Genomic DNA, 113,013 nt, shown 5'->3' on the forward strand with positions numbered 1-113,013 from the left:
GAAGCGCACGGCGTGAAGCCAGAGGACCGGGTGCTGCAGTTCGCCTCGCCGGGCTTCGACGCGTCGGTGGCCGAAGTCTTCTCGACGCTGGCTGCGGGTGCGTCCCTCTGCCTTGCACCGCGAGAAGCCCTCATGCCGGGAGGCGCGCTGGAAGGCACGGTGAAGCAGCTTGGCGCGACAGTGGTGACGCTGACGCCGTCGGTGCTGGGGCAAGTGGTGGACGGAGGCCTGGACGGCATCCGCACGCTCATCTCCGCAGGCGAGGCTGTGCCCGCTGCACTGGTGCGCAAGTGGAGCGAAGGCCGGAGGATGCTCAACGGCTACGGCCCGACGGAAGTGACGGTATGCGCCAGCGTGGCGCCGTCGCTGACGCCGGAGCGGGTGACGGTGGGCAAGCCGCTGGGCAACGTGCGGTTGTACGTGCTGGACGAAGGGCAGCGGCCGGTGGGAGTGGGCGTGGTGGGGGAGCTGTACGTGGGAGGCGCGGGCCTCGCACGCGGCTACCTGGGCAAGCCCGCACTCACGGCGGAGCGCTTCATCCCGGACGGCTTCAGCGGTGAGGCCGGCAGCCGGCTGTACCGCACGGGAGATTTGGTGCGGTGGGGCGAAGACGGAGACGTGGAGTACGTGGGCCGGCGCGACGGGCAGGTGAAGGTGCGCGGCATGCGGCTGGAGGTGGGGGAAGTCGAAGGCGTGCTGGGCACGCACCCCGGCGTGAAGCAGGCGGCGGTGGTGGCGAGGAAGGAGGCCACGGGCACGAAGCTGTGGGCCTACGTGGTGGGCGACGTGGAGGCGGCGGCGCTGCGTGAATGGCTGCGCGAGCGGGTGCCGGAGCACATGGTGCCCACGGCCTACGGGACGCTGGAGGCCCTACCGCTGACGTCCAGCGGGAAGGTGGACCGCTCGAAGCTGCCCGCGCTGACGGCGGAGTCCACGCCGCGCGCGCACGTCTTCGCCGCTCCCCGCACTCCAGTGGAGCAGCTCATCGCGGACCAGTGGGCGGAGCTGCTGAAGGTGGAGCGTGTCGGACTGACCGACAACTTCTTCGACCTCGGTGGTCACTCTCTCATTGGCACCCAGGTGGTCTCACGGCTCCGTGAGCTGTTCGGCGTGGAGCTGCCGCTCCAGCAGATCTTCGATGCGCCCACCGTCGAGCTACTCGCGGCCCGGGTCGAGGGACTCCGCGCACGGAGCGAAGGTGCGTCGGCGATGCCGCTGGTGTCGTCCGTCAGCCGCGAGGGCGAGCTGCCGCTGTCCTTCTCGCAGCAGCGCTTGTGGTTCCTGGATCGGCTGGAGCCGGGCAGTCCGCTCTACAACGTTCCCGCGGCGGTGCGGCTGTCAGGCGCACTCGACGTCGGAGTGCTGGAGCGGTGCTTCGCGGAGATCCTCCGCCGGCATGAAGTGCTGCGCACCACCTTCCCCGTGTCGCGGCAGACGCCCGTGCAGGAGATCCACGCCGAGGGACACCTTCCCCTGGTCGTGGGCGAACTCACAGCGCTGGACGAATCCAAGCGTCACGCGGAAGTGCTCCGCCTGGCGGAGGAAGAAGCCCGGAAGCCGTTCGACCTGTCGCAGGGCCCCCTGGTCCGCGCGGTGCTGCTGAAGCTCGGTGAGACGGAGCATGTGTTGCTGCTGACCATGCACCACATCGTCTCCGACGCGTGGTCCACGGGGATCCTGCTGCGGGAGCTCGGGGAGCTCTATCCGGCGTACCTCACCGGTGAGCAGCCTTCGCTGCCGGAGCTGGCGGTGCAGTACGCGGACTATGCCGCGTGGCAGCGCGGCTGGCTGAACGAGGAGCGCCTGGCGTCGGAGCTGGGCTGGTGGAAGGCGCGGCTCGACGGGGCACCGGCGCTGCTGGAGCTGCCCGCGGATCATCCGCGTCCGGCGGTGCAGAGCCACCGGGGTACGCACCGTGTGCAGCGCATGCCCCTGGAGCTCCAGGAGGGAGTCCGGCGGCTGGCCCGGAGCGAGGGCGTCACGCCGTTCATGGTGCTGCTGGCGGCCTTCAACGCCTTGCTGTCCCACCTGTCCGGCCGCGAGGACATCGTCATCGGCACGGACGTCGCGGGCCGCGATCACCGCGAGGTGGAAGGGCTCATCGGCTTCTTCATCAACCAGCTCGTGCTCCGCACCCGCGTGGAGCGGGCAGCGAGCTTCCGAGAGCTGCTCGGCGGGGTGCGTGAGACGACGCTCTCCGCCTACGCGCACCAGCACGTGCCCTTCGAGAAGCTGGTGGAGGCGATCAACCCGGAACGCAGCCTGGGGCATGCGCCGCTCTTCCAGGTGAAGCTGTTGCTCCAGAACGCGCCGGTGCCGGAGCTGCGGCTGCCGGGACTGAGCCTGCGGGGCGTCGACTTCGAGACCGGCACCGCGAAGCTGGACCTCATCGTCTCCTTCACGGAGGGAGCGGAAGGCCTGACGGGGCTGTGGGAGTACAGCACGGACCTGTACGAGGAGCAGACGGTCCGTCGGTGGATGGAGGGCTTCGAGCGCGTGGTGCGGGCGCTGGTGGAGAAGCCAGAGCAGCGGGTCGGGGACGTGGAGTGGATGGGCGTGGAGGAGCGGCGGCGGGTGGTGGAGGAGTGGAACCGGACGGGGAAGGCGTACGGCCCGAAGGGTGAGTGCGGACACGAAGTCTTCGAGTCGGTGGTGGACGCGCGGCCGGAAGCGGAGGCGGTGCGGACGGAAGCAGGAGGGGTGAGCTACGGGGAGGTGGAGGAGAGGGCGAACCAACTGGCGCATCACCTGAGAGGGCTGGGAGTGGGCCCGGAGGTGCGGGTGGGGCTGTTGGTGGAGCGCAGTGTGGAGTGGGTGGTGGGGATGGTGGCGGTGCTGAAGGCGGGAGGCGCCTTCGTGCCGGTGGACGTGACGCTGCCCGCGCTGCGAGTGGGTGAGTTGCTGGAAGAGTCCGGCGTCGCGGTGGTTCTGACGCGCGAAGCGCTGGCGGACGAACTGCCCACGGGCAACGCAGTGCTCGCATTCGTGGACGCAGATGCGAGGCAGGTGGCGAGGCAGCCGAAGACGCGGCCCACGAAGAAGGTGGTGCCGGAGTCCCTGGCGTACGTGCTCTTCACGTCGGGAAGTACAGGCAAGCCGAAGGGCGTGATGGTGCGCCACGGTGGTCTCTCCAACATGGCGCACGCGGTGGCTGAAGCGCACGGCGTGAAGCCAGAGGACCGGGTGCTGCAGTTCGCCTCGCCGGGCTTCGACGCGTCGGTGGCCGAAGTCTTCTCGACGCTGGCTGCGGGTGCGTCCCTCTGCCTTGCACCGCGAGAAGCCCTCATGCCGGGAGGCGCGCTGGAAGGCACGGTGAATGCGCTGGGCGCGACGGTGGTGACGCTGACGCCATCGGTGCTGGGGCAGGTGGTGGACGGAGGCCTGGAAGGCATCCGTACGCTCATCTCCGCGGGCGAGGCCGTGCCCGCGGCGCTGGTGCGTAAGTGGAGTGAAGGCCGGAGGATGCTCAACGGCTACGGCCCGACGGAAGTGACGGTATGCGCCAGCGTGGCGACGTCGCTGACACCGGAGCGGGTGACGGTGGGCAAGCCGCTGGGGAACGTGCGGTTGTACGTGCTGGACGAAGGGCAGCGGCCGGTGGGAGTGGGCGTGGTGGGGGAGCTGTACGTGGGAGGTGCGGGCCTCGCACGTGGCTACCTGAGCCAGCCCGCACTCACTGCGGAGCGCTTCATCCCGGACGGCTTCAGCGGTGAGGCCGGCAGCCGGCTGTACCGCACGGGAGATTTGGTGCGGTGGGGTGAAGACGGAGACGTGGAGTACGTGGGCCGGCGCGACGGGCAGGTGAAGGTGCGCGGCATGCGGCTGGAGGTGGGGGAAGTCGAAGGCGTACTGGCTATGCACCCGGCGGTGAAGCAGGCGGCGGTGGTGGCAAAGAAGGAAGCCACGGGCACGAAGCTGTGGGCCTACGTGGTGGGCGACGTGGAGGCGGCGGCGCTGCGTGAATGGTTGCGCGAGCGGGTGCCGGAGCACATGGTGCCCACGGCCTACGGGACGCTGGAGGCCCTGCCGCTGACGTCCAGCGGCAAGGTGGACCGCTCGAAGCTGCCCGCGCTGACGGCGGAAGCCACGCCGCGCGCGCACGTCTTCGCCGCTCCCCGCACTCCAGTGGAGCAGCTCGTCGCGGACCAGTGGGCGGAGCTGCTGAAGGTGGAGCGTGTCGGACTGACCGACAACTTCTTCGACCTCGGCGGTCACTCCCTCATCGCCACCCAGGTCGTGACACGGCTCGGGGCGCTCTTCGGTAGGGAGCTCGCGCTCGCGGATCTCTTCGAACGTCCCACGGTGATCGCGCTGGCGGAGCTCCTCCAGACGGCCAGTGCCACGGAGGGCGCGAAGCCGCTTCCGCCCGTCGTGCGGACGGCTGCCACCGACACGCTGCCGCTGTCGTTCAGCCAGGAGGTCTACTGGTCTCCGGAGCAGGGCGGCGCCGGGAGCGCGCACAACGCGTCTCCGGTCGTATTGGGCCTGGGCGGAATGCTGGACGTGGCCGCCCTGAAGCGCGGCGTCGAGGAGATCGTCCGCCGTCACGAGAGCCTGCGCACCACGTTCCCCACTGTGGATGGCAAGCCCCGGCAGCACATCCTGCCGCCCGGTCCCGTCCCCTTCGAGGTGGAGGCGCTCGACGCACTGCCAGAAGCGGAGCGGGAAGCGGAAGCCATGCGCCGCGCTCGCGTGCAGATGGACCGCCCCTTCGATCTGGAGCACGGACCGCTCCTTCGCTGCCACCTGTACCGGCTCAATGCCGAACAGCACGTGCTGCTGGTCAACATGCACCACGCGGTGACGGACTTCGTGTCCTTCTCCGTCTTCGCGGGCGAGCTCGCGGTGCTCTACGCCGCCTTCCGCGAGGGCCGCGAATCACCCCTGCCGGAGCTCCCCATCCAGTACCAGGACTTCACCCGCTGGCAGCACGCGTGGCTGAAGGACGGTGCGCTGGAGCGCCTGCGGACGTACTGGGACGGGAAGCTGTCGGGGCCGCCGGAGGACGTGCGGCTCCCCCTGGACTTCCCGCGCCCGGAGCGGGAGTCGCTGCGCGGCGCGAGCCTCGACCTCGTCCTGCCGCCGGAGCTCGTCGCCCGGCTGAAGCAGCTCTGCCGCGCCGAAGGCGTGACGCTGTTCATGGTGCTGCTGTCCGCGTTCCAGGTCCTGCTGTCGCGCCGGGCCCAGCAGGAGGACATCCGCGTCGGCTTCGCGCATGCCCAGCGTCCGCGCCCGGAGCTGGAGCCGTTGATTGGCATGTTCGCCGGATACCTCGTCATCCGCACCCGGATGGAGCAGGGGCTCGCGCCGCGCGAGGCGCTGGCCCGCGTCCGCACGGCCTACCTGGAGGCGTTCGCGCATCAGGGGTTGCCCCACTCGGAGCTGGTCCAGGTGCTGCCCGGGCTCTGCCGCATCGGCTTCACCTTCTCCGACCGCGAAGGCAACGCCCCCCAGGTGCCCGGCCTCGCGGTGCGCCCGCTGATGCGCAGCCGGGGCTGGACGCTCTACGACCTGAAGCTCGGGGTCTCCGACACGCCCGGCGGACTCATCGCCACGCTCGAATACAAGGTCGACCTGTTCCGACCGGACACCATCGCCGAGCTCCTTCACGAGTGGCGACAGGTGCTGAAGTCCTTCTGTGACGCCTTCCCCCCATCCATCTCGAGGAACCAGCCATGACGCAGCAGCGGGTCAATCTTTTCACGGAGTCCGAGCCGTTCAAGACCGCCGGCGGCGTCATCAATGGCCTGATCCTGGAGGACCTGAAGGAGCAGGGGCACGAGGTGAACACCCACTTCAAGCACCGCCTGGGCCCCGCCGACACGCCCATGCCCGTCGCCACCGCCGACCGGCTGCGCCGCATCCTGGCGGAGCCTCCCGCGGACCTCGCCATCTACTGTGACATGGGCCTGTGGATCCATCCGCCGAGCCCGCGCATCGCGCGCCGCTCCGTGGTCCTCTTCCATGGGCTCGTGGGCGGGCAGTCGCTCTGGCTGGGCAATCCCGCGGTGGACCTCTACACCGCCTACTCACCGTACATGCGCGAGGCGCTCATCAGCCTGCTGACGCTGCCCGACGTCCGACGCCGCACCTGCCTGGATCCTTCCGGCTTCGACAAGGTCGTGGACTTCCACGCGGGCCTGCCCTGCGTCGCCAGCGCCACCGGTGACTCCCGCATGCAGGGCGCCCAGCTTCCTCCCCAGGTCCAGGAGGCGCTGGACGCGGGCGACGTGCTGGGCCACGCGCTGCAGCCTCGCAAGCCGGACTGGTACGCCGTCCTCAACATCCTCCTGCACCTCAACCTGCAGTCGCGGGAGGCGAACGGGCCGCGCTACCGGCTCATCGTCGACGCCGAGGACTTCGCCCTCATCGACTACTCGTACACGCACGGCTTCCCGTTCGACGTGAGCAGCGCCCGGTCCATGCTGGACGCGATGGGCTTCAAGATCTCCGACCTGCTCATCCCGGTGCGCTTCCTCAACCAGGCCGCGCTCTTCCGGCTCTTCGAGCTCGCGAAGTTCGGGCTCTCCTTCAACATCTACCCGGAGCCCTTCGGCTTCTATCCGCTGGAGTCCGTCTACCAGGGGTGCCCCGTCTACACGAACGGCATCGGCAACAACCGCTTCAGCGTGCCGCCGGGCCACGGCATCCGCGTCTTCGACAACGTGGACATGGCCTTTGGTGATCCGTTCTCCTTCCAGGAGGTCGCGAACGCCATCCTGGAGGACGTCCGCTCGCGCGAGCGCGTCACCCAGGAGTGCGCCCGGGGCCGCGACTTCATCACGCGCAACTTCGACCGGGCCAGCTTCACGCGCACCTGGCGCAAGGCCCTGGAGCACCTGGACGCGCCGCGGCCAGCGCCCCGGCCCTTCGAGTCGCTCGTCGTGAAGCAGAGCCCCATGGTGCGCCGCCTGGAGGAGGAGACGGGGCGCGTGGTCAGCGACTTCGAGCGGCAGACGCTGGAGCCCCGCGAGCTGGCCATCCTCAAGGCCTCGCTGGATCGCGCCATGGGCCAGGTGCTCAGCGACATGAACGAGGCCGACCAGGCGCTGCTACAGGGCCTGTTCTCCCGGGGCGTGCTGACGCTGCGCCCCGAGGGCCACGTGTCCGGCCTGTGACGTGAAACACAGGGCATGGCGGACGACAGCGCGCCATGCCCCAATCACCGGCCTCAGGCCGGGTTCTTGCGGATGATGACCTGGAAGCCCTTGAGCACCACTTCCAGGTGCTCCGAGGCGGCGCTCAGGAACGCGTCGATGCCGATGTCCGGCCGGGCAATCTTCGTGTGCGGGGTGATCTGCGCCTGGGCCATGCCGTAGTCGTCGAAGATCATCAGGCCGCCCGGCTTGAGCAGCGGCCAGCTCAGCACCGCGTCCTCCAGCGTGTCGTACGCCTGGTGGGAACCATCCACGTAGATGAGATCGTACGTGGGCTCCGGCGCCAACTGGCGCAGCACCACCGACGACGCGCCCTTCAGCTTCTCCACGCGAGCCTGCGCGCCGCTGGCGGCGATGTTCGCGTCGAAGCGCTGCGCGTACTCGGCCGCGAACAGGTCCACGCAGGTGATACGGCTGGTGGGATCCGTCAGCACGTTCTCCAGGAGCCAGATGGCGGAGCGGCCCTCGTAGCTGCCGATCTCCAGCGCGCGCGTGCCGGGCTGGCCCTTGAGCGGCGCCAGCGTCTTGCGCCAGTCGTCCTCGGCCTTGGACATCCAGTCGGAGGAGAACTGATAGCGCCCCACCTGACGCGCCGCGGGGTGACGCTCCAGGTAGCCGTTGAGCGCGGCCTTCGTCTCACCGGAGACCCACGGCATCTGCAGCAGGCGCTCCACCGCCACGCGGGCCGCCAGCCGCAGGTTGTCCGCGGACGTCGCGTGCGGCCCCAACTGCGCCACCGAGCCGTCCTTCACCAGCGACCAGGCCGCCTCCACGTCCTGCAGCCACGTCACCACTCCCGCGTTCGCGTCAGGTCCCGGTGCCTTCATCAGCTCCTGCACCCGCGACGCCAGCGATGACACCTTCGCGGCGATCTCCACTCCTGGATTCACTTCGACCATCCTTTCCACTTCCGGGCGTTGGGCCCACAGGAGCCCGATGGTAAAGGAATCCGCGTGTTTCGTGTGAAAACCTCCAACCCTGCAACGGATGATCCTGCGCCCATGTCTGACACCTTGTTGGTGACCTCCATCGTTCGTGTTTCCGGTACGGGTGAGAGCAGCGGCTTCGTGCGGTGGGTCAGCATGAAGGAGCGCCGCGTGCTGAAGACGTGGCCCATCCTGGAGAGCCGCTTCCGCCAGTACGATCTCAACCCCCGGGGAGGGCTGCGGGGAGGGCGGGGCCTGGGCTGCACCGCGGACCGCTTCGTGATCGCGATGACGGACCGGCTGTATGTCTTCGACCGGCAGTGGAATCAGGTGGCGGAATTGTCACATCCGCTCTTCGGCGAGGTCCACGACATCCTGGTGGAGCCGGATGGCGTGTGGGTGACGGCGACGGCGTCGGACGCGTTGATCAAGCTCGGGTGGGACGGCCGGCTGCTGCGCTCGTGGAGCTGGCGGAAGGACGCGGGGCTGGCAGAGGCGTTGGGGCTCGCGGCCTGGGCGGGGGAGGCGGCGGAGGTGGACTACCGGGATCCGCGGCAGCTTCCGCCGCTCTACGACTTCGTCCACATCAACGGCGTGGCGCGCGCGCCGGAAGGATTGTTGCTGTCCTTCGGCTTCGTGGCGTCGGGGGCGACGCGCAGGTTCCAGAGCCTGCTGGGCCTTCCCGGACGGGTCCTCAAGGGCATGGGCATGGACACCCCGCTGGCGAAGCCCTCGCGCATGTTCGCGATGCGCTTCCTGGGCGCCCGCTATTCGTCAGCCACCTGGCTGGGCGTGCTGCTTCCGGATGACGGACCGGCGCGCATCGTGGCGCGTCAGGAAGGGGTGAAGATTCCCAACCACAACCTGACCTGGAACGAAGACGCGCTCGTCTTCAACGACACGCACTCTTCCCAGCTCGTGAGCCAGAAGCTGGATGGAAGCGGGCGGCGTCAGGCGACGATTCCCGGCACTCCGAGGGCCTTCGCGCGTGGACTGGCGCCGCTGGGAGGTCAGCGCTTCATCGTGGGCAGTCAATGTCCCACCGCGCTCTACGAGGTGGACCTCCACTCGGGGCGCAGCGAATTGCTCTGCAAGCTGGGTGACAACGTCCACGAATGCGTCTACGCCGTGCATGCGGTGCCGGACACGTTCGGGGAGCCTCCCGAGCAGCTCTGGTCCTCCGCCGCTCCACCGGTGGACGTCGCGGTGGACGAGGGTCCTCGCGCCGTGGCGGTGGGGAACTGACTGACGGCGCCCCGGAAGGAGCAGGTCATGTCGTACATGCTGGTGGTGATGCAGACCGGAGGCGGGAAGCCCCAGACGGCGGAGGAGAAGCGCGTCGCGGCGGACCGGATGGAGCGGATGCGGAGCTTCGGGGCGTCGCTCCAGGCGCGCGGCATCCTCCATGCGGCGGACTCCCTGCGCTCGGACGCGGAGGGCATCCGGGTGGAGCGGCGTGACGGGAAGCTCAGCTTCAGCGATGGCCCGTTCACCGAGTCCAAGGAGATCATCGGCGGCTTCTTCCTCCTCGACGTGAAGACGCGCGAGGAGGCGCTGGAGCTGGCCACGCAGTGCCCCGCGGCGGAGTGGTCCACCGTCGAGGTCCGCCAGAGCGGTCCCTGCTACGACCCGTGAGCGGCGCGGCTGCGCACGCCGTCGCCTACGGCGGCGTAGCGCGGTTGCGGCACAGCTGCAGGTAGCGCCGGATGAGCTGGAGCCGCGCCCGGTCGAAGGCCTCACCGTCGTCGGGGACCGCCCAGGCGTGCGGGATGAGCTTCCGGGCCACGGCGCGCGCGTAGCCCGGGTCGCCCGCGTCACTCACCAGCTTCAGCCATTCGTAGTCCTGCATGCCCTGCCGGATGAGCTTCATGCGCAGCGAGGGCAGGGGGATTTCGGTGGTGCCGCCGATGACGGAGGGCAGCCCCGGATAGAAGAGCGTGCCGTCACCGTTGCCATTGAAGCGGAATTGCGTCGTCCACGCGGTGAAGAGCAGGCCCACCGTCTGGTAGTACAGCTCGCCGCTGGCACCGTTGATGAAGTCCAGCCACTGCATGCCGCGCGCCTTGGCCGCCGAGCGGTCCACCATGTACGAGGGCCAGCCCTGGCCGGGGATGTTCTCCGGCGGGGGCGGCTCTCCCGCGACACAGCCGTGGCTCGCGCAGCTCTGGTACAGCCACAGCTCACGGTTGGGTTGGGTGAGGAAGTCGTCGTATTTCGGGCGCTGGTCGCCCTCGTAGGGTGGCTGGGTTCCGTCGATGAAGTTCACCAGCACGGTGATGATGTCGATTTCCTCCAGCAGCCCGTGGGCCTCCAGCTCGGTGACGGTGCTGGTCAGCAGCGTGCGCAGGTTCGGGGCCGACATGCGGGTGAGCTCCGCCCGGGCCGCCACCGCCTCCCAGGTGGAGCCGTAGGGCGGCTCATCCCCCACGTAGTCGAACGAGCGCGACAGCCAGCCGCGCGCGTCCGCTTCCGTCTGGAACTCCGTCAGCGACGCACCATTGGCCGGCCCCAGGTACTGCAAGGCCGTCATGCGCGCCCCGGGCAGGCGGTTGGGGGCGGAGCCGTCGAGGAACGGCCCCCAGCGCTCGCTGAACGTGTCGTAGTCCGGCAGGTCCCACGTGGGCAGGTTCACCTCCCGGGGAAAGCCGCTCGCCAGCGTGATGCGGTGCTCCAGCGCCATCCGGTGGAAGAGCTTCAAGAGGCGCACCTGGGTGTCCACGGGGCACACCGGATCGCCCGTAAAGGCACGGCACACGTGGGGCGGCCAGAGCAGGAAGGCGCTGCGCAAAGAGGAGGTGCTCGGCAGGAGGGCATCCACCACCTGGAGGCGCACCTCCACCCGCGAAGTGAAGCCGTCACCCTTCACCGACACGGCGCCGCGGTAGGTGCCAGGACGCGCGTGGGGCGGCACGTGCACGTCCACCCAGACGGCGCGGGATTCGCCCGCGGGCACGTCGAAGGGAAAGGCCAGACGCTTCTCGCCCACCACCTCGTCCACGTCCGGCACCAGGCCATCCGGCCACCGCCCGGGCGTCGTCCCCGGAGGCGTGGGGGTCGTGATGTCCAGGAGCGCCTCCCGGTAGAGCAGCAAGTCTCCGCCGTGGATGCGCGACCGGCCCCCGCGCAGCTCCGGCAGGACGGCGCTCACGCCCCGCAGCCCCGACCGGCCTCCGTGAAGCACCACCTGGAAGGACACGAACTCGTTGCGCGCGGCGGTCAGCGACACGGAACGCTGGACGCGGGGAGGCGTCTCCGGGCGCACCTTCACCATCGCGCTTTCGCCCCAGATGGCCGGACGCGATGGATGCGCCCAGGCGACCTGGCTCCCCAGCAACAGCAGACAGGCCAGTCCCAGCTTGATGGTTTGCATGGCATCAAAGGCTGGAACTTGAGAGGGATTGCGGCAATCCGTCCTCCGGTACCAGGGCCCGGGGGCTGCCCGACACCCGGACTGCTCCCAGAGCTTCATGGCGCCCACCGGGACCCGCCTCCAGGGAGTCGAGAGCCGGCTGGACTCGCTTCCACCATTCCTGACGTTGTAATCGCTTTACACCCCAGACAGAGCCGAAGATGGACGCAACCCCTCCGCCGGCAACGACGGCGAAGTTGACGACCGCTGTCAGTGTTTCGCTTGGAGAGTCCACCGCCAGCGCAAGCAATAGTGGAGACATGGGTTCCTCCCGCTCCGTGAAGGGTTCAAGGCATGAGAGCCTTGGCAAGCTTCGGACATCTAAACGGCGAGCAGTCCGCCTGGTCCGTGAGGCAAGGCAGCCTTCTGGAATTCGGCCTCGACCTCTGCGGACCCGGGCCGCCGGATGTCATTCGCGAAGCTCGCCCCGGGAGAGCCAGAGGCCCGGCAGCAGGGGGAGGTAGAAGCTGAAGCCGCGGAACAGCACCGTCGCGGAGAGCGCCGCGGCCAGGGGCACGCCCATGAGCGTCAGCGCCCCGGTGGAGGCCGCCTCGAAGGTGCCCAGGCCTCCGGGGATGACGCCCAGGGTGCGCGCCAGCGCGGACAGCATGAAGGCGGTGAAGACGCTGGTGGGCGCCGCGTCCACGCCAATGGCGCGCAGCAGGGCCCAGAGCGTCGCCGCGTCGAGCAGGTGGATGATGAAGTTGAAGCCTGTCGCCTCGGTCAGCACGCGGGCGCTGTGCGCCAGCTCCGGCGGCGCCTCGGAGAGGGCGTGCAGCAGCGTCCTCGCTCCCGGAATCCGCGCGAAGCCGCGGGGCGGCCGGTGACCGCCGTCCCCCCGGGACAGGCGCAGGAGGAAGACGATGAGCGCGCCGCTGAGCGCGATGAGCACCGCCGTGGCCCCCCACACCAGCGTCCGCGCTTCGCCAATCCAGTCCGCCATGCCCAGCGCGACGAGCAGCGCGAGGATGAGCGCGGTGTAGTTGGTCATCGTCTCCACCACCACGCAGGCCATCACCGGCCCCCGCGCCACCCCGCGCCGCTCCAGTCCGTGGACGATGAGTGCCGCGCCGCTGATGCCGGCGGAGGGGAGCGCCTGGTCGACGAAGAGCTTCGCGAAGCTCATCGCGTAGAGGGCGCCCAGGGACACCCGGAAGCGCGTGCGCCGCAAGACCGCGCGCCACACCGCGGACTGCGAAAGGTATGTCGCCGCCTGGAGCAGCACGGCGACGAACAGCCACGCGGGGGCGGACTGCTTCAAGAGGCGCGCGAACTCGCGCTCATCGGAGGCGCGCGCCACCACCAGGATGAGCGCGGCCAGCAGGGCCAGCCCGAAGCCCCAGCCGCGCCAGCCCTGCCGGGCCGCCACTTCCGGCAACCCTCCGCCCGGCCTCATTTCGAAGGGACCGAGCCAGCCGTGCCTGGCATGGTGGGGAGCCTCCGCCAGGGTGCGAAGCGGTGTGGCGGCCTCGTCGTGGGCCCGGTCCCCGCGCCGTCCCACCCTCGCGACGGGCCTCCCCTCCGGTCATTCCGGGCCCAGGCCACGGGACGGCTCTGGATGGGCGGAGCCGGTGGGGGGCGAGGGCTGACTCCGCTCGAAGGTGCTCCGCGCCAGCGCCAGCAGCTCCACCACTTCTTCGTCCGGCACCTGGCGGAAGTCGAGGTACCACTGGCCGATCGCGAACATCGACAGGGCGGAGCACACGCACACCACGTCATCCACCTGCGGCGTCAGCTCGTTGAGCGTCAGGGTGTCCGCCACGGGGACCGCGAGGATCAGGCGCCCGGGCTTTCGCGCGCGCAGCGCCTGGAGGGCCGCCCGGACGGTGGCTCCGGTCGCGATGCCGTCATCAACGAGGATGATGCGCCTTCCCTCCACCCACGATGGCGCCGTGCCCTGGCGGAAGCACGTCACGCGTGTGTCCACCTCGGCGGTCTTCTGGTGGATGGCCCCGCGGAGGTCGTCCTCCGTGAGGTCCATCTCGTCCATCAGCTTCCGGTTGAGGAAGACGACTCCTCCCTCCGCCACCGCCCCCAGGCCCAGCTCCGGGTATTCCGGCGCGCATATCTTGCGAACCACGCAGACGTCCAAGGGGGCGCCCAGCGCCGCCGCCACTTCGTAGGCGACGGGGACGCCGCCCCGGGGCAGCCCCATGACGAGGGTGTGCTCGCCCGTGTACCCGCGCTCGAGCAGCCTGCGCGCGAGCCGCCGGCCCGCATCCACACGGTCCTGGAAGTACATGGTCTGCCCCCTTGAGCTGGAGGAAGCACGGCCGGGAGGTCTGTCACCCGGCCCGTGCGGGCCTCAGTAGGTGAGCCACTTCTTGGCGGTCACGACATGGACGGAAGAGATGCGCTTCTCCACCTCCTTCGACTCGTGGCCACGCGGACACTTCGGCATCCGCTCGTCGTGTTCCTTGATGGTCATGATCTCGGTGAAGGGCTCCTGACATTTGCGGCAGAAGTACTCGTAGACGGGCATGGCTTGCTCTCCCAACGGTGCGCGTGGCCTCCAAAACAAGATGGGGTCCGCTGTCGGCCGGTGGCAGGTCACGAGGCGTCATCCCCCCTCCGGGCCGCTGGCGACCGCGCGCCAAGGCGCTTGCGCAGCAGATGGAAGGCCCACAGGCCGGCGAGGATGCCGGCCGCGCCCAGTCCCAGCAGCACGGGGGTGCGCCGCTCCAGGAAGCTGGCGCCCAGGTAGATGGTGCCCACCGCGTAGGGGAGTTCCGCCAGGGCGAGCACGGCCAGATAGCGGCGCAGCCCATAGCGCGCGAGGCCGAGCACGTAGCCCGGGATTTCGGATGGGACGGCGAGCTGGAAGAGGAGCACCACGCCAAAGGGCGTGCGCCGCGAGATGCGCTCCTCGTAACGGTCGAGCAGGCTGGCGGAGGTGAGCCGGCGGATGACGGGCCTGCCCCATGCTCGGGCAATGCCGTAGGCGCACGCGCCGCCCAGCATCCAGCCCACCCAGAGCAGCAGCGCGCTGACCGCCTTTCCCCAGGCCTGGAGCGCCACCGGCAGCAGCAGCGCGCTGGAGAAGAAGGCCAGCATCGCGGACAGGGCGGAGAGGAGGACGAAGAGCACCGCGCCCCAGAAGGGATGCGTGGAGATGACGGGCGCGACCGCGTCGACAGCCCGGCGCAGGAGGGACTGGAACGCGTCCGAGGACGCGAGCAGCGCGAGGCCGGCGAGCAGCAGTACCAGCAGGAGCGCCCGGCCCCACATGGCAGGGAGCCCGTGGTGCGCGTCGTGCGGCTGGGGGGAGGCGTTCATGGGCTCCAGGTCCTTCAGAAGGCGCGCAGTGCGTCCAGGATGGACAGTCGCGCGGCGCGCAGCGCGGGAAGCAGCCCGCCCAGGAGCCCCATCCCCGTGCCGAACAGCAGCGCGCCCAGCAGGATGGCGGGGGTGGGGGAGAAGCCGAAGCTCACCGCCGCGAACGTCTGGAAGTTGAGCGTGCGGATGTGGATCCACCGCGTGGCCAGCGCCCCCAGCGCGCCCAGCACGCCTCCGGCCGCGCCCAGCATGGCGGACTCCACCACCACGCTGGCCAGCACACTGCGCCGCCGGAAACCCACCGCGCGCAGCATCCCCAGCTCCGCGACGCGCGTCGCCACCTGAGCGTACATGGTGATCATCGCCCCCAGCACCGCGCCCACGCTGAAGACGAAGGACACGAAGAGGCCTAGCACGCGGATGAAGGTGGCCAGCCCGCTGGCCTGGTCCGCCCAGTACTCGGGCTCCGGCCGGGCCTCCAGCGTGAAGCGCGGGTTGGCCTCCACGCGCTTCACGAAGGCATCCACCTCAGCGGGCGAGCGCAGCCGCACCACCGCGGAGCTGTAGTCCTCGCGCCCGAAGGCCGTGCCCAGGCGCATGGCATCCGCCCACACCTCGGACTCGAAGGCCCCGCCCCGGGCGGCGAAGACGCCCACCACCGGCCAGCGCTGCCGGGCGAACCTCAGCTCCCCTCCCAGCGTGGCCTCCGGCGAGGTCCCGACGAGCGAGCGGCCCAGCACCACCTCGTTGGTGCCCGGCCGGGGCCTGCGCCCGGAGACGAGCTGGACCTCCGGCCGCGCCGCGAAGCTCTCCGCGCTGATGCCACGCGCCGACGTGTTCATCGCCTGCGTGCGGCCGCTGGGCAGCGTCAGCAGCACCACCCGCTCCCCGGCCACCAGCGGCTGGCCGTCCGGTCCGGAAGCCACCTGGGGATCCGTGGTGAGGATGCGCACCGCGTCCCGCTCCACGCCGCTGACCAGCTCGCTGGTGGCCCCCTTGCGCAGCACGACGACGTTGGACACGTCCCCGCCAGAGGCCAGCGCGGACTCGATGCCGTTGGCCAGCATCAGCACCGCGGAGAAGACAAAGACGACGAGCCCCAGCCCCACCACCGTGAGGCCGGTGGACAGCCGGCGCGCCCACAGGCTGCGGGTGTTGTAGAAGAGCGGCACCATCGCTCAGGCCACCCTCCGCAGGCCTTCCGCCACCGGCAGCCGCACCGCGCGCAGGGCCGGCAAGACGCCCGCCAGCAGGGACACCGCCACCGCCGCGAGCGCGGAGACCCAGAGCGTGTGCCAGCGCGTGAGGTGGTCCGGCATCGGGCCGAACCGCGAGGCGATGAGCTTCGCGAAGACGTTCACCAGCACCGGCGCGGCCGTCACGCCCAGCGCCGCCGAGCACAGGCCGATGACGGAGGACTCGGCCAGCACCAGCGCCACCACGGTGCGCGGGCGGAAGCCCAGGGCGCGCAGGGTGGCGATGTCCCGGGTGCGCTCGCGCACGCCCATGGCCAGCGTGTTGCCGATGACGAGCAGGATGATGAGCAGGATGACGGTGGACACCACCCGCACCGCGGTGACGATGGCCGAGGACATGGCCACGAAGCCCAGCTGGAAGGCCTTCTCGCTCTCCGTCTTCGTCGGGTAGGGGCTGTTGTCGAACAGGTGGTCGATGGCCGCCGCCACCTCGGCCGAGCGCGCCGGGTCGTCCACTCGCACCGCGTAGATGCCGACCTTGTCCTTCATGGTCTCGGTCAGCCGGTCGCTCTCGTTGAGGCAGCGGTAGCCGAACACCAGCGCGGTGGTGTCCACCCCGGGGCGCGCGCCGCGGTAGATGCCGTGCACGTTGAACGTCCAGTCGCCGGGGTAGAGCTGCCCCTTGAGCGTCACCCGGTCCCCCGCCTTCCACCCGAAGCGCCGGGCCAGCTGCTCCCCCACGAGCGCGCCACACGGGTCCCCGCGGAAGGCGGCGAGCTGCGAGGGCGGGACGACGAACTCGGGGAAGACGTCCAGGAAGGTGTGGGAGTCGATGGCGAAGTTGGCGAAGAAGTCCTTCTGCGTGTCGCCCAGCGTGCCGCCGAACCACTCCTGGTGCGTGACGGAGGTGACGCCCGGCAGCGCGGCGATGCGCGCGTAATAGGACAGCGGCAGCGGCTGGGTGAAGGACACCTTGTTGCGGACGATGAGCCGGTCCACCTGCGCGGCCCGCGCGTTGTAATAGAACATGTCGACGACGGTGCTCAGGAAGATGAAGGCCGTCACGCCCACCGCGCCCGCGAGCACGGTGAGCGTCATCCGCAGCGGGTTTCGCATCAGGTCGCGGCCCGCCAGTCCCACGTAGTTCACTGGAGCACCCCCTTGTCCAGGTGGTGCACGCGGCCCGCGCGCTCGGCGGCATGCGGGTCGTGCGTCACCATGACGAGCGTCTTGTGCAGGTCCCGGTGGAGCACGCCGAAGAGATCCAACACGGCCTCCGCCGACTTGCGGTCCAGGTCCCCCGTGGGCTCGTCCGCGATGATGAGGTCCGGGTCGGAGACGATGGCGCGGGCAATGGCCACACGCTGCTGCTCGCCGCCGGACATCTGAGGCGGGCGGTGGCCCACGCGGTGGCCCAGCCCCACCAGCTCCAGCGCGGCGGCCACGTGCCGGCGCCGCTCCCCGCGCGTCAGCGGCGTGAGCAGCAGGGGCAGTTCCACGTTCTCCGCCGCCGTGAGGACCGGGATGAGGTTGTAGAGCTGGAACACGAAGCCCACGTGGGCGGCGCGCCAGTCGCTCAGCTCCCGGTCGTTCATCCGCGCCAGGTCGCGGCCGGCCACCTCGACGAGGCCGCTGGTGGGCCGGTCCAACCCGGAGACGAGGTTGAGCAGCGTGGACTTGCCGGAGCCGGACGGGCCCATGAAGGCCTCGAAGGCGCCGGTGCCGATGGTCAGGTCCACCGCGGCCAGCACGGGCACCTCCACCGTGCCGCGCCGGTACGTCTTGGACACGCCCCTCAGGCGCACCATGGGGTCCGGAGCCGCGGGCGGCGCGTCCTGGATCATCCGCCTTTCGCCTCCACCTTCACGCGCCGGCCGTCGTGAAGGCGCTTCGGGTCCGGGGCCACCACCACCTGCGTGCCCGCGCCCGGCCCCTGCGTCAGGGACACCTCGTCCCCCACGCGCTCGCCCACGCGCACCGGCTGGCGCGTGAGCCGTCCGTCCTTCACCACCCATACGGCGGCGCCCTTCGCGTCGCGCACCACCGCGCTCGCGGGCACTCGCTGAGGCTGTCCATGCTCGGCCAGCTCCCCGGGAGGCAGTGCCTGGCGGAGGAAGGACACCTTGGCGCCCATGTCCGGCAGCGCGCCCTGGGGGACGGACTGGAAGCGCACCAGCACCGTGGCGGTGGCCTTGGAGCGGTCGATGGCGGGGCGCACCGTGGCCGCCTGGCCGGGGAAGGCGCGCCCCGGCAGGGCGTCCAGGAAGATGAGGGTGGGCTGGCCAATGCGGATGCGCGAGAGCTGCTCCTCACTGACCTCGGCCTCGACCTCCAGGGCGTGGAGGTCCACCAGCTCCACGATGCCGCCCAGGTTGGTGCCGGTGAGGGCAGCCGGAGCGAGCACCGCGCCCTCGTTCGCGAGCTTCTTCGACACGGTGCCGTCGAACGGCGCGCGCACCACGGTGTGCGAGAGCTGGAGGCGGGCCGCCTCGCTCGCACGGCGGGCGACGGCGAGCTGCGCCCGGGCCAGGTTGAGGGACTCCTGCGTGGCGAGGCCCGCGGTCTCCACATCGAGGAGCTGGGCCCGGGGGATGACGCCCTGCCTGGCGAGGTTGCGCGTGCGCTGCGTGGTGCGCTGCGCATTGAGGGCCTGGGCCTCGGAGGCGGCGAGCTGTGCCTCGGAGGCCCGCACCGCGGCCTCTGCCCGATCCAGCACCACGCGGGCATCCCGGTCATCCAGCCGGGCAAGCACCTGGCCCCGCCGCACGGCCTCGCCTTCCTCCACGGCGACCTCCACGAGCTGGCCCGCGACGAGCGGCGCGATGACCGAGCGGCGCCGCGAGTCGACGTAGCCGGAGGCGGACAGCTCCGTCTGCTGCTCGCCGGGGAGCGGCTCGCGCACCTCGGCCACGCGCACGGTGGGCGCGCTGCGTGCCACCGCGGCCGCCACCAGGACGAGCACCGCCACCAGGAGCCCCACGGGGATGAGCCAGCGCAGCCTGCGCCGGCGCTTCATGGGGGCGGCGGAGCGGTCGATGCGCAGGGCGCTCAACGCGGTCTGGGATTGTGCGTCGGCCATGGCACCTCCCGGCCAGGACCCCGGGCCCTCGAGGATGAGGGTAGGGAGGCGGAGGGCGGGGTGCCACGAGCAGGGCGCCGCTCGCCGCCGCGCCCCGGCTACTCCACGTGCTCCACCCGGACGGCCGTGACCTTGTAGTCGGGCGTATGGGTATACGGGTCCTGATGCGGGCCGATGACGGCGTTGATGAGGGTCTCCGCGGTGTGGAAGGTGGTGAAGAGCTCGCCGGGCCGCAGCCCTTCCGCGCGGTGCATGGGCAGCACCGCCTCGCCATGCCGGCTGCGAACGCGCACGCGCGCGCCCTCCTGGAGCCCCAGCTGCTCCGCGTCCGCCGGGGCCATGTCCAGCCAGTCGCCGGGTTGGAGCCGTGCGTTCGGCGTGCGGGACGTCATGGTCCCCGCGTTGAACGCATACAGCCGCCGGCCCGTCATCAACACGAAGGGGAAGTCCTCCGAGCGCGCCTCCGGCGACGGGGTGTAGCCAATGCGGCGCAGCGCCGCCCGCGGGCCCAGGGCAAAGCCGTGGGTGTGCAGCACCCGGGTGCCCGGGTGCGCCTCGTCGGGGCAGGGCCACTGGAGGCCGCCGTGCTCCAGGCGCGCGTACGACAGGCCGGCGCCCACGGTCCACACGCGCCGCACCTCGTCCCAGATTCCTTCCGGAGAGGTGAAGGCGAAGCCTTCGGGGTGTCCCAGCGCACGAGCCGCGCGGCAGAGGATCTCCCAGTCCGGCAGGGACTCCCCCGCGGGGGGCAGCGACGCGCGCACCCGCTGCACGCGCCGCTCGCCGTTCATGAACGTGCCGTCCTTCTCGAACGAGGTGCACGCGGGCAGGAAGACGTGGCCGAAGGCCCGCGCGGTCTCGTTGAGGAATATGTCCTGCACCACCAGCAGCTCCAGCCGCTCCAGCGCCTCGCGCGTGGTGTTCGCCCCCGGGTTGGTGAGCAGCACGTCGTAGCCGAAGGCCCACAGCGCCTTGAGCCGCCCGCCGCGCGCCGCCTCCATCATCCGCATCAGGTCCAGCCCCGGCGCTCTGGGCAGGGGTGAGCCCCAGGCGGCCTCGAAGCGGGCGCGGTGCTCCTCCAGGGGGACGTAGCCGGTGAGCTGCCCCGGCTCGCAGCCCATGTGCGCCGCGCCCTGCACGTTGTTCTGCCCGCGCAGGGGGTTGACGCCCATGCCCGGCCCGCCGAGGTTGCCCGTCAGGAGCGCCAGGTTCACCAGCGCCATGACGGTCTCGGTGCCCTGCACGTGCTCCGTCATGCCCAGCCCGTGCACCATCATGGACGGGCCGTGCGTGGCGTAGAGGCGCGCGGCCTTCCGGAGGTCCTCCGCGTCCACCTCGCACAGCCGCGCGGCGCGCTCGGGTGTCCAGTCGCGGATGAAGGCCTGGAAGTCCTCCACGGCGTCCACGCGCTCGCGCAGGAAGTCCGGGGCGCACAGGTCCTCGGTCACGATGACCTGGGCCAGCGCGTTGAGCAGCGGCACGTCCGTGCCGGGCCGGGGCCGCAGGTGCACGTCCGCGTAGCGCGCCAGCTCCGTGCGCCGCGAGTCGATGACGATGAGCTTCGTGCCCCGGAGCACCGCCTGCTTGATGCGGGCGCCGACGACGGGGTGGCACTCGGTGGCGTTGCTGCCCGCCACCAGCAGGGTGCGTGCGTGCTCCACGTCCTCGAAGGAGTTGGTGGAGGCGCCCGTGCCCAGCATCCGCTTCAGCCCGGCGGCGCTGGGCGCGTGGCACACGCGGGCGCAGCAGTCCACGTTGTTCGTCCCCAGCACCACGCGGGCCAGCTTCTGCGCCAGGTAGTTCTCTTCGTTGGTGGCCCGCGCGGAGCCCAGCATGCCCACCGAGTCCGGGCCGTGCGCGTCCCGCAGGCGGCGCAGGCGCTCCGCGATGAAGCCCAGCGCCTCGTCCCAGGAGGCCCGCCGCCAGCCGCCCGCCTCGCGCAGCAGCGGCGCGGTGACGCGGTCCGGCGCCGTCACGAAGTCGAAGGCGTAGCGCCCCTTGGAGCACAGGTGGCCCCGGTTGGACGGGCCCTCGCGTGAGGGCCGCACGGTGACGATGCGGCCCTCACGCGTGCCCACGTCCATCTCGCAGCCCACGCCGCAGTAGGAGCAGGTGGTCCGCGTCCACGCTTCCGGCCAGCCCCGGTCCAGCAGCGTGCGGTCCTCCAGCGCGCCGGTGGGGCAGCTGTCCACGCATGCCCCGCAGGAGACGCACGAGCTCTGCTTCAGGTCCGGCCCGTCCGGGAGGATGCGCGTCGCGGCGCCCCGGTCCCACACCCGCCAGACGAACTGTCCCTGCACGTCGTCGCAGATGCGCACGCAGCGGTAGCACTGGATGCACTGGGACATGTCCACGTGGATGTACGGGTGCGAGTCGTCCAGCGACTCCGGCCGGTGCGTGCCGCGCGCCTCGTCCGCAAGACCGTACTCGCGCAGCGCGCGGTGGAAGGGCTTGTCCGGATGGCGCGCCACCGCTTCGGCCGGGTACTGGGAGGCCAGCAGTCGCAGCAGCACCTTCCGTTGCGCCTCCACCTGGGGACTGCGCGTGCGGACCACCATGCCCTCCGCCAGCGGCGTGGTGCAGGCGGTCACCAGACGCTCGCAGCCCTCCACCTCCACGATGCACGTGCGGCACGCGCCCACCGGCGTCAGGCGTGTGTCGTCGCACAGCGCGGGGATGGAGATGCCCAGGGACTCCAGCGCCTCCAACACGGTGCCGGGTGTGCACTCGCGAGGCTGCCCGTCGATGATCACGCGAAGCATGCCTCCACCTCCTCCCGGTAGTGGCGCAGCACGCTCCGGGCGAACTCCCCCAGCCCGGTGCCGTGTCCACACAGGCTGGTGAGGCGCAGCGCCTCGGCGACCTCCTCCCAGTCCGCCGCGCCGGCACGGGGGACGGTGCCGGCGTCCAGCACGCGCGCGAAGAGCCGCTCGACGTGCCGCGCTCCCAGGCGGCAGGGCGTGCACCTTCCGCACGACTCGTACGCGCCGAAGGAGAAGACGTGGTGCACCAGCGCGGCGATGGACGTGCGCGCGTCGAAGGCCACCACGCCGCCGTGCCCCACGGATGCCCCCGCGGCCTGGAGTTCCTCGAAGCCGAGCGGGGTGTCCAGCAGGTGCGGAGGGAGGATGCCCGCCAGCGGCCCTCCAATGAGGACGCCCTTCAGCGGACCGGTGCGCAGCCCGCCTCCCAGCTCCTCCACCACGGTGCGCACCGGCGTGCCCAGCTCCACTTCGTAGAGCCCCGGGCGGTGGAAGAGCGAGTTGAGCGACAGCACCTTCGTGCCTCGGCTGCCCGGGATTCCCAGCGCCGCGTACGCCTCGCCGCCATGGCGTGAGATCCACGGGAGGTTGGCGAGCGTCTCCACGTTCTGCACCAGCGTGGGCTGGCCGAACAGGCCCGCCTGGGCGGGGTAGGGGGGCCGGGCGCGCACGAAGGGCCGGCGTCCCTCCAGGGCGTTGAGCAGCGCGGTCTCCTCGCCACACAGGTAGCTGCCGCGGCCCACCTCGATGGAGACCTCGCAGGAGAACGCGCTGCCCAGGATGTGTGGACCCAGCACGCCCTCACGGTGGGCCTCGTGCAGGGCCACGTGCAGCACGCACGCCGCGAGCGGATACTCCTTGCGCACGTAGATGACGCCCCGGCGTGCGCCCACCGCGTACGCCGCCAGCAACAGGCCCTCCAGCACGGCGTGGGGGTCGTCCTCCATCAGGAAGCGGTCGATATAGGCCCCGGCGTCACCCTCGTCCGCGTTGGCCACGACGACCTTCTCCGCGCTGGGAGCGGCGGCCACCGCGCGCAGCTTGCGTCCGGTGGGGAAGCCCGCGCCTCCCCGGCCGCGCAGCCCGGACCGTTCCACCTGCGCGATGAGGGCCTCGGGGGGCGAGGACAGCGCCTGCTCCAGGGCCGCGTAGGCGCCCTGGCGGGTGGCCTCTGTCAGGGCGCGGGCTCCGCCGCTGGCGACGCGCCCCAGCGTGATGGCCTGGGGAGCCCTGACGTGCACTTCAGGGCGAGCATCCTCACCCGTGACGGAGGGCGCCCGGTAGCACTGGCCCAGGCAGTAGACGCGGGTGTCACCCGAGGTGGCCTGACGCCAGCGCGCGGCATCCAGGTGGCGCGCGACGAAGCAGGCGGTGCCCTGACAGGCATGCGTCCCCAGGGGGCCAGGCCCGAGGTGATAGAAGGATTCGATTTCGGGTGTGTGCTGCCCTGGCTTCATGCGCCGCCTCCTCCCGCAACGTGCGCACGCCGCGCGCTTCGGACTTCGCGCCCGCGCTGCTTCCTCGGCGTGACATCCCTCCTCACTCCAGGGTGATTCGCACGGCGGTGTCCCCCGTCCATCCTCCGAGGCCATGGCAACGACACCGGACAGCGCCCCGGACGCGGGCCCGCACTACCAGCCCACCCCCCTTCCGGAGGCCCGGGCCTTCGAGTGGGCGCAGCTGCTGACCTCCACCCGCCAGGGCCTGGGGGAGCTCTTCTCCTGGCTGGAGGCCGCTTGCGAGAACAGCGCGCGGACCGCGGGTCGCGACAACGAGCACCTCTCCACCAGCCTCCTCATCTCCGGTGACCGTGGCTCCGGGAAGACGACCTCGCTGGTTGGCTGGCGGGGCCGCCGCGGAGATCAGGCTTCCTCGTCCGGCAAGAGCGTGCGGAGAAGCTCGTCGTCGGGACCGAGCGGGCGCCAGCCAGCGGGCGGCGGATGGGCGAAAAGTTCCGCGTTGGCCTGCCTGACACGTGCCTGATGCGTGACAGGCGTGAAGCCAAACCAGGACCCGAGCACCAAGGCGACGTCCATCCGGGTTTCGTCGTCCAGCACGGGAGGCCAGCCTTGGGGAAGCCCCTCGGACAGCTCTCGGACGAACTGACTGCGCACCAACCGCGTGACCTGATGGGCCCGTTCTGCCTCCTCGACCAGCCCTCTGAACACCTGCACCCCTGCGATGTCTCCCTGGCCCAGCACCTCGGCCAACTCAACCAATGAAGCAGTGGGGCGAGACTCCGCGAACGCGGTCAATGAGCTGTAACCCAATTCGCGGACCCGCTCATACAGCCGCGCTGGCCAATTGCCACGCCAGGAAGGCCCGTCGGTCATCGCCCGCTCCAAGAGGTGAAATTCGCGGGGATGCTATAGCGCTTCATCTCTTTGGCGACGAGCTTCAGTATCGCGTCTCTCGTCAACGTCCGGCCGGCCGTAGTCTCGGCTTCGCGCAGAGAGCGCATGAGCATCTGATTCCATTCATCGGGCCACGTGCGCCCCAGCTTCCAGTTCCCCCCACCGTGAATCGCCTCGTGGTGGGCCTGCTCCAACTGGACGCAGAACTGGTCGATGTCCATGTCGCCCTTGAAGCCGCGCTGTTCAAACCACTCGCGGTGCTCTTGCGGCAGCACGTGGTGCTTCGGGCCGTCCGACATGCCCGCCCCCGCTCTGCCGGTTTCGTGCATGCCGCGCACCTCGGGGCTGTCCCCCAGCGCTTCGCGCACGCCCTTGGGCAGGTCCTGATGCGCCTGGGCCATCATGACCTGTCCGCCTTGAATCAGGACGGCCGCACTGACGGCGGGAATGGAGATGACGCCCGCCTGCACGAGCCTCCGCATCATCGTGACCATTTCAACCGCCTGCATCGCCGCGATGACCTGCCCGCCAAGCTTCATGGTCGCGCGGGTTTCCCGCTGGAGCGTGTCGAACTCACGCGTCAGCTTTCCCATCAACTCGGGCATCGCGGTCGTCGCCGCCTCCACCCGGTCGGGGTCCAGTGAGGCGAGGTCCGTGAGCGCGGGCTCCATCAGTCCCTGAATGCGATGCAGGTCCGTGAAGAGCTTCTCGGCGCTGCACATGGGGCAGTTTCGGAGCACGGCGTCCGCGAGGTACAGGAAGTCCACCCAGGTGGCCAAGAGGAGGGTCCCGAACTGAGCCGCCTGGAGCTTCGGTCCCGTCATGCGCAGCAGGCCCAACTCCATGTCCGCGTCGCCAACTTGCGAGGCTGCCTTTGTCACCGCGGTGGCGCTCCCCAGCGCGCCATGAAGCCACGTCACCTGCCGTGATCCCTGGTCGAGGTAGCGCGTGAACACGCCGGTGAGGCTCCAGCCCCAGGGGTCTGGATGACGGGCCGCCAGCTTGGAGAACGCGGCTTGGACGCTGCGCAGGGAGCTCTTCACCTCGTCCGTAGCGTCGAGGACTGCCTGCCGCGTCAGTGCAACGCTCCGGGCCCCGCCCCCAACAGCGCCCTCGCTGGTGCCATTTCCCACGGCTGTCACGTCATCGCGTGGCTGCTGGCGACGCGGGAGCCGATGCTGGGCTCAACCTCGTCGCGCTCCGGCGCGATGCGGACGCTCCCGTGGAGCATCAGCGGCTGCTCTCCACCTGGCCGGGGCCCGTCTTCGAGTTCGATGCCACGGCGATCTCCAGCGAGGGAACGCCCGTGTCGCGGCTCCTGCTGATGGTCGGCGGCAAACCCGAGAAGGCCACGGATGACGGCGTGGCGGAGCTGTCGCCGTTGAAGCTGGTGCTGTGGAGCCGCGAGGCCTGTGCTCACGGCGCCGCGCAGGCGATGAACTCCTGGGGCGAAACGCTCAAGCGCGCTCCGTTCTCCCGGTTCAAGGGCAGCAACGAAAGCGCCACGGCGCTGTCACTGAAGGCGCGCCTGGCGCAGTGGGTGGGGCTGCGCGATCCCGATGCGGAGCTCGAATTCGAACACCGCCGCGAGGAGGTCCCGGACGACGACGGCACCACGCAGGAGGTAACCCGGACCGACCTTCATGTGGAGGGCCTGGGGAGCTTCGAGGTCGAGACCCTGATGGGGAGCGGGCCGATGGAGACCTTCTATCACCGGAAGATCTTCTCGCGGCGCAAGGCGGGAGAGTCCTTCTCGCTCGTCGTGCCTGGCGAGTCCCTGCTCTGGGCGGGCCCCTTCCTGGCGGACATCGCCCACCACCTGGGGGAGGAAGGCGCGGTCCTGATCCCCGCGGCGGGGACGGCCTTCGCGCGGCTCGAAGCGCGGCCGCTGACGGAGAACGCCTCGGAGGTGAAGGATCCACAAGAGGCCCGGCGTGAGTCCACCATCGAGCCGGTGGAACGGGACGTGGACCGGCTGCCAGGGCTTGCGGACGTGGCGGGCTACACCGCCGTCAAGCAGCGCATCCAGCGCGACATCATCTGGCCGGAGCGCCGGGGCGCGCTGCTGCGCAATGTCTCGCGGGCCTCGGGCATCCTCTTCTTCGGGCCTCCGGGATGCGGCAAGTCGCTCTTGGCCCGCGCCATCGCGGGAGAGCTCGAACAGGAGGTGCGCCTGCTCTCTCCGTCGGACCTGCGGGGGCCCTACGTTGGCTGGGGAGCCCTGATGATCCGCGAACAGTTCGACTGGGTCGTGGAACAGGAGAAGCGGATGCTCGTGCTCGACGAACTGGACGCGGTGGCGCGTTCGCGGCGCAACGGGCAGATGCACAGCGACGAGAAGGCGGATGTGAACGAGCTCCTCGTCCAGCTGGATCGCGCGGGCCGGCTGCGCCGGATCATCGTGGGCACGACCAACTTCCTGGGCGCGCTCGACGAAGCGGTCATCCGCAGCGGCCGCTTCGGGCGCTACGTCCCCGTTCCGCCTCCGGACCTCGCGGAGGCGGTCGAGATCGTCTCCTACTACCTGATGCGGCTGGGACGCGGCGGACAGAAGGTCTTCGTCCCCAGCGATGCCGAGCTGAACGACCTCCTGGCTCCGCTGTTCCTGGCGAACCGGAGGAACCAGCGCTTCTTCTCGGGCTCGGACCTGGAGGCCGCGGTCACGGAGACCTACCTGCGGTGCGCGCAACGCGACACTCCGTTGGACACCCTGGATGCGGATGCGGCTCCCGTGCACCTGACCCGGGACGAGCTGGGCTCCGCGCTGGAGGGCGGTCCCCGGTCTGTTTCGGCACACTCCATCCGCCGCTTCCTCCGGGAGACCCAGCGCCATTGCGGCGCCGGTCTCGCGGAGGTCCTGGCGCAACGCTTCGACCCGACGGAGTAGGGCGCGCGACATCCCGCCTGACTCCAGGGTGATTCGCACGGCGGTGTCCCCCGTCCATCCTCCGAGGCCATGGCAACGACACCGGACAGCGCCTCGGACGCGGGCCCGCAGTACCTGCCCACCCCCCTTCCGGAGGCCCGGGCCTTCGAGTGGGCGCAGTTGCTGACCTCCACCCGTCAGGGCCTGGGGGAGCTCTTCTCCTGGCTGGAGGCCGCTTGCGAGAACAGCGCGCGGGCCGCGGATCGCGACAACGAGCACCTCTCCACCAGCCTCCTCATCTCCGGTGACCGTGGCTCCGGGAAGACGACCCTCCTGCTCAGCGCCGTGCAGGCCCTGACGGACTGGAAGAGCTTCGTTGGTGAGCCGGGCAACGAGCCCAAGGGGACCGAGCTGTCGAGGATGCTCGAACGGCTGGAGCGGCGCATCCACTGGCTGGAGCCGCTCGACCTGGAGCCCGTTTCGCCCAATGCCAACCTGCTGGCCACGCTGCTGGTCCGCGTGCGCGCCGCACTGGACGATCAGCGGCACTTGAAGGGCGCGCACGGTAGGTCCGCGCGATGGTCCTCCTCCATCCTGGAAGAGGGCGCGGAGGAGACGTGGGGGAAGCTGGATCACCTCATCCGTGACGCGTCGTTCATGTGGGAGGACATCCCATCCACCACCGATGCTCGCGTGCGCGCGGAGCAGCAGATCCGCGCGTCGGAGATCTACGCCGACTTCCAGCCGCGCTTCGCGGAAGCCATGGAGGACGTGGCGCGCACGCTGGCCATGCCGCGCTTCGGCCCGTCCGGTGGTGACCAGGTGCTGCTCGTGCTGCCCATCGACAACGTCGACCGAAGCATCGAGCACCTCTACAACATCGTGAAGCTCACCCGCATGGTGGCCAGCCGCCACCTCTGGTTCGTGCTGGCCGCGGGCCACCAGGAGTTCCAGCGCTTCATGGAGCGCTCCTTCCAGAAGGAGTTCATCGTCTCCGGACAGGCCGGCATTGGCGCGAACGATCAGGAGGAGACGCTCGCCATCGCCCGGCGGCAGGCCGCGACCACGCTGCGCCGGGCGCTGCCACCCAGCTACCGCATCTCGCTGAGACCGGTGGACCCCTACGAGGCCTGGCGCTTCACCGTGGATGGCGGGAAGAACGAATCACTGGGCCAGCTCCTGGGTCACATCAAGTTGCCAGGAAGTCCGCGGAGCGAGGAGCGGCTGCTGAACTCCTTCGACGCCCTCTTCGATCTAAAGGACCAGCTCAAGGGCAACGTGGCGGAGTGCTACCGGGACGCCCTCGCCGCCGATAACGGCCAGCAGGCGCAAGAATCCAGCGAGACCAAGGACAACCCAATCCTCACCCACGCTGGCAGGAACGCCCTCAGGCTGCCTGCGCGGACCCTGCAGGACCTCTGGCATGCGGTCCGGCGTGAAGTCCATGGACCCAGCTCACCCGCCCCTGGCTTCAGCGCTCAGGAGCAAGGCGGGTCCGCGGTCCGGATCGCCAAGGAGATGCTCCGCAACGCCATCGACGAGAGCGACCTGCCAGCCTGGGCGAGCGAGCAGTTGCTCCACCGCATGCTCCGGCATGACGACCAGGGACGCGTCGTCCTGGACCTGACCGGGAAGCCCATCCGCCGCCTCAAGCGCACCAGCCTCCATGGCGTCCTGCGGAGCAACCCCAGCGGCCTGGATGGAAACGGACCGGAATTGCACGACCAGATACTGAGCACGGAGATCCACCTGCGCCGCTTCCATGAGGTGGTGCTGGTGCTGAAGGATCTTGCGGGCTCCGGCCGCGAAGCGCAGATGCCCGCGAACGTCGCGGGCTGGTTCATGATCCTGCATGACGTGCTGATGCTGTTCGAGCAGCCCCGCGTGCTGAGCGCGAACGTGACGCCCTTCGATATGAGCCCGGAGATGGTCGTGACCGTGCACGAGCTCTGGGCGGAGCACGCGCACGGGACGCCGTTCGTCCAGGTGGATTCCTGGTGGACGCCTCCTTCGTGGAGCACCTTCATCGAGTTCGCCATCCTCACCGCCCGGTGGCGCGCGTTCCTCGTGCAGCTCCCCCTTGAGTTCCTCAATGACCCCCACGACGCCAACCTACGAGCCCGTCTCATCCAGGCGGCGTGGGTGGAGAACATCTGCTCCGTGGCCGACAAGCAGCTGGGCCAGTGGGACTGGGGAGGTGACGACGGCGTCTCGTCCGTGCTGACGCCAGAACTGAGGCTGGCCAAGGTCCCGCAATACGAAACGCGGGTGCGCCATTTGGTGGAGCAACTCGTCACCCATAACGAGGTGTATGGCCGGGCGTGGGCAGCGCAGGTCTGGCTGCGCAACACGCTCCCCCTCCAGGTGCTACCGGAGTTCGCGCTTGCCCCTGATGCGCGGGACCTGCTGCCCTCGCCGCCTGGATCCTCGGGTGCGGACTCTGGCTGGGATGCCCTGATGAAGGACTGGCGCGCCCAGGCGCCCCGGCTGAAGGCCCTCCGGCGGCAGCGGGTGCGCGAAGCGGTGCATTTCTCCAGCACGGCCGAGTCGCTCCGGATCGCGCTCGGCGAGGACGGCGGGCCCGCGTCGGCCACGTATCAGGACTGGCTCGACACCGTGGTGAAAGCCTGGTTCGCCGTGGTGGACCACAAGGGGGATCCGCTGGTGGAGGTGGTGCCGGGGCTGGAAGCCTCCCGCACCCAACTGCACTCGTGAACCGCGACGGCTCGCGCCCACCTCCCGGCAGTCTGGCCCCACGCCGCGTCCCGGAGGCGTACGTGCGCGCGGAGGTCGCCAGCTTTCCGCTGACGAGCCTCCAGGCCTTCCGCTCGGCGGTGACGGAGCTGGTGCCGTCACTGGACTCGGAAGACGGCGAACCCACCTGGGCGCTCTGGCGCGAGTGCGAGAAGGGCCTGTCGGAGCACGCCAGCGGCTGGTCGCTGGATCGGATCATCGCCGTGCGCGACGCGTTCTGGTTCCCCTCGCGAGGACACGTCAGCCACCGGCAGGCCCCACGCCAGGGTGTGTCCATGTTCCACTACCTGCGGAACCTGGCGGACACGCACCTGGAGCGGCGGCCCGGCGTCACGGTCATCTTCCAGGGCACGGGCGCGGAGGCGGTGGAGGCGCTGACGCACTACCGCTGGCTCACCTTCGCGATGCCGGAGGACCTGCTGCTGGCGGCCGTGCCGGTGGAGCCGCCTCCCACGCGCGTGGACATCGAGCCGCCCCTGCTGGTGAGGCACCTGCTGGATCGCGGCGTGGCGGAGGTCCACCACCACGTCGGCGCGGGCATGGACTTCCCGCTGCTGTGGGCTTCGCTGCTGTCCGCCGTGGGCGCTCCGGGTCTGGACCCGAGATCGCTGACGGGGCCGGGGCTGCCCTTCGAGGACGGGGAGCGGATGCTGCGCTGGCTGCTGGCGGCCGCGGTGACCCGCTGTGTCCTGGCGGAGGTCCTGCTGCGCCGCGAGACGCCTCCGCTCCTGGACTTCGTGCGCGGCCTCTCGGAGTCCCGGGCCTGGCTGCCTCAGCGGCGGCGCGTGCTCGCGCGGACGTTGGAGGCGCTCTCGCGGGGCCGCCGGGAAGTCCTTCCCGCCCTGGATGAGCTGCGCGGCCTCTATGAGGATCTGCATCCGCTGGCGGCCTACAACGTGAGCGACCCCCCCGCCACGCTCGACGAGGTGTGGCGGCGGTGTGATCCGCTCGCGCTCCGGCTGCGGCTGGACACGCCCAATGGAGGCGAGCGCTGGCTGGTGCGCTCGGGCCTGAAGCACCTGGCGGCCCTGGAGCACGCGGGCATCCAGGACGTGCACTTCGAGCGCCTCTTCTGGCAGGTCCAGCGCGTGCGGTGCGTCAGCTACCGCGCCTACGTGCAGCGGCCCCTGACCGCGGGGCTCCAGTGGTTCATCCGCTTCTATGGCCGTCCACGCGCCATGAAGGGGCCCTTGAGCGCCGTGCGCGCGGAGGTGTCCTACGCGGTGGCGGGTGGGGATCAGCCCATCGCCGCGCTGGAGGTGCGCACGAGCCCCTCGGACGACCCCATCCGCATCGCGGAGGAGCTGACGTCCCTCACCCAATCATGGCGGGGCGTGCTGAGCCGGACGGGAGAGCGCGTCGCGGATGGGCGGTCGCCGGAGTTCGGCGTGGTGATGCACCTCATCAAGGACCGGGACCCGAGCCAGCACTGGGCGAAGGGGCAGCCGCCCGCCCACGGCATGGGCACGTACGCGGAGCCGGTGCCCGAGCGGCGGGTGCAGTTGGGCGGACGCTATTCGGACTACTTCGCCGCGCAATCCGTGCAGGTGGAGGCCCTGGTGGACCTGCTGCGGGCGGTGCCGCTGTCGCTCTGGCTGGTGCGGGGATTGGACGTGGCGTCGGACGAGCTGAGCGTGCCCACGTGGGTGCTGGCGCCGCTGTACCGCTACATCCGGTGGGGGGCCGCGCGCGCCGCGGCGAAGCGGGAGTCGCGGCGCGCTCCGCCGCTCCGGCTGACGTCGCACGTGGGCGAGGACTACCGGCACCTCATGGAGGGCCTGCGCCGAATCTTCGAAAGCGTGCACTACCTCCTGGACCGCACGGGAGGACGGCTGGGCCACGCCACCGCGCTGGGGGTGGAGCCCGGAGCGTGGGCTGAGTCCGTGGGCGCGGTGATGATGCCGGCCGAGGACCGGCTGTGGGACCTGGTCTTCGAGTGGCGGTTGTACAGCGACTACCGGCTGCCCCCGGCGCTGTCCGCGGAGGCCCCACCCGGACGGCCGCTGCGGGTGGAGAACCTCCTGCGCGAGCTGTCCGAGGCCGTCTTCGGCAGGTGCGTCGCGCCGCACGTGCTGGCCGAAGCGCACCACGTGCTGCACAACCTCTGGTGTCCGCCGCTGGCGCGCGACGAGGGAGGCGTGGGACTGGATGCCTTCAGCCGGGCCTTCCGCCGGCTCAACTGGAGCCGGGTGCTCAACGGCGCGCACGTCCGGCGCGTCCTCGTGGCCTACCGGGAGGACGAGCGCGTGTTCCAGCGAGGGCAGCAGCTGGTGGACATCCCGCTGGATTCCTCGGAGGTCGCCACGCTCCGGTCGGTGCAGGCCGCGATGCGCCGGCTCGTGGGGGCGCGAGGGACCGTGGTGGAGGTGAATCCGTCCAGCAACCTGCTCATCGGTAACCTGCTGGACCTGCGCAACCACCCCATCCTCCGGCTCAATCCTCCGTCCGCCGAGGAGGGCGCGCCGCCCCCCGTCCCCATCGCCCTGGGCGCGGACGACCCGGTCACGTTCTCCACCTTCCTGCTGCGCGAATATTCCCTGCTGCACGAGGCGGCGCGCAGCGCGGGCTACTCCGAGCGGGAGGTGCACGAGTGGCTGTCCAACATCCGCCAGACGAGCATGGACGCGCGCTTCACCGTGCCGTGGAGGCCCGGCGCCCTGCACATGGCGGACGACCTGCTGGACGCATTGGCCCGCTTCACCCGGAGGGCCGTGAGTCGCCATGAGGCCCCGGCTTGAGCATCACCGCGCCGCCGGCGCCAGCGGGGGAGGCGGCGGCGCGCCCGCGGGGCTGGACGGAGGCAGCACCTTCTCCGACTGACCGAGGAGCCGGCGCAGCACCTTGTCCATGACGGAGCTCAGGAGCTTGTCCGCGGACCAGCCCGCGACGACCGCCAGCGCCATCATCGTGAAGAACGCCGCCTGACCGTCGCTCACGACGATGTGGAGGATGCCGGAACCATCGACGGCTCCCGCTGGCCCGTTTCGCGTCTCCACGGACAGCAGCATGCTGGATTGCTCCAGGAAGAGGAGCACCAGTGCCGCGAACGCGCCGATGACGGGCTTCACCAGCAGGTGGTAGGCGAAGAAGCGGCTTGTCGCCCCCGTGGCGACGACGAAGCGCTCCTTCGCCATCATGTTGGAGGCGATGGCCCCGGAGGCCCCAGCGAAGCCCACCAGTAGCAGACCCCAGGGCACCAGACTCCGCGGCCAGTCCGTGACGAGCGTCCGCGACAGGATCACGAACGAGGTGCCGAAGACCGCCAGCAGCAGCAGCGTGCTCAGGACCTGGATCAAGACATTGATGGAGAGCTGCCAGAACGTCTTGTCCACCTGCTGATTGACCATGTCGAGCGCCCCGCGAAGCACGCTGCGGCAGTAGCGGGACTGCTCCGCGTCCAGGAGCGGGGCCGTGCTGGCGCCGCTCGCAGGGCCGTCCACCCGGGTGAGCCTATGGACGCACTGGGGCAAGGGACCGATCTCCTTGTCCGTGCCGAGCCAGAGGAGGGCCCGCGAGTCCGTGACCCGGCGCGCGAACTGCTGCTGGATCTCCAGCGCCCGCGGCACCAGCATGTGCTGCGGCATCACGAGCAGCAGCAGCCCGTCCACGTCATGGATGAGCTCCCAGAAGGAGAAGGACCAGCGCCCCGTGGGCTTGTCCAGGCACCACCGGGCAGTGTCCAGCCTCTCCTGGCATTGCTTCAGGATGGCCTGGTCCTCGTCGGTGAGGTCCGTGCGGATCCGGCACAGCGCGAGGAGCGAGTCGTCGCTCTCCACCCTGTTCCAGAGCAACTGGGTGGCCGAGCCGAACCCCCGCCGCCGCCGCAGGAAGCCCACGCGCTTCAGCAACTCCGGCAACGAATGGTCTGGAAGCGTGTCGGTGGCTGCCATGAAGCACACATGGCCACGGCGCGAGCAGGTGACAACCCGCCGTGCCGCGCAGCGCGTCAATGTCATGCGTCACCGAGCTTAGGCCGTGAGATTTGATTAGCTGGAACAGGTACTGATACGCCCGGTGCCCCTCCACCCCGGAAAGGTGCATCGCATGTCGCGTCGCTCCCGAATTGTCTCAAGATTTCTGTTTTCACCGCTGCTCGCGGCCACGTCGCTCGCGCTGGCCTGCGGGCCGGTCACCGACGAGCCGCCCGCTCCCGTGGAAGCGCCCGCGGAGGTGGCCCAGCCGCTCGCGGTGAGCGGCTTCGCGGAGATGCACCACCACATGTTCGCGGAAGAAGCCTTCGGCGGCGGGTGGTTCCACGGCGGTCACACCGGCACGCTGGCGAGCTGTGACGGCGGCATGCCGGAGAGCGACCACGCGCGCGTCCGCATGGACCTGCGGGACATGCTCAATCTCTGCCCCAACTCCGGCAGCGTGAACCTGGGCGGCATCCCCATCCTGTCCGACGTCTTCGGCGTGGGCGGCGCGGTGGCGTCGGAGGTCATCGGCCAGGTGGAGGGCACCGAGGGCGACACCGGCCTGCACCTGGGCCGCATGGAGACGCCCACCCAGTGGCCGCGCTGGGACACCATCGCGCACCAGCAGGCGTGGGAGGGCTGGCTGAACAAGGCCCGCCAGGGCGGCATGTCCCTGGTCATGGTGTCGCTCGTCAGCAACGAGTTCCTCTGCAAGGCGCTGCCGTACCAGAACCTCAAGCGGCCCTGTGACGAGATGATGGACGTGGACGTCCAGCTCCAGATGGCCCGCGACTTCGACGCGCGCACGGACTGGGCGGAGATTGCGCTGTCGCCCGCGCACGCCCGGCAGATCATCTCGCAGGGCAAGCTCGCCATGGTCCTCTCCATCGAGTCCAGCAAGCTCTTCGGCACCAAGGACTGGCGCGCGGAGTTGAACCGCGTCTATTCGCTGGGCGTGCGCTCACTGCAGCCCGTGCACCAGCTGGACAACCGCTTTGGTGGCGCGGCCCCGCACAACGCCATCTTCCAGGTGGCCCAGTTCCTGGAGAACTGTCACATCGACACGGACTGCGGCCTCACCGGCAACGGCTTCACGTTGGGCTTCGACGTGGACGCCAACTGCAAGAACACCAAGGGCCTGACCGCGGACGGCAAGGCGCTGGTCCAGGAGATGATGAACAAGGGGATGCTCATCGACATGGCCCACATGTCCGAGAAGAGCGTGCAGGACGCCTATGCTCTGTCCCAGGGCCGGACGTACTACCCGCTGTACATCTCCCACGGCCACTTCCGCGAGGTGATGAACCCGGACCTGGCCGCCAACGAGAAGACGACGCCGTCGTGGGTGGTCCGCTACGTGCGCCAGACGGGCGGCATGTTCGGACTGCGCACCGCGCACGACGAGACGCGCAACTACAACCGCACGCCGGTGGCCAACAACTGCCAGGGCTCCACGCGCTCGCTCGCGCAGGCGTACGAGTTCGGCCGCCAGGGCCTCAAGGTCAACATGGGCTTCGGCGCGGACCTGAACGGCTTCATCCAGCAGACGCGCCCGCGCTTCGGTGACTTCGGCGCGTGCTCCGCGGGCTTCCGCGCGGAGGCGGACGCGCAGGAGGAGCAGCAGCGCGTCTCCGGCCCGCCGCCGCTGGGCACCGACTTCGACGTGTACGGCCTGGCCCACGTGGGCCTGTTGCCGGACGTGGTGAAGGACCTGAAGCAGCTGGGCGTCAACACCACGGGCCTGGAGGGCTCCTCGGAGAACTTCATCCGGATGTGGGAGCGCGCCAACGGCACCCGCACCGGCATGGCGGACGCGGCCAACGACATCGACACCGGCGGTGTCGACCCCTACGTCGCCAAGGCCACCCGTGAGGCGTCGTATCCGAAGATTTGCGGCAAGGCCTACGCCCCCAGCACCAAGCTGGTGTCGGAGACGTGCCGCTTCGACCAGGAGTGCAAGTCCAACCAGTGCAGTGCGTGGGACGACTGCGGCGACATCCCGGGCGTCTGCACCTGCTCCGCGGACTCGCACTGCGCCTCGAACCAGTTCTGCGGCTGGGGCACCAACGACGGCAAGTGCGTGAACAAGCGCGCCAAGGGCTCCCTGTGCTCCTCCGGCCGCGAGTGTCAGTCCGGCAAGTGCTCGTGGCTGATGTGCACCTGAGTTCCCCGCAGTGAAACGGCCCCCGGGAGCTTCGGATCCCGGGGGCCGGATGCGGAAGGAACGACTAGCGCAGCTGAAGGAAGGAGAACGACAGGCCCTGGTGCGTCGCCACCAGGTTGCCGGTCAGGTCCGTCAGCTCGCGGTAGTTGGTGGTGCCGCTGTTGTTGGTGAACTCGCTGAACACCGTGCGGCCGTTCAGCTCGTACAGGAAGGAGCTGCCCGTGCTGGCCGGCAGCGTGTCCACCAGCGTCGCGTGGGTGCCGGCGGCCGGGTCGATCTTCCACCACTTCCAGGCCACGGCGCTCGCCAGGGTGCGCGCGACCGTGTCCGGCGCGACCGGGTAGGCGGTCTCATCCAGCACGCGCAGGTAGCCCGTGCCGTTGGGGCCCGCGAGCAGCGAACCCGTGGCGCCGCCGTTCGTCAGCGTGCCCAGCTCCTTGAAGAAGTCCTTGTCATAGGTGTTCGTCACCGGGTCGAACTTCAGGAGGCAGGGGGTGGGCACGCTGGGGTTTGTGCCGGACACGCGCTTCTCCGCGGCGCCATACGCCTCCGTCGCCAGGTAGACCTTGCCGTCCGTGCCCACGATGCCGTCGCGCACGTAGCCGCAGCGATCATCCTTCACCAACACCGCGCTGTCGTTCGCCGTGTCCACCACGATGATGCCCGCCTGCCTGGTGACGGCGGCGCCCGCGCGCCAGCCCACCGGCATCAGCACCTTGGTGCCCACGCGGATCGGGTTGGAGGCGAAGGTCGTCGAGCTCCCGGCGATGGTCAGCTCCGGCAGCGAGATGCTGTTCGTCAGCGTCATGTCCTTCGGGTTCCAGATGATGACCTGTGAGTTGCGGCCGTCGAAGTAGTAGGCCTTGGTCTCGGAGGCGAACTGGAACTGGTTCTGGTACTCGCCGATGGAGGTGACGCCCTTGCCCGCGAAGGTGACCTCACCGGCCTTCTCCAGCGTGTTGCTGGCCGTCAGGTTGTAGCGGGTGACGGTGGCGCCGGCGCTGCTGGAGACGAAGATGGAGCCCGTCTTCGAGATGCCGGAGCCCAGCGCTCGGCCGTTGATCTGCGTGGCGTTGGCAGTGGACAGCGGCGTGTTTGGATCCAGCGTCTCCGTCAGGACGACGTAGCTCGTGGCGTTGCCCTCGACGCTGACCTGCGCGACGAACGCGTACATCGGCGGCGGCGTGCCCGCGTCGGTGTCCGTGCCCGCGTCGGTCGTCGTACCCGAGTCCGGGGTGTTGTCGTCTTCGTCGTCGTTGCAGGCCGCCGCCGTGAAGGCGAGGGAGAGCGCCAGCAGCAGACGCGCGGAGGTGCGGAAGAAGGGTGAAGGCTTCAAAGGACTTCCCTTTCAAGTAGGGGTGAAGGTGCGGCGGAAAGCAGAAAGGCGATGTTCAGCGCTCCAGCGTGAACTTGGCGGCGACGAGGCGCCCGGGGCGCTGGACCCCGTAGAAGTCGTAGGTCTGGGCGTTGGTGAGGTTCTGGAAGTCCAGCGTCCAGCTCAGCCGGGTCGTCATGTCGCGGATGACGTAGGTGAGCGCCAGCGCGTGCGTGAGCTGTGAGTCGATGCCCAGCTTCTCGTCGTTGCCCAGCGCCTCCCAGGAGAGGAGGAAGTCGTCCACGTAGCGCGTGCGCCAGGTGACCAGCAGCTCGTCCTGGAACTTGAGCAGGCCGGACACCCGGACCTGCGCGCTGCCGTTGGCGGTCAGGTAGGGACGGTTGGGGATGCGCTGGTCCTTGAACTCGGCGTAGTTGCCCTCGCCAGAGGTGTTGCGCAGATCCTGATACGTGGCGTTGCCATCCAGGCTCAGGTAGCGGCCCGGTGACGTCCATCCCACGGAGCCCATTCCGCCCAGCGAGCGGGATCCGTAGACGTTCTGGTACGTGAAGGAGCTTCCCTGGCCAATCAGGATGATGAGCTGATCCGTCAGCCGGGCGAAGCCGCCCACGTTGGCGCGGAAGCTGCCGGCGCGGCCTTCCTCGGACGCGTAACCCAGCCCCAGGTTGAAGTTGTGGCTGGTCTCCGGTTGGAGCCCCAGGTTGGCGTCGATGAGGTTCCCGTCACCGAAGAGCTCATCCGGGCGCGGCAGCCGCGTGGCCCACTCGTAGGAGGCCTTGGCGCTGAGCTCGGGGGTGATGCGGAAGCGCAGGCTGTCGCCCACGCCCAGCTCGTGCGCGGTGCGGCCCTGGTCCAGGAACTCCGCGCTGGCCAGCAGCTTCTGCGCCCGCACGTCCTGGAGGTAGTCCTTCACGAAGGCGATGTTCTGGAGCCGCCCGTCGATGGCATCGAGCTGGTACTCCAGGCCCGTCACCAGCGACGTCACGCCGCGGGACGCGGAGAGCGGATCCGGCTGGTTGTTCGCCTGGAGCCGGCGGTCCTCGCCCGTCCGCGCCACGAAGGTGGGGGACACCGCGAGCCGCAGCGTGTGCGCGCCCCCGGGCACGGGCGCCCAGGCGGCGTTGAACCGCGCGAACGCGGTGTGCTGGTTGATGTAGCGCTCCGTGCCGCCTTCGGTGATCTCCCCCGGCTGGGGCAGGGTGAGGAAGCAGCGGCCATACCAGTCGTAGGCGCACGAGCCGATGTCCAGGAACCGGTTGCGGCGGAACGTGTACCCGCCCACCGCGTCCACGCTCACGCCCGGGTCATGGTTCCGCGAGTAGCGCAGCGTGGCGCCAGCGGAGCCGTCGGCGGTGGTCACCTCGCCGTAGGCGGCCTCCATGTTGACGTCGTTCTGGATGTCGCGGCCGGCGGCGTTGAAGAAGCCGCGCAGGAGCAGGCGCCGGGCCCAGGGCTTGTCCACGAAGCCCGCCTCCACGCTGGCCCCGCCCGCGCGGTAGCCGTCGTGGAAGCGCCGCACCTCCACGGGCACGGGCTTGCCCAGGTCGTTGGGCACCTCCACGTTGACGGGGTAGTCGTTGCGCGCGTCGTCGTAGAAGGCGTGCGCGCGCACCATCAGGCCGGTGGAGTCCTGGTAGTGGCGGCCGCTCGCGGTGAAGCGGTGGGTGTTGAAGGAGGCCAGCTCGTAGGAGCCCGCCACGGCCGAGCCGCGCACGTCCTGGTCGGTGACGAGCTCCACGGCGCCGCCCAGCACGTCCGCGCCGAAGCGGATGGGCACCACGCCCGTGTAGACCTCCAGCTGCTGCACCAGGTTCACCGGCACGTTCGCCAGGCCCGGGCCGTAGCCCGCGAACTCCAGCGGCACGCCGTCGATGAAGAAGCGCACCTGATCATCCGACAGGCCCGCGATGGAGATGCGCGCGCTGCTGCCCAGGCCGCCCGTGCGGCGCACGTCCACGCCCTCCGTGCGCGCCAGCGCGGTGCCCAGGTCGGCGGACTCCATGCTGGCCTGCTCCAGCTCGATGACCTGCACGGCCTCCGCGGACTTGCGGCGGCGCTCGGCGCGCGTCTCGCCCACGGCGGTGACCTCGACATCCTCCTGGTACTCGGTCGGGGCCTCGTCCTGGGACGCCGCGGCCTTGGGCTCGCTGGACAGCGCGGGTGGCGGAGTGGCCACCACGGCCTTGGAGCGGCCGGGCAGCTGGAAGACGTAGGTGTACGTGACGCGCGCGGGGGCAGGGACGCCGTTGCGCTTCGCGGGCGTGAAGCGGAACTGGAGCGCGGCGGTGCGCGCGGCTTCATCGAAGCCGTGGCCCACGGGCTCCATCACCTCCGCCTGGGTCACCACGCCCTGCGTGTCCACGCGCAGACGCAGGCGGACGTTCGCCTCCAGCCGGGCGCGCTCCGCCTCTTCAGGGTAGGGCGCTTCCACGGCGTGGATCAGCTTCGGCAACTCGATGACGGGCTCCGCCGGAGCTGCTTCGGGCGCCGGGGGCGTGACCGCCGGAGCCTCCGCCTGCGCTGTGCCCGCGTGAGCCAGGCCACCGAAACAGATGGAAGACAGCAGGGCCACGCCCACCTGGGACCGCCACCTGCGCTTCGCCTTAATCATGATTATGAAAATGGTTCTCATTTTCAACTGCGCGACGTTTAGCCGCACGAAGTCTGAGCTGTCAAGGCACCACGGCAAATCAGGCAGCGCGGTCCTGGGGAGCCTTCACCGTGGTGTGAAGACCATCCGCGACGCGGAACGCGAGCTGGAGTGATTGATCCGCGTTGAGGCGCGGATCGCAGTGCGTGTGGTAGCGGTCGGAGAGGTCGTCCTCGGATACGTCCAGCGGGCCGCCCAGGCACTCGGTGACATCCTGGCCGGTCATCTCCAGGTGGAGTCCTCCGGGGTGCACGCCCTCGGCGGCGGCGACCTGGAGGAAGCCCATCACCTCCGCGAGGATCCGCTCCAGCGAGCGCGTCTTGTAGCCGTTGCTGGCCTTGTGCGTGTTGCCGTGCATCGGGTCGATGGACCACACGACGGGGCTGCCGTGGCGCCGGGTGGCGGCCATCAGCCGGGGCAGGCGCGCGGCGACCTGATCCGAACCGAAGCGCCCGATGAGCGTGAGCTTGCCCGGGATGCCCTGGGGGTTGAGTGTGTCGATGAGGCGGACCAGGTCGTCCGGCTCCAGCGTGGGACCGCACTTGAGCCCGATGGGGTTCTGGATGCCGCGCATGAACTCCACGTGGCCGCCGTCCAGTTGGCGGGTGCGCTCGCCAATCCAGAGCATGTGCGCGGACGTGTCGTACCAGCCGCCCGTCGCCTCATCGACGCGCGTCATCGCCTGCTCGACGTTGATCAGCAGGGCTTCATGGCTGGTGAAGAAGTCCACCGGACGCACGGCGCCTTCGGACTCCGGCCGGTGGCCCAGGAGGCGGGTCAGGTCCGTGTAGCCCTCGCGCGCGAAGGCCCGCACCAACTGCATCGTCTCCGCGGACTGGTGATACGCGCGCAGCAGGCGCTGGGGATCCGGCGTGCGCTCGCGCGCGTCGAAGTCCATGCCGTTGATGATGTCGCCGCGGTAGCTGGGAAGCGTGACGCCGTTGATGGTCTCCGTGGCGTTGGAGCGCGGCTTGGCGAACTGGCCGGCGATGCGGCCCACCTTCACCACCGGACAGCCGCCCGCGAACGTGAGCACGCCCGCCATCTGGAGCAGGAGCTGGAAGGTGCCGCGCACGTTCTCCGCGGAGAACTCCTTGAAGCTCTCCGCGCAGTCGCCGCCCTGGAGCAGGAAGGCCTTGCCCTCGGCCACCTGGCCCAGGGCTTCCCGCAGGCGGCGGGTCTCTTCGGTGTGCACCAGCGGCGGCAGGCGCGCCAGCTCCGCCTCCACGCGCGCGAGTGCGGACAGGTCGGGGTAGTCGTCGGGGATGTAGCGGACCGGCTTCGCCCGCCAGGAGGAGGGGGACCAGGAGGGATTCGTCACGGGAGCGCCGTCACTTTCGGGGGCAGGATTCCCTGCGCGACGCAGGAGTCGAGGTATCGGTAGAGGAGGTTCCGGTCGGTGGGAGGGCAGCGCACGCCGGTGCCCTCCAGCGCGGCCAGCAGCCGATCACAGCGGATGGGGCCCAGGCCGAAGGCCGGGGTGGAGTCCCCGCTGCGCAAATCGAAGAACGCGAGCGTGGCGTCGTGGCCGCCGGAGCCCTTCGCGACGCGGTCGCGCCACTCCGGCACGTGACACAAGTCCAGCGGGTAGCCGTAGTCGCGCACCCAGCCGAACAGCTCCGACAGGCGCACCTCCGCGGCCGGCGTCACGTTGAACACCGCGCCCGGATGCGACGCGAGCGACAGCTGGACGATGGCGCTGGCCACGAAGTCCACCGGCGTCCAGACCTCGCCCACGTCCAAAAGCGGCAGGGCGCGGACGGGCAGTCCCGCGAGCACGATGCGCCACACCAGGTCCTGCGTGTTGATGAGCGCGGTGTCCGGAGCACCCACCACGCGGCCCAGGCGGTACACGGTCGCGGGCAGGCCGCGCTCGGAGGCCTGTTGCACCAGCCGCTCCGCGATCCACTTGCTCTGCTGGTAGCCGTCGCGAAGGCCGGGGTGCGAGGGGACGAAGGCCTCCGGCACGTCCGGGGACAGGTTCGCCTGGGGCGCCACCGCCAGCGTGGACACGTAATGGAAGGGCTTGGGGCGGACAGCGGCGGCCAGCTTGAGCAGCTCGCGCGTGCCGCGCACGTTGACGCCCTGGAGGCTGCCGTACTCGCGCACCACGCTGACGACCGCGGCGTTGTGGATGACGGCGTCGCATTCGGCGGCGAGCCCGTGGAAGCGCGTGGAGTCCAGGCCCAGCAGCGGCTGGGAGAGGTCCGCCGGAAGCGCGAGCACCCGCGCCTCCAGTCCCGACAGGGGCAGCTTCTGGCCGGTCAGCGCCGAGCGCAGCCGCTCCATCGCCTGCGCCTCGTCCTTCGCGCGCACGGGGCAGATGATGCGCGCGTCCGTCCGGGTCAGGAGCTGGTGGAGCAGGTGCGCGCCGACGAAGCCGGTGGCGCCGGTGAGCAGGACCTGGCGGTAGCCGTGTCCTTGGCTCGGCAGCTCGCGCGCCCAGGCCTCGCCCGTCGTAGAGGGGACGATGTCCTCGCCCAGCTCCTCGTCCGCGAGCATCGCGGGCGTGAGGCCGCCTGTCTCAGCGCCGCCCGTGCTGCCGCCCTGGAGCGCCTGCGCGAGGCCGGACACGGTGGGGTGCTTGAAGACGGTGGCCACGGGCACGTCGCGGCCCACGGCGATGCCCAGGCGGTTGGCGACCTGGATGCTCTGGAGGGACTGGCCGCCCAACTCGAAGAAGTCGTCCTGGAGCGACGAGGCGGCGCGGCCCAGCACCTGCTCCCAGACCTCCAGCACCGTGCGCTCCATGGGCGTCGCGGAGGCGAGCAGCGCGGCGCTCTCGTCCGCGGGCATCGCGTTCTGGAGGGCCTTGCGGTCGATCTTCCCGGTGCTGGTGCGCGGCAGCCGCTCCGCGAAGGAGAAGGCGCCGGGCACCATGGGCGCGGGCAGCGCAGTGAGCAGGTGCTTGCGCAGCTCCGCGGGCGAAGGCTCGGGCGACGCCACCAGGTGGGCGCACAGCCGGCGAGACCCGCCCGGCAGCACCTGACCGACCACGGCGGCCTCACGGATACCGGGATACTTCAGCAACACGGTTTCGACTTCGCCCGGGTCGATGCGGTGGCCGCTGATCTTGAACTCGTCGTCCACGCGGCCCACAAACACCAGCTGGCCGTCCTCGCGCACGCGCACCTTGTCGCCGGTGCGGTAGGCGCGGGGTGTTCCCGCCACCGCGTGCAGGCGGGTGATGCGGGCGGCGTCCAGCTCCGGGCGGCCCAGGTAGCCCCGAGCGAGCGCGCCGCCCATCAGGCACAGCTCGCCCTCCTTGCCGGGGGTGGCCAGCCGGCCCTGCGGCGTGACGACCGCCGCGACGACGCCGGGCAGTGGGCGGCCGATGGGGACCTCGTCACCGGAGGGCAGGGCATCCGGCCCGGCAATCTCAGCGACGGTGGCGACGACGGTGGCCTCGGTGGGGCCGTAGGTGTTGAGCAGGTGCACGCGGTCGCCCGCGACGTCCTTCCAACGGGCGATGCGCTCCGGCAGCGCCGCCTCGCCGCCGATGATGACGGTGCGAAGCGCGTCGGGCAGCCGGGCGGCGCCGGTGGACAGGCTGTAGGCCAGCTCGTGCCAGAAGGCGGTGGGCAGGTCGAGCAGGGTGATGCCGGCTTCCGCGCAGGCCTCCATGAGGCGAGGCACCGACTGGAGCATCTCGTCCGTGCGCAGCACCAGCCGTCCGCCCGCGCACAGCGTGACGAAGATCTCCTCCACGCTGGCGTCGAAGTGGAGCGGGGCGAACTGGAGGACGCGGTCCTCGGGACCGACGCTGTAGCGCTGCGTCGCGCCCGCGACGAAGTGGGCCAGGGCCCCGTGCGTGATCTGCACGCCGTTGGGCTGCCCCGTGGAGCCGGATGTGTAGATGACGTACGCGAGCCGCGCCTCAGCGCTCGACGCGGGCTCCGCATCGCGTGCTTCCGGCCGCTGGGCAGCGGGCACGACTCGCGGGATGGCGTGCTCCGTCGAATCCAGCGCCGAGGTGCCGGCCTGCTCCAGCCGCTGCACTACGAGGACACCCGGCGCGGTCGGATCCGTGTCGGGCGAGGGGCGCTCGGACACCACCATCACGGCGGGGCGTGCGTCCTGGAGGATGGCCGCGTTGCGCGTGGCCGGGCCGGTCGGGTCGATGGGCAGGTAGCCCGCGCCCGCGAACAGGATGCCCAGGCTGGACACGATGGCGTCGATGCCCCGGGGCACCTTCACCGCCACCGCCGTGTCGGGCCGCACGCCCGCTTCGATCAGCCGGGAGGCCAGCGCCTGCGACGCCGTCACCAGCTCGCGGTAGGTCATCCGCCAGCGGCCGTGCTCCAGCGCGACCGCATCCGGACGGACGTCGGCCTGGGCCTTCAGCAACTCCAGCACCGGGCGCACCGGAGGCACCGGCCCGCCATCCAGGATGGAGCCTGGCGCGCCAGACGCGGAACGCCGCACGGGCTGCTCGGGCTGGGCGAGCAACGACTCCAGCAGCTGGAGGAACCCGCGCTGGTGCTCCTCGAGCGCGGCCTCCGTGTAGCAGGCGGGGTTCGCGTCCAGGTCCACGCGCAGGGCCGTTCCGCCCGACCGCGCATGGAAGCCGAAGGACAGGTCTTCCACCGGACCCGCGGAGATGTTGTGCGCCGTGCCCGGCACGCCCGCGAAGTCCAGGGCGTAGTCGAAGGGCATGATGTTGACGACGGGGCCGAACAGCTTGCGCTGTCCACCCACGAGGCGCAGGTCGCGCCGCAGTTGCTCGTAGCGGTAGCGCAGGTGTGAACGCGAGGCCTTCATCTCCGCCGCCACGTCGCGGGCCAGCGCGTACAGCCCCGCGTCCGGCCGCACGGCGATGCGCAGCGGCACGATGTTCATGGCCATGCACGGCACGCGCAGCGACGCGGATCCCAGGCGGCCCATCACCGGCAGGCCCAGCACGGCCTCCGGCGCGCCCGTGCGCTGGTGCAGGTAGATGGCCGTCACCGCGAGCACCAGGTCGGACCAGCTCACGCCCGCCTGCTTCGCACCCGCCTGCAGCGCCGTCATCAGCTCCGGCCGCAGGTATTCCGAGCGCCGCAGGAAGCGCGACGACATGGGCGCCGCCTCCGCGAGCAGCGGGGGCACCGGCGCGTCCTCGAAGCGGTTCACCCAGAAGTCGCGGTCCTTCTGAATCTGGGCGCCGCAGCGGTACGCGACGTCCTCCTCCAGCACGGGGCCCAGCCGGTTGAACCCCGCCGGCGCGGCCTTGCCCGTCACCTCCGCCGTGTAGAGCTCCGCCACCCGACGCGCGAGCAGCGAGAAGCCATAGCCATCCATGGCGATGTGGTGGATGCGCTGGAACCAGAAGGACCGCTCCGGCCCCACAGTGAGCAGCGCCTGCGCGAACAGCGGGCCCGTGCCCAGGTCCACCGTGCGGCCCAGGTCCTTCCACATCCACTCCTGCGCGGCGGCCCAGGGGTCGGCCTCGCCGCTCAGGTCCACGTGCTGGAGCGTCCAGTCCGTCCCCGCGTCGATGCGCTGGGCCGGACCTTCCTCGCCCGCGACGAAGCGCGAGTGCAGCGCGTCCGCGTCCGCCACCGCCTTGCGCAGGGCGGACTCGAAGCGCACGGGGTCCACGGCGCCGCGGAATTCAATGCACTCCCCGGCGTTGTAGACGGGGCTCTTCAGGTCGAGCTGTTGCCCCACCCAGATGCCGTGCTGGGCCGCGGTCAGCGGGCGGTTGTCCTGGGATGGGAGCATGACGGGGAACTCCGAGGGGGAAGGGTGCCGCCCCGAGGGCGGGTCATGAGGCGCGAGCGCCAGGGGCCATCGCGACAGGCTGCTTCGCGGCGAGCAGCGCGTACCAGTCGGTGAGCGTGGGCTTCTCCGCGAGCTCCACGAAGGACACCTCCGTGCCGCCCTGCCGCCAGCGCTCCACCAGGCTCATCAGGCGGATGGAATCCATGCCGCGCTCGAGCAGGTTGTCGTCCTCGCCAATCGCGGACGCGGACTCCATCAGCAGCTCCGCCACGTCCGCTCGAAGCTGCTCGCGGTCCACCGCCGCGGCGGCGGTCCGCACCGGCATCGCGTCCATGAGCTGCTGCGTGGTGGTGACGAACGCCACGAGCCGCGACGCGTAGTCGAGCGCCATCCGGTGCTTCTCCAGCGAGAAGTCCGCCACGGCGTCCGCGACGAGGAAGGGACGGATCTCGCTCATGGAGCCGTCGCTGGCCGTCTGGAGGCAGCCGATATGCGCGTAGATGCCGCAGATGATGAGCTGGTCGCGGCCCTGCTCGCGCATCAGGTCCATCAGGCGCGTGTTGCGGAACGCGCTGTAGCGCCACTTGGTGAGGACGGTGTCGCCTTCAGCCGGGGTGAGCACTTCGATGATCTGCTGCTTCGGGCCGGCGCGGACGCCGGGGCCCCAGAACTCCAACTGGAGGCCGCGCTGCTCCGGCGTCTGGTCTCCCGGCTGCGCCGAGTAGACGATGGGGATGCCCAGCTTCACCGCGTGCTCTCGCAGGCGCTGGATGTTGGCCACCAGGTCCGTCACCGGGGACTGCCCCTGCGTGAAGGCGTCCACGAAGTAGCGCTGCATGTCGTGGATGAGCAGGACGCAGCGCTTGGGCTCCGGCGTCCAGGCGAGCTTGTTCCGGGGCAGCTCCGCCGCGCCGGGCATGGAATAGGGGGCAATGGCAGGCAGTGCCATGGAGGGCTCCTGTTTCAGGGAGAAGGAGTGGAGAGGGACTGGCGCAGGCTGTCGCGCAGCGCCTTCTTGCTGACCTTGCCGACGCCCGTCTGCGGGAAGGCCGCGACGAACTCGATGCGGTCGGGGATCTTGAACGACGCCAGGCCGCGCTGGCGCAGGAAGGCGTTGAGCGCGGAGGGGGCGGGGGCCTCGCCGCGAGGGATGACGACGGCGCAGGTGCGCTCGCCCAGGAACTTGTCCGGGATGGCCACCACCGCGGCGTCGCTGACGGAGGGGTGCGCGAGCAGGTGGTTCTCCACCTCCTCCGCCGCGATCTTGTCGCCGCCCCGGTTGATCTGATCCTTCGCGCGGCCCTCCACCACCAGGTAACCCTCCGGCGTCAGGCGCACCAGGTCGCCCGTGCGGTAGAAGCCGTCCGTGGTGAAGGCCTTGGTGTTGTGCGCGTCCGCCTTGTAGTAGCCGCGGATGGTGTACGGCCCGCGCGTGAGCAGGTGTCCCGTCTCACCAGGCGCCACCGGCACGTCGTCGTCGTCCACCACGCGCAGCTCGTCCGCGTCCGACATGGGGCGGCCCTGCGTGGAGACAATGAGCGTCTCCGGGTCGTCCAGCCGCGTGTAGTTCACCAGGCCCTCGGCCATGCCGAAGACCTGCTGGAGCCCGCAGCCCAGCGTGGGGCGCACGCGCGCGGCGGCCTCGTCGCTCAGCCGGGCGCCGCCCACCTGGAGGACCTTCAGGCTGGACAGGTCGTGCTTCTTCGCCAGCGTCGAGTCCAGCCACACCATGGTCAGCGGGGGCACCAGCGCGGTGACGGTGACGCGCTCACGCTCGATGAGCGGGAAGGCCACGTCCGGGCTGGGGTTCAGCGCCATCACCGCCGTGCCGCCCGCTTGGAACGTGCCCAGCACGCCGGGCGAGGACATGGGGAAGTTGTGCGCCGCCGGCAGCGCGCACAGGTACACCGTCTCCGAGGAGAACTGGCACACGTCCACGCTGGCGCGAAGGCTGTAGATGTAGTCGTCGTGCGTGCGCGGGATGAGCTTGGGCACGCCGGTGCTGCCGCCGGACAGCTGGAAGAACGCCACGTCGGACGGTGAAGGACCCTCCAGCGTCACGGGCTCCGCGGGCACGGAGCCGAGCGCGGTATGCGCACCCGCGTCACCCAGCACCAGCACGTGCTTGAGCGTGGGCGTGGCGGCCTTCACCTGCTCCGCGAGCCCCCGGTAGTCGAAGCCACCGAAGCGGTCCGGGATGACGTACGCGACGGCTTCCGTGAAGGCGCAGAAGTAGCCGATCTCCGAAGCGCGGTGCGCCGGCAGCGCGAACACGGGCAGCGCGCCCATGCGGAACAGCGCGAAGATGACCTCGTAGAACTCCGGCACGTTGGGCAGCTGCACCACCACGCGATCGCGCGGACGGATGCCCAGCGCGTGGAAGCCCGCGGCCATGCGGTCCACGCGCGTGTCCAGCTCCGCGTATGTCCAGCGGTGCGTGCCGCCCACCAGCGCCACGCGCGCCCCGAAGTCCCGGGCGCGGTCGCGCAAGAGCTGGCCGAAGGTCTCCCCCCGCCAGTAGCCGGCCTCGCGGTAGCGCCGGGCGAAGTCCTCCGGCCACGTGGGGCAGCCGGGCAGGTGTTCCCGCGCGGTGCTCACGGCTGCACCTCGAGGCCCAGGCCCATGGCCTGGAGCATGGTGCGGAACTTGGCCTCGGTCTCCGCGAGCTCCGCCTCTGGCGTGGAGCCCACGACGATGCCCGCGCCCGCGAACAGCCGCAGGGTGCGCTCGTCGGCCTCCGCGCAGCGGATGGTGACGGCCCACTGACCGTCGCCGTTCGCGTCGCACCAGCCCACGGTGCCCGTGAAGTAGCCACGGTGGAACGGTTCGATGTTCCCGATGGCCTCGTGCGCCAGCGCCGTCGGGTGGCCGCACACCGCCGGGGTGGGGTGCATGGCCAGCGCCAGCGTCAGCGACGTGATGGACGGATCCTTCAGCTCGCCCGTGATGCGGGTGGACAGGTGCCACATCGTCTGGGTGCTCACGAGCGACGGGCCCCTGGGCACGTCCAGCGTCTTGCAGAAGGGCCGCAGCGCCTCCGCCACCGCGTCGATGACGACCGCGTGCTCGTGCAGGTCCTTGGGCGATGCCATCAGCCGCATGGCCCGCGCCGAGTCCTCCACTGGGTCCGGGCTGCGCGCGGCGGAGCCCGCCAGCGGATTGGCCAGGACCTGCAACCCCGAGCGTGCCACCAGCAGCTCCGGGCTCGCGCCAATGAGCGTGCGCCGGCCCACGCCGGGGGCCGCGTCCGCGCGCTGCGGCAGGTCCACCGCGAAGGTGTACCCATGCGGGTTGCGCCGGGCCAGGTTGTGCAGCAGCTGCCGCAGGTCAACGGGCGCCGCCGTGTCCACGTGCAGGGAGCGCGACAGCACCACCTTGCGCAGCGGGCCCTCCTGCATGAGCTTCAGCGCCGCCGCCACGCCGTCCCTGTACGCGGTGGGCTCCGGTACGGGGCGCAGCGTGTACTGACCGGCCAGTGGAGAGCGGGTGGCAGCGGCGGCGTCGAACACCATGGGCCCCGCGCGCTGGAGGGTGTTGGGCACCACCAGGTGCGCGGCCACCTTGCCGTCGAAGGGCACCGCGCCCACCGCCACCGGGATGTCATGCGCCGCGTCCCGCGAGGCGTTGAGCACCGAGGCCACGCGCTCCGGCAGGCCGTCCAGCGAGTTCGCCCCGCCCGCGTCCGGCACCGTGGCGAACACGCCACGCGCCAGCATGGTGCGCTTGGGGGACGCGAAGAAGAACGCGCCCGCGTCGTAGTCGCGCAGCAGCCGCGCCGCCAGCGCCTCCTGCTCCGGCTCCCGCGCCACGGCCGGCTCGCCCACCACGCCGTCCACCGTCCGCGCGTCAGCCTGTCGCTCAGTGATTTTGGTTTCAGGAATCATTCTCAACTCGGGGCGATATTAGGGGGAGGTCAGGGGAGAGGAGGCGAACGCCGCGGGCGCGCTACACGCCCAGTGTGGCTCCACCGTCGATACACAAATCATGCATCGTGATGTGCCGGGCCTGGCCGGACGCGAGGAACACCACGGCGTCCGCGATGTCGTCCGGCGTGGCGATGCGGCGCAGCGGGATGCCCGTGCGGTAGGTGTCCAGCGAGCCCTGGATGACACGCACGGGGCCGGACTCATCCGTCCACATGCCCCGCTGCATGGCGGTGTCGGTGGAGCCGGGAGACACGATGTTGCAGCGGATGCCGTGCTCGGCCAGCTCCAAACCCAGACATTTTGTGAACATGGTGGAGGCGGCCTTGGAGGCCGCGTAGGCCGCCATCTGCATGCGCGGCACGCCGGCCGCGTTGGAGCCCACCGTCACGATGGCCCCGGAGCGGCGGGGCACCATGTGCCGGGCCACCGCGCGCGAGACATGAAACACGCCGTGGGTGTTGACCGCGAACGTGGACATCCAGTCCGCGTCGCTCTGCGTGAGCACGGAGCCCATGCGCAGGATGCCCGCCACGTTGGCCAGCACCTGGATGGGGCCCAGCTTGCCGTCGATGTACGCGATGGCGTCCTCGATGCCGTCCTTGTCGCGCACGTCCACCGGGAACGCGGTGGCCTTCAGGCCCTGCTGGCGCAGCTCCGCCACCAGCAGCTCCAATCCCGCGGCGTTCTGGTCGAACACCGCGACGGGCATCGTGCGCGCCAGCTTGCGCGCCACCGCCGCGCCAATGCCTTGCGCCGCGCCCGTCACCACCGCGTGTCCCGTCGTCGAAGACATCCGCCGCCCGCCTGGATTGTTAGAATGAAAATGAGAACCATTCTCATCTTCAGGGCCGGGAAGTGCCATGGCCACGAATTCCTGTCAAGGTGACTGGTGCAGGGAACCGCCCGGCGTCTGGCTTCACGGGCGGTGGTAGAGCGATTGTTTCAGTCTCAGGCCGCGCTGGCCTTGGCGGCGGCGGCCGTCTCGCGGAGCACCTCGCCGGCGGCGGCGATGGTGTGTTCAATCTGCTCCACGGTGTGCACGGCACTGATGAAGTTCAGGTCGCGGCGGAGGATGACGCCCCGGCGGGCCATACCGGCCTGGAAGGGGATCATCTTCTCGATGTGTTCGGGGATGATCTTGCTGAAGCGGAAGAAGGGCACGGCGTCGTAGCCGATGACCTCCAGGGTGGAGCCCGTCTCGCGCGCGTGGGCGTTGACGCCGTCGCGCAGGCGGCTGCCCAGGCTGGCGATGTGCTCCACGTAGTGGGTGCTCCGGTACTCCTTGATGACGGCCTCGCACACGGCCAGTGAGAGCATCTCCCCGCCGAAGGTGGTGGACACCTGGAGCTCGCTCAGGCGGGAGAGGTACTTCTCCGGGCCGGCGATGGCGGACAGGGGCATGCCCGCGGCGATGCCCTTGGACAGCGTGACGAAGTCCGCCTGGATGTTGAAGTACTGCTGCGCACCGCCCAGGGACAGGCGGAAGCCGGTGACGACCTCGTCCAGGACGAACAGCACGCCGTGCTTCGCGCAGGTCTCCTTCACCTGGAGGAGGAACTCGCGGGTGACGGTGCGGTTGTACGGGATGGCCAGCAGCACGCAGGCCAGCTGGTCGCCGTGCTGCTCGATGTGCTCGATGAGGGCGGGCTCATCCGGGGGAGTGAAGAGGGGCAGGCGCGTGGTGAGCTTCGCGACCGTCGGGGGCACGCCCGGCGTGTCATACATGAAGTGGTCGTGCCAGCCGTTGTAGCCCACGGTGACGATGTGCTCGCGGCCGGTGAGGTGGCGCGACAGGCGCACGGCGGCGGAGGTGGCGTCCGCGCCCGTCTTGAAGAAGCGGGCCATCTCCGCGCCCGGGATCACCTCCACCAGCGCCTTCACGGAGGAGACCTCCACCGGCGTGGGCAGCGAGTGGATGATGCCTTCCGTCAGGTGCTTGCGGATGGTCTCCACGACGGCCGGGTGGTTGTGGCCCAGCATGTTGGCGCCCAGCGCCTGGATGAAGTCGATGTACTCCTGGCCGTCCACGTCCTCCACCAGCGCGCCGTTGCCCTTGGCGAGGAACACGGGGAAGGCGCCGGGGGCGAAGTGGTCCGGCTTCTTCATCATCGTCTGCGTGACGCCGGGGACCCACTTGCGGGCCTCGGCGAGCAGCTGGTTGGAGCGCTCCAGCTTGAGCTCACCCACGATGGGGCGGGGCAGCGACGGGTGACGCGGTGCTGTCTGGGACATGGAAGGGTCCTGGTGACGGGTGGAGAGGGATTCAGGGCGCGGGCGTCGCGTCCAGCCGCACGGCGCGGCCCGCGAAGGTCCACAGCATCCCGAGCGCGAGCGCGGAGATGACCACGGCCAGCCAGCCCAGCTGCGCGAAGCCGATGAGCGTGCCGTCCGGCGCGGTGGTGAGCAGGAGGCCGCCCATCCACGCGGCGAGCCCGGAGGCGCCGTCGCTGGCGGCGATGTTGACCGCGAGGTAACGGCCCCGGATGGACGGCGGCACCTGTGACGCGACCAGCGCCATGGTGGGGATGGCGCGGCCGGAGGTGAGCGTCATGAAGAGCACGAAGACGACGGCCACCACCGGCAGAGGAGACGGAGGCAGGTGGGTGAAGAGCAGGTGCGGCGCCATGGTGGCGACGAGCAGCAGCGCCAGCGCGCGAGCAGGGCCCAGGCGATCCGCCATCCGGCCAATCCAGCGCGAGCTCACGAAGGTGGCCGCGCCGCCCGCCAGGTACACCCAGGGCAGGTCCGCCAGGGACAGGCCCACGTTGCCCACCATGAAGGCGCCCAGGTAGGGGATGAGCAGGAAGCTGGCGAACACCACCGTGAAGGTGAGGCCCCAGCCCAGGGCCAGCCGGGGCGTGAAGCCCGTGGTGGCGGAGGTGCCGGACGCCTGGGACAGGTACCCGTCCACGCGAGGCAGGAAGCGAAGGAGGAGCAGCCACACGAAGCCCGCCAGCGCCGCGAGGACGATGAACGGCGCGCGCCAGCCTCCGAGGTTCGCGAGGCCCAGGCCCAGCGGCACGCCCGCGACGGCGGACAGCGCGTAGGCCGTCATCACGGTGCCGATGGCCTGGCCCCGGCGCTCGGCGGGCACGGTGTCGCTGACGATGGCGATGACGACGGCGCCCATCAGCCCGGCACAGCCTCCGGCCACGGTGCGAGCGATGAGCAGACCCGTGGCCCCGGTGGCCGCGCCGCACAGGAGCGTGGCGATGATGAAGCCCGCGTAGAGCATCAGCAGCGTGCGCTTGCGCTCCAGGCGATCCAGCCAGAACACGCCCAGCACGCCCATGGCCGCGGACGCGAGCGTGTACGCGGACACCAGCGCTCCGAACCGCGTCGCCGACAGCGAGAGCCGCTGCATCAGCAGCGGGCCCAGCGGCATCAGCATCATGAAGTCGACGACGTGGGTGAACTGCACCGCCGCGAGGAGCCACAGCAGCGTGCGCTCACGCGGGGCGGGGGATGGAGCACTCAAGACAATCACCTGAATCCAGACACACGTCGGCCCTGCCTCGTCCCTGCAATGCCAGGCAAGGCTCGGCCAGGCCCGGGCGCACGTCGCACCGGACCGCCGTGTTTTGTTGCAGTTTAGAGAATGATAATGAGAATCATCCTCATAAATCTCCGGGAGTCAATGGGAAAGCGGTTTCTGTGACGCAAACGTCTCTCCATGGCCTTGCGGCGCGCGTCCGGCTTGACGGTCTGCAATGGGGGCGGAAGGGTGGGTGTGGATCCCAGTCCGTCCCCGTTCGTTCCGAACAAGGAGTCGATGGTGAAGAAGCTCGTCAATGCGCCGCGCGCGGTGGTCCAGGAGATGTTGGAGGGGTTCGTGGCGCTGGCGCCGGGCCAGGCGTTGTTGGAGGGGGAGACGGTGGTGGTGTGCGTGGATGTTCCGGCGGCGCTGGGGGCGAGGAAGGTGGCGGTGTTGTCGGGAGGAGGCAGCGGCCACGAGCCGGCGCACGCGGGCTACGTGGGGACGGGGATGCTGCATGCGGCGGTGGCGGGGGACGTGTTCACGTCACCCAGCACGGACGCGGTGCTGGCTGCGATCCGCGCGGTGTCGGGGACGGCGGGGGCGCTGCTCATCGTGAAGAACTACACGGGGGACCGGCTCAACTTCGGGCTCGCGGCGGAGCTGGCGCGGGCGGAGGGGATTCCCACGGAAGTGGTGGTGGTGGCGGACGACGTGGCGCTGCGGGACACGGTGGAGCCCGAGCGGCGCCGGGGCATCGCCGGCGTGGTGCTGGTGCACAAGGTGGCGGGGGCCGCGGCCGCGGCGGGAGCGTCGCTGGCGGAGGTGGCGCGCGAGGCCGCCGAAGCGGCGGCGGCGCTGGGCAGCATGGGCGTGGCGCTGGGGCCGTGCACGGTGCCGGCGGCGGGCCGGCCGGGCTTCACGTTGGGGGAGGGCGAGGTGGAGCTGGGGCTGGGCATCCACGGCGAGCAGGGCGTGCGCCGCGTGGCGTTGCAGCCCGCGGACGCGCTGGCGGACACGATGTTGTCGACCATCGTGGAGGACCGGAAGGTGGGCCGGGGCGACCGGGTGGCGTTGATGGTGAATGGGTTGGGAGGCACGCCGCCCATGGAGCTGGCCATCGTGACGCGCAAGGCGCTGGCGTTCCTGGCGGAGCGGGGCGTGACGGTGGAGCGTGCGTGGCAGGGCACGTTCCTGTCGGCGCTGGAGATGCCGGGGTGTTCGCTGACGTTGCTGAAGGTGGATGACGCGCGGCTCGCGCGGTTGGACGCGCCTACGGGTGCGCCAGCGTGGCCGGGTCGGGGGCAGGTGGTGACGCGGCGTCAGGTGGTGCCCACGCGCGCCGCGCTGCCGACGGTGAAGGGGCATCCGAAGCCGCAGCCGGCGATGGCGCAGGTGCGCGCGGCGGCGCTGGCGGTGGCGGACGCCTGGGACGCGGCGGAGGCCCAGTTGACGGAGCTGGACAGCAAGGCGGGTGATGGGGACCTGGGCTTGAGCCTGGCGCGTGGCGCGGCGGCGATCCGCGCGTTGCCAGAGGGGGCGTGGGCCACGCCGTCGGGGGCGTTGACGGAGCTGGGACAGGCGTTGCGCCGGAACATCGGAGGCAGCTCCGGGCCGTTCTATGCGACGGCGTTGCTGCGGGCGGCGCGCTTCCTGGCGAGCAAGCCGGCGGACGCGGCGGCCTGGGCGAAGGCGTTCGAAGTGGGTGTGGAAGCGGTGTCGGAGCTGGGCGGGGCGCGGCCGGGAGACCGGACGATGGTGGATGCGCTGCACCCGGCGGCGGTGACGCTCGTGCGCGCGGTCCGGGAGGGGAGGACGCTGGGGGAGGCGTGGGTGGAGGCGACGCGCGCGGCGGAGGAGGGCGCGGAGGCGACCGCGAGCATGTCGCCGCGACTAGGCCGGGCCAGCTACCTGGGTGAGCGTGCGAAGGGGGTTCCGGACGCGGGGGCCGTGGCGGTCGTGATCTGGATGAAGGCGCTGGGTGGTCGCGCGGGGTGACGTGGATCAGGCTTCGTTGTCGGGCAGGAGCGTGAGGAGGAGTTCGTCGTCGGGGCCTAGCGGGCGCCATCCGGGCGGAGGTGGTGACGTGAGGAGTGAGTCACCCACGCGGCTGACGCGCGCCTCGTGGGCCTCTGGCGTAAAGGCGCCCAGTCGGGCAAGTAGCTTGATCACCTGGAACCGGGTCGCCTCATCCGTGATGACTGGCCAGCCCTCGGGAAAATCCCCTGCCACCTCGCGCGCGATGACATCGCGCAGCAGGCGAGTCACTTGCCGACGCTGCGCCGCTTCGGAGAGTAGTCCGTGGAAGACCTGAATCGCGGCAACATCGTCCTTGCCGAGTTCCGCGGCAAGCTTCAGCAAGGGAACGGTGGGACGCGAGTTGGCGAAGTCAGTGAGCGAGGTGTGGCCGCGTTCGCGGACTCGCTCATACATTCGAGCCTTCCAGTTTCCCTGCCACGAGCGTCCGTCAGTCATCGTCGTCTCGAGGGAACGAAGCGCACCGGAATGTCATAGATGTTCATGTACTGCGCCACGATGTCCAGGACCTCGTTTCGCGTCAACGTCCGGCCGAAACGGGTTTCCGCTTTGCGGAGTTCACTCATGATCAATTGGTTCCACTCCCTGGGCCACGTGCGGCCCAGTCTCCAGTCGCCTCCGCCGTGAATCGCCTCGTGGTGGGACTGCTCCAGCCGGACGCAGAACTGGTCGATGTCCATCTCGCCCGTGAACCCGCGCTTCTCGAACCACTCGCGATGCTCCTGCGGCAGGACGTGGTGCTTCGGTGCGCTGGACATCCCGGCTCCGGCCCTGCCGGTCTCATGCATGGCGCGAACCTCGGGGCTGTCTCCCAGTGCTTCGCGCACGCCCTTGGGCAGGTCCTGCTTCGCCTGCGACATCAACACCTGACCCGCGTGGATGCGGACCGCCGCGCTGACGACCGGCGCGGAGATGACTCCCGCCTGCACCAGCCTTCGCATCCGCTCGACCCACTCGGCGGTGACGACGACGCGTGAGCCCATCATCACGCCTCCCGAGCCCATCACGAGCCCGATGCCGAGCGTGACGGGAGCGGCGGGTGGCGGCCTGGGCAGCGTCGCCTTCAGGGCTGAAACCAGCGTGACCATTTCGAGGAACTGGGCCGCCGCGACGACCCGACCGCCGCGCTCCATTGCTACGCGCGCGCCTTCCTGGATGGATTGAAACTCCTGGGTGAGTCGCCCCATCAGTCCGGGCATCGCGGTCGCTGTGGCGTGCACCTTGTCCGGGTCCATTGACGCGAGCGCCGTCATGGCGGGCTCGATCCGTTTCTGCACCCGGTCCAGGTCCACGAACAGCCGCTCGACTCCGTAGAAAGGACACTCCTTCTGAATGACCTCCGCGAGCCGTAGGAAGTCGAGCCATGTGGCCAGAAGCATCGCTCCGGACATGACGGCCTCGAGTCGCGGACCTGTCAGCCGGAGGACTCCCGCTCGCATGTCCGCGTCCTCGACCGTCTCCGAGGCGTCCGCGAGCGAAATGGCTCTCGCGGTCGCGCCTCGCAGCCATGGCACCTGGATGGAGGCGTAGTCGGTGTAACGGGTGAAGACGCCGTCGGAACCCCCCAGGCCCTTCGTGTTCTCCGCGAGCCTGGGGAGCGCCCGGGCGACACCATCCACCGTGTCCCTCACCTCCCCAAGGGCTTCGATGACGGCCTGATGCGTGAGGGGAGCGGACGATTGCCCGCCTCTCCGGGGCCGCGCGTCAGGGGAGCGCTGGCGCTCCGGCGAGTCATCGGGTGCGAAGGTCGCCCTCTGGCGAAACACACGTGAACCGCTGCGGCGCTCAGGCGCCTCCACGCCCGCGCATCCTGAGACAATCAAGACCGCGCACAGCGCCCAGACCCCTTCGCGCATCGGCTCCTCCTCCCCAAGCGGCGCAAACCCTTGCGACGCCTTGGCGGCCCCACCACGTTAGCGGAGGACGCCAGGTTTGGAGGCTGGATGAAAGACTCACGTAAGGATGGAATGAAGAACCCACCACCACGCGCTCCGCAGCAAGGGGGGACGTCCCGGGGAATGGGCGATGCAGGAACCCAAGCCATGGGTGGCCCGGCTGCCTCCAGCCAGGGGAGCCGGATGCCAGGCGCCATGGGCGGAAGCTCGACCGGGGGCATGGCTGGGGGAGCCGCGCCAGGAATGCGAGCGATGAGCCCCACCATGGGCAATGGCGCTGGCAAGGGGGGGCAGGGTGGCATGGGCCGCGGAGGTCCCCAGGGCGGCCCACCGAGACCCCAGCGCAAGTGCGGCACCATGGATGTTCACCGCCGCCTCCTCAGCACTCATCCTGAGTACATCAAGGCACGCGAGAGCATCGAGACCCTCGCGCTGGCCTTTCAGCGCGGACAGCGAAAAAAGGAACGCCAGGGCGTCGTCCATATTCCTGTCGTGGTCCATGTCGTCTGGAATACCGCGCAGCAGAATATCTCTGACGCGCAGATCCAGAGCCAGGTGGACGTGCTCAACCTGGACTTCCGGCAGCAAAACCCAGACATCTCACAGGTCCCCGCGGCATTTCAGGGCCTGGTCGCCGACGCGGAGGTGGAGTTCTTCCTGGCCTCGCGCTCACCGGATGGCAGCCCCACCCAGGGAATCACGCGGAACCAGACGAACACCACGTCCTTCCAGAGTGACGATCGCGTCAAGTCACAGGCGACGGGAGGGGCCGACCCATGGCCTGCCGACAGGTACCTCAACATCTGGGTCTGCCAGCTGGGGGGCGGGCTCCTGGGGTATGCCCAGTTCCCCGGAGGGCCCGCGGCCACCGACGGCGTGGTCATCACCCACTCCGCCTTCGGTACGACAGGGACGGCGGCGGCTCCCTTCAACCTCGGGCGCACGGCGACGCATGAGATTGGCCACTGGTTCAATCTGTTTCACATCTGGGGAGATGACGGGACTGGCTGCGGCGGGTCGGATGAGGTCCCCGACACGCCGAACCAAGCGGGGCCGAACACGGGCGTCCCGAACTTCCCGCACCTCAGCTGCAACAACGGACCCAACGGCGACATGTTCATGAACTACATGGACTATGTCGACGACAGCAGCATGGTGATGTTCTCGCTGGGGCAGGTGGACCGGGTGGATGCCTGCCTCAATGGACCCCGACAGTCGTTCGTCACCGAGTCGGCTCCGCGGATCACTCCCGCCGGGCCCATCGTGTCGTGGGGCGCCGACCGACTGGACATCTTCGCGCTGGGAATGGATTCGGCGCTGTACCACAAGGCCTGGGACGGGAATGCCTGGTGGCCCTCCTTGATGGATTACGAGCCCCTGGGCGGCAGATGCAAGAGCCCCCCGGAGGTCGCATCGTGGGGCCCGGACCGGCTCGACGTCTTCGTGCTGGGAATGGAGTCGGCGCTGTTCCACAAGGCCTGGGATGGTCATGCCTGGTGGCCGTCGCCCACTGACTGGGAGCCTTTGGGCGGCCTGTGCGCGAGTCCTCCCAGGGCATGCTCCTGGGGGCCAGACCGGCTCGACGTCTTCGTGCTGGGAATGGAGTCGGCGCTGTTCCACAAGGCCTGGGATGGTCATGCCTGGCGGCCGTCACCCACCGACTGGGAGCCTTTGGGTGGCCTGTGCGCGAGTCCTCCGTCGGTAGTCTCCTGGGGCCCGAATAGGATCGATGTCTTCGTGCTGGGAATGGACTCGGGGCTGTATCACAAGGCCTGGGACGGGACTGCCTGGTGGCCGTCGCCCACTGACTGGGAGCCTTTGGGCGGCCTATGCGCGAGTCCTCCGTCGGTAGTCTCCTGGGGTCCGGACCGGATCGATGTCTTCGTGCTGGGAATGGACTCGGCGCTGTACCACAAGGCCTGGGATGGTCATGCCTGGTGGCCGTCGCCCACCGACTGGGAGCCTTTGGGTGGCCTGTGCGCGAGTCCTCCGAAGGCAGTCTCCTGGGGGCCGGGTCGGATCGATGTCTTCGTACTGGGAATGGACTCGGGGCTGTACCACAAGGCCTGGGATGGTCATGCCTGGTGGCCGTCGCCCACCGACTGGGAGCCTTTGGGTGGCCTGTGCGCGAGTCCTCCGAAGGCAGTCTCCTGGGGGCCGGATCGGATCGATGTCTTCGTACTGGGAATGGACTCGGGGCTGTACCACAAGGCCTGGGATGGTCATGCCTGGTGGCCGTCAGTCACCGGCTGGGAGCCTTTGGGCGGCACCCTCTCGACATTGCGTGAAGGCGTCATGGTGGCGCCACTGCCGTTGCCGCAGGCGGCGCGTGACATCCAGCCCACGAGCACGGGCTTTCACGGGCGCGCATGAGCTCGCTCCCCACCTCCCTCTTCCGTCGCTGGGGGCACTCCTTCGAGGAGGATGCCCCCGGCGCGGCGGTGTACAGGCCAGCGGACCATGTGTTTCCGCGGGCCCGTGGCCGCGGCGGCATCGAGTTCGGGCCTGATGGCTCATTCATCGAGTGGACAGTTGGCCGGGGTGACGCCGCGCAGCCCCTCCGCGGAAGATGGACGGACGAGGGGAATGGTCGCCTGCGGATCCTCTTCGACGGAGACGTCCATCCAGCCCAGACGTTGGATGTCCTGGAGGTCAATGACTCCATCCTGCGGTTGAAGCAACGGGGGGCGTAGGCCTATCCGGGAAGCCGTACAGGCGAGCTGTGACGCGCGGGACGCCGGGCCGGGAGCACGTCGATGAGCGACTGGGCTTCCTCCCAGCCCACGCCAGGCAGGATGACGTGCGAACCCGCCACGTCGATGCGCACGTGTCCGATGCCGTAGCCGCGCTCCAGCGGCCCCTGTCTCGCGCGGACGGACTGGATGCGCGAGCGCTGCACCACCGTCGTGCGTCTTCGCCAGAAGCCCTGGCGCACCACCACCAGGGCTTCCGTGATGAGCCATCCCTGGAAGCGCCAGTCGAACCAGGCTCCCAACAGCTGGGCAGGCAACAGCAGCCACGCCACCGCGCCCCCTGCTCCCCAGAACCAGGTCGCTGGCGCCGCCACCAGCACGCTCAGGCCCACCGCGCGGATCCGCGCCCGCAGGAGTGCCTTGGGATGCGCCCGCTGGAAGGGCATGGCGTCGGGCAGCTCCGGCACGAACTCCCGCAGCAACTCCGGCATTCGCGCCGTGGGCACCACCGGCACCAGCAGCTCCGCGCGATCGGCGGACTCCCTGCCCGTGCGGACGCCCGCCGTCTCCACCTCCAGCGAACCGAAGCCCAGCGTGCGGCGTAGGAAGGGTTCATCCAGCACCACCTGCTGGATGCGCGCCCGCCGCACCGTCACCTGCCGGCGGGTGATCAGCCCGCCCACCGCTCGCAGGTGCGTGCCCGTGTCCACCAGCCGGAAGCCATGGAACTGCAACACCGCTCGCGCGCCACTCACCAGCCACAGGCCGAACAACCCCGCGAGCGCCGCCACCGTCGCGGCCAACCAGCCCATGCCCGGTGCCGCCAGCGCGTCCCAGTGGGCCTCCATCCAGGGCAGCAGCAGCTTGTGGAAGGTCTCCGTGATTTCATGCAGAGCGCCCATCACCACCGCGATGACGCCCAACCCCAGCGCGGTCGCGCCGTAGAGCAGCAGGCCTCCCAGGTGGGCCTCGGAGAGCACACGCTCCTCCGGGGCTGACTCGCCGGGCAGGAGCACCGCCGCGGTGCCTTCGGCCCTGACCGTCTGGAGCGCGTGGATCAACGCCTGTGCGTCCTCTGGCGCCAGCCCTCGCAGATGGCCGTCCGCCTTGCCTCCGGAGGCCGTCTCCACCTTCACCTCCACCAGCCCGAGCAGCTTCGACACGAAGGGCTGCAAGACCTCCGTGTTCTGCACCCGCGCGGCTTCGATGAAACGGGAGGTGCGCGTGAAGATGCCCGAGCGGATCTCCAGCTGCGCGCCCATCACGCGATAGCTCGTCGTGGCCACCTCGTAGAGCCCGGCGGCGAGCAGCAGTACCGCGATGCTGAGCACGATCACCCAGAGGACCACCGGCAGGCCGCGTTCACCCGCGAAGTACGTGGGCAGCAGTGCGCCCATGAGCATGCGGCCAACCGTCGCCGACAGGGGCACCAACGCCGCGAGCGGCGCCTTCGCGCTCAGCCTCTTCCAGGGCACCTCCTCCGGGGCGGCCAGTGCCACCGGCTCAGACAACATCGTCGGCCTCGCGCCGCACCAACCGCTCGCGCAGGGCGTCCGCGGTCTCACGCGTCAGGCCGGGAATCTCTCCGTCCGCGCCACTGCCCGCAGCCGTGTAGATCTGCAGGCGCGCGAGCCCCAGCGACCGCTCGATGGGGCCCTGGTGCACGTCCACGTGCTGGATGCGCCCCGCCGGGATGGACACCACCTCATGCAAGAGCACGCCGTGGGAGATGACCAGATCGTGATCGCGCAGCGCCCAGCCCCAGCGCTCGTGCGCGCGCTGCGGATACCACGCCGTCAACACGCTCAATCCCAGCACCACCGCGCATGGCAGCAGGAACGGCCAGTGCTCGTTGCCCGCGACGTTCAACCCCAGCGCCACGGCAAACGCGATTCCACCGTAGATGCCCATGCGCAGGAGTGCCCGGATGCGGAACAACGTGAGCGCTCCGCGAGGAAGGCGTTCCAGCGTCGGCAGAGGGGCGGTCATGGGGGCCTCCGGGGGAGGCCCGAATCTACTCCATCAAGCCTGTAAAGCTGAACTGGGCTTCATGTTACGGCGCCTGACGCAGGCCGAACGCGGCCCGGTGCGGGTCCTCGCACGGGGCGACGCGTGTTCCATCGGGCATGACGTGCGTGCCGTTGGCCACGAGCCCTCCACCTTCGACGACCGCGGCGAGCGCCCGGTCCAGGTCGTCGACCGCGAAATAGAAGAGCCAGTGCGGATGGATGTGCGGGAGGCGCGCGGTGCCGCAGGCCGCTCCCACGTTGCGCCCATCCTCGCGCCACGTGAACTGTTGATACGTCCCGACCTCGGGAGACAGCTGGAGGGCTTCCGTGGGCCGCCAGCCGAACAGGTCGCTGTAGTGGGCGAAGGCGCGGACGTGGTCGGCCGTGTGCAGCTCGTGCCACGCCAACTCGCGGTGCACCTCCCGCCCGGTCCGGCAGGTCAGGGCGATGACAGCCCCCAGGGGATCCCGCAGCACGGTGGAGGCGACACCCTCCGTGGACCTCCGGGGTGGCCCGAGCCGCTCCGCTCCGAGCGCGACAAAGCGCTGCACGGAGGATTCCACGTCGGGGACGTGGATGTGCCCCAGCCAGTGACTCGGGGCACCGCGCGCAGCGGCGGCCGCGGGCAGGAGGGAGATCTCCTGCGCGACCTCCGTTCCCAGGACGCCCGCGTAGAAACGCCGCGCCTCGTTGGGGCTGGGGGACCGCAGCTCGTACCAACAGAAGCCGTTCGTCATGGGGCTCGTCGTAACGCTAACGAGCCTCCACGTCGATGCCGTCCCGGCGCAGCTCGTCCGCGTGGGCGAGCTGCGCCAGCGTCCCCGACGGCGGCGTGTACCAACCCGGATCGCCATCTCCCTCCAGCCGGTCGCGCACCTTGAGGATCGTGAACATGCCTCCCATGGTGATCTCGTCGTAGGGGCCCTTGCCGCCGACCATGGCGATGGAGTTCGCGGGCATGGGCATGTGGTGCATGCCCGCCATGTCCCCCATGCCCGTCTGTCCCATGGTCATGTAGCCGGGCAGCAACGGGCGCACCTTCGCGTCCAGGTTTCCGGGTGTCACGCCGACCATGTTCGGCAGGCCGTGGCCCATCTGGTTCATCACGTGATGGGTCATGTGGCAGTGCATGGCCCAGTCCCCGGGTTCATCCGCCACGAACTCGATGGTGCGCGTGCTCCCCGTGGGCACCAGCACTGTCGTCTCCGGCAACTGAGCGCTCTCCGGGATGCGGCCTCCGTCCGTCTCCGTGATGCGGAACTGGAAGCCGTGCAGGTGGATGGGGTGGTGGTCCATCGCGCTCAGGTTGCCGAAGCGGATCCGCACCCGCTCGCCCTTGCGCACCACCAGCGGCTCCGTTCCCGGGAACGCCTTCGCGTTCATCGTCAGGATGTTGAAGTCCGTCATCTCGTTGGGGTCCGGACGCATCGTCCCCGGGTCGATGCGCCACTCGTGCAGCATGATGGCGAAGTCGCGGTCCACTCGCGGGCCCACCGGCTTGCGCGGGTGGATGATGAACAGGCCCACCATGCCCAGGGCCATCTGCGTCATCTCGTCGTGGTGCGAGTGATACATGCACGTGCCCGACTGACGCACCGTGAACTCGTAGCGGTACGTCTCTCCCGGCGCGATGGCCTTCTGGTTCAGCCCCCCCACGCCGTCCATGCCGCTGGGGAGGAGGACGCCGTGCCAGTGCACCGTCGTGGACGCGGGCAGCCGGTTCGTGACGTAGAAGCGCACGCGGTCGCCCTCCACCACCTCGATGGTGGGGCCGTGCACGTGGCCGTTGTAGCCCCAGCACGTGGCCTTGAGGCCGGGCGCGAACTCGTGCTCCACCTCCTGGGCCACCAGGTGGAACACCTTCACGCCGCCCACGTTCTTCCACGGCAGCTTCGCGCCGTTGGGCACGACGACGGGACGGTAGCCGTGGCCCGCCGTGGACGCTTCGCGCGGGCCCTTCGCGCCGGGCACGCTGGATTGCGCCTGCGCGGCGCGGCCGTGCATCAGCAGGGCGCCCGTCGCCAGCGTCGCGCCCGTGCGCGCGAGCAGCCCGCGGCGCGTGAGCGAGGGAGATTCGGATTGCGTGTCCTCGGAGGGGCCCTGGGTTTCGTCAGTGGGATTCATGGTGCTCATGGGTGGGCTCGGGAGAAGGAGTGGGAGTGGGCGTGGGGGCGGGCGCGGCGACAGTGGGCAGACGTCCGCCCACGAGCCGCTCCAGGTCGGCCCGCGCCATCCAGTAGTCGCGGACCGTCTCCAGGTACGCCCTCCAGGCTTCCACCTGTTCGCGTCGCGCGAGGAGGAGGGCGGGAAGGCCGATCTGCATGGCGTTGTACTGGCGTTGAGACTCTTCGACGATGGTGGTGCGCAGCGGGAGCACGACCTTCTGGTAGCGCTCCGCCATGTTCCGCAGCGTCACCAGCTTCGCCCTCGCCGCGCGCACCTCCGAGCGGGCGTTGACGGCCAGCTCCGTCAGCCGGTTCTCGCCCTGGCGGTGCTGCGCCTCCAGCTTCGCGATGAGTGCCTGGCGTTGATCGAAGATGGGCAGCTCCAGCGACAGCGTGGGGCCCAGCAGCCGCGGCCCGTTCGCGTCGCGGTGCGTGTGCACACCCACCTCCACGCGGCCGAAGAAGCGCGTGCTGCGCGCCAGCTCCAGCGCGTTCCACAACAGCGACGTCTGCTTGCGGGCCGCGTCGATGTCCAGCCGCTGCTCGATGGCCAGCGTCTCCAGGCGCTCCAGCGAGGACTCGGCGGCGGGGACCTCCGGCAGCTTCTGCGCCAGCGTCCACTGGACCCTCGCGCCGTACAGGCCCATCAGGCGGGTGAGGTGTTCACGCGCTTCGACCAGCGCCAGCTCATCCTGGGCCAGCTCCAACCGCGCCTGCTCCAGCGAGGCCTGTTCGGTGGCCAGGGCCAGCACCGTGATGTTGCCCGCGGCGCGCTGCCGGTTGGAAAGGTCCGCCGCCGCGTCCGCGGCCTGGAACACCTCGCGGCGCAGCGCGACCAACTGCTGCCGGGCCTGCACCTCCGTGAACGCCTGGCGGACCTCCGCCGTGGTGGCCAGCGCCTCGTGCGCGACGCGCAGCGTGTCCGCCTGGAACTGCTCCTTCGCCACACGCTTGCGCAGGGGCAGCGTGAAGAGGTCCACGAAGCTCTGGACGATGGAGAACTCGGTCTCGGTGATGCCGTCCGAGGACAGCGGGAAGCCGATGCTCCCGTCGAAGGACGGGTTGGTGAGCAGCCCGGCCTGCACCATGTCCGCCTGGGACACGCCCAGCTCCTCGTACGTCGCCTGGAGCGCGGGGTTGTTGAGCAGCGCCACCTCCACCGCGCGGTCCGACGTGAGGTCGCCGGCCAGCAGGGCATCCAGGTGTTGCCGCACCTGCGCGTCCTCTGGCGTCCCCTGGTTCCAACGCGTCTTCAAGCCCGTTCGCTCCTCCACGAGCGCCGCCACTTCCATGTGGCCGCGCTCCTTCTGGATGGACGCGCAGCCACCGAGCAGCAGAACCGCGAGGAGCCAGGGGGATTTCCAATGCACACGAGACCTCGAAGAAGGATGTGCCTGTACGGCAGCCAGGACACCGGCTCCTGTCGAGCAAGGGCCGGGCCACGGCGTCATGTATCGCAACCCCACGGAATGACGGCGTCCGAAGGAACACGCTCGCATGGGCGCTTCGTGCGAGGTGTGACCGCCAACGTCACACTGTGATGCGCGGCGCGGCGCCCAGGCCGGCCGCTTCCAGCCGCCCCACACCGGGGATGAAGCGGCCCACGCGCGCCGCGTAGCGCTGATAGGTGTCGCCGTGCAGGCGGAGCAGGTGGTCCTCCTCCAGCCGCACCTGGAGCGACACCAGCAGCACGTAGTCGAGCCAGCCCATCACGGTCCACGCGCTCGGGGTCGCGAGCGCCATGCCCGTCACCACGACGAGCATCCCGCTGAAGATGGGGTTGCGCACGACGCCGAAGAGGCCTCCCGTCACCAGCTCCGTCCGATCCGAGTCGATGCCGATGCGCCACGACGCGCCCATCTCCACCTGGGCCCGCACGGTGAAGACGAACCCCACGGCCACCAGGGCCCAGCCGCTCCACCGGAGCGCGCCGGGGACGTGCCACACGCCCAACGCCTGCTCACCGAGGGCCAGGTGCGCCGCGCTCCAAAGCACGATGGCCCCCATGAACAGCGCCATGCCCACGCCGATGACCCGCTGGAGCGGCGGGCCGGAGCGGTGCAGCACCAGCGCCGGGCGGCCCGTGCGGCGGCGCAGGCGCACCGACGGCAACACCATGGCGAAGAGGAGGAAGGCGAGGGTGGCGGCGGGCAGGGCCGGCCGGGTGAAGGTGGCGACGTCCATGGGTGACCTCCAACTGCGTTCCCCCACGCTGACGCCCGGCCCCGCGCGCTCTTACAGCTGATTTTTCACGCGGGCGCGCAGTCGCAGTCCACGCAGCCCTGAGCGCAGCAATGGCCGCACAGCTCCACCAGCTGCTCGCCCAGGGCCTTCCGGGCGCGGTGCAGGCGCACGGCGGCGTTGTTGGCGGAGATGCCCGCCTCCTGCGCGTACGTGGCCACGGTGAGCCCCTCCAGGTCCACCCGGCGCACGGCCTCCGCGTACTCGGGCTTGAGCGTCCCCGCGAGCCCCGCCACGCAGCCGCACACCGTCGCCTCCAGGCCGTTGGCGTCCTCGGAGGACAGCGGCTGCTCGTGGGCCAGGGACTCCAGCGTGGAGACATCCCGCTGGCCCCGCCGGTGGCGGTCCACCAGCGCGTTGCGCAGGAGCCGGTAGAACCAGGCCACCGCGCTCTGCTCCTCGCGCAGCGAGCCTCCCTGTTCCATGCCCTTCACGAACGCGGCCTGTAGCACCTCGCGCGCTGCTTCCTGGCTTCCCACGCGCGGCGTGAGGAACGCGAGGAACGCATGGTGATGGCGCAGCAGCGCGTCCATCGCTTCCGGTGACAGGCTCATGCCGGGACCTTTCGCGCGGCCCTGCGCGCCGCGAGTCGCTCCTGGAACCCGTGCACCAGCGCGTAGAACGTGGGCAGGGCCAGCAGCGTGAAGAGGGTGGACGTGACGAGCCCGCCCACCATCACCACCGCGAGCGGACGTTCAATCTCCGTCCCGTGCAGCGGCAACACCAGCAGCGGCAGCAACCCCAGGATCGCCGTGCCCGCGGTCATCAGCTTGGGCCGTACGCGGCCGAGGCTCGCCTCGCGCACGGCCTCCGCGAAGGGCTTGCCCCGGCCCATCAGGTCCTTCGTCTGCGCCACGAGCACCAGGCCGTTCTGCACCGCGATGCCGAACAGGCCGATGAGGCCCACCAGGCTGGACACGTTCCACGTCTCACCCGCGAGCAGCAGCGCGAGGATGCCGCCCACGAACGCGTCCGGCAGCGTCGCCAGGATGACCAGCGCCTCCGCAACGGAGTCCAGCGCGAGGTACAGCAGGACGAACACCGCCAGCAGCGCCAGGGCGATGGCCACGGTCAGCGCCTGCGCCGCGCGCTCCTGGCTCTCCACCTTGCCGCCCACGTCCACGAAGTAGCCCGTGGGCAGCTTCAGCTGCGTGGCCAGCACCTCCCGCACCTCCGCCGCCGTGCTGCCCAGGTCTCGGCCGGACACGCCCGCCTCCACCGCGATGCGCCGGCTGCCGGCCTCGCGGCGCACGCTCCCCGCGCCGGAGGTCTCCTCGATGGTGGCCAGCTGGCTCAGCGGGATGCGCGTGCCGTCGTGCCCGTCCACCAGCAGGTTGCGGATGGCGTTCACGTCACCCCGGCGGTGATCCGCCAGCCGGAGCACCAGGTCGTAGCGGCGCTGGCCCCGCAGGATCTGCGTGGACTCCTCACCCACGAGCCCCACGCGGACGGCCCGGATGACGTCCCCGGGCGTCAGTCCCACGCGGGCCACCGCCGCGCGGTTCACCGCGATGCGCAGCTGCGGCAGGCCGCTCAGCCGCTCCACCCGCAGGTCCTCCACGCCATCCACTTTCGACATCAACGCGCGCGTGCGCTCCGCGAGCTCCGAAAGCGTGTCCAGGTCCGGCCCGAAGACGCGCACGGAGAGGTCCGCGGGGCTGCCTCCCAGCCCCTCGTCGATGCGCATCCCCAGCGGCGTGGTGAAGAGCACCGACACGCCGGGCACCTTCTGCACCGCCTCGCGCATCCGCGACTCCAGCGCCTCGCGGTCCCCGAGCGTGTCCTTCTTGAGGACCACCAGCACGTCGGACAGGGTGTGGGGCATCGGGTCCTCGGTGCGCTCGGCGCGGCCGGTGCGGCGCACCACGTCCTCCACCTCCGGGAACTCGCGCAGCACGTCCTCCACGCGGTGGTTGAGGCGATCCACCTCCTCCAGTGACGCCTCCGGCGGCAGCACCGTCTGGAGCAGGAACGCGCCCTCGTCCAGCCGGGGCATGAAGTCGCTGCCCACCATGAAGGCCAGGCCCAGCGCGGGCACGGTGATGGCCAGCGCCACCACGCGCACCAGGCCCGCGTGGCGCATGCACTTGTCCAGGAGCGGCGCGTACGCGACCTTCACCTTGCGGATGAGCCACACGTCCTCCGGCGAGTCCTCGCGAGGCGCGCGCAAGAGCAGCCCTGACACCACCGGCACCAGCGTGAGCGCCAGCGCGAGCGACGCGGCCAGGCACGCCACCACCGCCGCCGCGAGCGGCTGGTACATGCGGCCCTCGATGCCCGTCATCGCGAAGAGCGGGATGAACACCGAGACGACGATGAGCGTGGCGAAGGCGATGGGGCGGCCCACCTCCATCGCCGCCGCCAGCGCCTCGTCGCGCACCGGGCGGCGCCCCTTGCCCTCGCGCAGGTCGTGGATGATGTTCTCCACGACGATGATGGCCGCGTCCACCAGCAGGCCCACCGCGATGGCCAGCCCTCCCAGCGTCATCGTGTTCAACCCGATGCCCGCCGCCTTGAGCAGCAGTCCCGCCAGCGCCAGCGACAAGGGCAGGGTGAGCGTGACGATGAGCGCCGCGCGCCAGTCCCCCAGCAGCAGGAAGAGCACGCCCACCACCAGGAACGCGCCCAGCAGGATGGCCCGGCCCACGCCTCCCAGCGCGGAGCCCACCAGCTCTGATTGGTCGTAGACGACGCGAAGCCGCACGCCCGGCGGCAGCGAGCGTCGCAGCTCGTCGATGGCCGCGCGCACGCCCTCGGCCACCCGCACGGTGTCCGCGCCGAACTGCTTGCTCACGCGGCAGCTCACCACCTCGCCCTCCAGCCGGTGCGCCATGCCCCGGCGCGGCGCGGGGGCCTCGCGCACGTCCGCCACGTCTCCCAGCAGCACGGGCGTCCCGTCCCGAAGCGCGACCACGGTGTTGTTCAGGTCCTCCACCGACTCCGCCCGGCCCACGGCGCGCACGGCCCACTCCATGGGGCCCTGCGTGACGAAGCCTCCGGACGCGTTGACGCTGGCGCCCTCCAGGCCGTGCTGCACCTCGTCCAGGGTGATGCCTCGCGCCACCAGTTGATCCGGATCCAGCAGCACCTGGAACTGGCGCAGGTAGCCGCCCAGCCGCTCCACACCCGCGACGCCGGGCACCGCGAGCAGCCGGTTCTTGATGTCGAACTCCGCCAGGTCGCGCAGCGCCATCAGGTCCGCGCTGCCGGGCTCCGCCTCCAACGTGAACTCGAAGACTTCATTGAGCCGGCCGGTGAGGCTGGACACGAGCGGCGTGTCGGTGCCGGGCGGCAGCTCGCCCGCCGCCTGCGCCACGCGCTCCGCCACGTACTGGCGGCTGCGGAAGTAGTCCGCGTCCGGTTCGAACTCCACCGTCACCTGCGTGACGCCCAGCTGCGAGGTGGAGCGGATGCGGCGCACCTCGGGCAGTCCCGCCAGCGCCACCTCCATGGGGATGGCCACCGCCGTCTCCAGCTCCTCGGCGCCCATGGCCGGGTTCTGCACGATGACGTTGAAGATGGGCGCGGACAGATCCGGGAACACGTCCTGGCGCAGGTTGCGGAGCGCCATCGTGCCGAAGGCCGCCAGCGCCAGGACGACGAGCACCGTCAGCCCGGGCCGTGAGAAGGAAGCGCGGAGGATGCGCCCCGGCAGCGTCGTGCGCGGATCAGTGCCCATGCTCGTCACCTCCGCCCTGGGACTTCTCCACCTCGGCCTTGAGCAGGAACGCGCCGTCCACCACTACCTCGTCGCCCACGGAAAGCCCCTTCAGGACCTCCACCTGCGTGCCCAGGCTGCGGCCCCGGCCCACCTCGCGCTGCTCGAAGACGCCGGCCTCCGGCGTGGGCAGGAACACCACCCAGCCGTTCTCCAGCCGCTGGAGCGCCGCCGCGGGCACGGCCGTGAGCGTGGCGCCTGGATCCCCCAGCGGGATGGACGCGGACGCGGACATGCCCGGCCGCAGGAGCCCCTTGCCGTTGTCCAGCTCCAGGCGCACGGGGATGGTGCGGCTGTGGGGATCCACCCGCTGCCCCACGTGGCCCACCTTCGCGGTGAACTCCTGGCCCGGGAACGCGGCGAAGGTGACGCGCGCGTCCGCGCCGGGCATCAGGCGCACGGCGTCCCGTTCGAACGCGTGGACGATGAGCCACAGCGACGACAGGTCACCGACGCGGAAGAGCGGCTGCGAGGGATCCGCCATCTGCCCCAGCCGTGCGGTGCGCTCCACGACGGTGCCGTCGATGGGCGCCTTGAGCACGAAGCCGGACGTGCCGTCACCCCCGGCCGCGCCCAACGCCGTGAGCGCGGCCTTCGCGGCGGCGACCTCCGCCTCCGCGGCGGCGGCGTCCGCTTCAGCGGCCTGCACGTCCTTGCGCGCGACGATGCGCTCGTCGGCCAGCGTGCGCTTGCGGTCCGCGGCCTGCCGGGCGGCGGTGGCGCGGGCCTGGGTGGCCTGGAGGTTCGCGCGGGCGCGGCCCAGCTCCGGACTTTGGAGCTCCGCCAGCCGCTGGCCCTGCTTCACGGCCTGGCCCGTCGTCACGGCGACGGAGGCCACACGCGCGGAGACCGGCGAGGACACCTCCGCGTAGGCGTCCTCGCTGAAGGTCAGCTCGCCCAGCGCGGTGACGCTCTCACCACCCGGGCGGGCCTCCACCTTCGCGGTGGTGACGCGCAGGTCGCGGAGCATCTCCTGGGGGACGTGCACGTGGATGACGTCCCCGGACTCGACGTGCAGCTTCTCCTCGGCTGCCTCGCCGTGCCCGTCTTCGTGCGCGTCGCCGTGTTCCACCTTGGAGGACTTGCAGGCGGTGAGGCCCACGAGGACGGACAGCAGCATCAGGGTGGGCTTCATGGCAGGACTCCGGTTTCCACTTCGAGCTGTACCCGGGCGAGGGCCAATCGCAGCAGGCCCTCGAGCCACGCGGCCCGCGCCTCCAACGTGTCGCGACGGACGAGGAGGAAGGCCGCGAGGTCCATCTCCCCGGCGTCATAGGAGCGCTGCGCCAGCGCCTCGTTGTCGTCCAGGAGCGGCAGCACCTCCTCCAGGACCCCGAGTGCGCCAAGGCTCGCGCGGTAGCGGAATCTCGCGGCCTGGACCTGGGCGGGCACGACGGTGCGCGCGGCGGCGAGCTCCTGTTCGGCGCGGGCTGCATCCGCTTCGCCCACGAGGCGCGCTTCCTGGCCTCGGGCGAAGAGGGGCAGGGGCACGCTGAGCGTTCCCAGGAACACCGTCTCGTCCGCCTCCTTCTGGTAGCGCGCGCCCACCGTCACGTCCGGCAGCACCTGGCGCCGGCCCAGCGTCGCGGCGGCCTTCGCCTGGACCTGCTCCTGCGCCAGGGCCACCAGGTCCGCGCGCGCTCCGGCGCCGTCCGGCACCTCGCGGACGGGCGCCCTCGCGAGCGACCGCAGATCATCGTCGTAGGTGACCATGGGCCTCGCGCGGGAGCCCACGCGCACCTCCAGCTCCTCCCGCAGCGCGTGGATTTCGCCGGCCGCGACCTGGAGCTCGGCGCGGGCCCGGGCGTGCGCCACCTTCGCCACGTTCACGTCCACGGCCGGAACGTCACCGGCCGCGTAGCGCCGCTCCGTGGCCTGGACGGTGCGCGCCGCCGCTTCCGCCGCGGCGTCCACCAGCTTCTTCCGCTCCCCGGCATGCAGGAGGCGCAGGTAGGCGGCGGCCACGTCCCCCAGCAGGAGCCGCTCCGCGTCGCGCAGGCGGGCCTCCTCCATGGACAGGCCCGCGCGCGCCGCCTCGCGCCGCAGGCCCTGCTTGCCGCCCAACTCCAAGGGCTGCGACAGGCCCAACGCGAGATCCAGGCCGTAGTCGCCATTGGGGAGCCGGCGCGGGCCCACCTGGACGTCGAGCTGGGGGTTCTCGCGCAAGAGCGGCGCGGCGCTCGCCAGGGGCCCCTGGGCGGCGCGCACGCGGGCCCGGGCCTCGACCAGCGCCGGGGCGTGCTCGCGCGCCAGGGCGAAGACGTCCTGGAGGGTGATGCGGGATGGGTCCGCGCCACCGGGGCGCGGCCAGAGCAGGACGGCGGCCAACCCGAGGGCGGCCGTCGCGGAACGGATGGACACGGAAGAAGACCTCTTCGGAAGGCGGCCGCGCGCACCCATGCACCCGGGCAGGAGGCCGGGCACACCGGTGGCGGGCGCGTGCGAACGACGGCGGACGCGGGCCTTAAGCGAGAGGAACTATGGGGACGTGCAGGATGTCATCCGCTTCGGCGGAGGACGGCTCCAGGGCTTCGGGCGTGATGGGGGGCTCCCGGAACAGGGAGCCCATGAGGCCCGGCAACGGCACGGCGACGGCCAGGGGCCTCGAGTGCGTGCAGCAGGCGCAGTCCACGCAGGTGGGGGCGCACTGGCCCTGCGCGTCGTCATCCGCGCAGCCCGTGAGGCACGTCTCCGCCTGCTGCGCCGGCCCGAAGGCATGCGCGAGCCCGCCCCCGATGGGAGCGAGCAGCATCAGGCAGATGAAGAGCCAGAGTCGGAGCACTGGAGCGGTCTTCTATCACGCTCCAGTGGAAGTGCACACGCCGTGAGGGCAGGGCGGGCGGCGCGAGGAGCGCTGCTCAGCCGCCAATGCCCTTGCGCAGCCGGGACCAGTCGAAGTTGGCCGCCGGGTCGTCCTTGCGGCCCTTGGGCACGGCCACGTCCTTGTGCCCGACGATGTTCTTCGCGGGCACGTCGTGCTCCTGCTTCAGGTAGCCCACGAGCTGCGTCAGCGCCTTGTACTGCGCGTCGGTGAAGGCCGTCTTGCCGCTGCCGTCGTTGACGATCTCGATGCCGATGGAGCGCGCGTTCACGTCCGTGGGCACGCCGTGCAGCTCCCCCTTGCCCGCGTGCCACGCGCGCTTGGTGTCGCCGACCAGCTGGTAGATCTTCCCATCGCGGTCCAGCATGTAGTGCGCGGACACCTTGCTGTCCTTGTTGCGCATCCACGACAGGTCCCCGGAGCCGTTGTTGGTGCCGGTGTGGTGCAGCACGATGGTGTCGATGTCCGCGCCGTTGCGCGAGTCGCTGTTGGGCGAGGGCGCGCTGATGACCGCGGGCTTGGTGAACTTCCCGGGCTCCGTGGGCGGAGGCGTCGTCGTCTTGAGCGCCTTCGCCAGCGCCGCCGCCGTCTGCGTCCCGTAGTAGCCGGTGGCGGAGATCTTGTTGTCCGCCTGGAACTTCTTCACCGCCGCTTCGGTCGCCGGCCCGAAGGAGCCGGTGCCCGTGTTCATCTGCGCCTGGGTCATGTAGCCCAGCTTCACCAGCCCCTGCTGCAGCTGCTTCACCTTCGCACCGGAGTCACCCTTGCCCAGGCCGGCCGGCGGCGCCGTGAGGGCCGTGGACGCGGCCGCCGCGCGCGCGGGAGCGGCGGTGCGGGGGGCCGTGGCGGCGGTGCTCGCGGGCGCGTTGGCGGTGGCGCGGGTGGTCGGGGCTCGGACGGTCATGGTGTACGATTCCAGGAATAGTGGATAGCTGCTGCTTTCGCGATTATCGGCGGCGTGTGCTGGAAGTTGTGTGCCGGGAGTGAAACGAAACCGCCCCGACGTCCGGCGTGGAGGCCGGGCATCGGGGCGGGGCTGTCCGCGTTTGTCCCCGGGCCTGTCAGCTGCCGGCGGCGCGGCGCGGCGACTCGGCGCGTCCGGCCACGTCCGGCCGCACCTGCGAGTACGGATCCAACGGGTCCCCACCCAGCGCCTCCAGCGCCACCAGGGTGCCCAGGCCCATGCGCCGCGCGTGGTCCAACAGCAGGCGCGTCACCACGTGGTCCTCCAGCGCGTGGCCGGTGGAGTCGAACACCGTGTTGCGCTCGCGCCAGCCCTCGAACTCCTCCGGCTGCTGCACCACCGTGGCCAGGTCCGGGCCAATCTGGTCCGGGTGGAGCTGCTGACACTCGCCCTCCAGGCGCGCCTGCGCGGGAAAGTCCGGCACGACAAGGCTGCGTCGCAAGAGCGCCAGCGGCAGCTCCGCCTTGCCCGGCTGGTCCGAGCCCACCGCGTTGACGTGCGCGTGCGGCTGGAGCGCGTGGCCGGAGATGACGGCCCCGGCGCCCGGAGCGACGGTGGTCGCGGTGCAGAGGATGTCCGAACGCGTCTCCAGGTCCGGCAGCAGCGTGGGCCGCACGTCCAACCCCAGGAACGCCACGCGCCGCACGAAGGAGCGCGCCGCGTCCGGATCGATGTCGTGCACCAGCACCTGCTCCAACCGGAACACGCGGCTGAGCGCATGCAACTGAGACACGGCCTGCGCGCCACAGCCCACCAGCCCCAGCACCCGGCTGTCCGGATGCGCCAGATAGCGGCTGGCCACCGCCGACGCCGCGCCGGTGCGCAGCGCCGTGGCGAACACGCCGTCCATCACCGCCACCAGGTGGCCCGTCTTCACGTCATGGACGCTGTGGGACGCGACCAGGGTGGGCAGCCCGGAGTCTCCCCGGTTGCTGGGGAGGGAGGCGGACACCCTCACGGTCAGGCTGTCCCCGCGCCGCAGGGCGGGCATCCAGCCCATCGTCCCGGAGGGCCGCGAGCCGCCCGTCACCTGGAAGCCCTCCCGCTTGGGGATCTGCAGGACGGATTCGTCCAGCTCCCGCAGCGCCACGGTGAGCGCCTGGATGAGCTCGTCCATCAGGACGTCCAGACCCACGCCTTCCACGAGCGCGCGCAAGTCAGTGGGACCGAGCAGGAGGGTGTGAAGAGCCGGGAGCGTCATGTGCGCGGAGTCTACGCCCCTGACAGGAATTGCAACGGGTCAGTTTTGATTACGAATTCCTGTCTTGCTGTGGCTTTTGAATACAGGTGCAGGGAACAAGGTGACGAAGAGGCCGTGTTGGAAGCGGGCGCTCGACATCCGTCGGACCCACGTGGCGCTGGCTTCGTGCTGGCCCGCTGAGCCGCTCCACCCCAAACGCCCGAGTGAACGCCTCCTTGACGCCTTCCGTTCCCAGGACGCCCGTGCTCACCGCCGTCTCCGGCCTGTCCCACCGCCGCGCCAATGAATCGCCCGAGACGCCTCGCGCGCGCATCCTCCTGGTGGACGACACGCCGGCGAACCTGCTCGCCCTGGAGGCCATCCTGGAGCCGCTCGGCCAGCAGGTGGTGTCGGTGTGCTCTGGCGACGAGGCGCTGAAGGCGCTGCTGTTGGACGAGTACGCGTGCGTGCTGATGGACGTGCGGATGCCGGGGCTGGACGGCCTGGAGACGGCGCGCCTGGTGCGCACCCGCGAGCGCACGAAGCACCTGCCCATCCTCTTCATCACCGCGCTCAGCCGCGAGGCCGCCTACGTCACGCGCGGCTACGAATACGGCGCGGTGGACTACCTGCTCAAGCCCGTGGACCCGGACATCCTGCGCGCCAAGGTGGCCGTGTTCGTGGAGCTGTACCTGCGCGGAGAGAAGCTGCGGCAGCAGGCGCTGGAGCTGGCGGAGCGCCGGCGCGTGGAGGAGGAGCTGCAGCGCGCGACGGAGCTCGAGCAGCAGCTGGTGGGAATCGTGGGGCACGACATCCGCACGCCGCTCGCGGCCATCCTCACCACGGCCAACATCGAGCTGTCGCGCGAGCTGCTGCCGGACGCCCAGCGCAAGGCCTTCGAGCGCGTGGCCCGGGGCGGCGAGCGCATCCAGCGCATCGTGGATCAGCTGCTGGACTTCACCCGCGCGCGCGTGGGCGGAGGCATCCCGGTGGTGCCGGGCGCGGGCGACCTCAACGAGCTGTGCCGCAAGCTCGTGGACGAGCTGCGCGCGGCGAAACCGGAGCGCTCCATCCAGTGTGACTTCGCCCGCGACAGCCTCCCGGGTGTGTGGGACCTGGACCGGCTGGCGCAGGTGGTGGCCAACCTCCTGGACAACGCGCTCAAGTACAGCCCGCGAGACACCCCCGTGCGTCTGCGCACTTATGAACAGGGCGCGGACACCGTCCATCTGGAGGTCCAGAACGCCGGGACTCCCATCCCCGCGCACCTCCTGCCCACGCTCTTCCAGCCCTTCCGCCGAGGCGACGGCCCGGGCCAGCGCGAGAGCCTGGGCCTGGGGCTCTACATCGCGCGTAGCATCGTGGAGACCCACGGCGGCACCCTCCGGGTGGAATCGACCCCGGACGTCGGTACGATCTTCTCTCTCTGTCTTCCGCGTCAGGCTTTGGTTGAGACACGCGCGCACTCCGCGTGCGCGGGCGTCTCCACGCCGATGACGGCGTGAGACACAAGGCCGTTCGCGTCACGGACAGTGCATTGCAGTGGTGGCTGATTACTCCACATAAAAGGCATACAACAATCCATCCACATCAAAACCTCTCATAAGATGAGGCAAGTGTGTGGAGGGTTTGCTACAATGCCAGACGTCCGGGAGGCAGTCCGTCCGGACGTAAAATGTGTCCGCTTTGGGGAGGGTGCGCGACAAATGAACGACAACTCGACGTGGATTCCCGTGGAAGGAAGCGACCCGATTCGTGCGTGGGTGCGACGCCCCGCCTCTGGAACGGGTCCGGCCCTGCTGCTGCTGATGGTGGAGGCGTTCGAGGGAAACGCCCACCTGAAGCTGATGGCCGAGCGTTTCAGTGAAGAGGGCTACGTGGTGGTGGTGCCCGACCTCGCCTCACGAGGGGAGCCGGAGGAGGTGGACCTGAAGCCGGTGGTGGCCTGGGCGCGCTCGCTTCCGGAGGTGGTGGGTCTCCGGGGAAAGAAGCAGGTCGGCGCGCTGGGCTACGGGCTGGGCGGGACGCTGGCCGCGCAGCTGGCGGCGCACGCGCACGTGGACTGCGCGGTGGCCTACTGCGCGCCGGGCATGGAGGACGTGCTCGCGCAGGGCGGTGAGAACGCGGCCCCCATGGTGCTCCACTTCGCGGAGTGGGACGGCTTCGTGTCTCCGGCCGCGGTGGCGCGGGTGAAGCAGCACGTGAGCGTCGACGTGGAGCTGTACGTGTACCAGGGCGTGCGCCACGGCTTCTTCCGCGAGGGGTCGCCGGCCTGGCACCGGCCCTCGATGATGACGGCGCACACGCGCACCCTCGCGCTGCTCAAGCGCGTGATGGGGCCGCGCTACGACCTGGCCGCGCTGTGGGACAAGCACACGGAGCTGGAGTTCGCCGCCCGGGACGCGGACGCGACCATGAAGACCATGGTGGCGCACCCGTACGTCAACAGCGTGCCGGTGATGACGGGTGGCGTGGGCGCGGAGTACCTGCACCGCTTCTACGAGAACCACTTCGTGCACGCCAACCCCAAGGACACGAAGATGACCCTGCTGTCGCGCACCGTGGGCGCGGACCGCGTGGTGGACGAGTTCATCTTCAGCTTCACCCACGACATCGAGATGGACTGGATGCTCCCGGGCATCCCGCCCACAGGGAAGTACGTGGAGGCGGCCTTCGTGGCGGTGGTGAACTTCCGCGGCGACAAGCTCTACCACGAGCACATCTACTGGGATCAGGCCGCCGTGCTCGTTCAGCTGGGCCTGATTGACCGCAAGGGCCTGCCCGTCACCGGCGCCGAGGCCGCGCGCAAGCTGCTGGATGAGACCCTCCCGTCCAACACCCTGATGGAGAAGTGGGACGAGAGCGCGCCGTCCAACAACCGCAAGGCCGGCTGACGCGGCCGGGATGACGCCCGCGCCCCGGGTTCGTCGCTACCCAGGGCGCGGTGTCTGACTTTCACGGGCTGGAATGCGCGCAGCCATTGCGCCGGCTCCTCTGGGATGTCCACAATGCGGCACCTCACTGGATGGTCCAGGGGGGCTTCGTTTCCCAGACCTCCTCTGGATTTGGCGCCGCTCCCGGATGCGACTCTCCCTTTCCCAGAAGCTCACGCTGGCGCCGCTGTTGGTGGCGCTGTTCTTCACGGTCCTCTTCTTCGGCTACCTCATCCCGCGCGTCAGCTCCGCCTTCGAGGCGCAGGGCCGGGACGTGGGAGGTGCGCTGCCCGCGGCGCTGGCGGCCACGCTGCCCGCGGCGATGCCCGGCGGCCAGACGGAGGCGCTCCAGGCGGTGCTGGAGCAGGCGGTGCGCCACCACCAGGTGGCCTACGTGGCCGTCTTCGACGGGACGGGGCAGATGCGCGCGGTGGCGGGCGAGTACGCCGCGTCGATGCGGGAGCTGCGCGACCGGCTGGGCCGCGCGCAGGGTGAGGCGACGTTCTACGTGCGGGACGCGGAGCTCTTGGACGTGAGCTCGCGCTTCGCGAACGGGGCGGGCACCGTGCACGTGGGCTTCAACCGCACGTCGGCGCGCGCGCAGGTGCGGGCCATCACCACCGGGGTGAGCGTGGTGATGGTGCTGGCGCTCGCGCTCTTCGTCGTCGTGGGCATCGTGCTGGCGCGCCGGGTGGCGGCGCCGCTGGTGCAGCTGACGGAGGCGGCCCAGCGCATCGCGGAGCACGGCGACCTGCGCGAGACGGTGCGCGTGGAGGGCTCGGACGAGGTGGCGCAGCTGTCGAAGGCCTTCTCCTTGATGGTGTCCAAGGTGAAGGACCTCTTGCAGCAGCTGCAGGGCTCGTCGGACCTGCTGCGCGGCTCGGTGGACCATCTGAACGACTCCGCGGGCCGGCAGAACGAGATGGTGTCCCGCCACGCCGCCGCGCTGCAGGAGACGCAGGTGACGGCGCAGGAGATCCGCCAGACGTCGGTGGTGGCGTCGCGCGCGGCGGAGACGGTCATCGACGTGGCGGAGCGCGCGGAGGTGCTGGGCAAGACGGGCGAGATCGCCATCACCGAGAGCATCGAGGGGATGGTGGCGCTGCGCGCGCAGGTGGAGCAGATCGCCGAGCGCATCATGGCCCTGGGCGAGCGCACCGAGCAGATCTCCGGCATCACGGAGACGGTGAAGGACCTGGCGGACCAGTCCCACCTGCTCGCGGTGAACGCGGCCATCGAGGCGGCGCGCTCCGGGGAGCACGGCAAGGGCTTCGCGGTGGTGGCCCGGGAGATCCGCGGCCTGGCCGACCAGTCCATCCGCGCGACGAACCAGGTGCGCGGCATCCTGGCGGACATCAGCGCCGCCATCTTCGCCACGGTGGAGATCACGGCCGCGGGCACGCAGCGCATGGAGGCGGGCCTGGCCCAGGTGCGCACGTCCGGGGACACGCTGCGCCAGCTGTCCTCCATCGTGCGGGACAGCGTGGTGTCCGCCCGTCAGATTTCGCAGACGGTGAACCAGCAGGCCACCGGCATCGAGCAGATCTTCACCGCCGTGAACGAGCTCAACACGGTGATGGGCGACACGGTGAAGCGCATCGCCACCACCAGTGAGTCCGCCGTGTCGCTCAAGCTCCTGTCGGAGCGCGTGGCGGCGATGGTGCGCGACTACCGGCTGTAGCCGGGCGGAGGCGGGGCAGGAACCGCTCCACCACCTGGGCCACGGTGCGCGTGGTGGCGGCGCCGGGTTCGTTCACCCGGGCCGCGAGGAAGGCGGCCCCCAGCCGGGCCACCGACGACACGACGAAGAGCACGTGCAGGTTCACCCAGAGGTGGCCACCCAGCATGAACTGCTGGGGCACGCGCGCCGCCAGCGCCCCGCCCAGGGCCGCCGCCGCCGCGTAGGCCATGCCTCCCGCGGTGGCGAACGCCGCCAGGTAGAAGGGCCGGCCGTGGCGAGGCGCCACCGTGAGGGGCAGCGCGAAGATGGCCAGGCCGTGGCCGCTCCACAGCGCGCCCGCCAGGAGCACGTCGAACAAGAGCGGCCAGAGCGTCCCCGCGGAGGGCAGGAGCCAGAGCATGGGGATGGCGCTGATGCCCAGCGAGCAGAGCATCAGCACCGGCTGCGCGCCCAGCCTGTCGATGGCGCGGCCCCACAGGGGCGCCGTCAGCACGCGCACCCCCGCCACCGCCGCCGCGTGCAGGGCCATGATGACGAAGGTCATCTTGAGGTTCTGCAGGCTGTGCAGCGCGAAGAAGGGCGCGGACACGCCCACCGCCGCGTTCCACGCCACCTGGTACAGGAGCACCCGCCGGGCGCCGTCGTCCTTCCAGGGCAGGAGCGCCGCCTTGAGCTCCAGCTTCGGCGCGGTGCCCGGGGGCGCCGGGTCATGCTGCGCGGCCATCATCAGCGTGGTGACGACGCCCATGACGCAGGCGGCGAGCGCCAGCATGGGCAGCGCCAGCCCCACCCCGTCCAGCCCCTTCAGCCGGTCCATCAGCAGGCCCGCGGTGAGCGACGCGCCGGTGCCCATCAGCGTGGTGAGCGCGGTGCGCTTGCCGAAGAAGCGGCCCCGCACGGCGCCGGGGACGAGCTCCCCCATCCACGCCACCCACGCGTTGTTGCCCACCACCGCCAGCACCGCGGACGCCCCGGCCACGGCGAGCAGCAGGTGCTGCTGCCCCTCCAGGGACAGGCCCAGCCACGGCAACAGCGCCATGGGCAGCAGGGCCAGGCGGGACAGGCACACCGCCGTCAGCGCCACCCGCCGGTGACCGAAGCAGAGGGTGAGCCACGCGGCGGGGAACTGCACGAACTGCGCGAAGAACGGCAGCGCCGTCATCACGCCCACCAGGAAGGGCCCCAGCTTCAGCGCGATGGCCCACGCGGTGAGCACGGTAGGACCCGCGCACGCGGTGAACACCTCCGCGAACATGCCCTCCACGGTGGACACCTTCAGCGACGCGCGGAGGCGCCGGTGCAGGGGTGGGCCCCGGTGGCCGTCCGGGGGCGGAGGGGCCCCCAGGAGGGGCGCGGACGAGCCGGGCAGCGAGGCGCCAGGGCGGAAGAGGGGGACGCCGGTGGCGAGGGAAGCGAAGCTCTGGACGAGGCGGCGACGGAGGGCGGCGGACACTGGGATTCGTTTCCCATGGCCGCGCATTCCCTCTCAATCGGACCTCCAAGGAGTCCTCCGGGCCCGGCCGGACACCAACCGGCCTTATTCGTCGCTTTCCACTGACTGTCCGCCCGCTTGGTGGGCAGGAGGGATTCAGGTGCAGTTCACGCGGTCTTGAACTATATGAACGGCCCGGGAGGAGACCGCGCACATGGATGTCGCTCACGAGCTGACGGAGTTTTTGGGGCAGGTGGAGCAGCGTCTGACCGAATTGCTCGCGGATGGCGACGTCGGGCCGGACGTGAAGGGCGATACGCTGATGGATGCGGCGCGCCACCTGTGCCTGGGGGCCGGAGGCAAGCGGGCCCGCCCCATGCTCGTCCGCCTGTTCGGGGGTGTGGTGGGGGTGCCGGCCGGCCGGCTGGTGGATGTGGGTGTGGCGGCGGAGATGATCCACTCGGCCAGCCTGCTGCATGACGACGTGGTGGACGCGGGCATGTTCCGCCGGGGCCGCCCGACGGTGAACGCGCGCTGGGGCAACATCGTCGCGGTGATGAGCGGCGACCTCATCCTGTCCACGGCGCTGTCGCGGCTGTCCCTCTTGGACGCGCGCCTGGTGCAGAGCGGCCTGGCCATCGTCACGGAGATGACCCGCGCGGCCATCGCGGAGGTGGAGGCGCGCGGCGACATGAACCTGCCGCTCACGCGGCTGCGCTACATCGCCGAGGGCAAGACGGGTTCGCTGTTCGGCTGGTGCGGCAAGGCCGCGGCGACGCTGGGGGAGCAGCCGGAGGCGCAGGCGCGCTTCGACGCCTTCGGGCGGCACCTGGGCGTGGCGTTCCAGATCGCCGACGACATCCGCGACATCCTGGGCACGGACGTGGGCAAGCCCCGGTACGCGGACGTGCACTCGCGCACGCCGTCCTTGCCCATCCTGCTGGCGGTGTCGCGGGACGAGTCCCTGCGCCGCAAGCTCAAGGACGCGTGGGCGTTCTCCGTCATCACCCCGGAGCGCACCCGGGAGATTGGCGCCGCCATCGAGGCCACCGGCGCGGTGGAGGCGTCCATGGAGATGATGAACGTCGAAATCGAAGCGGCGCTCGACAAGCTGGGGCCCTTCGCGAATGACGCCGCGGGCGCGGAGCTGATGAGCTGGGCGCACCGGCTGTCGGAGGGCATCGCGCAGCAGGTGAAGGGGCGCGCTGCATGAAAGGCTACCTGTGGACGGGGGGGGATCCCGGGAGCCAGAAGACCGTCGCGCCGCCGCAGAATGGCCGGCTGGCGCCATGGGAAGCCATCGCGGTGGAGGCGGTGGGCAACGTCATCGAGTTCTGGGGCTTCAAGCGCAACCAGGGCCGGGTGTGGGGCCTGCTCTACCTGCGCGGTGAGCCCCTGACGGCCGGTGAGATTGAGCGCGAGCTGGACCTGTCCAAGGGCGGCGTGTCCATGCTGCTGCGCGACCTGGAGCACTGGGGCGTCGTCCAGCGGGTGCGCGTGCCGCAGGACACGGTGTGGCGCTACTCGGCGGAGACGGACCTGGTGCGGATGGTGACGCACGTGGTGGAGGAGCGCGAGGCGGCCTTCGTCACCCGCATCCGCGCGGACCTGTCCGAGGCGCGCCGGCTGGCGGAGGGCGCCGGCGGCGTGCAGACGGAGAAGCTGCGGCGGCTGGAGCGCATGGCCGTGCTGGCCGACCACGTGGAGCGCGCGCTGCGGCTGTTCATCAAGACGTCGCGCCTGGACGTGGGCGGGGTGCTGGGCGCGTTCCGCGACGGCGCCCTGTCGCGCAAGGGCGAGCGGTAAAGGCGGGAGGACACACAATGGATTCGCACTACGACCAGGTGATGAAGGCGCGCGAGCAGGCGGACGCGAACTCGCCCCGGCGCTACTTCGCGTACTCGACCATCCTGGACCGGGCCGCCTTCGACGAGTGGAAGCAGCAGCACAGCTACGGCTTCTTCGAGCTGCCAGAGGGCCGGCTCGCCGAGGCGCTGGACGTGGACCTCGTCTACGACTTCCCGTCGCGCTGGTGGGGCGGCCGGGTGGCGGGCCTGACGGACGCGCCGGGAGCGCGCGTGTACGGCCGGCTCTTCGAGATCCCCGGCAAGGACTGGCCCATCGTCCAGCACAAGGAGGGCTTCGTCACCAGCATGTGCGTGGAGCGCACGGTGCGCGTGCTCGTGGACGGCCAGGAGGTGGAGGCCACCGCGTTCGTGACCAACCCGCGCCGCGCGTCGTCGGACGGGCCGGTGAGCCCACGCTTCGTGGAGGCGCTGGTGCGCGGCGCGAAGAGCGCCGGGCTGCCCGCGGACTACGTGGAGAAGCTGGCGCGCGGCGAGTCGCGCTGAGCTACGGCCAGGCGGTGGGGGCGATGCGGTAGAGCGCTCCGGCCTGGTCGTCGCTGACGATGAAGCCACCACCCGGGGCCAGGGCCACGTCCACCGGCCGGCCCCACACGCTCAGGTCCGGGTTCTTGAAGCCCGTGACGAGGTCCACCTCCTCCGTGGGCTGGTATGTGGAACGGGTAGGGCGTGTTGTCGCGGTTGTTGACCGCCACCCACAGCGTGTCGGTGCCCGGCTCCCACGCCAGCCCCTCCGCGTTGCGCAGGCCCCGGGCGAACAGCTCGCGTGAGCCGCCGCTCCAGTCCCACCGGTAGATGGCGCCGCGCAGCGGGTCGCTGGTGGTGTCGCTCAGGCACACGTTGCAGGTGGACGCGATGGCCACGTACACGCGGTGCCGCGAGTCCACCGCCAGGTTCTTGAGCTCGTGGCCGTAGGCGCCGTGCAGCTCCGGGAGGGACGCGTCCGGCAGTCCCGTGACGACGGTCTCCACCGTGCCGCGCGTCGTCTCGCCGGGCGTCCAGCGCGAGCGCGTGACGCGGTCCTTCTCCGATAGGAAGACCCACACCTGCCCGTCGCGCTCGTGGAAGACGATGTCGTGGGGCCGGCCCAGTCCTCCCGCCCACTGCGTCACCTCCGGGGCCTGGCCCGCACGGGGGCGCACCTGCATCACCTTGTTCTGGCCGGGCACGGAGACGAGCAGGGTGCCCTCCGGAGAGAAGGCGATGAAACGCGCGCCCGGCACCCGCGCCCAGACCGACACCGACATGCCTGATGGGATGTTCAGGGAGCGCGGCACATCGAACGGAGCGCCTCGCATGCCCTCCGGAACCTGGACCTGCGCCGCCTGAAGGTTCCAGGTGACAGGCTGTGGGCCTGCGTCCACCACGCCCGAGTCCTGGATGGAAGGGGAGGGCTCGGGGGCGTTGGTCGAGTTGGACTTGCAGCCGGTCCGCAGGCACGCCAGCCCCAGGAAGGTCGCCAGCAAGAGTGGTCGCCGCATGGTCCTCTTTTCCTAACCGCGGTTTTTGACTGAATGCGACCTGAACAAACCTTCAGCCATTTTCTGCGCCTCCCCGAGCGCCCCCGAACGGACCTGAACAAACCTTCAGGGAGTTTTGACGCGTCGGCAAACGCCTGTGCCTACATGAACAAAAGAACAGGCGGCCGTCTCGGGGTGAAACATGAAACAAAATAGTCAAATGTATGCAATTAATTGAATTGTTTGTCTTTGTTTTGTGTGTTTCATGTCTGTCTTTGGGGCGTTGGCCACCAGCCTCCGGATCAGAACTGCCTGGACCGGGCTTGACGGCGGAAGGGCGTTGTGGCTTCATGATTTTGATTTCGATAATCAAAATCACATGGAGGGCGCGATGCTCGGTCAGGGATGCTGCAGGGCGGTGCTGGCGCGAGGCCCGTGCGCTGAAGTGACGCGGTGCAGCTGTGGGCACATCCACCTGGCGGTGGGGCCGGTGACGCTTCGCCTGGAGGAGGACGTCCTGCGCGCGCTGGGCCACACCCTGGTGGAGGCCATCCATCAGTTGGAGCTGCCGCACGCGCCCGCGCACGAGGCGGAGGCCCAGGAGCCGGCCCCCACCGGCGGGTGGAAGCAGTGAGCACCGTCCGGGGGACGATCCGCTGGGGCGGCTTCGAGCGCTCCGCGAGGGACAAGCGCCTGCCCTCCGCGTCCACGGCCCCCGCGGGCCTTCCGTCCACGCAGCGGCTGTCGCTGCGGCTGGAGGAGGGGACGGGGGGCGCTCGGCGCCAGGCGGAGCAGTCCACCTTCCTGGAGGCGCTCTTCCACGGCGCGTGGAACGGCGGCGTCTACGGCCAGTTCGTGCGGGCGCGCCACTACGTGAACCACCTGCGCCAGCTGCACGTCGTCTACGAGGCGCTGGAGGCCGTGCTGCCGGCGCTGAAGGACGGCCCGCTCACGCGCGTGCTGCGGCTGCCGGAGCTGCGGCGGGCCTCCGCGCTGCTGGCGGACCTGGACTGGTTCTGCGGCGACACGCGCACGAAGCCCTTCGCCTGCGTGGAGACGCGGCTGCACGCCGAGCGGATCCGCGAGGTGGCGGCGGAGGCCCCGCACCTGCTCATCGCCCATGCCTGGGCCCGCTGCGTCCAGGACCTCTACACCGCGCCCCAGCGCTCGGAGCTCATCGCGCGGGCGTTCGAGCTGGAGAACGGCCGGGGCACGGCCTTCTACAACGCGGTGTCCGCCGCGGAGCTGCTCGCCTTCCAGGGCCGGCTCGTGGCCCGGCTGGACGAGGTGCCGCTGACGGAGGGCGAGGCCCAGGAGGTGGTCCAGGAGGCGCGGCTGGCCTTCCGCATCCAGGCGCTCATCTGCGACGAGCTGGCTCGGGACGCACCGGAGCTCGAGGACCTGGGCGGTACTCCCGGGTAGGGTTGCCTCGAACCCACGGAGGAGGTGGTCCGACCCACCGGCCCGCCTCCTCGCCTGGGGGGGCGATATGCCGTTTCGTGACAGGCACGCTAGGATGGCGGAACGTGACACTCCAGATGACCTCCCACATCGATCGCCGCGCTTTCCCCCGCATCCACGCGCCCCTCTATTCGCGCCCCGCGCGCATGAAGGTGGGTGAAAAGAAGCAGGTGCTCGACGTCAGCCTCGGGGGCGCGCGCATCTACTCGGATGATCCGCAGGACGTGGGCTCGCGCCTGGATCTGGAGTTGTTCCTTCCGGACGGCAGCTCGCTGGAATGTACGGCGCGCATCGTCTGGGCCATCAAGTTACCCAAGGACGCGGTGGCCCGCTTCGAGGTGGGCCTGTCCTTCATCGACGTGCCAGAGCCCGTCCTGGCACGTCTGAAGACCGTCCTCGTCACGGACGAAGGCTAGGACAGCGCTACTTCGACGACGCGCTGTCCAGCTCGCGCAGGTCGTCCGCTTCCAGCTTCAGGGAGAAGGCCCCGAGCAGCTCCTTCACCTGCGGCACGGACGTGGCGCTGGCGATGGGCGCCTCCACCGTGGGCCGTGTCGCCAGCCACGCGAGCGCCACCTGCGACGGCGTGGCCCCCTGGCGCTCCGCCACCTTCTTCAGCGCGTCGACGACGCCCCAGCCCTGCGCATTGCCGTACTTCTTGAGCACGTTGCCCGCGCGCGGTGACGCCGGCGCCGGCTGCCCCTCCTGGTACTTGCCGGTGAGGAAGCCCGCGGCGAGCCCGAAGTAGGGCGCCACGGCGAGGCCCTCCTGCTCACTCAGCTGCTGGAGCGCGCCCTCGAACTTCGGGCGCTCCACCAGGTTGTACTCCGGTTGGATGACCAGGTAGCGCGCAAGCCCCAGCTTCTTCTGCGTGTCCAGGGCCTCCCGCGCGCGCTCCGCGGTGTGGTTGCTCAGGCCCAGGGCCTTCACCTTGCCCGCCTTCACCAGCGCGTCGAAGGCGCGGAGCGTCTCCTCGAAGGGTGTGTTCGGGTCGTCGTAGTGCGCGTAGTACAGGTCGATGCGCTCCACGCCCAGGCGGCGCAGGGACGCGTCCACGCTCTTCTCGATGTGCTCGCGCGTGAGGCCCTTGCCCAGCGCCGTCTCCGCGCCGACCTTCGTGGCCACCACCAGGCGGTCCTTCGCCTTGCGCGAGGCGATCCACTTCCCCAGCACCGTCTCCGACTCACCGCCCACGTGGCCGGGGATCCACCGCGAGTACACGTCCGCGGTGTCCACGAAGTTGCCGCCGCCTTCCACGAACGCGTCGAGCACGGCGAACGAGGTCGCCTCGTCCGCCGTCCAGCCGAAGACGTTCCCGCCCAGGCACAGCGGGAACACCTCCAGGCCCGTCGCTCCCAGCTTCCGCTTCGCCGCTGCTCCTGCCGCCATGCCCCAGGTCCTTTCGGTGAGGCCGGGGCCTGCTACCCCGGCGTGAACCACACCACCGACAGCGGGGGCAGGGTGAGCGTCGCGGACGCGGGCTGACCGTCCCAGCCCGTGGGCTCCGTGTGCACCTGGCCCCGGTTGCCCATGCCGCTGCCGCCGTACTCCCCGGCGTCGGTGTTGACCAGCTCCACATAACGGCCGTGGAGCGGGAAGCCCACGCGATAATCCTCGCGAGGCACCGGCGACATGTTGGCCACGCACACCACGTGACGGCCGGGCGTACGCGAGCGGCGCACGAAGGCCAGCACGTTCGCCGCGGACGCGTCCGGCTGCAGCCACTGGAAGCCCAGGGGCTCGCTGTCCGAGTCATACAGCGCGGGCACGTCGCGGTAGACGCGGTTCAGGTCAGCCACCAGCTTCTGGATGCCCTTGTGGCCCGGGTCGTTGAGCAGGTGCCAGTCCAGGCTCTTGTCGTGGTTCCACTCCGCGGGCTGGCCGAACTCGCCGCCCATGAAGAGCAGCTTCTTGCCCGGGTGGGCCCACATCCACGCGAACAGCGCGCGCAGGTTGGCGCGCTTCTGCCACGCGTCGCCCGGCATGCGCCCGTAGAGGCTGCCCTTGCCGTGCACCACCTCGTCGTGGCTCAGCGGCAGCATGAAGTGCTCGCTGAACGCGTACAGCAGGCCGAAGGTGAGCTGGTTGTGGTGGAACTGCCGGTAGACGGCGTCCTTGGAGAAGTACGACAGCGTGTCGTGCATCCAGCCCATGTTCCACTTGAAGTGGAAGCCCAGGCCGCCCTCGCTGACGGGCTGGGACACCTTGGGCCACGCGGTGGACTCCTCCGCGATGACGACCACGCCCGGGTGCTTGCGGCGGATGGTGTCGTTGAGCTCGCGCAGGAACTGGATGGCCTCTTCGTTCTCCCGGCCGCCCCAGCGGTTGGGGACCCACTCGCCGTGCTTCCGGCTGTAGTCCAGGTAGAGCATGGAGGCCACCGCGTCCACGCGCAGCCCGTCCACGTGGTACTCCTCCAGCCAGAACAGCGCGTTGGCGATGAGGAAGTTGCGCACCTCGTTGCGCCCGAAGTTGAAGACGAGCGTGCCCCAGTCCGGCTGCGAGCCCTGCCGTGGATCGGAGTGCTCGTAGAGGGACGTGCCGTCGAACTGGCCCAGCGCGTGGCTGTCGCGCGGGAAGTGGCCCGGCACCCAGTCCACGATGATGCCGATGCCCTCCTGGTGCAGGTAGTCCACCAGGTAGCGGAAGTCGTCCGGGTGGCCGAAGCGCGAGGTGGGCGCGTAGTAGCCACCCACCTGATAGCCCCAGGAGCCGCCGTAGGGGTGCTCCGACACGGGCAAGAGCTCCACGTGCGTGAAGCCCAGCTCCTTCACGTAGCGAGACAGCTCCGGCGCCAGCTCGCGGTACGTCATGGGCCGGTCGCCGTCCTCCACCACGCGGCGCCAGCTGCCCAGGTGGACCTCGTAGACGCTCCACGGGTGGTGGGCCGCGTCCACGTGCTTTTCACGCGCCTCCAGCCACGCGCTGTCGCCCCAGGCGTAGCGTTGCAGGTCATGCACCACGGACGCGGTGGCGGGCGGCGTCTCCGTGCGGAAGGCGAAGGGGTCAGCCTTGAGCAGCGGGCCGCCGCCGTGGCCGGGCCTGATCTCGAACTTGTAGCGGGTGCCCTCGCCGACCTCCGGGACGAACAGCTCCCAGATGCCGGAGGACCCCATGCGCCGCATGGCGTGCAGGCGGCCGTCCCAGCCGTTGAAGTCTCCCACCACGGACACGCCCCGGGCGGTGGGCGCCCAGACGGCGAACGACGTGCCCTTCACGCCGTTGTGGTGGATGAGGTGCGCGCCCATGCGCTCCCAGAGCCGCTCGTGGCGGCCCTCGCCGGCGAAGTACAGGTCCATCTCCCCGATGGTCGGCAGGAAGCTGTACGGGTCGCGCAGCGTGAAGACCTTCTTGCCCGGGTACTCCACCTCCAGCAGGTAGCTGAAGGGCTCCGTGCGGCCGTTGATGCGCGCCTCGAAGACGCCGCCGGTGCGGTGCTGCATGGGCACCTTGCCCCCGAACTCCGGCAGGACGTGGATGGCCACGGCCTCCGGGCGGTAGGCGCGCACCACCACCGCGTCGCCGTCCGGGTGGACGCCCAACATGGAGTGGGGCTCCGGGTGGCGCAGCTCCACCACGCGTTGCAGCTCCGCGTCCACCTGTGCTCTGTCCGCAGGCTTCCTCACTGGGCATCCTCCATCCGCAACAGGGCCTCGACGGGGATGCGCACCCAGTCCGGCCGGTTGGCGAGTTCGTAGCGCACTTCGTACAACAGCTTCTCCAGTTCGAAGGCGCGCAACATCACGTGGAAGGCTTCATCGCTGTCGGGCAGGAAGGGGACGCCGCGCGTCGCCTGGCGGTAGCCCTCCAGGAACGCGTCGCGGGTGGGGCCCACGCGCCCGCGCGGCTGGCCGCCCTCCAACGCCACGGTGGCCTCCGCGTAGTCGAACGAGCGGATCATCCCCGCCACGTCGCGCAGGGCGCTGTACTTCTCCCGGCGCGCGGTGAAGGAGCGGGACGGCTCGCCCTCGAAGTCGAAGAACAGCCACTGGTTGTCCGAACGCAGCACCTGGCCCAGGTGCAGGTCGCCGTGGATGCGGACCTTCTGGCCGGAGGGCGCCACCTGCGCCAGCCGCTTCGCGTACGCGATGAGCCCGTCGCGCCGGCCCTCCAGGTCCGCGTGCAGCCGCCCGGCGTCCGCCAGCGTCACGCCCAGCTCGCCCACGATGGACGCGCTCCAGCGCTGCAGGTCCTCCTGGAGCAGCGGCTCCGGGGAGAACGCCAGGTCGTCCGGCCCCGCGGAGGCGAAGGCCTTGTGCAGCTCTCCCAGCCGCGCGCCCAGGTCGCGCATGTCCGAGAGGAAGCCGTCGCTCAGCGCCTTCTCCTGGCGCAGCCGCTCCAGCGTGTACTTCCAGCCGTCCACGGCGTCCGGCACGAAGCGGTGCGCCAGCGCGAGTGTCGCGCCCGCGGGGCCCTCCAGGTTCAGCGCGCCCACCAGCTGCGGCGTCGCGCGGAAGGACGTCTTCGTCGCGAGGAAGCGGCCCACCTCGTATTCGGGGTTCACGCCGGCCTCCAGCTTGCGGATGACCTTGACGATGACCCGCTCGCCCAGCACCAGCGAGGTGTTGCTCTGCTCCACGTTGAGCCGGCGCACGGAGAGCGGATCCGGCAGCGCCACGCCGCTGTCCGTGGAGGCGATCCATTCACCCACCACGCGGCCGGAGCCGGACACCACCTGCCGGTCCTCACGCGCGAGGTTGAAGAGGGCGCGCACGCAGTCGTCGTCCTCCAGCGCGCTCACCAGTCCGTCGGCCGTGTGCCGGACCTGGAGCTGGTAGCGCTCCGGATTTCCCAGCTCGTAGACGACCTCGATGATGGCCAGGGTGAAGGTACACGTGCCCAGGTCCATGTTCACGTGGTCGGCCACGCTGACACTTTTGATGGGCCACGCCTTGCCGGCGAACCAACGTTGGGCCTTGAGGAAGTCTGGCAGCTTGGTCAGGTCCAGGGGGGTCACGCGGGTTTACTCCTTCGCCTGCAGCGGCTTGTCCAACCGGAACCACAGGAACATGTAAGGCCCCATCGACAGCTGATAGGGCAGGTCGCTGATGCGGGGGAACGGCGTCTCTCCAATCAACTCCACGGGGATGCTGCCTTCGAACTCGCGCAGGTCCAGCACGCCCGGCTGCGCGAAGCGCGACAGGTTGCAGACGACGAGCACCGTCAGGCCCTCCCATTCGCGCACGAAGGCCAGCACCTTGCGGTTCTCCGTGGTGAGGAAGCGCAAGCTGCCCATGGCGAACACGGGGTAGCGCTGGCGGATGCCAATCATCCGCTTCACCCACTGGAGCAGGCTGGACTTCTGCCGCTCCTGGGCCTCCACGTTGATGGACTGGTAGCCGTAGACGGGATCCGCGATGACGGGCGCGAAGAGGCGCGCGTAGTCCGCGCGGCTGAAGCCCGCGTTGCGGTCGCCGGTCCACTGCATGGGCGTGCGCACGCCGTTGCGGTCGCCCAGGTAGATGTTGTCGCCCATGCCGATCTCGTCCCCGTAGTAGAGGACCGGCGTGCCGGGCAGCGTGAAGAGCAGGCTGTGCATCAGTTCGATGCGGCGCCGGCCGTTGTCCATCAGCGGCGCCAGGCGGCGGCGGATGCCCAGGTTGATGCGCATGCGCGGGTCGGTGGCGTACTCCCGGTACATGTAGTCCCGGTCCTCGTCCGTCACCATCTCCAGCGTCAGCTCATCGTGGTTGCGCAGGAAGATGGCCCACTGGCACGACTCCGGGATGTCCGGCGTCTGCTGCATGATTTCCACGATGGGCGTGCGGTCCTCGCGGCGCACCGCCATGAAGAGGCGGGGCATCACCGGGAAGTGGAAGCCCATGTGGAACTCGTCGCCCTCGCCGAAGTACACGCGCACGTCGGCGGGCCACTGGTTCGCCTCCGCGAGCAGCACCTTGCCCTGGTACTCGGAGTCGATCGTCTTGCGCAGGCGCTTCAAGAACGCGTGCGTCTCCGGGAGGTTCTCGCAGTTGGTGCCCTCGCGCTCGAAGAGGTAGGGCACGGCGTCGCAGCGGAATCCGTCCACGCCCATGTTGAGCCAGAAGCGCATGACGTCCAGCATGGCTTCCTGCACTTCGGGGTTGTCGTAGTTCAGGTCCGGCTGGTGGCTGAAGAAGCGGTGCCAGAAGTACTGCTTGGCCACCGGATCCCACGTCCAGTTGGAGCGCTCCGTGTCGGTGAAGATGATGCGCGCGCCCTTGTAGGACTCGTCCGTGTCGCTCCAGACGTACCAGTTGCGCTTGGGGCTCTTGGGGTCCCTGCGCGCCTCCTGGAACCAGGGGTGCTGGTCGCTGGTGTGGTTCACCACCAGCTCGATGATGATGCGCAGCCCGCGCTTGTGGGCCTCTTCCACCAGCCGCTGGAAGTCCGCCAGCGTGCCGTAGTCCGGGTGGATGCCGTAGTAGTCCGCGATGTCGTAGCCGTCGTCGCGCAGCGGGGACGGGTAGTGCGGCAGGAGCCACAGGCAGTCCACGCCCAGGTCCTGGAGGTACGGCAGCTTTTCAATCAGGCCCGGGATGTCCCCGTGGCCGTCCCCGTTCGAGTCATGGAATGCGCGGATGTGCAGCTCGTAGATGAGCGCTTTTTTGTACCAAAGCGGATCCAGGTCCATACGCCTCTCGGAGGGAGTCACTCGAAGTAGTCGAACGCGTGTTCGGTGCGGCGGTAGCGGTACACGGCCCAGATGGCCGCGGGCTGTTCGGGCGTCAGGCGCACCTGCACGTCCGGGCCCTGCCAGAGCGAGCGCTGATCAGCCATCAGCTCCTGCACCTGATACGTCTCTTCCGCGGTGACGCCCAGCCATTCCATGGGCACGCGGAGCAGGGCTTCCTGGGGCGAGTACGGATCCAGGCTCACCGCCACCAGCACCGTGCTGAGCCCGTCTGGCGAACGCTTGCCGTAGAAGACGACGCGGTCGTTGTCGGACTCGAAGAAGCGCAAGCCCTGGTAGTGCTGGAGCGCGGGGTGCGCCTTGCGGATGGCGTTGAGCCTGGCGACCCAGCCGGAGATGTTGCCCGGCCGGTCCCAGTCCCAGGCGACGAGCTGGTACTTCTCCGAGTCCAGGTACTCCTCCTTGCCCGGCACCGGGCGGCCCTCGCACAGCTCGTAGCCGGAGTACATGCCCCACACGGACGACAGGGTGGCGGCCAGCGCCACGCGCAGGCGGAAGGCGCCGGGGCCCGCGTTCTGGAGGTTCTCCGGGAGGATGTCCGGCGTATTGGGCCAGAGGTTGCCGCGGAAGTAGTCCGCCACGGGCGGCTGGGTGATCTCCTCCAGGTACGTGCGCAGCTCGTCCTTGAAGAGGCGCCAGGTGAAGTACGTGTACGACTGGGTGAAGCCCACCTTGCCCAGGGCCTTCATCACCTTGGGGCGGGTGAAGGCCTCCGACAGGAAGAGCACGTCCGGGTGCAGGTCCTGCACCTCGCGGATGAGCCAGTGCCAGAACTGCATGGGCTTGGTGTGCGGGTTGTCCACGCGGAAGGTCCGCACGCCGTTGTCCACCCAGTGCAGGACGACGGACTTGAGCTCCTTCCAGAGGGCGTCCCGCGCGGGGCCCATCCAGTCGAAGTTGACGATGTCCTCGTAGCGCTTGGGCGGGTTCTCCGCCGTCTTGATGGTGCCGTCCGGGCGGTGCTGGAACCACTCCGGATGCTCCTTCACGTACGGGTGGTCCGGCGAGCACTGGAAGGCCAGGTCCAGCGCCACCTCGATGCCGTGGGCCTTCGCCGCGTCCACGAACGCGCGGAAGTCCTGCAGCGTGCCCAGCTCCGGGTGCACGGCCTTGTGGCCGCCCTCCGCGGCGCCAATGGCCCAAGGGCTGCCCACGTCACCGGGCTCCGCGCGCAGGCTGTTGTTCTTGCCCTTGCGAGCGGTCCGCCCGATGGGGTGGATGGGCGGCAGGTAGACGGTGTCGAAGCCGAGCTTCTGGATGTACGGCAGCCAGGCCTGCGCGTCCTTGAAGGTGCCGTGCGTCTTGCCGTCGCGCTTCGCGGAGCGGGGGAAGAATTCGTACCAGGCGGCGTTGCGCGCCTTCTCCCGGTCCACGAACACCTCCAGCACCTTGTCGTACCTGCTGGCGAGCGTGCGGTCCGGGTGCCGTGACGCGGCGTCCGCCAGTTCGGAGGACAGCGCGGCGAGGAGGTGGTCCGGCGTGGGCGGCGTGCGCAGGCGGGCCCCTGCCTCGGCGAGCAGCCGGTGGTCCTCCGCGGCCTTGCCCTTGGCGCGCGCGGCGGCGCCTTCCAGCAGCGCGGCGCCCTCCAGCAGCTCGCTCTTCACGTCGCGGCCGGCGTCCACCTTGCGCTTCAGCTCGTGTGCCCAGGTGCGGAAGAGATCCGGCCAGGCTTCAATCGTGAATTCGTAGCGGCCGTTGTTCGCGAGCGGGATGGAGCCTTCCCAGGCGTCGTTGTTCTTGAAGGCGAGAGGGACCTCCGCCCAGTCCGTCTTCTGGGCGGCGGGGGTGACCTGGCGCCAGCGGGCGACGGCCACGAGGACGTCGTGGCCCTCCTTGAAGATGTCCGCCCGGACGGTGAGGGACTCTCCGGCGACGCGCTTGATGGCGTAGCGCCCCGCGTCCAGCTCCGGCTGGACGTTCTCGATGAACACGCTTCCGAGTCGTTCGGTCATATCGGCTGGCGGCCCCTTATAGGACTCTGAGTCAGTGGCTCCAGGCAGCAATGTGCGGGTGTTGTTGATTGAAGATGGCTGCTGCCTGGTCGCGTTGGCCTGTCAACGTTAGGAACGGAGGGAGCGGTCGCCCAGCCCGAGGGGCTGGGTGGACGGGCCCCGATGGTTGAAGCTGGGATCCGCCCCTCCGGTTGCGGTATCCGGGACGAACATGGCGCCCAACGACTCCGCTGCTCAGCAAGCGAGTGACCTGTCGGCCGACCGCGACCTGCTGAAGCAGGTGGCGCTCGGCGGCGCGGCGGCCATGCGGGACGTCTACGCGAGGTGCGCCGCGCGGGCGTTCGCCATCGCGGTGCGGCTGTTGCCCACGCGCGCGGACGCGGAGGAGGTGCTGCAGGAGACCTTGCTGGAGGTCTGGCGGCGCGCGCGCGAGTTCGACCCGGAGCGCGGCGGACTGGAGACGTGGGTGACGACGATCGCGCGCACGCGGTCCATCGACCGGCTGCGTGCGCTGGGCACGGTGTCGCGGATGGTGGAGGGGGTGGCGCAGCAATCGCCACCGGTGAGCGCGACGCCGCCGTCACCGGATGACTCCGCCGCCGCGGCGCAGGACCAGGCGCGGGTGCGCGCGGCGATGGCGCGGTTGCCGCCGGAGCAGCGGGAGGTGGTGCTGCTCGGGTATTTCGACGGGCTGTCCCAGAGTGAGATCGCGCGGAAGACGGGCCAGCCGCTGGGGACGGTGAAGACGCGGGCGCGGCTGGCGTTGGAGAAGCTGGCGCTGCTGCTGGACGGGCCGCCGGTGAGCGCGTCCGGCTGAGTGCAGGACAGCAGCCCTGTTCCGCGGGGACGGGCGGTGGGGCAGGCCCCGGCCGTGTCCTCCTTGCCGCTGTCGGGAAGGGCCCCAAACGTTGCGACTGTTTGGCGAACCCGAGGGAGGGGGCGGACATGCGCAAGATGCGGGAGACGGGGACGGCGTTGATGAACGCGCGGGAGATGCGGCTGGTGCTGGCCAGTGCGCCGCGCAACCTGATGGAGCTGTCCCGGCGCGAGCTGATGGGGATGGTGCGGCGCGCGCGCGGCATGGTGGACCAATACGAGAAGCTGGCGCACCGGCTGCGCCGTGAGGCGATGCGCGTCCCCATGGGGAGCCGAGTGATCGGCGGGCGCATGGACACGCGGCGCAAGGCGGCCCTGTTCCGCAAGGCGCTGACGCGCTTCGAGTCGCAGTTGCGTCGGATGGAGATGGCGCCAGTGCGCAAGGCGAGGCCGGCGATGCGCAAGCGGCCGGCGGCGAAGAAGACGCTGCGGCCCGCGGCCCGAGCCACGGCGCAGCGCAAGAAGGCGGTGATGGCGAAGAAGACGCTGCGGCCCGCGGGCTATGCGCGCAGGGGTCCGGTGAAGGCACGGGCGCACAAGGCGCGGCGCATGCCTGCGATGAAGGCGCAGGCGCACCGGACCGTGAAGAGGCGGACGCCGGCGCGCCGGGCCGCGACGCGGTAGCGGATTTCGGGGGAGGGAAGCCGGGTCGCGTCCAGCTCGTGGCCTGGCGAGGGGGAGGGGAGCTGGACTGTGTCCGCCCCGCTTAGGGGCGGACACGGTGGGTTTGAGCGGAGTCCGTCGCCAGAAGGTCGCCGACAAAGCCGGCGCGAAAGTCCGGCGCGAGCAGTGGAGTCCAAGCTCCATCGGATCAAGCGCTCCAAAACAAGGGCCGGCGTGCGGAGCTTCATGAGCGAGCTCGGACGCGAAGAAACTTCGCCGCACACGACGACGCAGACAGGCCCAGGAAATGGGCAAGGAAGTGCCAGAGGCGTGCAGCCCACGCGCCCAAGGGCCCCTGGGGGGCATGAATCGGATCGCCCTCCATACGCACCGCCCCTAAGTCTGGGCCGGTGGTTCCGAGGGGCGGAGATTCAGGCTGCTGGAGGCCACCTTCCGCGACCGATGCGGCAATACCTGTCCTGCAGTCGAACAGGAGTCCCAAGTTGGCGCCCATTGTGTTCGCGGAGCACTCCCCACGGGGCTCGCGGGGGACGAATCCTGGGGCATCTGGAGACGGTGGCGCCCCGCAGTCTGGCCCCACGAGGAGGGCATCCGCATAGAGGCCGGGCGCAGACCCGAGCGCTTCGGTGTCCTCGGTAGCTGGTGAGAGGAGACCGAGGACAGCCTTCTCCACACAGGGGCACGGCTCCAGTGCTCCGTCCTGCACGAGGGCTGAATCGGAGATGCCAGCGCCACGCACCTCAACGCAAGGATGACGCTCCAGCGCTTCGTCCTGCACGATGGCTGACGCGGAATCGCCGGCGCCACGCTCCTCAACGCAAGGATGACGCTCCATCGCTTCGTCCCGCACGAGGGCTGAATCGGAGATGCCAGCGCCACGCTCCTCAACGCAAGGAGGATGCTCCAGCGCTTCGTCGCGCACGATGGCTGACGCGGAATCGCCGGCGCCACGTTCCTCAACGCCAGGGAGTACCTCCGACGCATCCTTCAGGCCGCTGGCTGGTGCGGGCGCACCGAGGAGGTCCTCCTGGGTGAAGTGGGCCTCGGAGGACGCAGGTGCTTGGGGCGCAGGGGCGAAGGCGTTCAGCACGCGCTCATCGCGAGCCTTCAGCAGTGCCGGCAGCTCGTTCTGAAGTGCCTGCACGTCGCGCTCGTGCAGGATCGCCGTCACGCGGAGGACCCACTCGCGCAGCGCCTCACCACCCATGAGCGGCAGCAGTTGGGCTGCGCCTCCCAGGAATGCCCGCTGCAGGGACTGAACGAGGAGCACGTGCCCCGGCCGCGCCGCCACCCGGGCCGCCTGCCGCAGCAACTCGAACTCCACCTGGGCGCAGGTTGCACCCGACTCCCAGCGCGCCGCGTCCTGCAACTGGAAGCACGTGCTCCCCAGTCGGTCCAGGTCGAGGTCCGAGGCCCTCGCGCAGCAATCGGCCAGAAGCTCCACCAGCACCTGCCGCTTGAGGCTGAAGTAGCCCTCCAGCAGCCACCGGGCGTCCGGGTTGCTCGCGTCATGCAGCGCCAGACCCAGGTTCTCCAGCGTCAGCGACTCATCCAGCGCCACCGCGCGCGTCTTGCGTCCGGAGCGCTGCACCACCAGGCCCCTCGCCGCCAGCCGTCGCAGCGCCTCGCGAATGGTGCCCCGGCATACCTCATAGCGACGCGCCAGCTTCGCTTCCGAACCAAACTGCCCGCTCGGGTGCAGCCGCCCCAGCGCGATATCGCGCTCGATTTGCGCCTCCACATAGGCCACGAGTCCTTCCCGTCCCATCCCCATTCCCCCTCCTCGTCCCAGCATCGCCATCCAACCACAGGGGTCTGACATGGACGTGCGGGCCCACCCTCCGCGTCGTTTGCAGGGCGAGCGCTCCCCCGGGCGGCATGGGGCGAAAACCTGTCCGACTGTCGGACAGGTTTGGAGGCAACCGGGCCCGGGCGGGCACCTCCGTCCGCGCCCCACCTTGGTATCCGCGCACGCAGGACGTTGTGCCCCTGGCGGTCCGGCGCGGCCTCGGGCCCCATGCGGCGGAAACTTGTCCGACTGTCGGACAGGTTTGGAGGCAACCGGGTCCGGGCGGGCGACCCTGGCCGTCGCTGGTCCTGGCGTCCGCCCAAGCACACCCGTTGCGGTCCACCGCTGCGCTCCGCGAGGTGCGCGGCCTCGGCTTCAGCTGGTGCGAACCTGTCCGACTGTCGGACAGGTTTGGAGAGATCCCTCCCCGAGTGGGGTCTCTGCTCGTGGCCCCACCGTGGTGTCAGCGCACGCACGACGTTGCTCACCTGCCATGCCGGCGCGGTCTGGGGACTCGTGCGGCGAAATCTGTCCGACTGTCGGACAGGTTTTGGGGGAACCGGTCCCGGGTAGGCTTCCCGGTTCGTGGCCCACCTTGGTGTTCGCGCATGCATGACGTCGCGGCCCACGGCCACGCTTCGCGAGGCACTCTCTTGTTGGTGGGCTTTGGGGCGCAGGATTTGCTGACGAACTGCTGACGACTTGCGTAGATGACGGCCCATGCGGAAATCCTGGCCGTACGCAGTGGTGATGCTGCTGGCGCTCTTTGGCGTGCCCCGGCTGCTGCACCACTTCATCCCCGACCGACAGCTGGCGATGATGATGTTTCCCGTCGTCATGTTCGTCCTGCTGGTGCCGACGGCCCTCTACTTTCTTCCTCGCTACCGCCAGAGCAAGAAGCTCACGGACGAGGGGCTCCAGTTGTTGTCGGAGGGGAGGGTGGCCGCCGCGCTCGAGCGGTTCGAGGCGTCGCGGCCCCTGGCGAAAGTCCAGGTCGTTCCCACGTACAACATCGGCATCGCCCGGCTCCAGCTCTGGCAACTGCCGGTGGCGGGGCGGGAGCTTTCGAGTCTGGAGTCACGGAAGGATTTGACGCCGCAGTTCCGTGCGGTGTTGTCCGCGGCGCTCGCGCTGGTGGACGCGCTCGAAGGTCGGCTCGCGCGGGTGGAGCCCCGTCTGGCCGAGGCGAAGGCTCGGGTGGACTTTTCCTTGTGGTTCGCGCCGCTTGCTTCGGCGGTGGTTGCGTGCCGTGAGGGGCGCTGGGCCGAGGCTCGTGCGCTGCTGGCCGATGCAGCGCTGGAAAATCTCAACGGCCCCCTGCGCGGTCTGCGGAATGTGCTGGAGGTCTGGTGCGTCGAGCAGCTCACCGGGGAGGCGCGGCCGGTGGACGCCATCGCTCTTTTTGGGGAAGCGTCACAGGACTCGCTTCAGGCCGCGTGGCCGGAGCTCGTGGACTACGTGGTGAAGCGGTCGCGCTGAGTCAGAAGCCGGTCAGGTGGATACGCTCGTGCCAATGCGCTCTCTCGAACGAGGGTTGCCACCCTCCTTGAAACAGGTTTCGGATTCCAGCCTGGCTCCCCTACGCGAGGTCGGGAGTGCGACGTTCTCCCTGGCGGACCTGGACCCACTGGGGACTCCGAACTTCGAAGAGAAGGACGTGGAGGCCTACTACAAGCAGTTCGGCCTCCCGCCGGGCCCGGAGCGAACGTGGTGGCTCGAGGCGCAGTGCGGGCTGGAGTTCGTCTTGTCGCAGGACTTCTTCACGGAGGGCGTCAGGGTCATCGCGGAAGAAACGGCGGAATTCGAGCACGTGCTCGCGCACCTTCCCTTTCCCGCGGAAGAGGCCATTCCCAATGGGGCCCTCCTTCGAGGAGCGGACGCGGCGCCATGGGCATGGCGGCTGGCGGGTCCTGCGGATTGACACGCATGGCGGCACCTTCGAGGTGACAAGCTTCTCGCGCGAGCGATCCGCTCGTTGCTACGCGGACCTCCTGGAGCATCGCGGACACAAGCAGGGCTATTTCGTCGAGCCCCAGGGCCCGCTGCCTCCTCTTTCGTCCCGAGGCCCTGGCCCCATGCATTGGGTCCTGCTGCGCCAGGACGAGAATGGCGTGCGGTACGAGATCGCGCGCTCGCCCTGGCGTTCGCGGCTGGAGTGGCTGGCGGAGCAGTACAACAAGGAGCCTCGCCACAAACAGCTCTGGTTCGTGGAGAGCCTGCCTCCTGTCACCCCGGCGGCGACATCAGTGGACCGGTGAAGGCGACCTCCAGGCCTCCGTACTCCGAGGGCGCCAGGGTCATCTTCCAGCCGTGCAGCTCCACCACGTTGTGCACGATGTGCAGGCCCAGGCCCTGACCTTGTGGCTCGCGTGTCCGCGCCGCGTTGCCTCGGAAGCGGCGCTCCAGGATCCGGGAACGCTCCTCCTCGGGGATGCCTGGCCCGTCGTCGATGATCCGCAGGTGGAAGGTCTGGTGGCGCGTCGTCTCCAGCACCACCGCCACGTGGCCGTCCTCGCGTCCGTACCGGATGCCGTTGAGCACCACGTTGCTCACCGCCTGCTCCAGCAAGGTCTCGTCGCCCATCACCCAGGTGGGCGTCGCCGGGACTCCACTCTCCAGGGCGATGCGCTGCGGCCTCGCGATGGGCTGGTGCCGGCCCAGCACCCGTGACACCAATGCGTTCAGGTCCACCGGCGCGTGCTGCACCTGCGGTGCTCCCGCCTCCAGCCTCGCCGCCGCTCCCAGGTTGTGCACCAGCGAGGCCATGTAGTGCGCCTCGCTCATCGCGGACAACATCAGCCCCGATTCCAAGGGCTCACCCGCGCGCATCCGCTGCTGCATCGCGGCCAGGTGCCCCTGCAACACCGTGAGCGGCGTCATCACGTCGTGCGTCGTGTTCGCCAGGAAGTCCCGCAGCGTCTGCTCGCGCGCCTGCTGGTGCGCCATCTGCGCCTGGATCTCCGCTCGCGCCTGCTGGAAGGCGCGGGCCAGCTCCGCGATCTCGTCGCTGCCGCTCACCGTCACGGGCTGCTCGTAGCGGCTGCCCGATGAGGCTCGCACCTCGTCCGTCAGCCGGCGCAGGCGCTGCACCACCGGCCCCAGCGCGACCACCATCGCGGAGAGGAGGATCAGCGTGGGCACTCCCCAGACGTACAGCGGCGGCAGTCCCACCTCCGGCGACTCCGCGGGCTCCACCCGACGCGCGAGCACGTACTCGCAGGGGCCTCCATCCCAGGGCATGCGCAACAGCAGGTCCTGCACCAGCGCGCCGTCCGCCTTCGAGTAGCGGCGCACGCCCACTCCGTCTTCCCGCACGCCCTTGCGCAGCTCGTCGTCCAACGCTGGGGCCTGGGGGTTTCGTGAAACAAGCTGTCCGTCGAACGGGTAGAGGGACACCGGCGGCAGGCGCCGCCCCATCGGCCCCCGGGGCCCCAAGCGCGGCGGACCTTCGTCCCCGGGCCTGGGGCCTTCCGAGACAGGACCGTTGTTGCCCGAGGGCTCGTGCGGACCTTCGTCCCCGGGCCTGGGGCCTTCCGAGACAGGACCGTTGTTGCCCGAGGGCTCGTTCGACGCGACCGTGCCGGAGGGCGGGCCTCCGTTGCCGTCGGGCAGGCCTTCGCGCTCCCACGGTGGACGCTGGGGGGAACGGGAGCGGACCATCCAGGTCTCGGGCGCGGCCTCGCAGCGCTCTCGGCCCCCGGACTGCATCTGCGACAGCGTGGACGCGATGATGACTTCATCCGTCGTGCGGCGGCGCACCGAGTGCTCCACCTGCACCAGCGCGAACACCGTGGGCACCGTCACCACCACCGCCGTGAGCGCCAGCCGCAACCGCAGCTTCACGCATCCTCCCCGGGCACCAACCGGTAGCCCACGCCCCACACCGTCTCCACGCACTTCACCGGACCCAGCTTGCGCCGCAGCCGCGACACGTGGACGTCCAGCGTGCGCTCCGTGCCCTCACGCTCCGGATCCAACACGTGCTCCACCAGCCACTGCCGCGTCACCGCCTCCTGCGGCCTGCGAGCCAGCGCCGCTAGCAATTCAAACTCCACCCGCGTGAGCTCCACCGGCCGCCCCTGTACCTGCACCGTGTGCCCCTGCAGGTCGATGCGCAGCGGACCCACCTCCACCACCGCCTGCTCCTTCTGCAACGTGGGCCGGCGCAGGCGCGCACGCACGCGCTCCACCAGCTCCTCGGGCCAGAAGGGCTTCGTCATGTAGTCGTCCGCGCCCAGCTTCAGCGCCCGGACCTTGTCCAGCGTGTCGTTGCGCGCGCTCAGGATGAGCACCGGGACCTCCGAGAAGGTCCTCAGCGCCTTGAGCATGTCCAGGCCGTAGGTGCCCGGCAGCATCAGGTCCAACACCACGAGGCTCACGTCCGGCAGGTCGCCGGATACCAGCAGCCGGCCCTCGCGCCACCACACGGGCTCGAAGCCCGCGCAGCGCAGGTGCCCGACAATCTGGGACCCGAGCGGGTCGTCATCCTCCACCAGCAGGATGCGGTCGCCCATGCGCCATGCCTCCCTTCGGACGCACCACCCCGGAAGACTCCGGGGCGGCGCGGCTCAACCTAGTTCAGGGCATGCCACCGTCGAAGCCCGGCGGCGGAGGCCCCATGCCGCCATCCCAGCCAGGCGGGGGACCCATGCCACCGTCGCCGCCCGGAGGAGGACCCCCGGGCCCACCACCGCCGCCGCTGCCTCCTGGCATGGCGCAGGACGCATTGTTCAGCGAGGAGCGGACGACCAGCGTCTTGGACGCCAGCATCGCGCCATCCGACATGCGCTGCGTGGCGAAGAGGTAGTCGCCCACCGCGTCTCCGGAGACCACCGTGTCGTTCTGGTTGGTCGTGTCGCGCTCGCCGCGCGTGTTGTAGAGCGGCTGGTTGTTGACGATGTCGTCGCTCGTCGAGTCGTCGAAGAACAGCTGCGACGTGACGAACTCCTGGCCGTTCACCCGCACCGTGAAGTGGATGTGGATGGTGCGGCTGCTGTACCAACCGGGGAAGCAGGTGTCGAAGTCCACGCGCCCGTTGGCGTCCGTGGTCTGCACGCCGCGGAACCACCGCGCCGCGCGGGCCGTCGCGTCTCCGGACGTGCAGAAGTCGCTCGCGTCCTCGCCGGAGTACAGGCCCTCCGGGCCCGCGTGCCAGATGTCCACCGTGGCACCCAGGATGGGCTTGCAGGACTCGTCCACGACGAGGAAGGCCAGGCGCACCGGCAGGCCGTCATGGCCCTCGCTGATGTCCTTTCGGTCCACCGTGGTCGCGTAGCAGGGCCCCAGCGTGGCCTCGCAGGCGAGGTTGCACACCGTGCCCAGGCCGGACGCGAACGGATCCGGATACACGGCGGCGGCCGTCATCGCCGCGGTGCCTCCCGTGGCCCAGAAGCCCGGGTCCGCCACGCCCGCGTCGGTGTCCGTGCCCGCGTCGGCGCCGGTGTTGGTGTCGCCGCCCGTCGTGTCGTCGCCTCCGCAGGCGACGAGCAGCTTCGCCACGGGAACCGCGGCCAGCGACAGGCCAATGCCGCGCAGGATGCTCCGGCGCGTGATGACCTTGGGGGAAGGGGCCTGAGGGGATTCGCTCTTCATCCGGGGTTCCTCCGGGAGCTCGGGAGCCCGGGGCGGCGAGTGTGCCGCCCGAGGGGCCGCCCGGGGCTGACCGGACGGCGAACCGGGTTATCTCGGCAGAACCTTAAGCAATCCTTGCGCGGAGGGACCGCGACTCAGGAAAAGCGCACGCGGAAGGCGGCGAGCAGCGGACCCGCCGCCCGTCCGTCCGCCGTGGACCGGGGCCCGTCCTCGGGGAGCGTCGCGCCCAGCTCCTCCAACGCGGGCTTCATGGACTCGAAGGCGTGGAGCGCTTCCGCCGCGTTGTCGAAGAAGCGCGGATGCAACAGCCAGCCGGAGATGCCGCAGGTGACGACATGGAAGGAGCGCGAGTCATCCGCTTCGTAGGTGAGGCGCAGGAGGCCGCGGAAGCCCTCGTCCCGCGCGATGGTGCCGCCCTGGCTGCCCATTCCGCCGAGCGTCGCGCCGCCCTCGTAGTCGCTCCAGCCTGAGTCCGCGTTCATGCCCCACGCATAGCACCCCAGGGGCTGACGCGGGCGGCGTGACAGAGGGGCGCCGCGCCGTTGCCCGTGGTCCCGGTCTGGCGGAGCGAGCGGTGCGCCGGGTGGGGTTGCACGCCGGTTGTCGGCCCTCGCGCACCGCCCAACGTTTGCGGTGTGGGGGGATGCCGCCATGTCCGCGGAAACAATCCATGAGCCGCGCTACACCGAGGAGATCGTTCCCTTCCTCGCGGGTGACGGCCGCGCGCTGCACCTGGTGCACCTGCGGGGTGTCGAGAAGGCGGACAAGGGGCCGGTGGTGCTGGTGCACGGAGCCGGCGTGCGCGGGAACATCTTCCGCGCGCCGGTGCGCCAGACCGTGGTCGATGCGCTGATTGAAGACGGCTACGACGTGTGGCTGGAGAACTGGCGCGCCAGCATGGACGTGGAGCCGGGCGAGTGGACCCTGGACCAGGCCGCCGTCCTGGACCACCCGCCCGCCATCCGCACCGTGCGGGAGAAGACGGGCGCGGACAAGATCAAGGCCGTCATCCACTGCCAGGGCTCCACCAGCTTCACCATGGCCGCGGTGGCGGGGCTCCTTCCGGAGGTGGACCTCATCATCACCAACGCCGTGTCGCTGCACCCGGTGGTGCCCGCGACCGCGAAGGCGAAGCTGCACTACGCCGTGCCGCTGGTCGCGCGGTTGACGCCCTTCCTGGATCCACAGTGGGCCTACGGCGGCCCCACGCGCACGGCCCGGATGCTGACGCGCGTGGTGCAGGCCACGCATCACGAGTGCGAGAACCTGGTCTGCCGCTGGACGAGCTTCACCTACGGCACGGGCTTCCCGGTGCTGTGGCGCCACGAGAACCTCAACGCCCAGACGCACGACTGGCTCCAGCACGAGTTCGGCCCGGTGCCTTTCAGCTTCTTCAAGCAGATGTACCAGTGCGTGCACGCCGGCCACCTGGTGCCCGTGGAGGGCTTCCGCGCGCTGCCGGAGGACCTGGGCGTGCGCGAGCCCCAGACGGACGCGCGCTTCGTCTTCTTCGCGGGCGAGGAGAACCGCTGCTTCCTCGCGGAGAGCCAGCGCCGCAGCTTCGAGCATCTGGAGCACTTCCACCCGGGCCGGCACGCGCTGCACCTGCTGCCGGGCTACGGCCACCTGGACGTCTTCATGGGCAAGCGCGCGTCCCAGGACGTCTTCCCCCTCATCCTCTCCGAGTTGGATCGCCCGGCGATCCACTGACGAAAGGCAAAGCCATGTTCCTGCCTCGACGCATCCAGACCCAGTACGGCCGCTATTCGCGCGTGGATGACATCCCGTACGCGCTGCCAGTGGACTCGAAGGGGGCACCCGCGATGGTGGCCGCCTTCACCGTGGACGCCCGCCGCGCGGCGGCCCTGCTGCCCGGCAATGAGCTGCACCCGCTGCGCCTGTCGCGCGACCGGAGCGTGCTGCTCGTCTCCGTCATCGACTACAAGCAGACGGACATCGGCGCGTACATCGAGTTCAGCATCGCGCTCGCGTGCACGCACGGGCGCAGGCCCGCGCCGCCGCTCCTGCCCCTGCTGTTCCAGAAGCGCTTCGGCGTGGGGCAGTACGTGGTGGACCTGCCGGTGAACACGGAGATCTCCGTGAAGGGCGGCAAGGGCATCTGGGGCATGCCCAAGCACCTGGCCCGGCTGGACTTCCAGGTGGAGGACGGCTCCGTGAGCAGCCGCTACGAAGAGGGCGGCCAGCAGGCGGTGCGCGTGCGCATCGAGCGCCCGAAGCTCGCGTGGCTGCCCTTGCGGATGGCGGCGGTGAACTACTGCGCCTTCCGGGGGATGCTGATGAAGTCCACCATCTACTTCCGGGGCCGCTTCGGCTTCCGGATGGGGAAGCGCGCGTGGGGGACGCTGGAGTTGGGCGACCATCCGCGCGTGCAGGTGCTGCGGGATTTGAGCATCTCCCCGCGCCCGTTCCTCACCGGGTTCTTCCCGGCGTCCAGCGGCGTGCTGGATGACCACTTCGAGGCGTGGTTCCTCACCCAGCCCACGCTGCCTCCGGACACGTATCCGGAGGGACTCAAGAGCGTGGTGGACCTGGGCCAGGACCAGACCCCCATGCCGGCCCCGGAGTCGGACGGAGCACCGCCGAGGGCGCTCCATGCCGTGGGACCGCTGCCCGAAGCGCGTCCACGCGAGGATGCGCGGCCATGAAGCGCGGCGGCCCCCTGGATCTGGCGAACGCGTGCCTGCTGTTCCTGTGCACGTCCATGTACCTGGGCACGGGCTGGTCGCTGATCCTCTTCACGTTCCCCATCGCGCCCCAGCTCACGGTGGACAACTACTACCTGCAGTTCGTGCCGCAGGTGCAGGCGGCCACGCGGTTCTTCACCTGGATGACGGCGGTGATGCTGCTGTCCTCCGGGGTGCTGGCGTGGCGCGAGCGCAAGGCGGCCCTGCGCTGGTACCCGCTGGGCGTGCTCGTCGCGGTGGTGGTGGCCACGCTGCTCACGCGCATCTACATCTTCCCGTACAACTACGAGATGGCGGCCGGCATCGCGTCGCCCGAACGGCTGAGAGAGGTGCTGGACGCGTGGATGCGGATGAACCGCATCCGCGTGGGGCTGTGGACGGTGCAGTGGCTGCTCACGCTGGGCTACTTCGTGCACCGGGTGCTGCGCGCCCAGCAGCCGGCGGGGGAGCGCTGGCGCCTGGGGCTGTCCGTGCCGCCGCGCGGGGAGGCCCACGCATGAGCCCGGCCGCGTCGCGATGGCTGGAGCGTCAAGCCCGCGTCAACGGGCGCCCCTGGCGCTGGGCGCTCGCGGCCATCGGGTGGATCACCGTCGCGACCGGCGCTGCGCAGATGTTCCTGCCGGGGCTGGAGCTGCGGCTGTTGCACGCGGATGCGTCCGCGGCGCCCGCGCACTTCTTCCGCATCGTGGGCATGTTCATGGTGCTGTTCGGCGGCCTGCTCCTGCACGGCCTGCACGAGCCCCGAGCGAACCCCGCTGCCTTCCTGTGGACCGGCCTCCAGAAGGTGGGGGCCTGCGGCATGGTGGTGGCGGGCGTGGCGCGCGACCTGCTGTCGCCCCTGGCGCTGGGAGTGGCTGCGTTCGACGCGCTGTCCGCCGTGCTGGTGCTGGGGTTCTACGCGTCGCTGCGCCAGCGCGAGCAGATCATCACCGTGCTCAGGCCGCAGACAGAGGGAGCGGCTCCGGAGACCACCAGCCCCTCCGTCAGCGCGCTGCGCGTCGCGGAGGCGACCCGCAATGGCGTGCATCCGCGGCGGCCCCTGCGCACGTTCGGGGAGGACTCGGCCGTCCAGGTGTCCTCGGCGGAGGCGCCCCGGCGTTCGCTGGTGCTCGCGGGGGGCGGCATGCGCGTCGCGTGGCAGGCGGGGGTGCTGCGCGCGCTGACGGACGCGCGGCTGTCCTTCTCCCACGCGGACGGCACTTCCGGCGGCATCATCACCCTGGCGATGTGGCTGTCCGGCCAGTCCCCCGCGGAGATGTGCGAGCGGTGGCGGACGCTGGACGTGAAGGACTTCGTGTCGCTGATGCCGCTGGACGAATACGCGCGGCCCTGGAAGCTCACCGCGCTGGGGGACGCGGACGGCATCGTCCAGCGCGTCTTCCCGCACCTGGGCGTGGACGTGGACGCCATCCGCGCGAATCGCGAGCGCTCCGGCACCTTCAACGTGTGCGACTTCACCCGGAAGACGAACGAGGCCATCCCGCACACGGACGTGGACCGCGACCTGCTGGTGGCCGGCATCTCCCTGCCGCTCTTCATGCCCCCGGTGGAGAAGGACAGTCACCTGTACCTGGACTCGGTGTGGATCCAGGACGCCAACGTGCTGGAGGCCGTGCGCCGGGGAGCGGACGAGGTGTGGATCGTCTGGTGCATCGGCAACACGGCCCGGTACGCCAACGGCTTCTTCCGCCAGTACGTCCACATGATTGAGCTGAGCGCGAACGGCGCGCTCTTCGCCCAGTTGGAGCAGGTGCGCGAGCTCAACGCGCGCATCCTCGCGGGCGAGCACGTGCCTGGACATTCGCGGCCCATCACCGTGCACCTGATCAAACCCGAGCACCCGCTGCCCCTGGACCCGGACTTCTACGCGGGCCACATCACGGCCGCGACCCTCATCGACCAGGGCTACTCGGACGCCTGCCGCTACCTGGCGGTGGCGGACGGCCAGGGCCTGCCCCTCACCCCGGAGATTACCCAGATGACCGAACCCGCCTACGACCTGAGCTTCCGCGAGACCATGGCCGGTCCGCTCGCGATGGGCACCACCGACCCCGAGGCGGGCGCCCACGACGGGCGCTCCACGCCCTTCACCATGCACTGCACCATCACCATTGACGACATGGAGGCGTTCATCCGCGACCCGGACCACGCGGCCCGGCTGGTGGCGCACGTGCAATACAAGCCGCTGGGCATGGACCTGCCCGTGCACGAGGGGAGCTTCAACCTCTTCCGCGCCACGGATGATCCGCGCACGAAGATCATGACCTACGGCCTGCGCTTCCAGGCGAACGGCCAGGACTACTACCTGGACGGCACGAAGACGCTGCGCGACGACCCGGGCCCGGACCTCTGGCGCGACACCACGCGGCTCTACAGCTACCTGCACGCAGGCGTGGACGCGCGCGGCCCGGTGGTGGGCGCGGGCGTCATGGTGCTGGGCATGCGCGAGCTGCTCCACCTGGTGGCCAGCATGCGCTCGTCGCGCGGAGGCGTTGAGGGCGCGGAGATGATGGCCCGCTTCGGCCACCTGTTCCTGGGCGCGCTCTGGGACCTCTACGCCCCGGAGGCGCCCGTGCACGAGCGCGAAGAGGAGGCCCCGCATGGCCACGAGGGCTGAGCACTTCGACGTCGTCATCGTGGGTTCGGGCTTCGGCGGTTCGGTGATGGCGTGGCGGCTGGCGGAGGCGGGCCTGCGGGTGTGCGTGCTGGAGCGGGGCAAGGCGTATCCGCCGGGCTCCTTCGCGCGCAGTCCGCACGACATGCGCCGCAACTTCTGGGACCCGAGCAAGGGCATGCACGGCCTGTTCAACCTCTGGTCCTTCCAGGGGCTGGGCGGCGTGGTGTCCTCGGGGCTGGGAGGCGGGTCGCTCATCTACGCGAACGTGCTGCTGCGCAAGGACGCGAAGACCTTCATCCACGAGGACCTCCACGACGGGGGCTACGAGGACTGGCCCGTCACCCGCGCGGATCTGGAGACGCACTACGACGCCGTGGAGCGGATGATGCGCGTGCAGCGCTATCCGCTGGAGCATCCGCCGTACGCCTCCACCGCGAAGACGCTGGCCATGAAGCTCGCGGCCGAGCGCCTGGGCCGCGCGGGCGACTGGCAACTGCCGCCGCTGGCCGTGACGTTCGGCAACCCCGGCGAGGTGCCCGTCCCGGGCGAGCCCATCCGCGAGGAGCATCCCAACCTCCACGGCCGCACGCGCACCACCTGCCACCTCTGCGGTGAATGCGACGTTGGCTGCAACACGGGCAGCAAGAACACGCTCGATTACACGTACCTGTCCGCGGCGAAGCGCGCGGGTGCGGAGCTGCGCACTCTCGCGGAGGTGACGGAGCTGTGGCCCTCGGACGGGGGCGGCTACGTGGTGCGGTACCTGGACCACACGGACACGCCGGAGGACGTGCCGCGCGAAGGGCCCAAGTCCCTGCTGCCGCGCAGCACCGTGACGGCGGACCGGCTGGTGCTGGCGGCGGGCACGTTCGGCACCCCGTTCCTGCTCCTGAAGAACCGGCGGAACTTCCCCGGGATGAGCGGACAGTTGGGCACGCGCTTCTGCGGCAACGGAGACCTGCTGGGCTTCATGCGCCAGTGCCACGACTCGAGCACCGGCAAGCTGCTGCCTCGCATCCTGGAGGGAGGGCACGGGCCGGTCATCACCAGCGCGCTGCACTTCCGGAGTCAGGAGGAGGGCGGCACGGGCCGGGGCTACTACATCGAGGACGCTGGCTACCCGGAGTTCGTCAACTGGCTCTACGAGGGCGCGCATCAGGTGCCGCTGGTGGAGCGAGGCCTCAAGCTGGCGTGGCGCCTGATTCGCGGGTGGACGGGACACGCGCACGACTCCGACGTGAGCGAGGAGATCGCCGAGCTCCTGGGAGACTGTCTGGGCTCCGCGACGTCGTTGCCGCTGCTGGGCATGGGGCGGGACCTTCCCAACGGCCACATGCGGCTGACGGACGACGGGATGCTGGCCATCGACTGGCGGATGAGCGGTTCGCGCGAGTACTTCCAGCAGGTGCGCCAGTCGATGGCGGACATCGCCAAGACGCTGGAGGGGAGGCTGCTGCAGAACCCGCTCAGCTACTTGAGCCGGGTCATCACCGTGCACCCGCTGGGCGGCTGTCCCATGGGACGCGGGCCGGAAGAGGGCGTGGTGGACGCGACGGGTGAAGCCTTTGGCCACCCGGGGCTGTACGTGGCCGACGGCTCGATGATGCCGGGCCCCGTCGGGCCCAACCCGAGCCTCACCATCGCGGCGCTCGCGGACCGGTTCGCGGATGCGCTCATCGATTCGCACCGCAGGGGCACGCGGGGTCGTGCGTGGCGGGCGACGGAGGAGGGGCCATGGCCGTCCGCGCCTCCGATGTGAGCCGCATCCCGGGCCGGCGCGTCGAGCCGGCGCCCGAGCCCCAGACGCCTCCGGGCCGGAAGATGGTGTCGTGGTACGACCCGGCCGTGCTCGCGAAGTCGGGCATGAAGGCGCTGCTGTCCGGGACGTTCGGAAAGCAGGCGGACCGGCGGCTGCTGGATGCCGTATCCCGGCCGCAGCCGCTGGCGTTCGACTACTCGGTGGACGACACCGGTCATCCGCGCGACGAGCTGTGGCTGGACTACGTGGCGGACCTGGGCGACGGCTGGGACTCCACCTACGCGGTGGCGTCCACCGTGATGGCGCCGGAGCTGGCGCTCACGGACGAGGACGGCAAGACGCATGTCACGCGGGGCGGCGACGTGCTCGTGTTCGGCGGAGACGAGGTGTATCCGACCGCGAGCGTGGACGAGTATCAGGCGCGCACGGTGGTGCCGTACGAGGACGCGCTGAACAAGCGGCGGCACCGGCCGCACCTGTTCGCGGTGCCGGGCAACCATGACTGGTATGACGGACTGGTGTCCTTCACGCGCCTGTTCTGCCAGGGCCGGCGCTCCAATGGCTGGCGCACGCAGCAGCAGCGCAGCTACTTCGCGCTGAGGCTGCCGCATGGCTGGTGGCTGCTGGGCACGGACTTCCAACTGGAGTCCGACCTGGACGCGCCGCAGGTGGAGTTCTTCCAGAAGGTGGCCGGGCAGATGCGCGCCACGGACCGGATCATCCTGTGCAACGCGGAGCCGGCGTGGGTGAAGCAGCAGGTGATGCCTCACGCGGGGCGCGGCTTCCTGGACCACAACATCGACTTCCTGGAGCAGGAGGTGCTGGGCAAGAAGGTGAGCGTCTTCCTGGCGGGGGACCTGCACCACTACCGCCGGCACGAGAGCGCGGACGGGCGGCAGAAGATCATCGCGGGTGGGGGAGGGGCGTTCCTGCATCCCACGCACCTGCCCAAGGTGGACCAGAGTCCAGGCGGCTTCGTGCAGAAGGCGAGCTATCCGCCGCGGAAGACGTCCCAGTGGCTCGCCTGGCGCAACCTGCTGTTCACCGCGATCAACCCCTGGTTCGGCGTGTTCATGGGCGTCGTCTACACGCTGCTGGGCTGGGGCGTGGCCGCGAACCTCAACGAGGGCGCGGTGGGTGCGCCTTCGTTCCGGGAGCTCATCAACGCGGCGTTGCAGAGCACGGGCTCCATGGTGCTGGGGGCCGGCGTGGTGCTGGGCGCGGTCGCGTTCGCGGACCGCCGGAGGGGACCGCGCTGGAAGAAGGCCGCCGGCGTGGCGCATGGACTGGCGCACATGGGGGTGGCGCTGCTGCTCACGTGGGGTGTGTCCGCCATCGCCTCGCCGCTGGCGGCGGAGCTTCAGTGGAGCCTGCGGCGGGATTTCTTCAGCGGGCTGCTGCTGTTCGGCGGAGGTGCGCTGGTGGGGCCGCTGGTGGTGGGCGTGTACCTGCTGCTGTCGCTCAACGTGTTCTCCTGTCACCCCAACGAGGCGTTCTCGTCGCTGTCCATTCCGGACTGGAAGAACTTCCTCCGGCTCCACTTCGACGCGGACGGCCAGCTCACGGTGTACCCGGTGGGGTTCCGGCGGGTGCCTCGGCGGTGGAAGCGGGGGAGCGGACCGGAGGAGCCGGTGTGGGTGCCGGACCCGACGGACACGCGGGCGACACCGCCCCGGCTCATCGAGCCGCCCATCGTCATCGGGCGAGTGGGAGTATCCTAGAGTGCACATTCGACCCCTTGCCTGGATGGGGTCGTTCTCAAGCTTCCGGAAAGGAAGTCTTCGTGCGCTCGCTGCATCTCGTCGTGCCGCTGCTCCTCGTGCTGGCCGGGCTCCCTGCTTGTGACTCCGGCCCACGCGCGAATGAGCCCACCACCGGCACGATGCGCCTCTCCGTCGCTACGCCCCTGGCCGCTCCGGGGGATGTCTCCCGGGTCACGGTCACCGTCTCCGCCGCCGACATGGCGTCGCTGTCCACGGACCTGACGCTCACCGGTGGCACGTGGGGGGGCGTGCTGGAGGGCATTCCGGCTGGAGCGCAGCGCACCTTCCTGGCCCGGGCCTTCTCCGCGTCCAACACCCTGCGCTACGAGGGAAAGGCCGAGGACATCACCGTGACCGCGGGCGCCACGGGCCTGGTCACCCTGACCCTTCAGGCCGTGGACGCTCCGCCTCCCTTCACCAACGAGGCGCCGGTCGTCGACGCGCTGGCGGCGAGCGCCACCACGGTGGCCCCAGGGGGCAACATCGTCCTCACGGTCAGCGCGCATGACCCCAACGCGGGCGACACCGTGAGCTACGCCTGGACGGCGCCTTCGGGCAGCTTCTCCGCCCCCACCCAGGCGAGCACCACCTGGAGCGCGCCCTCGACGCAAGGCGAGGTGACGCTGTCCCTCACGGTGACGGACTTGCATGGAGCGAGCCTCGTGGTGAACCTCACTGTGTCCGTGTCGGCGGGCACGGGGACCCAGGAGGTGAGGATTGGCTTCAACATCGCCCCCGGCGTGACGTCCCTCACTTCTTCGCGGTCCTGGCTGGACGTGGGCCAGCAGACGGCGCTGGCGGTGCTGGCCACGGATGGGGACGGGGACCCGCTGAGCTACCAGTGGAGCGCGACGTGCGAGGGCAGCTTCACGGGGGCCAGCACCGCGAATGCCTCGTTCACTCCTTCGGCCCTGCCCGGGGGCGCCTGCAACAACTGCCAGGTGCGGGTGACGGTGACGGATGGCAGGGGAGGGCAGAACACGGGCAGCGTGGCGCTGTGTGTCGGAAAGGCCTCCTGGCGGCTGCCGCCCGTGGGTAAGTCCTCGCCCGAGCCCGTCGAGAGCGAGGTTGACGCAGAGGTTCTGCGAATGATTGCTGGGTGAGTCGTCTCAGCGCGACGGGCCGCGAGCCTCGGCCCAGAGGGAGACTTCGCCGTCCGGC

The 113,013-nt window shown here is 70.2% G+C and carries 82 protein-coding genes and 1 pseudogene; 31 read left to right on the forward strand and 52 right to left on the reverse strand.

Features of this window, described 5'->3' with window-relative positions; genetic code table 11:
- Nucleotides 1-12: 12 nt before the first annotated feature.
- Together D7X30_RS43710 and D7X30_RS34240 are read left to right on the forward strand one after the other, a co-directional pair.
- On the forward strand, nt 13-5,679 hold the full coding sequence (locus D7X30_RS43710) for an amino acid adenylation domain-containing protein (RefSeq protein ID WP_147443389.1): 5,667 nt from the start codon (nt 13-15) through the stop codon (nt 5,677-5,679).
- Complete coding sequence (locus tag D7X30_RS34240) at nt 5,676-7,118, forward strand: glycosyltransferase (protein ID WP_120567175.1); 1,443 nt, start codon at nt 5,676-5,678, stop codon at nt 7,116-7,118. The genes D7X30_RS43710 and D7X30_RS34240 overlap by 4 nt, the downstream gene beginning before the upstream one ends.
- 53 nt (nt 7,119-7,171) lie before the next feature.
- Here the strand turns inward: D7X30_RS34240 and D7X30_RS34245 are convergent, their stop codons facing one another.
- Nucleotides 7,172-8,047 (reverse strand): class I SAM-dependent methyltransferase, encoded by an 876-nt coding sequence (locus D7X30_RS34245; RefSeq protein ID WP_233591962.1) that lies wholly within the window; start codon nt 8,045-8,047, stop codon nt 7,172-7,174.
- Between the two features lie 111 nt (nt 8,048-8,158).
- Between D7X30_RS34245 and D7X30_RS34250 the strand changes: the two genes are divergently transcribed.
- Both D7X30_RS34250 and D7X30_RS34255 read left to right on the forward strand, forming a co-directional pair.
- Entirely contained in the window at nt 8,159-9,328 is a 1,170-nt protein-coding gene (locus D7X30_RS34250; RefSeq protein ID WP_120567177.1) for a hypothetical protein, read from the forward strand.
- 27 nt (nt 9,329-9,355) lie between these two features.
- A complete protein-coding gene (locus tag D7X30_RS34255) occupies nt 9,356-9,718 on the forward strand; it encodes a YciI family protein (protein ID WP_120567178.1) in 363 nt (120 codons plus the stop codon).
- Nucleotides 9,719-9,743: 25 nt separating this feature from the next.
- On the opposite strand, the gene D7X30_RS34260 is transcribed toward D7X30_RS34255, so the two are convergent.
- The 13 genes from D7X30_RS34260 to D7X30_RS34320 form a co-directional block, all read right to left on the reverse strand.
- Nucleotides 9,744-11,453, reverse strand: coding sequence for a DUF4091 domain-containing protein (locus tag D7X30_RS34260; protein WP_120567179.1), 1,710 nt, complete (start codon nt 11,451-11,453; stop codon nt 9,744-9,746).
- A gap of 448 nt (nt 11,454-11,901) precedes the next feature.
- The gene (locus D7X30_RS34265; protein ID WP_158619439.1) at nt 11,902-12,861 is read right to left on the reverse strand and encodes a lysylphosphatidylglycerol synthase transmembrane domain-containing protein; all 960 of its coding nucleotides are present in this window, start codon (nt 12,859-12,861) and stop codon (nt 11,902-11,904) included.
- A gap of 156 nt (nt 12,862-13,017) precedes the next feature.
- Nucleotides 13,018-13,734 (reverse strand): phosphoribosyltransferase, encoded by a 717-nt coding sequence (locus tag D7X30_RS34270; RefSeq protein WP_120567181.1) that lies wholly within the window; start codon nt 13,732-13,734, stop codon nt 13,018-13,020.
- 63 nt (nt 13,735-13,797) lie between these two features.
- Nucleotides 13,798-13,974 (reverse strand): FmdB family zinc ribbon protein, encoded by a 177-nt coding sequence (locus D7X30_RS34275; RefSeq protein WP_120567182.1) that lies wholly within the window; start codon nt 13,972-13,974, stop codon nt 13,798-13,800.
- Nucleotides 13,975-14,042: 68 nt separating this feature from the next.
- The gene (locus tag D7X30_RS34280; RefSeq protein ID WP_233591963.1) at nt 14,043-14,768 is read right to left on the reverse strand and encodes a TVP38/TMEM64 family protein; all 726 of its coding nucleotides are present in this window, start codon (nt 14,766-14,768) and stop codon (nt 14,043-14,045) included.
- 14 nt (nt 14,769-14,782) lie between these two features.
- Complete coding sequence (locus tag D7X30_RS34285) at nt 14,783-15,943, reverse strand: FtsX-like permease family protein (RefSeq protein WP_120567183.1); 1,161 nt, start codon at nt 15,941-15,943, stop codon at nt 14,783-14,785.
- Between the two features lie 3 nt (nt 15,944-15,946).
- Entirely contained in the window at nt 15,947-17,113 is a 1,167-nt protein-coding gene (locus D7X30_RS34290; RefSeq protein WP_120567184.1) for an FtsX-like permease family protein, read from the reverse strand.
- Nucleotides 17,110-17,808: an ABC transporter ATP-binding protein gene (locus tag D7X30_RS34295; RefSeq protein ID WP_120567185.1), complete on the reverse strand. Its 699-nt coding sequence runs from the start codon at nt 17,806-17,808 to the stop codon at nt 17,110-17,112. The genes D7X30_RS34290 and D7X30_RS34295 overlap by 4 nt, the downstream gene beginning before the upstream one ends.
- Entirely contained in the window at nt 17,805-19,043 is a 1,239-nt protein-coding gene (locus D7X30_RS34300) for an efflux RND transporter periplasmic adaptor subunit (RefSeq protein WP_120567186.1), read from the reverse strand. Before D7X30_RS34300 ends, D7X30_RS34295 begins: the two co-directional genes overlap by 4 nt.
- A gap of 98 nt (nt 19,044-19,141) precedes the next feature.
- Nucleotides 19,142-21,805 carry a formate dehydrogenase subunit alpha gene (gene fdhF, locus D7X30_RS34305; protein ID WP_120567187.1) on the reverse strand — a complete coding sequence of 888 codons (2,664 nt, stop codon included), beginning with the start codon at nt 21,803-21,805 and terminating at the stop codon, nt 19,142-19,144.
- A complete protein-coding gene (locus tag D7X30_RS34310; protein WP_120567188.1) occupies nt 21,793-23,262 on the reverse strand; it encodes an NADH-quinone oxidoreductase subunit F in 1,470 nt (489 codons plus the stop codon). The genes fdhF and D7X30_RS34310 overlap by 13 nt, the downstream gene beginning before the upstream one ends.
- A gap of 405 nt (nt 23,263-23,667) precedes the next feature.
- Nucleotides 23,668-24,138 (reverse strand): NUDIX hydrolase, encoded by a 471-nt coding sequence (locus D7X30_RS34315; protein ID WP_120567248.1) that lies wholly within the window; start codon nt 24,136-24,138, stop codon nt 23,668-23,670.
- A complete protein-coding gene (locus D7X30_RS34320) occupies nt 24,135-25,115 on the reverse strand; it encodes a DUF2380 domain-containing protein (protein WP_233591964.1) in 981 nt (326 codons plus the stop codon). The genes D7X30_RS34315 and D7X30_RS34320 overlap by 4 nt, the downstream gene beginning before the upstream one ends.
- Before the next feature lie 266 nt (nt 25,116-25,381).
- Between D7X30_RS34320 and D7X30_RS34325 the strand changes: the two genes are divergently transcribed.
- The 3 genes from D7X30_RS34325 to D7X30_RS34335 all read left to right on the forward strand — a co-directional run bounded on the left by D7X30_RS34325 (nt 25,382) and on the right by D7X30_RS34335 (nt 32,517).
- Nucleotides 25,382-27,046 (forward strand): ATP-binding protein, encoded by a 1,665-nt coding sequence (locus D7X30_RS34325; RefSeq protein WP_120567189.1) that lies wholly within the window; start codon nt 25,382-25,384, stop codon nt 27,044-27,046.
- A 69-nt stretch (nt 27,047-27,115) separates the two neighbouring features.
- Nucleotides 27,116-29,740 carry a hypothetical protein gene (locus D7X30_RS34330; RefSeq protein ID WP_120567190.1) on the forward strand — a complete coding sequence of 875 codons (2,625 nt, stop codon included), beginning with the start codon at nt 27,116-27,118 and terminating at the stop codon, nt 29,738-29,740.
- 62 nt (nt 29,741-29,802) lie between these two features.
- A complete protein-coding gene (locus D7X30_RS34335) occupies nt 29,803-32,517 on the forward strand; it encodes a hypothetical protein (RefSeq protein ID WP_147443391.1) in 2,715 nt (904 codons plus the stop codon).
- A 3-nt stretch (nt 32,518-32,520) separates the two neighbouring features.
- Here the strand turns inward: D7X30_RS34335 and D7X30_RS34340 are convergent, their stop codons facing one another.
- Nucleotides 32,521-33,669: a hypothetical protein gene (locus tag D7X30_RS34340; RefSeq protein WP_147443392.1), complete on the reverse strand. Its 1,149-nt coding sequence runs from the start codon at nt 33,667-33,669 to the stop codon at nt 32,521-32,523.
- A gap of 154 nt (nt 33,670-33,823) precedes the next feature.
- On the opposite strand from D7X30_RS34340, the gene D7X30_RS34345 reads away from it, so the two are divergent.
- A complete protein-coding gene (locus D7X30_RS34345; protein ID WP_120567193.1) occupies nt 33,824-35,857 on the forward strand; it encodes a membrane dipeptidase in 2,034 nt (677 codons plus the stop codon).
- Between the two features lie 64 nt (nt 35,858-35,921).
- Here the strand turns inward: D7X30_RS34345 and D7X30_RS34350 are convergent, their stop codons facing one another.
- The 10 genes from D7X30_RS34350 to mxcK all read right to left on the reverse strand — a co-directional run bounded on the left by D7X30_RS34350 (nt 35,922) and on the right by mxcK (nt 52,959).
- The gene (locus D7X30_RS34350) at nt 35,922-37,193 is read right to left on the reverse strand and encodes a hypothetical protein (RefSeq protein ID WP_120567194.1); all 1,272 of its coding nucleotides are present in this window, start codon (nt 37,191-37,193) and stop codon (nt 35,922-35,924) included.
- A 55-nt stretch (nt 37,194-37,248) separates the two neighbouring features.
- Entirely contained in the window at nt 37,249-39,804 is a 2,556-nt protein-coding gene (gene mxcH / locus D7X30_RS34355) for a TonB-dependent siderophore myxochelin receptor MxcH (RefSeq protein WP_233591965.1), read from the reverse strand.
- Between the two features lie 79 nt (nt 39,805-39,883).
- Nucleotides 39,884-41,164 (reverse strand): 3-deoxy-7-phosphoheptulonate synthase class II, encoded by a 1,281-nt coding sequence (locus tag D7X30_RS34360; protein WP_120567196.1) that lies wholly within the window; start codon nt 41,162-41,164, stop codon nt 39,884-39,886.
- Nucleotides 41,161-45,546, reverse strand: a complete 4,386-nt coding sequence (gene mxcG, locus D7X30_RS34365; protein ID WP_120567197.1) for a myxochelin non-ribosomal peptide synthetase MxcG — start codon at nt 45,544-45,546, stop codon at nt 41,161-41,163. Before mxcG ends, D7X30_RS34360 begins: the two co-directional genes overlap by 4 nt.
- Before the next feature lie 43 nt (nt 45,547-45,589).
- A complete protein-coding gene (locus D7X30_RS34370) occupies nt 45,590-46,495 on the reverse strand; it encodes an isochorismatase family protein (protein WP_120567198.1) in 906 nt (301 codons plus the stop codon).
- 14 nt (nt 46,496-46,509) lie between these two features.
- Entirely contained in the window at nt 46,510-48,144 is a 1,635-nt protein-coding gene (locus tag D7X30_RS34375; protein ID WP_120567199.1) for a (2,3-dihydroxybenzoyl)adenylate synthase, read from the reverse strand.
- The gene (gene dhbC, locus D7X30_RS34380; RefSeq protein ID WP_120567200.1) at nt 48,141-49,430 is read right to left on the reverse strand and encodes an isochorismate synthase DhbC; all 1,290 of its coding nucleotides are present in this window, start codon (nt 49,428-49,430) and stop codon (nt 48,141-48,143) included. Before dhbC ends, D7X30_RS34375 begins: the two co-directional genes overlap by 4 nt.
- Before the next feature lie 61 nt (nt 49,431-49,491).
- Nucleotides 49,492-50,265, reverse strand: a complete 774-nt coding sequence (locus D7X30_RS34385) for a 2,3-dihydro-2,3-dihydroxybenzoate dehydrogenase (protein ID WP_120567201.1) — start codon at nt 50,263-50,265, stop codon at nt 49,492-49,494.
- Between the two features lie 155 nt (nt 50,266-50,420).
- Nucleotides 50,421-51,704 (reverse strand): myxochelin B biosynthesis transaminase MxcL, encoded by a 1,284-nt coding sequence (gene mxcL / locus D7X30_RS34390; protein ID WP_120567202.1) that lies wholly within the window; start codon nt 51,702-51,704, stop codon nt 50,421-50,423.
- A gap of 31 nt (nt 51,705-51,735) precedes the next feature.
- Nucleotides 51,736-52,959 carry a myxochelin export MFS transporter MxcK gene (mxcK, locus tag D7X30_RS34395; protein ID WP_120567203.1) on the reverse strand — a complete coding sequence of 408 codons (1,224 nt, stop codon included), beginning with the start codon at nt 52,957-52,959 and terminating at the stop codon, nt 51,736-51,738.
- Between the two features lie 288 nt (nt 52,960-53,247).
- Between mxcK and D7X30_RS34400 the strand changes: the two genes are divergently transcribed.
- Entirely contained in the window at nt 53,248-54,945 is a 1,698-nt protein-coding gene (locus D7X30_RS34400) for a dihydroxyacetone kinase family protein (protein ID WP_120567249.1), read from the forward strand.
- A gap of 6 nt (nt 54,946-54,951) precedes the next feature.
- Here D7X30_RS34400 and D7X30_RS34405 read toward each other — a convergent pair whose 3' ends face one another.
- Together D7X30_RS34405 and D7X30_RS34410 are read right to left on the reverse strand one after the other, a co-directional pair.
- The gene (locus D7X30_RS34405) at nt 54,952-55,422 is read right to left on the reverse strand and encodes an NUDIX hydrolase (RefSeq protein ID WP_120567204.1); all 471 of its coding nucleotides are present in this window, start codon (nt 55,420-55,422) and stop codon (nt 54,952-54,954) included.
- Nucleotides 55,419-56,375 carry a DUF2380 domain-containing protein gene (locus tag D7X30_RS34410; protein ID WP_370051929.1) on the reverse strand — a complete coding sequence of 319 codons (957 nt, stop codon included), beginning with the start codon at nt 56,373-56,375 and terminating at the stop codon, nt 55,419-55,421. Before D7X30_RS34410 ends, D7X30_RS34405 begins: the two co-directional genes overlap by 4 nt.
- Before the next feature lie 756 nt (nt 56,376-57,131).
- Here D7X30_RS34410 and D7X30_RS34415 point away from each other — a divergent pair.
- Nucleotides 57,132-59,252: a M43 family zinc metalloprotease gene (locus D7X30_RS34415; RefSeq protein ID WP_233591968.1), complete on the forward strand. Its 2,121-nt coding sequence runs from the start codon at nt 57,132-57,134 to the stop codon at nt 59,250-59,252.
- A 322-nt stretch (nt 59,253-59,574) separates the two neighbouring features.
- Here D7X30_RS34415 and D7X30_RS34425 read toward each other — a convergent pair whose 3' ends face one another.
- From D7X30_RS34425 to D7X30_RS34485, 13 genes are all read right to left on the reverse strand, one after another.
- Nucleotides 59,575-61,086 carry a PH domain-containing protein gene (locus D7X30_RS34425; protein WP_120567206.1) on the reverse strand — a complete coding sequence of 504 codons (1,512 nt, stop codon included), beginning with the start codon at nt 61,084-61,086 and terminating at the stop codon, nt 59,575-59,577.
- Nucleotides 61,076-61,561: a PH domain-containing protein gene (locus D7X30_RS34430; protein ID WP_120567207.1), complete on the reverse strand. Its 486-nt coding sequence runs from the start codon at nt 61,559-61,561 to the stop codon at nt 61,076-61,078. Before D7X30_RS34430 ends, D7X30_RS34425 begins: the two co-directional genes overlap by 11 nt.
- Before the next feature lie 64 nt (nt 61,562-61,625).
- Nucleotides 61,626-62,318, reverse strand: coding sequence for a VOC family protein (locus tag D7X30_RS34435; RefSeq protein ID WP_158619440.1), 693 nt, complete (start codon nt 62,316-62,318; stop codon nt 61,626-61,628).
- A 16-nt stretch (nt 62,319-62,334) separates the two neighbouring features.
- A complete protein-coding gene (locus tag D7X30_RS34440; protein WP_120567209.1) occupies nt 62,335-63,714 on the reverse strand; it encodes a multicopper oxidase family protein in 1,380 nt (459 codons plus the stop codon).
- Nucleotides 63,692-65,116: a TolC family protein gene (locus D7X30_RS34445; RefSeq protein ID WP_233591970.1), complete on the reverse strand. Its 1,425-nt coding sequence runs from the start codon at nt 65,114-65,116 to the stop codon at nt 63,692-63,694. The genes D7X30_RS34440 and D7X30_RS34445 overlap by 23 nt, the downstream gene beginning before the upstream one ends.
- Nucleotides 65,117-65,276: 160 nt before the next feature.
- Entirely contained in the window at nt 65,277-65,930 is a 654-nt protein-coding gene (locus tag D7X30_RS34450; protein ID WP_120567210.1) for an isoprenylcysteine carboxylmethyltransferase family protein, read from the reverse strand.
- 65 nt (nt 65,931-65,995) lie between these two features.
- Complete coding sequence (locus D7X30_RS34455; RefSeq protein WP_120567211.1) at nt 65,996-66,541, reverse strand: RNA polymerase sigma factor; 546 nt, start codon at nt 66,539-66,541, stop codon at nt 65,996-65,998.
- Complete coding sequence (locus tag D7X30_RS34460; protein ID WP_120567212.1) at nt 66,538-69,666, reverse strand: efflux RND transporter permease subunit; 3,129 nt, start codon at nt 69,664-69,666, stop codon at nt 66,538-66,540. The genes D7X30_RS34455 and D7X30_RS34460 overlap by 4 nt, the downstream gene beginning before the upstream one ends.
- A complete protein-coding gene (locus D7X30_RS34465) occupies nt 69,656-70,840 on the reverse strand; it encodes an efflux RND transporter periplasmic adaptor subunit (RefSeq protein ID WP_120567213.1) in 1,185 nt (394 codons plus the stop codon). Before D7X30_RS34465 ends, D7X30_RS34460 begins: the two co-directional genes overlap by 11 nt.
- A complete protein-coding gene (locus tag D7X30_RS34470; RefSeq protein ID WP_233591971.1) occupies nt 70,837-72,066 on the reverse strand; it encodes a TolC family protein in 1,230 nt (409 codons plus the stop codon). The genes D7X30_RS34465 and D7X30_RS34470 overlap by 4 nt, the downstream gene beginning before the upstream one ends.
- Before the next feature lie 103 nt (nt 72,067-72,169).
- Entirely contained in the window at nt 72,170-72,487 is a 318-nt protein-coding gene (locus D7X30_RS34475) for a hypothetical protein (RefSeq protein ID WP_120567215.1), read from the reverse strand.
- 76 nt (nt 72,488-72,563) lie between these two features.
- A complete protein-coding gene (locus tag D7X30_RS34480) occupies nt 72,564-73,430 on the reverse strand; it encodes an N-acetylmuramoyl-L-alanine amidase (protein ID WP_120567216.1) in 867 nt (288 codons plus the stop codon).
- 157 nt (nt 73,431-73,587) lie between these two features.
- The gene (locus tag D7X30_RS34485; protein WP_120567217.1) at nt 73,588-74,691 is read right to left on the reverse strand and encodes an ornithine cyclodeaminase family protein; all 1,104 of its coding nucleotides are present in this window, start codon (nt 74,689-74,691) and stop codon (nt 73,588-73,590) included.
- Nucleotides 74,692-74,906: 215 nt separating this feature from the next.
- Here D7X30_RS34485 and D7X30_RS43715 point away from each other — a divergent pair, with 215 nt between their 5' ends.
- The 3 genes from D7X30_RS43715 to D7X30_RS34500 all read left to right on the forward strand — a co-directional run bounded on the left by D7X30_RS43715 (nt 74,907) and on the right by D7X30_RS34500 (nt 79,284).
- On the forward strand, nt 74,907-76,175 hold the full coding sequence (locus D7X30_RS43715; RefSeq protein WP_304984744.1) for a hybrid sensor histidine kinase/response regulator: 1,269 nt from the start codon (nt 74,907-74,909) through the stop codon (nt 76,173-76,175).
- A gap of 201 nt (nt 76,176-76,376) precedes the next feature.
- The gene (locus D7X30_RS34495) at nt 76,377-77,564 is read left to right on the forward strand and encodes an alpha/beta fold hydrolase (RefSeq protein WP_233591972.1); all 1,188 of its coding nucleotides are present in this window, start codon (nt 76,377-76,379) and stop codon (nt 77,562-77,564) included.
- Nucleotides 77,565-77,751: 187 nt separating this feature from the next.
- Nucleotides 77,752-79,284 carry a methyl-accepting chemotaxis protein gene (locus tag D7X30_RS34500; RefSeq protein ID WP_120567219.1) on the forward strand — a complete coding sequence of 511 codons (1,533 nt, stop codon included), beginning with the start codon at nt 77,752-77,754 and terminating at the stop codon, nt 79,282-79,284.
- Here the strand turns inward: D7X30_RS34500 and D7X30_RS34505 are convergent.
- A complete protein-coding gene (locus D7X30_RS34505) occupies nt 79,232-80,764 on the reverse strand; it encodes an MFS transporter (RefSeq protein ID WP_120567220.1) in 1,533 nt (510 codons plus the stop codon). The two genes, D7X30_RS34500 and D7X30_RS34505, sit on opposite strands and share 53 nt — an antisense overlap.
- A 166-nt stretch (nt 80,765-80,930) precedes the next feature.
- Between D7X30_RS34505 and D7X30_RS34510 the strand changes: the two genes are divergently transcribed.
- The 3 genes from D7X30_RS34510 to D7X30_RS34520 are packed head-to-tail and all read left to right on the forward strand — an operon-like array spanning nt 80,931 to nt 83,067.
- A complete protein-coding gene (locus tag D7X30_RS34510) occupies nt 80,931-81,929 on the forward strand; it encodes a polyprenyl synthetase family protein (RefSeq protein ID WP_120567221.1) in 999 nt (332 codons plus the stop codon).
- A complete protein-coding gene (locus D7X30_RS34515) occupies nt 81,926-82,522 on the forward strand; it encodes a GbsR/MarR family transcriptional regulator (protein WP_120567222.1) in 597 nt (198 codons plus the stop codon). Before D7X30_RS34510 ends, D7X30_RS34515 begins: the two co-directional genes overlap by 4 nt.
- A 17-nt stretch (nt 82,523-82,539) precedes the next feature.
- On the forward strand, nt 82,540-83,067 hold the full coding sequence (locus tag D7X30_RS34520; protein WP_120567223.1) for a gamma-glutamylcyclotransferase: 528 nt from the start codon (nt 82,540-82,542) through the stop codon (nt 83,065-83,067).
- Here D7X30_RS34520 and D7X30_RS34525 read toward each other — a convergent pair.
- Entirely contained in the window at nt 83,031-84,062 is a 1,032-nt protein-coding gene (locus D7X30_RS34525) for a sorbosone dehydrogenase family protein (protein ID WP_147443393.1), read from the reverse strand. The two genes, D7X30_RS34520 and D7X30_RS34525, sit on opposite strands and share 37 nt — an antisense overlap.
- 370 nt (nt 84,063-84,432) lie before the next feature.
- On the opposite strand from D7X30_RS34525, the gene D7X30_RS34530 reads away from it, so the two are divergent.
- From D7X30_RS34530 to D7X30_RS34540, 3 genes are all read left to right on the forward strand, one after another.
- Nucleotides 84,433-84,675 (forward strand): hypothetical protein, encoded by a 243-nt coding sequence (locus D7X30_RS34530; RefSeq protein WP_120567253.1) that lies wholly within the window; start codon nt 84,433-84,435, stop codon nt 84,673-84,675.
- Nucleotides 84,672-85,463 carry a heme oxygenase (biliverdin-producing) gene (locus D7X30_RS34535; RefSeq protein ID WP_120567225.1) on the forward strand — a complete coding sequence of 264 codons (792 nt, stop codon included), beginning with the start codon at nt 84,672-84,674 and terminating at the stop codon, nt 85,461-85,463. Before D7X30_RS34530 ends, D7X30_RS34535 begins: the two co-directional genes overlap by 4 nt.
- Nucleotides 85,464-85,567: 104 nt before the next feature.
- A complete protein-coding gene (locus tag D7X30_RS34540; protein WP_233591973.1) occupies nt 85,568-85,918 on the forward strand; it encodes a PilZ domain-containing protein in 351 nt (116 codons plus the stop codon).
- A 7-nt stretch (nt 85,919-85,925) separates the two neighbouring features.
- Here D7X30_RS34540 and D7X30_RS34545 read toward each other — a convergent pair whose 3' ends face one another.
- The 5 genes from D7X30_RS34545 to D7X30_RS34565 are packed head-to-tail and all read right to left on the reverse strand — an operon-like array spanning nt 85,926 to nt 94,127.
- Complete coding sequence (locus tag D7X30_RS34545) at nt 85,926-86,891, reverse strand: aldo/keto reductase (RefSeq protein WP_120567226.1); 966 nt, start codon at nt 86,889-86,891, stop codon at nt 85,926-85,928.
- 32 nt (nt 86,892-86,923) lie between these two features.
- A complete protein-coding gene (glgB, locus tag D7X30_RS34550) occupies nt 86,924-89,128 on the reverse strand; it encodes a 1,4-alpha-glucan branching protein GlgB (protein WP_120567227.1) in 2,205 nt (734 codons plus the stop codon).
- Nucleotides 89,125-90,459: a phosphotransferase gene (locus D7X30_RS34555; protein WP_120567228.1), complete on the reverse strand. Its 1,335-nt coding sequence runs from the start codon at nt 90,457-90,459 to the stop codon at nt 89,125-89,127. The genes glgB and D7X30_RS34555 overlap by 4 nt, the downstream gene beginning before the upstream one ends.
- Nucleotides 90,460-90,465: 6 nt before the next feature.
- Nucleotides 90,466-92,115, reverse strand: a complete 1,650-nt coding sequence (gene treS, locus D7X30_RS34560) for a maltose alpha-D-glucosyltransferase (RefSeq protein WP_120567229.1) — start codon at nt 92,113-92,115, stop codon at nt 90,466-90,468.
- 17 nt (nt 92,116-92,132) lie between these two features.
- Nucleotides 92,133-94,127, reverse strand: coding sequence for an alpha-1,4-glucan--maltose-1-phosphate maltosyltransferase (locus D7X30_RS34565; protein ID WP_120567230.1), 1,995 nt, complete (start codon nt 94,125-94,127; stop codon nt 92,133-92,135).
- Nucleotides 94,128-94,338: 211 nt separating this feature from the next.
- Here D7X30_RS34565 and D7X30_RS34570 point away from each other — a divergent pair, with 211 nt between their 5' ends.
- Together D7X30_RS34570 and D7X30_RS34575 are read left to right on the forward strand one after the other, a co-directional pair.
- Complete coding sequence (locus tag D7X30_RS34570; RefSeq protein ID WP_120567231.1) at nt 94,339-94,944, forward strand: sigma-70 family RNA polymerase sigma factor; 606 nt, start codon at nt 94,339-94,341, stop codon at nt 94,942-94,944.
- Between the two features lie 128 nt (nt 94,945-95,072).
- Nucleotides 95,073-95,627: a hypothetical protein gene (locus D7X30_RS34575; RefSeq protein ID WP_120567232.1), complete on the forward strand. Its 555-nt coding sequence runs from the start codon at nt 95,073-95,075 to the stop codon at nt 95,625-95,627.
- 996 nt (nt 95,628-96,623) lie between these two features.
- Here the strand turns inward: D7X30_RS34575 and D7X30_RS34580 are convergent.
- Nucleotides 96,624-97,401: pseudogene (locus tag D7X30_RS34580) on the reverse strand (FadR/GntR family transcriptional regulator); the annotation flags it as partial.
- 735 nt (nt 97,402-98,136) lie between these two features.
- Between D7X30_RS34580 and D7X30_RS34585 the strand changes: the two are divergent.
- The 3 genes from D7X30_RS34585 (at nt 98,137) to D7X30_RS34595 (ending at nt 99,674) form a co-directional block, all read left to right on the forward strand.
- On the forward strand, nt 98,137-98,895 hold the full coding sequence (locus D7X30_RS34585) for a hypothetical protein (RefSeq protein ID WP_147443394.1): 759 nt from the start codon (nt 98,137-98,139) through the stop codon (nt 98,893-98,895).
- A 67-nt stretch (nt 98,896-98,962) separates the two neighbouring features.
- Complete coding sequence (locus D7X30_RS34590; protein ID WP_120567234.1) at nt 98,963-99,337, forward strand: hypothetical protein; 375 nt, start codon at nt 98,963-98,965, stop codon at nt 99,335-99,337.
- 154 nt (nt 99,338-99,491) lie between these two features.
- Nucleotides 99,492-99,674, forward strand: coding sequence for a hypothetical protein (locus tag D7X30_RS34595; RefSeq protein ID WP_120567235.1), 183 nt, complete (start codon nt 99,492-99,494; stop codon nt 99,672-99,674).
- On the opposite strand, the gene D7X30_RS34600 is transcribed toward D7X30_RS34595, so the two are convergent.
- The 4 genes from D7X30_RS34600 to D7X30_RS34615 all read right to left on the reverse strand — a co-directional run bounded on the left by D7X30_RS34600 (nt 99,643) and on the right by D7X30_RS34615 (nt 103,490).
- Nucleotides 99,643-101,259 (reverse strand): cell wall metabolism sensor histidine kinase WalK, encoded by a 1,617-nt coding sequence (locus D7X30_RS34600; RefSeq protein ID WP_120567236.1) that lies wholly within the window; start codon nt 101,257-101,259, stop codon nt 99,643-99,645. The two genes, D7X30_RS34595 and D7X30_RS34600, sit on opposite strands and share 32 nt — an antisense overlap.
- The gene (locus D7X30_RS34605) at nt 101,256-101,930 is read right to left on the reverse strand and encodes a response regulator transcription factor (protein ID WP_120567237.1); all 675 of its coding nucleotides are present in this window, start codon (nt 101,928-101,930) and stop codon (nt 101,256-101,258) included. Before D7X30_RS34605 ends, D7X30_RS34600 begins: the two co-directional genes overlap by 4 nt.
- 64 nt (nt 101,931-101,994) lie before the next feature.
- A complete protein-coding gene (locus D7X30_RS34610; protein WP_120567238.1) occupies nt 101,995-103,008 on the reverse strand; it encodes a protocatechuate 3,4-dioxygenase in 1,014 nt (337 codons plus the stop codon).
- Nucleotides 103,009-103,142: 134 nt separating this feature from the next.
- A complete protein-coding gene (locus D7X30_RS34615; RefSeq protein ID WP_120567239.1) occupies nt 103,143-103,490 on the reverse strand; it encodes a hypothetical protein in 348 nt (115 codons plus the stop codon).
- A gap of 169 nt (nt 103,491-103,659) precedes the next feature.
- On the opposite strand from D7X30_RS34615, the gene D7X30_RS34620 reads away from it, so the two are divergent.
- The 7 genes from D7X30_RS34620 (at nt 103,660) to D7X30_RS34650 (ending at nt 112,955) form a co-directional block, all read left to right on the forward strand.
- On the forward strand, nt 103,660-104,718 hold the full coding sequence (locus D7X30_RS34620; protein WP_120567240.1) for an alpha/beta fold hydrolase: 1,059 nt from the start codon (nt 103,660-103,662) through the stop codon (nt 104,716-104,718).
- A 14-nt stretch (nt 104,719-104,732) separates the two neighbouring features.
- Nucleotides 104,733-105,674, forward strand: a complete 942-nt coding sequence (locus tag D7X30_RS34625) for an acetoacetate decarboxylase family protein (RefSeq protein WP_120567241.1) — start codon at nt 104,733-104,735, stop codon at nt 105,672-105,674.
- Nucleotides 105,671-106,213 (forward strand): hypothetical protein, encoded by a 543-nt coding sequence (locus tag D7X30_RS34630; RefSeq protein ID WP_120567242.1) that lies wholly within the window; start codon nt 105,671-105,673, stop codon nt 106,211-106,213. Before D7X30_RS34625 ends, D7X30_RS34630 begins: the two co-directional genes overlap by 4 nt.
- Nucleotides 106,210-108,330, forward strand: coding sequence for a patatin-like phospholipase family protein (locus D7X30_RS34635; protein WP_120567243.1), 2,121 nt, complete (start codon nt 106,210-106,212; stop codon nt 108,328-108,330). The genes D7X30_RS34630 and D7X30_RS34635 overlap by 4 nt, the downstream gene beginning before the upstream one ends.
- Nucleotides 108,314-110,089, forward strand: coding sequence for a GMC oxidoreductase (locus D7X30_RS34640; protein WP_120567244.1), 1,776 nt, complete (start codon nt 108,314-108,316; stop codon nt 110,087-110,089). Before D7X30_RS34635 ends, D7X30_RS34640 begins: the two co-directional genes overlap by 17 nt.
- Nucleotides 110,065-111,810 (forward strand): metallophosphoesterase, encoded by a 1,746-nt coding sequence (locus D7X30_RS34645; protein ID WP_120567245.1) that lies wholly within the window; start codon nt 110,065-110,067, stop codon nt 111,808-111,810. The genes D7X30_RS34640 and D7X30_RS34645 overlap by 25 nt, the downstream gene beginning before the upstream one ends.
- A 62-nt stretch (nt 111,811-111,872) precedes the next feature.
- Entirely contained in the window at nt 111,873-112,955 is a 1,083-nt protein-coding gene (locus tag D7X30_RS34650) for a PKD domain-containing protein (protein ID WP_120567246.1), read from the forward strand.
- Nucleotides 112,956-113,013: the final 58 nt, after the last annotated feature.

Source organism: Corallococcus sp. AB011P, from assembly GCF_003611605.1.
GTDB lineage: Bacteria > Myxococcota > Myxococcia > Myxococcales > Myxococcaceae > Corallococcus > Corallococcus coralloides.

What these genes read in the sequence shown, in the direction of transcription:
- D7X30_RS34240 (WP_120567175.1), top strand. Translation starts at nt 5,676, where the DNA reads ATGACGCAGCAGCGGGTCAATCTTTTCACGGAGTCCGAGCCGTTCAAG.
- D7X30_RS34250 (WP_120567177.1), top strand. Translation starts at nt 8,159, where the DNA reads ATGTCTGACACCTTGTTGGTGACCTCCATCGTTCGTGTTTCCGGTACG.
- D7X30_RS34255 (WP_120567178.1), top strand. Translation starts at nt 9,356, where the DNA reads ATGTCGTACATGCTGGTGGTGATGCAGACCGGAGGCGGGAAGCCCCAG.
- D7X30_RS34260 (WP_120567179.1), bottom strand. Translation starts at nt 11,453, where the DNA reads ATGCAAACCATCAAGCTGGGACTGGCCTGTCTGCTGTTGCTGGGGAGC.
- D7X30_RS34270 (WP_120567181.1), bottom strand. Translation starts at nt 13,734, where the DNA reads ATGTACTTCCAGGACCGTGTGGATGCGGGCCGGCGGCTCGCGCGCAGG.
- D7X30_RS34275 (WP_120567182.1), bottom strand. Translation starts at nt 13,974, where the DNA reads ATGCCCGTCTACGAGTACTTCTGCCGCAAATGTCAGGAGCCCTTCACC.
- D7X30_RS34280 (WP_233591963.1), bottom strand. Translation starts at nt 14,768, where the DNA reads ATGAACGCCTCCCCCCAGCCGCACGACGCGCACCACGGGCTCCCTGCC.
- D7X30_RS34285 (WP_120567183.1), bottom strand. Translation starts at nt 15,943, where the DNA reads ATGGTGCCGCTCTTCTACAACACCCGCAGCCTGTGGGCGCGCCGGCTG.
- D7X30_RS34295 (WP_120567185.1), bottom strand. Translation starts at nt 17,808, where the DNA reads ATGATCCAGGACGCGCCGCCCGCGGCTCCGGACCCCATGGTGCGCCTG.
- D7X30_RS34300 (WP_120567186.1), bottom strand. Translation starts at nt 19,043, where the DNA reads ATGGCCGACGCACAATCCCAGACCGCGTTGAGCGCCCTGCGCATCGAC.
- fdhF (WP_120567187.1), bottom strand. Translation starts at nt 21,805, where the DNA reads ATGCTTCGCGTGATCATCGACGGGCAGCCTCGCGAGTGCACACCCGGC.
- D7X30_RS34310 (WP_120567188.1), bottom strand. Translation starts at nt 23,262, where the DNA reads ATGAAGCCAGGGCAGCACACACCCGAAATCGAATCCTTCTATCACCTC.
- D7X30_RS34315 (WP_120567248.1), bottom strand. Translation starts at nt 24,138, where the DNA reads ATGACCGACGGGCCTTCCTGGCGTGGCAATTGGCCAGCGCGGCTGTAT.
- D7X30_RS34330 (WP_120567190.1), top strand. Translation starts at nt 27,116, where the DNA reads ATGGCAACGACACCGGACAGCGCCTCGGACGCGGGCCCGCAGTACCTG.
- D7X30_RS34340 (WP_147443392.1), bottom strand. Translation starts at nt 33,669, where the DNA reads ATGGCAGCCACCGACACGCTTCCAGACCATTCGTTGCCGGAGTTGCTG.
- D7X30_RS34345 (WP_120567193.1), top strand. Translation starts at nt 33,824, where the DNA reads ATGTCGCGTCGCTCCCGAATTGTCTCAAGATTTCTGTTTTCACCGCTG.
- mxcH (WP_233591965.1), bottom strand. Translation starts at nt 39,804, where the DNA reads ATGATTAAGGCGAAGCGCAGGTGGCGGTCCCAGGTGGGCGTGGCCCTG.
- mxcG (WP_120567197.1), bottom strand. Translation starts at nt 45,546, where the DNA reads ATGCTCCCATCCCAGGACAACCGCCCGCTGACCGCGGCCCAGCACGGC.
- D7X30_RS34370 (WP_120567198.1), bottom strand. Translation starts at nt 46,495, where the DNA reads ATGGCACTGCCTGCCATTGCCCCCTATTCCATGCCCGGCGCGGCGGAG.
- dhbC (WP_120567200.1), bottom strand. Translation starts at nt 49,430, where the DNA reads ATGATTCCTGAAACCAAAATCACTGAGCGACAGGCTGACGCGCGGACG.
- D7X30_RS34385 (WP_120567201.1), bottom strand. Translation starts at nt 50,265, where the DNA reads ATGTCTTCGACGACGGGACACGCGGTGGTGACGGGCGCGGCGCAAGGC.
- mxcL (WP_120567202.1), bottom strand. Translation starts at nt 51,704, where the DNA reads ATGTCCCAGACAGCACCGCGTCACCCGTCGCTGCCCCGCCCCATCGTG.
- D7X30_RS34405 (WP_120567204.1), bottom strand. Translation starts at nt 55,422, where the DNA reads ATGACTGACGGACGCTCGTGGCAGGGAAACTGGAAGGCTCGAATGTAT.
- D7X30_RS34410 (WP_370051929.1), bottom strand. Translation starts at nt 56,375, where the DNA reads ATGTCCGGAGCGATGCTTCTGGCCACATGGCTCGACTTCCTACGGCTC.
- D7X30_RS34415 (WP_233591968.1), top strand. Translation starts at nt 57,132, where the DNA reads ATGAGCCCCACCATGGGCAATGGCGCTGGCAAGGGGGGGCAGGGTGGC.
- D7X30_RS34425 (WP_120567206.1), bottom strand. Translation starts at nt 61,086, where the DNA reads ATGTTGTCTGAGCCGGTGGCACTGGCCGCCCCGGAGGAGGTGCCCTGG.
- D7X30_RS34430 (WP_120567207.1), bottom strand. Translation starts at nt 61,561, where the DNA reads ATGACCGCCCCTCTGCCGACGCTGGAACGCCTTCCTCGCGGAGCGCTC.
- D7X30_RS34435 (WP_158619440.1), bottom strand. Translation starts at nt 62,318, where the DNA reads ATGACGAACGGCTTCTGTTGGTACGAGCTGCGGTCCCCCAGCCCCAAC.
- D7X30_RS34440 (WP_120567209.1), bottom strand. Translation starts at nt 63,714, where the DNA reads ATGAGCACCATGAATCCCACTGACGAAACCCAGGGCCCCTCCGAGGAC.
- D7X30_RS34450 (WP_120567210.1), bottom strand. Translation starts at nt 65,930, where the DNA reads ATGGACGTCGCCACCTTCACCCGGCCGGCCCTGCCCGCCGCCACCCTC.
- D7X30_RS34455 (WP_120567211.1), bottom strand. Translation starts at nt 66,541, where the DNA reads ATGAGCCTGTCACCGGAAGCGATGGACGCGCTGCTGCGCCATCACCAT.
- D7X30_RS34460 (WP_120567212.1), bottom strand. Translation starts at nt 69,666, where the DNA reads ATGGGCACTGATCCGCGCACGACGCTGCCGGGGCGCATCCTCCGCGCT.
- D7X30_RS34465 (WP_120567213.1), bottom strand. Translation starts at nt 70,840, where the DNA reads ATGAAGCCCACCCTGATGCTGCTGTCCGTCCTCGTGGGCCTCACCGCC.
- D7X30_RS34480 (WP_120567216.1), bottom strand. Translation starts at nt 73,430, where the DNA reads ATGACCGTCCGAGCCCCGACCACCCGCGCCACCGCCAACGCGCCCGCG.
- D7X30_RS34485 (WP_120567217.1), bottom strand. Translation starts at nt 74,691, where the DNA reads ATGACGCTCCCGGCTCTTCACACCCTCCTGCTCGGTCCCACTGACTTG.
- D7X30_RS34495 (WP_233591972.1), top strand. Translation starts at nt 76,377, where the DNA reads ATGAACGACAACTCGACGTGGATTCCCGTGGAAGGAAGCGACCCGATT.
- D7X30_RS34500 (WP_120567219.1), top strand. Translation starts at nt 77,752, where the DNA reads ATGCGACTCTCCCTTTCCCAGAAGCTCACGCTGGCGCCGCTGTTGGTG.
- D7X30_RS34505 (WP_120567220.1), bottom strand. Translation starts at nt 80,764, where the DNA reads ATGCGCGGCCATGGGAAACGAATCCCAGTGTCCGCCGCCCTCCGTCGC.
- D7X30_RS34510 (WP_120567221.1), top strand. Translation starts at nt 80,931, where the DNA reads ATGGATGTCGCTCACGAGCTGACGGAGTTTTTGGGGCAGGTGGAGCAG.
- D7X30_RS34515 (WP_120567222.1), top strand. Translation starts at nt 81,926, where the DNA reads ATGAAAGGCTACCTGTGGACGGGGGGGGATCCCGGGAGCCAGAAGACC.
- D7X30_RS34520 (WP_120567223.1), top strand. Translation starts at nt 82,540, where the DNA reads ATGGATTCGCACTACGACCAGGTGATGAAGGCGCGCGAGCAGGCGGAC.
- D7X30_RS34525 (WP_147443393.1), bottom strand. Translation starts at nt 84,062, where the DNA reads ATGCGGCGACCACTCTTGCTGGCGACCTTCCTGGGGCTGGCGTGCCTG.
- D7X30_RS34530 (WP_120567253.1), top strand. Translation starts at nt 84,433, where the DNA reads ATGCTCGGTCAGGGATGCTGCAGGGCGGTGCTGGCGCGAGGCCCGTGC.
- D7X30_RS34545 (WP_120567226.1), bottom strand. Translation starts at nt 86,891, where the DNA reads ATGGCGGCAGGAGCAGCGGCGAAGCGGAAGCTGGGAGCGACGGGCCTG.
- treS (WP_120567229.1), bottom strand. Translation starts at nt 92,115, where the DNA reads ATGGACCTGGATCCGCTTTGGTACAAAAAAGCGCTCATCTACGAGCTG.
- D7X30_RS34565 (WP_120567230.1), bottom strand. Translation starts at nt 94,127, where the DNA reads ATGACCGAACGACTCGGAAGCGTGTTCATCGAGAACGTCCAGCCGGAG.
- D7X30_RS34570 (WP_120567231.1), top strand. Translation starts at nt 94,339, where the DNA reads ATGGCGCCCAACGACTCCGCTGCTCAGCAAGCGAGTGACCTGTCGGCC.
- D7X30_RS34575 (WP_120567232.1), top strand. Translation starts at nt 95,073, where the DNA reads ATGCGCAAGATGCGGGAGACGGGGACGGCGTTGATGAACGCGCGGGAG.
- D7X30_RS34585 (WP_147443394.1), top strand. Translation starts at nt 98,137, where the DNA reads ATGCGGAAATCCTGGCCGTACGCAGTGGTGATGCTGCTGGCGCTCTTT.
- D7X30_RS34595 (WP_120567235.1), top strand. Translation starts at nt 99,492, where the DNA reads ATGCATTGGGTCCTGCTGCGCCAGGACGAGAATGGCGTGCGGTACGAG.
- D7X30_RS34605 (WP_120567237.1), bottom strand. Translation starts at nt 101,930, where the DNA reads ATGGGCGACCGCATCCTGCTGGTGGAGGATGACGACCCGCTCGGGTCC.
- D7X30_RS34610 (WP_120567238.1), bottom strand. Translation starts at nt 103,008, where the DNA reads ATGAAGAGCGAATCCCCTCAGGCCCCTTCCCCCAAGGTCATCACGCGC.
- D7X30_RS34615 (WP_120567239.1), bottom strand. Translation starts at nt 103,490, where the DNA reads ATGAACGCGGACTCAGGCTGGAGCGACTACGAGGGCGGCGCGACGCTC.
- D7X30_RS34620 (WP_120567240.1), top strand. Translation starts at nt 103,660, where the DNA reads ATGTCCGCGGAAACAATCCATGAGCCGCGCTACACCGAGGAGATCGTT.
- D7X30_RS34625 (WP_120567241.1), top strand. Translation starts at nt 104,733, where the DNA reads ATGTTCCTGCCTCGACGCATCCAGACCCAGTACGGCCGCTATTCGCGC.
- D7X30_RS34630 (WP_120567242.1), top strand. Translation starts at nt 105,671, where the DNA reads ATGAAGCGCGGCGGCCCCCTGGATCTGGCGAACGCGTGCCTGCTGTTC.
- D7X30_RS34635 (WP_120567243.1), top strand. Translation starts at nt 106,210, where the DNA reads ATGAGCCCGGCCGCGTCGCGATGGCTGGAGCGTCAAGCCCGCGTCAAC.
- D7X30_RS34640 (WP_120567244.1), top strand. Translation starts at nt 108,314, where the DNA reads ATGGCCACGAGGGCTGAGCACTTCGACGTCGTCATCGTGGGTTCGGGC.
- D7X30_RS34645 (WP_120567245.1), top strand. Translation starts at nt 110,065, where the DNA reads ATGGCCGTCCGCGCCTCCGATGTGAGCCGCATCCCGGGCCGGCGCGTC.